Source organism: Ureibacillus sinduriensis BLB-1 = JCM 15800 (genome assembly GCF_000772955.1).
Lineage (GTDB): Bacteria > Bacillota > Bacilli > Bacillales_A > Planococcaceae > Ureibacillus > Ureibacillus sinduriensis.
Map to the genome: position 1 here is coordinate 1 of NZ_JPVO01000050.1, position 115,343 is coordinate 115,343.

Here is a 115,343-nt window from a genome sequence, read left to right on the forward strand (position 1 = left end):
AAGAAACGATATCATTAACGTTTTGTTGTTCAGTTTTCAAGGTTCATGTATTATGGAGCGGGTGATGAGAATCGAACTCACGACATCAGCTTGGAAGGCTGAGGTTTTACCATTAAACTACACCCGCATATTAATTTAATATAAAATGGCGCGCCCGGCAGGAGTCGAACCCACAACCTTCTGATCCGTAGTCAGACGCTCTATCCAATTGAGCTACGGGCGCGTATTTGAAATGTGCTACTTGGTGCGGCCGAGAGGACTTGAACCTCCACGGGGTTGCCCCCACTAGGCCCTCAACCTAGCGCGTCTGCCATTCCGCCACGACCGCGTTTAAATGAAGACTCTATAATTATACACTATTCTCAAACAGTGTCAAGAATAAAAACTGGTGAGCCATGAAGGACTTGAACCTTCGACCCTCTGATTAAAAGTCAGATGCTCTACCACTGAGCTAATGGCTCTTACAAATGGCTGGGGTACCAGGATTCGAACCTGGGCATGACGGAATCAAAATCCGTTGCCTTACCGCTTGGCTATACCCCAACAATGGCGGTCCCGACCGGGATCGAACCGGCGATCTCCTGCGTGACAGGCAGGCATGTTAACCGCTACACCACGGGACCAAATTGTTTCTTCTATGATATTAAATTTAAGTGGTGACCCGTACGGGATTCGAACCCGTGTTACCGCCGTGAAAGGGCGGTGTCTTAACCACTTGACCAACGGGCCATGGCTCCGAAGGTAGGACTCGAACCTACGACCGATCGGTTAACAGCCGATTGCTCTACCACTGAGCTACTTCGGAATATTCGTTTTCGACTTATCTTGTCGACTTTTATTATTATAGAGACACTTTTAGATAAAGTCAACACTTTTGCCAAAACTTTTTTCACTTTCTTTCCTGCATGTGCGAAACGCTTATATATCATGCCTTCATACACTTATAGTAAAAGAATAGCTTTCCTATAATGTACACTTTTTGAAGAAAGCATACATTTTATTATGTACCAAATTAAAAGTTCCCGCCTTTTATGACTCTTCGATTGCCACAAAGGATTATTCGGCTATTTGTTCTATTAAACGTCCCCTGCAATTACCGCATCGGTACTTGTTCAAATCCATTCTTTTCTTTCGTGGATATTTCTGTTTACAATCAACACATTCATATATGTATGTTTTTGTATTTGTTCTCTTTTTGTTTTCCACAATCGTTGAGCAAAACCGAGGTGCTCCGACTTTTTTTAACAGTGTCCGAAAATCCGCATCCCGATGCTTATAACCCATACCCCTTATATGCAGGTGATAATGACAGAGTTCATGTAAGATAATTCCCCGCAATTCTTCGAGCCCAAAGATGTCATAAGACTTTTTGTTAAACTCAATATTATGACTTCTAAGAAGGTATCTTCCACCAGTTGTTCGTAATCTATTATTAAAATATGCCTTGTGCAAAAATGGCTGTTCAAAATAATGTAGCGAGAGTTCCTCCACCAACGATTGAAGTTCTTGATCAGTCATCTATATCCCCCTTTAACGTAACCCTATCATTTGAATACAAACTGTCCCCTTATCGCACATAATTACACCCCGGCCATATTTAATTAGCCGGGGGTCATCGATTCATCCATTTACTGAATTAATTCGACTTGCTTTTCAGGCGCTATCATTGTTAATGCGATACGACCTTTATTTACTTCTACTTTGTCTACCCATACTGTTACAATATCCCCTAAAGAAACTACCTCTAATGGATGCTTGATGCGACGTTTCTGTAGTTTGGAAATATGAACCAGACCATCTTGTTTTACCCCGATATCAACAAATGCGCCAAAATCGACGACATTGCGGACTGTTCCTTGCAATTCCATACCTACTTGCAAGTCCTCCATCTTTAAAACATCTGTCTTTAATAAAGGCTGAGGGAAGGCATCGCGTGGATCCCGTGTCGGCTTCATTAATGTGTCTACAATGTCTTTCACAGTTACTTCGCCAACAGCAAGTTGTTCACTTAAAGCTTTTACATCTAATGCGGCAAGAGCTTCCTCGCAATGTTTTGATCCAACATCTTTTTTCGTCAACCCGGCACTTGATAATATATCTTCGGCCAGTTTATAGCTTTCCGGGTGAATGCCGGTTGCGTCCAGGGGATTTTTTGCTTCCGCGATACGTAAAAAGCCAATCGCCTGTTCATATGTTTTGGCACCTAAACGGGGGATTTTTTTTAATTGCGCGCGAGATGTAAATTTTCCGCCTTCACTTCGAGCATTTATTATATTCTCTGCAACGGTTTTCGATAAGCCGGATACATATTGCAGAAGGGACGCAGAAGCGGTATTCACATCTACCCCTACCTGGTTAACCGCAGTTTCTACTATGAACGTTAAAGATTCAGCCAGTTTTTTTTGCGACACGTCATGTTGATATTGGCCGACGCCCACTGCCTTCGGTTCAATTTTCACAAGTTCTGATAGTGGGTCTTGTAACCGGCGAGCAATCGAAACGGCACTTCTTTGTTCGACTTGCAATTCCGGAAACTCACTTCGCGCCACTTCGGAAGCAGAGTAAACAGAAGCCCCCGCTTCATTTACAATGACATAGGCAATTTCTTGCTCAACTTCTTTCAATACGTCAGCAACAAACTGTTCTGTCTCTCTCGAAGCCGTGCCATTACCTATCGCCACTATCGATATCGGATATTTCTCTAGTAAAGCTTTCATCACTGCTTTTGATTTTGCTACATCTGGTTTCGGAGGATGTGGATAAATCGCTGTTACCTCCAGCATTTTGCCTGTTTCATCCACCACCGCTAATTTACAGCCAGTTCGATAGGCCGGGTCTACACCCAAGACCATCTTGCCGCGCATTGGTGGCTGTAATAATAGGCTCTTCAAATTTTCAGCAAAAATATGAATTGCTTGTTCTTCTGCTTTTTCTGTTAGCTCACTCCGCAATTCACGTTCAATTGAAGGTTGAATCAATCGTTTATAGCTGTCTTCCACAGCTTCTTTTACATGCTGCAAGGCAGGTGAGGATGAGTTCAAAGGAATCCAGGCTCTCTCCATAATTTGGAGTACTCTATCTAGAGGAACATGAATTGCCACTTTTATAATATCTTCTTTTTCGCCACGATTGAGAGCCAGCGTTCTATGAGGAACAATTTGTTTTACCGGTTCTTCATACTCATAGTACATTTCAAATACTTTTTTCTCGTCCTTTTCAGCATTTTTAACTGAAGTGGCGATCTTCCCTTCTCTCCAAGAAAGTTTTCGTATTTGATCGCGAACTTGAGGATCATCTGCAAATCTCTCAGCTAATATATCCTTTGCACCAGTTAAAGCATCTTCAACCGTATCCACTCCTTTTTCTGCGTCAAGGAATGGGAAGGCTACCATTTCAACTTCTTTTCTTGTGAATTTTAATAACTCGTCTGCCAGAGGTTCTAAACCTTTTTCTTTGGCAATCGTCGCCTTTGTTCGCCTTTTTTGTTTATAGGGTCTATATAGATCTTCAACTCGCTGCAAGATTGTGGCACCTTGAATCGATGCTTGAAGCTCACCTGTCAATTTCCCCTGTTCATCTATTAATCGAATGACCTCTTCTTTTCGTTGTTCTAGCTGTTGTATGTAATGATATCGATCTTCGATGGATTTAATTTGAACTTCATCCAATGAACCTGTTGCTTCCTTACGGTAACGGGCTATGAAGGGTACGGTATTCCCGTCCTCCAATAATTTAATAACAGCTTCAGCTTGTTGTGGCTTTACTTTTGTTTCTGTTGCTATCATTTGCAGCATTTTCTGTACTTCCATCATTCCACAGCCTTTCAAATTTTCATAAATGAAACATTTCTAGTATGACGACATAATCTTAGTTTACCATTTAATGTCCTCTTTCTTCTATTATTGAACGTTTCAGTGGCTATTCATGAAGGAGTTAGTCAATTTTCCTCAATAAAAAAGCCTACCCTCGTTCTTCGGGGGTAGACTTGTCCAGCATATTAAATTCCTCAACCATTATTACACAACACCATCTGCAGTAATGACTTGTTGTAATTTCTTAATTGCCTTCCGTTGGATGCGCGATACATGCATTTGAGAAATACCTAGCATTTCTCCTGCTTCTTTTTGACTGAGTTGATCATAATAAGTTAATTTTAAAATCTCTTTTTCACGTTCTTCCAAGGTTTCCATCGCTTCCGAAACAACGATCCGACGATTCGTCCTTTCGAATCCATCGTCTTCTTTTCCTATAACATCCATCAACGTGACTGTACCACCTTCAGAATCCGCATCAATGGAATGATCCATCGAAAGAGCATGGTAACTTTTGCTCATTTCCATTGCCTCTAGAACGTCTTCTTCCTCTACTTCCAAATATTCGGCAATTTCCTGTATAGAAGGAGAATATTGCAGTTTAGTGGTTAGATATTCTGCAGCTGTTTTAATTTTTGGACCAAGTTCTTTAATACGTCGAGGTACATGAACATCCCACGTTTTGTCACGTAAAAATCGTTTAATTTCTCCAACGATCGTCGGAACAGCAAAAGCTTCAAAGCTTCTACCCATAGACGTATCAAAACGTCGAATCGCCCCTAGCAATCCAAGCATCCCCACTTGGACCATGTCCTCGTAATTCGTTTTGCCGTAAGAATATCTCCTAGCAATCGACTCCACTAAATTCTTGTAATGAATTACTAAGTGATCTAAAGGCGCTTGCTCTTCTGATTGTTGATATTGTTCTATCCATTCTAATATTTGCTCAGTAGAGTTTCGGTTATCTGGTGATTGACTGGACATTTTCTTTCACCTGCTCTCTCGTGACATATTTTGTCATGAAAACAGTGACTCCACCTTCGTTGTTGTTCACTCTGACCTCGTCCATTAATGTCTCCATTAAGTAAAGCCCTAGTCCGCCCTCTCTTAATAATTCAACACTTTCATCTTCCTGATATGGACCAATCTGTGATTTTATCTCTTCGAAGTTAAAGCTATGTCCGTAATCCGATACCATGACCTCAATTTTATCAGCATATAGTGCCACACCGATAACAATTTCTCCATCCTCATGGCTCCCATAAGCATGTTGTACCACGTTTGTCACCGCTTCACTTACGGCAATTTTCATATCTTCAATTTCGTCATAGGAAAAACCAACACGTGAAGCTAATCCTGAAACAGTTAATCTTATAACACTAACGTATTGCGGCTTTGCAGGAACTCTAATTTCGATGTAGTCAAATGCGCGCATTGGTTGCCCCACCTTTTCCTATTTCCATTAATTCACTAAGTCCTGTTATTTCAAATAACCTTGTTAACCTTGCGGACAAGTTAACTAATTTTAAACTGGCATTCTCCTTCACAATTTTCTTATAAAATGCCACGAAAACCCCAAGACCTGTACTATCCATATAATTAACATTCGATAAATCCAATTCTACAAGTAAGCCCTCCGTTATACGGATCATCTCAAGCTCATCTCTTAAAATTGGTGCTGTATACGTATCAATTTCACCTTCAATGTATCCTAACAGTAAATCCCCATCTTCTCGAAATTGTACATTAACATTCATTTTAAGACACCTCCCACAATTACCTAATGGTCTTTTCCCCAGATTGCAATCTTTAAACCTATAATTTTAAAAAAATTACTTTTTTATAATTACCACCGTAAAATCATCTTCCAATTTAAAGTCATGCAGCTTCTGAAGTTCGCTATAAATCACTTCACACATTTCTTGGGCAGTAAGATGGCGGTTGGCTAAAGCAAGTTCCTTGATTATTTCACGGGAATCAAATTCTTCTTTATTACGAAAGTCTGTTACCCCATCGGTCATCAGAATGACGAAATCGCCGTTTTTCAAATCAAGGTCCTGTTGGGTATATTTTGCTTCCGGCAATATGCCGAGCAACAGACCCTTCGACTCCAGATCGTAAAAAGATTCGCTTTCTCCGTCATAGTACAAGGATGGCTCGTGTCCGGCAGAACTCCAAGTAAGCACGTTGGTTGACAAATCATAACGTACATAGCATAACGAGACGAACATACTGTCATCGATACTTTTTTCTATAGTCCTATTCAATACTTCCAGCACATAGGAGGGATTGCTGTTTGCATATTCCAAAGTGTCCAATCCATATTTCACCATAGACATACATAATGCTGCCGGTACCCCCTTACCTACTACATCTGTCACGGCAACGCTTAAAAAACGTTCATCATCGTGCATGAAATGAACATAATCGCCATTCATTTTTCGGAGAGGTACCGAAATCATGCCGATATCAACAGAACGAGGTTTCGGAATCTCATTTTCCAGCAATAAATTTTGAATTTTCGTTGCAATTTCCATTTCAATCCGAAGTTCTTCTTGTTTGGCCAACAGACTTTGATGCTCCTGAACTTTCAATCCGAAATGCACCATTACTTCTATTAGAAAATCGTATCCATGCAGTACCGAGTCGGGCAAATCATCGTATACTTCTTCCAGCGCTTGCTTATGGATACTAATCACTTCTTCCGGCGTTACATTTTTTTGGATCATCCGTTTAATAAAATTTTGGCCAATATATAAATCGCTCTCATTCTGATTTCCGATATAATCTGATAGAATTTTTTTATATTGTTTTCGTATCTGCTCCAATTAAATTCACACCCTAACTAGCCATTTCACAACCTTAATAGTAGTCCCCTGGCCGACCCTTGATTCAATTTCAATTAAATCTACAAGCCTTTTAACAGCAGGTAATCCTGCGCCCGCACTTGTCGAGGAATAGTCATCTTCCAAGACTTTGTGGACATCTTTCATCCCTTGGCCTTTATCAATCGATGAAATGGCAATCCCTTTCAAGCCGTTTTCTTCGACCTCTTCGATAACGATTTTACCAGCATGGGCATATAATAAAATATTCTTTGCGAGTTCACCTATCGCTGTCGTAATTCTAGATTGATCCACATCGTTGAATCCAATTTCTTTTGCCTCATCTCGACCGAGCTTGCGTGCAGTTACTATATCTAGTTCCGTCACTATCTCTACTACTCTTGCTTCTCTCATCACTGCACCCCCATATTGCCTTGGAATTAACGGACGCATACTATAATTCTAGCAAATATGTATAAAAGTTAATAATTCTATTATATATATTATCAAATATCATAACATCAAATCTAGTTTGATAAATAGACTAAAGATTTTGTGCAAACTACACTTTATTGGCAAACTCAATAAATAGAAACTCAGCTCTTATATAGATACCCAAATATTCAAATCTTTTTGCATAAAAAAAGAATGACCTATAAGAATTTCTTCTTTAGGTCATTCCTTCACATTTTATGTATTAAAATTTCAATAATCCTAGGCTTATTTCCAGTGCAACATCCACCTTTTCCATAAGCTCATCATCTAATTGGGTAATTCGATCCGTCAACCTGGACTTATCTATCGTACGCAATTGTTCAAGCAAAATTACCGAGTTTCGTTCGAAACCATACTTTTTGGCATCAATTTCGACATGAGTCGGCAATTTTGCTTTTTGAATCTGCGCAGTAATCGCAGCGATGATTACAGTTGGACTAAATCTGTTACCTATATCGTTTTGAAGGATTAATACGGGCCTCGTTCCGCCTTGTTCAGATCCCACAACTGGAGAGAGATCTGCAAAAAACACGTCCCCTCGTTTCACAATCAAAATGTCATCCCCCGCTTACGAGACGCTCCACCATATGTTCCGCTTCATACTCTGCATGTAGACATTCGCTACAAATATTCAGGTTGATTTGCGACATTTCCACATAGCCTTTCATTAAAGCTTCCCGTATTTGATTTGGTTGCTTGTGCGTAGACAATCTACGAGATGAAATATACACAAAACTTTCCGTATCTCGTGATTTATGCTCAAGTGTATTAAATGCCATTAACAACTCTTGAGGAAGTTCTAATACTTCCTTTACTTCTTCTACTTTTTTCGCGTACAAAACAAGCACCTCCACAAAAACCGTACCATTTCAATTCTTTTCTCATTCTATCATCGAAATGATATGTTGAAAAGATAATTATTAAAAAATATGGCTATACATGTAGTTTTATTGGTTTTTGTCAAAGTATTTGTCGCATTTTACTATTTTTTGTAGTAGATTCTAGGCACTCTCGAAGTGATGATACAAGGAACCTCGTAGTTAATTGTATCCCCTTTTTTCGCCCATTCATCAATTGTAATTTCTTCGTCTTCTTGTTTTCCTATTAAAGTTACCTTTTTACCTATATTATATGCAATTGGTAATAATAACATACATTGATCCATACAAATTCTTCCGATGATTGGTACGCGTACGCCATCTATTAATACATGTTGGCCACTATATTTTCGAATCAGACCGTCTGCATAGCCAATAGGGATTGTTCCAATGAAAGACGGTTCGGATGCTGTAAAGGCTGCTCCATAACCAATCGATTGACCGGCCTGGACTTCCTTTACCTCAATAAGTTCTGTTTCTAATGAGAAAGCAGGTTGCAATGGGAACGGTAATTTTGTTTTCACATAAGCAGAGGGTGCTAGACCATACATAGAAATACCAAATCTTACCGCGTCGTATTGAAGAGTTTGATCTTTTACAAGCATCGTCGCTGTATTGGCTGCATGCACAAGTCTCGGTCTTTTAGGCAAAGACCTTAAGAACTCTTCAAATTTGGTTACTTGATGAAGGAAATAAGTTTCATCCTCTTCATCCGCAGTAGCAAAGTGCGTGAATATCCCATCCACAAGTAACTTTTCAGAAAGTACAATTTCATGATATAGGTTCTGTAAATCTTCGAGATTGGTGACACCTATTCTACCCATGCCTGTATCAACCTTAATATGTACCTTTAAGGGATGCTTAAACGTTAATGTATTTACTTGTTCCACCCAATCAGTAGAAAATACCGTTAGAGTTATATTTTCGACAGCAGCTAGAGGTGCAAACGATACAGGGACATAACCTAAAATTAAAATATCAATATCACGGTATGCTTCCCGAAGATGGAGCGCTTCTTCCGGTGTCGCTACCGCCAACACGGTTGCACCGGCTTCAATAGCTGCTGCCGCAACTTCAATATCTCCATGCCCGTATGCATTAGCCTTCACTACAGCCATTATTTGAACTCCAGGGTTTAAATATTCTTTTAATTGGTTCACATTATGTTTTATTGCATCTAAATTGATGATGGCTTTGGTTGGTCGGAAGTGCTTTATGTTTTGCATTTTGGATATTCCCTCTTTTAGTATTTATAAACTTCAAATTTTTGTAAATTACATTTTTCTTTATTTTATTTTTTATACAAGTTCTTGTCTACCACTTTATTCTCGAAAGAAATTAAGAGAGAGTTAGCCTAAGAACGTGCCTTGCCACCATCAAAGACTAACCTCTCAAATTTATATTTGTATATCTAAAAATTAATTATTTAATAGTAAACGATTTTATTTTAATCCACCCGTTGTAACGGATGCCGCAACTTCAACCATTTCTTCCTGAGTTAGATTATTGGATGCGATAAAGAATGATACACCATCACGTTCCCAACTGATTGAGTTTTCCGTAATTGCCCCAATAGTAAAGCCTAAATCTGCCGGATCACCAGGTGCATATACTGGAAGCGTTGCTGTTTCGCCGAATTCAACAGGTTGTTGAACGAGTGTGAATGATTTTTCACCTTCGAAAGTTAGTATCACACGCTCTCTTCCATTCTCCATAACCGCTTCTTCATCTGCCAATTTTGTATTATCCCAATTTAAATTTGGATAGTATGTTTGGAAATCTGTTGGAACTTCTGCACTTGCACTAGCTTTTTCTTCTTCATTGGACTCGGAGAAATTTTCTACTGCGTATTCGCTTTTCTTATGTTGCATTCCTAAATCAATATTTTTAAAAGTGATCACCATTTGTTCTTCTTGCGCCTCGTTCACCACTGAAACGGAAGTTGGCAGCATTGTTTTCTTGTCCACAACAATCTTTTGCGTTGGCATAATGCTCTTATGATTATTTCTTGTTGCTGCTGTGAAGATATAATTCTTCTCATCTTCCTCCATTGTCAAACCGTCATCAGCCAACAAATCTTCTGCCAAAGCGCCAATCAGATAGGCTTGGCTATTTTGTTTCGGCCATTCGCTCTGGAACTTGTACGTTTTTCTTAATGAAGGCGTCACTACAAACACCCCTTCATCATTTCGAATAATCATCTGTGTAACATCTTCACCTTGCTGAGTTACTTTCACACGGTAAAATTCTGGTTCAGTATGCCATACGTTCACATCATAAACTCTTGGTTCGGTACCTGTTTTGATTTCCATCGTGGCATCTAGTTCGTATCCCTTCACTTCGTTCCACTTGTCATTTAGATTTTGCAGAACATCCTCCTGTGAATCCTCCCCACAAGCTGCAAGCATTAGCACTCCTAACAACATGACAAAAAATAAGGTTAATTTGTGTCGCAAAACTCCATCCTTTCTTCTACTTTCAGCTCCGATACGTCAAATATATGAGTGGATGGATAACTTTATGCTATCACTTTTGGACAACTTAACAAATTAATCATCACAATTTTGCTATTGAATTTGATTCACAGTGTTTATCTCTCATGTTACTCCATTAGTATAACTTGAGCTGCTGCATATTCTTTTGTATGTGTGATACTGACATGTCCACTCACTAATTCTCCGTTAAAAAATAAAGTAGGCTTACCTAAATCATTCTTCAATACTTCAATCTGGTGAAACTCGCAACCTTTCCCTATGCCTGTACCATTTGCTTTTGAAAATGCCTCCTTCGCTGCAAACCTCCCTGCTAAAAATTCAACTTTTCGTAGTTCAGATAGTAGGTTGAATAAGTTCAATTCACGTTCGGTTAGAATTCTTTGCACAAATTTCTCCGAACGATGCATCGCTTTCTTAATTCTTGGGATTTCTGCTATATCTAGTCCAATTCCTTTTATCATATGGAAGTTCTCCTTTTATTATTAATAAAATACAATGTATAATAATTTTAACTTCATTCTTGTGATTGTCGACTTTTTAAATGTCATGGATGTTTGCAATAGATAAAAAAGCCGATTAGTTTCCCAAACTGAATGAAGTTAAAACGTGCGGCGTCTGCCCTGATTTTTTTAGGAAGCTATCGAAAAAGATCACTAAAACTTCGGACAGTATTTGATTGTGCCTATTTCAGGTACAAATTTGCCAAGGCGTATTTGATATGAGGTGAATATATGTTTATTCGTAGAGAAAATTTCAAGCAGTTTTTAAAGCTATATCCTGTTGTATCAACAATTATTGCGATAAATTTCATTGTCTTTATTATAACAATGCTGCCTAATATCGGTGATGAAATTTTTTACTCAGGGGCAAGTGTCAATTACTTAATCGGTGACGGCCAATGGTGGCGAATTATCACTTCATTATTTCTTCACGCAGGTTTTATGCATGTATTGTTTAATATGTTCTCGTTATTCTTATTTGGGCCTGAACTCGAAAAAATTGCCGGTAAAATGCGATTTTTAACGATATACTTCTTAGCAGGCATCTTTGGTAATATGGCAACATTTGTATTACAGGACGGTCTGTACGCAAGTGTAGGTGCCAGCGGAGCAATCTATGGTATCTTCGGGGCCTTTGCAGCGCTTGTCTACTATACGCGCCGTACCATGCCACAGCTGAAGCAAGTTATCATGCCTCTCATTATCATTAGTGTGATTATTACATTTATATCACCTAACATTAATGTTACTGGACATTTAGGCGGCCTAATCACTGGTTTCTTGCTTGGTTTATCCTATTTTTCCCCGAAGAATATCATTCGTTGGAGACAAAAATAACGGGAAAAGGCAATCTCTCTATATTTAGATGAGATTGCCTTTTCATATGCGCTTTACTGATTAAGTGTAGACTTTTCAAACCAATCCGTTACAACTACTGCATCCTTACTTTCAAGATTGGACACCTTCGCGGACGCTCCCGTCAACCCCGACATTACTGTCACCTGGACAGTTGCGATTTCCTTTCTCTTTTGGAAATAGGTTTGCCTTCTTTCCATAGCCTGAATTCTTTTCTTCTCAACAACAAACGTTACACGACTAAAAATACGATAGCAAATCGTTAGTTGATTTCCATTAATGGCAAAACCGGTCGTTTTAAATTGCCATAAACCGATTAGTATAACTGGAATAAAAATCAGCACCGACAACATCCCATATGGGAACCAAAAGTATGAGCAAAGTGCGATGGCGGGAATGAGCCAAATAAAATCAATCCGATAAAAGAAAGGCTTCGCTTTTTTAGGCGGCTTAGTCAAAGTTTGCTGCCATTCTAATTGAGGAAACAAATCTTGAAGCGGACCATATAAATGTTTTTTCCTTATGAGTGGAAAAATAGTTATTTTCTTTTCTTCTCCCCCAAATCCGCCACTAGCACTTTCAACCGCTACTGCTGCAAATCCAAATATTTGCCTTAAAGGATTTTCAACAATTTTTATCGCTTGTATGCGATTCAAAGGAATTGTTACTCTCTTCTTTTCCAATAATCCTCTTGTAACTGTTAATCGTTCGTTTTCCTCTATCACCGTAAAATCATAGTAGTTGATGAAGGTAATAATGACAGCTACTACCCAGGTGAATAATAATGATACTACCGAGGCCAGTATTACAAGAATAAATCCAAATTTGATAAAGTGTGATACCTCTTCAAAAATCCAGTCGAAAGGTATATATTCGGCAAATTGTGATAGAACTGCACCAACACCGGCAATTACAACCCCCATACTACTGGAAGTTGTTGCAAGGATGATGAGTTCTTTTGTGTTCATCTTATGAATCACTCTGGAACTTTTAGGCACTTCCTCGACAGATAGAGGTGCATCATCCTGTAATTCGGGTTCCCGCTCATCTACATTTCTTTTTCTGGTAACTCGCTCGATTTGGTTGGCGGCGTCTTTTGTTATAGCTGTCAAAATAACCTCGGGCTTGCCGTTCGTACCGCCGGCTGTCTCCACCATTACTTGGACAAGTCCAAATACTCGATGAAAAATGCCTTCTTTATAATTAAAGCTTTGGATTCGATCAAACGGAATATACCGTTTCTTTTTGACTAGCAGACCATACTCAACCCTCAGCTCATTTTCCTCGAACCAATACACGTACGTCCACCATTTTATTATCCCATTGATTAAACCTATTAATATTACTAGCAACAAGATTCCCAGCGGAATGAGATTGGTCCAGAAGCTTCCATCCCCTGGGTTCATTTTCACATTAAAGCCGTTTGCAAAGAAAAGTATTAAAACAGGAATTATTAAATCCTTCAATCCTTTTACAAAATCAACTAATGCGGATATAGGGTGCAATTTATAGCGTTGCTCAGACATCATCTTCAGCCACCCTTGCCAAAATCGAAATACGTGCCCGCAAGCTATCCGCATCATTGGTAACCAACATCGGAATTACATGTGTAGTTGCGGCTGTTGAAATGGAAATATTGGCCAAATCGTACTTTTTTAATATTGGACCTTGCGAGGTATCAACATGTTGAACTCGGACCATCGGGATTAGCGTACGTTTAACTATAAAGAGCCCACTCTGGATTTCAATCTCATGTTCCCGCACTTCATATCTCCAATGATCCCAACGAATTTTTGGAAATAGCCAAATGGAAGTTAGTGCCACGATTAGAAGTAGAACGAATGCTATGTAATAAATAAACGATGGCCATTCAAAATAATACGTTAAAAAACTTGCAACCCCCATTAATATGACTACCACAAAAGTATTAAACACGCCATATAACCGCCATACGGTCAAACCTTTTCTCGGTATTTGATGCATTAATTGTTCCCGCACATAATCACCCTCTCATTCCTCTTTATACGAATGTAATATCAAATTTGTTTCATTAAAATTGGAAATTATTTTTGTGTAAACCTTAATTAATAATATACGAGGAAAGGTGTTGCGGGTAAAAAAAAAGTGCCCCTACAGGACACTTTTTAATGATTCTTAAATTATTAGTCTTCACGACGACGTGGTGTGCTTGAAGAGCGTCTGCGATCTCCACCGCCGCCGCCTTCTTTGCGGCCACCTTCACGGCGACCTCCATCTCTGCGGGCTCCATCTCTACGTGCACCGCCGCCACCGCTGCGTCCGCCACGACCAAAGTCACGACGGCCTCCGCGAGAGTCTCCTCCACGGCTACGGCCTCCACCAGAACGTTCTTTACGAGCTGGCAATGGGCGCTCTTCAGAAATTGTTACCGGTGTTTCATCAGGCTCTTTCGTCATTGACTTAATAGCTGCTGCAACTAAATCAACCGCATTATGTTCTTCCAGTAACTCGTTAGCCAAAATACGGTACTCATTTAAATCATTAGCTTGAACGATTTCAATCAACTTCTCCATAGCTACTTTTTGTTGACCAACTAGGGCCTCTGATTCACTTGGTGGACGAAGTGGTGTCATACGTTTTTTCGTTGTTTCTTCAACAATACGCAAGTAACCCATTTCACGTGGAGTTACAAAAGTAACGGCAAGTCCTGATTTACCTGCACGACCAGTACGGCCGATACGGTGAACATAGCTTTCTGGATCTTGCGGAATGTCAAAGTTATAAACGTGTGTAACACCTGAAATGTCTAAACCACGTGCTGCAACATCTGTTGCAACAAGGATGTCAATTTTATTTTCTTTAAATTGACGCAATACAGACATACGTTTCGCTTGGCTTAAGTCACCGTGAATTCCTTCTGCAACATAACCACGGATACTTAATGCTTGAGATAGTTCATCAACACGACGTTTTGTACGACCGAAGATGATTGCAAGCTCTGGTTGGTGAACATTTAAGATTCGAGTTAACACATCGAATTTTTCACGTTCTTGAGCTTTCACGAAAAATTGCTCAATATTTTCAACTGTCATTTCTTTTGATTTGATTTTAACTTCTTCAGGATTTTTCATGAATGTATTAGCAATTTTACGGATTGCAGGCGGCATTGTAGCCGAGAATAATAATGTTTGGCGAGTATCTGGAACATTCTCTAAAATCGCATTAATATCATCGATGAAGCCCATGTTTAACATTTCGTCTGCTTCGTCTAATACAAGTGTTTGTACTTGATCAAGCTTTAATGTGTGACGGTTAATATGATCTTGAATACGACCTGGAGTACCTACGATAATTTGTGGTTTATTCTTTAACGCACGAATTTGGCGTCCGATTTCTTGTCCACCATATACAGATAATAATTTCACGCGTTTATCATAACCAATTTTATATAGTTCTTCTGAAACTTGGATCGCTAATTCACGAGTTGGGGCAATAATTAATGCTTGAATATTTGGGTTTTTCGGGTCGATATTCTCGATAAGTGGTATTCCGAAAGCAGCAGTTTTACCAGTACCAGTTTGCGCTTGACCTAATACGTCACGACCTTCTAATGCAAACTTAATAGTGCCTTCTTGGATTGGTGTAGCTTCTTCAAATCCCATACGTTTTAAAGAACGTAATGTTGATTCGCTAATATTTAATTCTGAAAAATTTGTCAAACTCTTCAATCTCCTTTTTCCTTTAAGTTGACAAATGGTTACATTTTCAGATGAAATGCGGCAAACTTCGAGCCTAAGTTTTGGAACGTTTCCGATACTTAATAATTCTCTGCTTCTACAGAGAGCGATTTTATATGAAAGGGAAAGCCCGGTCTTTGCCGAGCGGTTCATTCTACCCATCTTCTTATGTTTAAAGCTAAGTAAAAATAGAATAAAACCGTTAAATTCAAAAAAAAGCACTCTTCATCATGTTTTGTGAAGAGCCTTCGCACAAAATGTATCCATTGCTTATCATAGTCTATCACGGCTCTTAACTGCATTGCAACGAAATTGCTCTTGTTATAATATTCTTAATTTTCGTTTTCCATGACGAAAAGTTAAGAAAACCATTAGTCATATATAAGTTAATTACTTTTTCAAATCATTTTCCCGACCAGCAGGAATTAAAACATTTCTTATGAATGTGTGACGTAATCTCCTAATTTCATTATTGTTCTCCCTATAAAAAGTTGGCACTGGTTAGCTGACACTTTCTCAGGCTCAAGCACTTGGACTAACTGGTACAGTCTTTATATTGCTCTTCCCGTGGACAAATAATTCGCAAACTTTTAATTGTCCATGTATTGCATCTTCTACCACTCAATACATCTCATAAAACCTCTTGCTCGAAAACTCATTAAATTTATAACGCAAAAAGGCACTTTTAGATCATTGATTGACCTAAAAGTGCCTTTAATTCACTTCAATTTATTTAAATGAGTTCAGAAGTGTTTCTAATTTCATTCCGCGCGAACCTTTTAATAAAATTAACGTTTTTTCATTTGCATACTTATTTATATATTCCTCGATTACATGATAATCATCCATGGTGTGGATTAATTTTCCACCATCTATCTTCTCGTTTAATTGGTCGTAAAGCCACTTCATCCTCGGTCCGTACAAACAAACTCTAGAGATTTCACTTGTATCAATGACATTTGCAATTTGCTCATGAAATTTTTTCTCGTCATCACCCAGTTCAAGCATATCACCCAAAATAAGCCATTTATCCGTTCGTAATGAAGAAGACTGAACAAATTGAATTGCTGCCGTCATTGAGGTAGGTGCCGCATTGTATGCATCATTAATGAATAAAATCCCTTTATGGGTAGGTACTAACTGCATACGCATATCTGTCAGCGATACTTGTGATAAACCTTCACGGATTTGGTCCTCCGTTAAACCTAAACTCTTGCCAATTAACATTGCATTCAAACTGTTTTTCACTTGATGTTTTCCCAATACGGGAATAAAGAAATCGCCATTCACCTCGCCACTAACAGTAAAGCGACTTCCTTTTTCAGTGGTTTCAATTGCTTTAGCAACCAAACTATTGGATGCATCGAAGCCAAAACCTTTATACGTAAGTTCAGACTGTTCCTTTACCAAGTTTTGCAGCAAAGGTTCATCTCCATCAAAGAAAAGAATCCCATCCGAATCCAACCCAAGAATAATTTCAAACTTCGCTTTTGCTATTCCTTCGCGTGAACCGAGATCTTGCATGTGGGCTTCTCCAATATTGGTAATTACCGCGTAATGGGGCTTTGCAAGTTTCGTTAAAAACTCAATTTCGCCAAAACCGCTCATCCCCATTTCCAACACTGCGATTTCCGTATCTTCATCAAGATTCAATATTGTAATAGGTAAACCTAATTGGTTGTTAAAATTGCCGATCGTTTTTTGAACTTTGTAAAATGGCGATAACATACTAGCTACTATATCTTTGGAGGAGGTTTTGCCATTTGAACCTGTTACTCCGATAAATTTCGCACGGTGTTCATGACGGTAGGCACGGGCCATTTCCTGCAGCGCCACTTCTGCATCATCAACAAATAGAACAGGTTTATCACTAGGTGGATTGGGTTCATCCTTTAGCCAAAGAGTTGCTGATGCACCTTTCTCGAATGCTTGATCAACATATTTATGCCCATTTACCGACTCCCCACGGAAAGGTATAAATAAATCCCCTTCCGATATTGTTCGCGTATCTATCGAGACACCTTTTACAATCGTGTCCACATAGCCTGCACATTCAACATTTAACCATTCGGCAATTTCTTTTATTGTTCTTTTCATTTCGCTTCACTCTAATCCCGGTTATATTGTAATTGTTGTTTTTCTGTATGACGTTCAATCGCTAACTCAATTAATTGATCGATTAATTGCGGATAACTTACATCCGTATGTTGCCATAATAACGGATACATACTTACCGGCGTAAAACCAGGCATTGTATTTATCTCGTTAATATAAACCTCGTTATTTGCCGTTACAAAGAAATCCGAGCGCACTAGTCCTGAGCAATCCAAAATCTTAAATGCGCGGATGGCCATGTCTCTCATAGCGCTTTCTACATCCGTAGAGATTTCAGCAGGAATAATCAGTGCTGTTGATCCATCTTTATACTTGGAATCATAGTCATAAAAATCGGTCATCGGTTTGATCTCGCCTGCAACCGAAACTCTTGGATCGTCATTGCCTAGTACTCCCATCTCGATTTCTCTTGCTGTAAGCCCTTGTTCAACGATTATTTTGCGGTCATATTGGAGGGCAATCTCAATGGCCTTAACCAATTCTCCACTATTCGTTGCCTTGCTGATACCCACACTGGAACCTAAATTTGCAGGTTTTACGAACATCGGCCAACCTAACTCAGCTTCACATTTGTCGATAATTTCCTTTGAAGATTCATTCCACTCTTTTCTAAGAAAGTGAATATAGGGAACTTGCTTTAGCCCCGCAACACTGAATAGTTGCTTCATCGTCACTTTATCCATACCTGCTGCAGAAGCCAATACTCCATTTCCTACATACGGGAAATTCAATACTTCCAATAATCCCTGTACTGTCCCATCTTCCCCGTTTGTTCCGTGCAGTAGTGGAAATACCACATCAAACTCGGCCTGTGAGTTATTATCTAAAATGAATTCTGTAATATTATTTGGTGAGTTGTTATCCCTTTTAAATTGTAATTGTTCTATTGAATCAACCGGTTTTGTCAGTTGAGGTCCTCTTAGCCATTGACCATTCAGTGTTATGAAAATTGGATGCACTTCATATTTGTCATAATCAATCGCTTTTGAAACGGCTGTCGCAGTTGATAATGACACCTCATGCTCAGCAGATTTCCCTCCATATAGTAAACCAACGCGCTTTTTCATTTTTTGACCTCCAAATATTGAGTAGTTCTAGTTTAACACGAAACCAATTTGTTAAAAAACATGGCTTATCGAAAAGACGTTTAGCATTAATCCTTAGTTGCACATAAGACATTCAATTTTTTTCAGTTCCATATCGTCAAGTTGAAAAATTCATAAACAACATTAGACAGGGGAATTTTAAAGAAGCATAAAGTGAAAAAACTCCCTGTCAAAAATGTGCTATGACAGAAAGTTTTAAGTGATTTTGATTAGTTCATCGTAGTTTTGTTTTAATATAACATCTAAATCATCCCAAACTTCATCAGGATAATCATAGTCCGAAAGAGTACGTATTTCAACACCGTAACAGTTATTTTGCTTCTCCATCTTGTATAAAGATAACAGAGCTCCTTCTTTTATAAAAGGTCTATATGCCTTTAATACGATTGGATCTAAAGTAGGAATCGTATCCTTTGATTTTCTACGCCAAAAACTACCGTTACCTTCTTTTTCTTTTACTAGATGGTTGAACAGATTCGAAATGAGATATTCCGAATCATTTAAGTATCGAAAATAAACTTTTGTTAATTTATCATTTTCCGATGCGTAGTACAAATACCGATTTTGCAATTTAGCAAAGAACGGGGAATGAATGGGCTCTTTTTTATGACTGATGTAAAGCAGTTCCGCTTGTTCGAGTGCCGTGAGCTGGTTTACATCTCTTTCGCCTGCAAAGTCAACCCAGCACAGGTCGCCTTCCGTATCATCCATTTTTTTAACGAATTTTGTCATCTCATCAATTGATATAAAATCAAACTGAGTATGCATATTGAATAATCCGTCATCGTAGCAATGCTTAAGCAGCAACAAATTTGGAATGGGGTCGACAGAACTAATAAACTGCTTTAATGTAAGGCCACTGTAAATCACAAAATGATCGACATCATTCATATGTACAAACAAATGATGTATAAAATCATCCGCAGTTTTTTGTTTTCTTGCCATAATATCACTCCCCCAATAATTCAATACATTAGCTATTATATGATGTAAATCGTAAATTTGAAACATTTTCATTCCCATTTACGTCGTAACTTTGCATATTATTTTTTTCAACTGGCAACTGCCAAAATAGGATGTATCTTTCGAAATAACCCACCAGTATTTTACACCTTCTCAACATCGAAACGATAGTCCCCTTTTTATCATTTCTATGTTAAAGTAAAATGTACACGTTCAAAGTATTTTTCTAAAATCTTTAAGATTAATTAGGTGAAATAAATGGAAAATAACAAAAACTTCGCGAGCCGGTTTGACTGGAAGCTTGCTTTAATTATTTTAATATTTCTTATCGTGAGTTTGTTGGCCATTTCTTCTGCACAGACAACGGGACAATATTCGGCAAATTTCGTTTTGCAGCAGTTGATCAATTATATAATCTTTGCGGTCATCGTTGCCTTTGTAATATATTTTGACCCAGATCAATATAAGAAAATGGCCTGGTATTTATACGGCTTTGGTGTTTTGCTGCTCATTATTTTGGCCGTTCTCCCAGCAGGGGGTATTGTCATCGAACGAAACGGTGCAAAGAGTTGGTTCTCCACTCCCATAGGTAGTTTGCAGCCTTCCGAGTTTATGAAAACTTTCTTTATTCTCGCTTCGGCATGGGTGATAAGTAAACATCACGAAAAATACTCCATAAAGAGCATTAAGTCAGACGTTTTGTTACTAGGAAAGATCGGTGTAACGCTCATTATCCCACTGGCGTTTATCATGATGCAGCCAGACCTTGGTTCCGCACTAGTCTTCCTGGCGATAACTGCCGCGTTGATAATTGTAGCGGGTATATCATGGAAAATCATTATACCTATATTTGTTGCCGGTGTTACAGTGGGCGGATCATTACTTTGGATGGCTTTGTATATGCAGGACTTCCTGGAAGATAAATTCGGGCTGCAACCTTATCAATTTGCACGCATCTATTCCTGGATAGATCCCTATTTATATTCTTCAGGATCGGGATATCATTTAATCACATCACTGAATGCCATTGGGTCGGGGGAGATTTTCGGTAAAGGGTATTTGGACCGGGAAGTATACGTAGCTGAAAGTCATACCGATTTTATCTTTACGGTAATCGGGGAGGAATGGGGATTCATCGGGGCCAGTTTTGTAATCTGTCTCTATTTCTTGTTAATTTATCATTTAACTAAATTAACTTTAACATTGAAAGATCCTTTCTGCACATATGTGTGTGCCGGAATCATTGCGATGATTACTTTCCACGTATTCGAAAATATCGGCATGACAATCCAACTCCTGCCGATTACAGGTATTCCACTACCGTTTATAAGCTACGGGGGCAGCTCATTGATGGGTAACGCCTTGGCACTCGGTCTAGTATTCAGCATGAAATACCATTATAAATCTTACATGTTTGCTGGTAACGACGATGATGAATAGTAACCATACTTTTCGGATATCGAAAGCAACTTAACCACCTCATAGAAACCACCTTCAAATATATTGGGAAGGTGGTTTTCTTGTGGTAAAAAACGATTCTAGTGGGAAGACACCCATAAGTGGATTCTCAGAAAAATCCCGATATATTATCTTATTGCATTGGAAAAATCCCGGCTAGTTCGTTCTAGCCGGGATAGTTTTATGCTAATTCAATTATTTTTTATACTTGTGGAGTTTGTGTTGGTGGTGTTAATACTTTAAGTAATTCAAGACGGGATTTTGTAACAGTTGCAGTAACACCTAATTTAGATAAATTTGAAACAATTTTCTTTAAGTCTACTTTCTTCGTCATGCTTATCCACCTAACCTTTTTTTATATTATTTATAACGTTTCAACAGTCTAAAAGTTTCAAAGAATAGACCATCTGACAAATTTCTTAATTCCATCATAACACTCTTTTTTCAACTAAAATTTTTCAATTCTGTTACAACTTTCAAAATGTCAACTAAATCGCATTGATTCTTTTAATTAAAACTCTTAGATTATACATGAATTATGGACACTATAGGAATTATAACCGTAAATTTGCTTTATCAAACCTTAAAATTAAAAGACACATTTTATCCACATTTCCAATTCCCCATCACCTGTTTCATTCTTCTTTTACTTTCTATGAAATAGGGTAATGGATAATATGATTTCTAACCATATCAAATCAACAACAAACCAGCCTACCGGACATGAATAGTCCAAGCCTTACGTATATTAATGGCACCATGCTGCTTTAGTTTTTGGTGGAAACGAATAATTATTAGCAAATATTCTAAGCTAGTAAGACCTATTGTTTTTTGGAGGGAAATGAGTGCAAAAAGATAAAAAGATTCACTTACCAGGTTACCTTGAATGTTTCAGAAGCAAAATTGAATCGTCAATTGTCGGCTCTATATGGATTACTCCTCATTACGGGCAGCCCTCGTTAACCGATAGCAAGTTTGCGGGAAATCCCTATTTACCTAAGTCGCATCTCCATCCTAAAGATTCCAATGGTCAAATAATGCATTTACTGGCCCAAATTAATTTTGCTCAACTGCCTTCTATACCGCCATTTCCTAGTAAAGGATTGCTTCAATTCTTTTTATCAACAAAATTTGATCAAATCGATGAGAAAAAAGTGGAATTACTTTATCAAGAAGATTTTAAGGTTCGTTATTATCCAAATATTTTGCATGAAAATCAACTCATTCAGGATTTTTCCGATTTGGAAAGCAAAAGCAGCTTCCTTATACAAAACGAGAAAGGACTCGCTTTCCTTCCAAAACACGAACCTGTTTCCGCCTCGGATTATAGAAGGGAAAAGTTTCTGCAAGTGTCGCCATTTGATGGTGAATACATTAGTGAAGATGAACGAACATTCGAGGACATTTATTTTGAATATTTTTTGGCTGCCGAACACAAAATAGGTGGCTATCCGTACTTTATTGAATATGATACAAGAAAGAATTCTTCATTCTTAAAAAGATTCGATACTTTATTATTGCAAATAGTTTCGAATGACGAACAAGGGATAATGTATGGTGATTCAGGGGTCATCAAATTTTTTATAAATCAAGACGCACTAAGAAATCTCGACTTTTCTTCAGTTTATTTCATTGCCGAGCAGTTCTGATGATGCCGCAATACTACAATTCATCAACTTGTTAAGTTATAATTGTTTTTAATTAAAATAAAGTAGGTGCAGCCATATGAGTATTTTTTTCAATACCATATCTGTTATTCCGATTGTTCTCATATTAAATATTGTTTTAGCGGTAACGGTCATCTTTTTAGAAAGAAAAGATCCTTCTTCCACATGGGCATGGACACTCGTTCTATTCTTCCTTCCGTTAGCTGGATTTATTTTATATTTATTGCTGGGTAGGCCAATGCGTAAAAAGCATTTATTCCGATGGGAAGGACAGAAGGATATTGGGATTGATAAATTGATCAGTTTTCAAATTGAGGCGCTTGAAGAAAACTCGCTCGAATTCCGTTCGGAAGAAGTTGGAAAGTATAAGAGCTTGATTCATATGAACTTAAAAACAAGCGACTCAGTTTTAACCCAGGATAATCATATCCAGCTCTACGATGATGGTGCAAAAAAATTCGAGGCATTGCTTGAAGACATCGAGCATGCGAAGGATCATATTCATATACAATACTATATATTTAAATTAGACAACTTGGGAAAACGAATTTATACCGCCCTATTAAAGAAAGCGCAGCAAGGTGTGAAGGTACGGGTTCTCTATGATGAAATGGGTTCGCGAGGTTTGAAAAAAAGGTACTTTAAAGCCCTTCTGGAATTAGGAGGAGAGGTTGAAGTATTTTTCCCCTCCATTCTCCCGCTCATCAACCCACGGCTAAATTTTAGAAACCATCGGAAAATTGTTATTATTGATGGCCGTATTGGTTATATCGGCGGATTTAACGTTGGTGATGAATACTTAGGATTAAATAAGAAATTCGGCTACTGGCGAGACACACATTTACGGATCGAAGGAAGTTCTGTCCATCCCCTGCAAACCAGATTTTTACTTGATTGGAATCAAGCAAGCGACAATAATATTATTTATTCGGAAAGATATTTCCCAGCCATTCCTAAAAAGGGCGATATCGCCATGCAAATTGTATCTAGCGGACCAGATACCGAATTTCCGGCCATCAAGAACGGCTATTTGAAATTACTCATGGAAGCCAAGCGTTATATATATATTCAAACACCCTATTTCATTCCAGATAGTAGTTTTTTGAACGCCATCGAGATTGCTTCCTTATCCGGCATCGATGTACGCATCATGATTCCAAATAAACCTGACCATATGTTTGTATATTGGGCTACCTATTCCTATGTTGGCCAGTTGCTCCGGGCAGGAGCCAAAATCTATATTTATGAAAAAGGATTTATCCATGCAAAATCCATCGTCATCGATGATGAAGCCTCTACCGTCGGAACAGCAAATATTGATGTACGCAGCTTTAGTTTGAATTTCGAGGTAAACGCTTTTATTTATGATCGTACATTGTCCCATGAGCTTGCAGAAATCTTTGAAAAAGATATATTCGATTGTACAGAGTTAACAATTGAAAAATATGAGAATCGATCAGGTATCATTAAATTTAAAGAATCCATTTCCCGTTTGCTAACACCGATCTTGTGAAATAATTCACTATCTTCATTCCCCATCAGTGATTTTTGAAATAACTGAGAATCCGAACTCCTTGGAACATGTGTGCCAAGCCATGAAGATACGAGTGAGGCAAAACACGGTGGCCGAATGAGGCAACGGGCATGAAAAAAAGGTGGTGCTTTTTACAGCACCAACCTTTTTATTGTATTCCCAAATATTCTTCAAGCGTCACGTTTGCTTGTTTAACTTTTGAAGCCAAGTCCACCCCTAAATAGCGAAAATGCCAAGATTCATACATATATCCCGTAATCGCCTCTTTCCCTCGGGGGTAACGTAGAATGAAACCATACTTGTTCGCATTTTCCACTAACCATTTCCCTGCTTCCGTTTCCCCAAACTCTTCCGTTAGCCATAAATCTTCTTTCCCTTTTTCACCAATATCGAAGGCCAAACCCGTCTGGTGCTCAGAATAACCCGGTCTCGCACTGTAGCGATCTGCATTTTCTTGTCCATCACGATTTACATAATTATGATAGAGTGTATCTTGATATTCATAGGAGCGGTATGTACTAAACGCTACAAGTTCAAAGCCGGCATTTCTTGCATCGGCTGCCATTTGTTCGAAAGCTTTTCGCGCTTCTTTACTTTCGCCTGGGGCAAAAGTGCTCGGCAAAGGATACTTCTTATTGGCTATTAATACTCCATCTACGTATGTTGGCTCAGTTGGTAATGGCTGTCCCTCTATATAACCATTATTGGTAATAGGTTGTTTTTCTGGTTGTTCCTGAAATTCGTCTACTTTTTCTTGTTGTCCATTTATATCAGTCGTTTCCTCATTTGCCGGAGGATTCATTTCTTCTGTTTTTGATGTGTCATCCGATTTGGCATTTTCATCTTCTACTACTTCAGTTGGTGAAGGTTCTGAATGTTGGATATTCAAGTTGTTTTGCTTCCAATACATAAACACCATGATAGCTGCTGCCAAAATAATAAGAACAGATACACAAATCCATATGTATTTCTTTTTGCCATTCTTCTTATTTCCATAAGTAGTTGATCTTTTCATAATCATATGAGCCTCTTTCCTATACAATGCTTTTATTTTAGCACTGTTTCCCTCATTTGACTTTATTATTTTCCTTAAATTTAACTCGCCAAAACAAATTACTGATGAATAGAGAAGTTGGCCCCATATTACATAAAATTTTATAGAGGCCGCATGTATGGGCGCATCTTTGCACCTGGCCATCATACATTTAGTGAATGTTTTTGCCGTAATGTTTTATGCAATAATTTCTGCGTTTAAATTCCATAAATAAAAGCCGAGGCAATGGACCTCGACTTAAGATTACTTCTTATCTAATGAAACCGTATCAGTTTCTGGTTTAGCTGGATGCTCTGAAAAATATTTTCTGCCTATATAAGTTTGCAATATTAGTAGGATACCACTTACTGACCAATATAGAGGCAAAGCAGCCATCGATGTGAAGGAAATAAATACAATCATAATAGGCGAAATATAAATCATTAATTTCATTTGGGCTTTTTGGGATTCAGGAACTGTCCAAAGTGAAACTTTTGCTTGTATGAAGTACACAATTCCGGCAACTACCGTCATTAAGATATCCGGCGTCCCTAAGTTAAACCATAAAAACTCATGTGTTTTTACATCACCAGAATATAAAATTGCAAAGTATAACCCCATGATGATCGGCATTTGAATGATAATCGGTAAACAACCAAGATTTAATGGGTTAATACCATGGGTACGATATAAACTTAGCATTTCCTGTTGGATTGCCATTTGCTCTTCTTTTGTTTGAGCGGCTTTTAATCTTTCTTGGATCTCGTCCATTTTTGGCTTTACAATATCCATTTTCGATTTCATGGCCGATTGCTGACGATAGTTTTTCAACATGAATGGCATTAATATTAAACGTACAGCTACTGTAATCGCAATAATTGCCAGTCCATAACTTCCGTTAAATACATCATTCCCCAAAAATTCCAGCAACCAATTCATCGGTCTAACAAATGTACTGTAAAAGAAGCCTTCCTGATTTTCAACTGCTTGACACCCTGTTAACACGAACAGCATAAGGCCTAGCATTGAAAAAAGTTTCAGTTTTTTCATTTTTCCACCTACTATTTTATTTAGCTCATTTGAAGTATACAGTATTAACTTTATGAATATCAAATACGAGACCATACACTTGATAAACACTGGACAAGGCAAATTTACATACGCACTGCCGGAAAAACATAACTCGACCAAATAGGCCGAGTTATATGTATCATTAACACGAACATCCCTATCAGCTTTTAATCTAACAACTTATGAAAGCTGCACTATTATACATTTTCTAGCTCAACTTCAGGAATTTCAAATCTATAAAATTCATGATGCAACTCATCACGGAAATGTTTAGGTGTTACACCTGTATATTTCTTGAAAATTCTGGTGAAGTAGCTTTGGTTGCAAAAATGGAACTGATCCGAGATCGATGTAATACTTTTATTTGTATGTCTAAGATAGTACTGAGATTCTTCCACTCTTCTAACATTTAAATATTCTACTAATGTAATGCCGACATGCTCTCTAAAAATTCGCGATAAATGGCTTGTGCTAATATGGAATTTCTGAGCAATGCTTTCGACCGTTAAATCATTTTCTAGTTCATCGTTTATGTACATAATTACCTTATTGACCGTTTGGTGTCTAAATGTAGGTTGTTTACGATCTGCTATAAAGTACACATAAAAATCAATTAAATCATCAGCGAATTGCAGGAATTCAGCATCTTTCATGTTATTTTCTATCATATCCGCGCAGGCTAAATTAAACGCAAATGCCTTTTTGGAAGGGACTTGATTATCCAAAAGCTTGCGTGCAACAACCGAAGAAAGGATAACAAAATAATTTCTCACTACTTTGATTACTTGCTTTCCAAATCTTATTGATAATATATCTATTATTTCGTGCAAAGATTTTTTCGCTTTTGCAGACTCTAAGTGAAAGATTTCAAATAACAGCTTAGATTCAATACTATAAAAATCTTCAATCCCGTTATATTGATTTATACTATCAATTTCTTGAAAGTACCGTTTAGAAATTGTTTCAGATATTGAATGTGGAAATAGCTGCATAGATTACCCCATCTTTCTTCAGAATACAATTGCGATATTGTTTCAAATTTGTAACAATACACATCGACTACTGTAATATAACCTAATTTAAATAAAGAATATAGTTTTTCTTAATAATATTTCTATGAAATACCTGACTTAATGTATAGAATTTGCTAAAAATTTACCTAAAATTATCTTACTAATAAGAACAAAGAATTAATCAAATATAACTAAGTGAATATTACCATAATTTCGCAATTTTTCAAACTCTATTTTCACCGTTAATAAAGAATGAATGTTTCTCCCCTGCACAAACTATTATTTCCCCTTATAATCCGGTCACCCAAGCAACTTCTGGATACTGGGAAATCTTGAATCCTTTTAACAGTATTAGTATACGGCACACTATTTTTGTTGAAAATAATTAAAAGTGACAAAAATAAGAATGCATTTTGCATATTTACCGTAAATTCCTCTACCATACCGTAATCTTCTCTATTTCATTTATTTCAAACTGTAGTAAAATAGATGGTATATCATATAAAATGTATACAAAATGAGGTGTCTTAAATTGGAACCAAAACAGATAGAAGAAATCATGGAAATAATAAAAGACTTCTTCCCGGAAAATACGTCAATTGCAATATCGGATACAAATGAATATTTATATTATCAACCTAGCAAAAAAGTAGATTTAAAAATTAAACCCGGTGACCCTATAAAAGATGGTTCTGCCGCTCATCAAGCCCTAACTTATGGACAAAAAATCAATACCTACATTGAATCTGATGTATTCGGTGTTCCTTACTATGGGATGAGTATTCCTTTAATAGAAGAAGGAGAAACAAAAGGTGCAATTACAGCGATCTTCCCTCAAAAGCCTTCACCATTTTTAACAAACTACATTACAATTAAAATTGATGATTGTTGGTACCCTATCAAGCATGATCAAGTGATTTATCTTGAAACTCAATTACGTAAAACGTTTGTAAAAACAATGAATCGTGAAGGATATCACCGCTTGAACTTAAGCGATCTCGAGTTATTTTTAGCTCCTGATTCATTTATCCGCTGTCATAGATCATACATTGTGAATATCGATTATATCGACGAAGTTCAACCAGATTCTCATTCCACTTTCCTGTTGATTATGAAAGACGGTACAAGAATTCCTGTAAGCCAACGATATGCCAGCTATTTCCGACGTTCACTAGGTTTCTAAACTAGTTGTACACTGGCATACGAACAAGTTATCTAAACCTTTAATTATCCTAATATAAAAAAGTTAAACTTTTTATTATATCGACCTTTGCATAAACTGCAAAGGTCCTTTGTATTTTTATTCAACTTAATTTACCGCCCTTTTCTCTAAGGAGTTATCTATTTAATCGAAACGTACAATTTATTCTCGAAAAAACAATTTTTAAGCACTTTCATGCGCTTTATGGAGATTTTGTGACATTACAATGCTATTATTAATTATGCAAGTTGAAAATAAATTCAACAGATTTTACAGAAAATTCTACACAATTTTCTCTTTTTCACTTTAATATAGGGGAGGATTTTTAATATGGATTCAAGAGTTGAGAAACGTTTAGGTTTAAAAGAATTAGCAGATAAAGTAGTATCTGCTGATCAAGCTGCTGCACTTATTGGTGACGGCGATGTAGTAGGTATGAGTGGTTTTACACGTGCCGGGGATGCAAAAGTTGTACCAATGGCATTGGTTGAACGTGCAAAAAATGAAAATTTTAAAATTGATATTTATACTGGTGCATCACTAGGACCAGAAGTGGACAAGTACTTAGCTGAAGCTGGGGTTATTCGCAAACGTGGACCTTTCATAGCTGACTCAGGTATCCGTAACCAAATTAACTCTGGTAATGTTTATTACGTAGATGCCCACCTATCTCACAATGCTGAGTTAGTGCGCCAAGGAATCATCGGGCCTATTAAATACTTAATTTTGGAAGCTACTGCGATTACTGAAGATGGTTTAATTATCCCTACAACTTCTGTAGGTAACTCACCAATATTTGCTGAGTACGCGGAAAATATTATCGTAGAATTGAACATCTCTCATCCAGAGAGCCTTATCGGTATTCACGATATTTATGTTCCAGGACCTCAAGGACAACGTGAACCAATTCCGATGACTGATGCTGTAAAACGTATTGGTGAAATTGGTATTAAAGTTGATCCTGCAAAAATTAAAGCAATCGTTGTTTCTGAAGAGCCAGATGCTCCTTCATTAATCGTTCCTCCAGATGAAGAAACGCAAACTATGGCAAATCTTTTGCTTGATTTCTTCCGTTCTGAAATTAAAGCTGGTCGCCTAACAAATAAATTAATGCCACTTCAATCAGGCGTAGGTTCAGTTGCAAATGCTGTATTGGATGGCTTTGCAAATTCCGAATTTGAAGACTTGGTTGTGGCGTCTGAAGTACTTCAAGATGCAGTATTCAATTTGATCGATGCTGGTAAAGTAAGCTTTGCAGCTGCAACTTCTATTACTATTTCTGAAGAATTACAGAAAAAAGTTTATGGAAACCTTGAAAAATATGCAGATAAGCTATGCTTACGTCCACAAGAAATTTCTAACCATCCGGAAGTAATCCGTCGACTCGGATTAATTTCTATCAATACAGCACTAGAGTTGGATATTTACGGAAACGTAAACTCCACACATGTTAGCGGAACAAAAATGATGAACGGTATCGGTGGATCTGGAGACTTTGCTCGTAATGCTCGTCTAGGGATTTTCGTAACGAAGTCATATGCTAAAGGCGGTGCTATTTCTTCTATCGTTCCTATGGTATCTCACGTTGACCATACAGAACATGATGTAGACGTAATTGTAACTGAACAAGGTATTGCAGATTTACGTGGACTAGCACCTAAAGAGCGTGCAGTACTAATTATTGAAAACTGTGTTCACCCAGATTTCAAAGAACAAATGTGGGATTACTATAATCGTGCTGTGGAAGCTACTGGTAATGCTCAAACTCCTCATATCTTGGAGGAAGCACTTTCTTGGCACGTTAACCTAGCTAAAAACAAAACAATGAAAAAAGAAGTATCTAAAGCTTAATGTATGATTGGGGAGTTTCACTAATGGTGAAACTCCCTTTTCTTTTTATTAAAAAACGACAACGATATCGTTGTCGTTTTTTCATCTTCTAATGAAGTTGTTTTTGATCCGCTTCATTGTAATAGGCTAATGCCGTCTGTGCCCCGCCTTCGGAAACGAAGTTGTTTTCTCGAATTTGTGTCGATCTCGCACTTGCTGGTGTTTCCGCAATTTCTTTTAATGATTCATTATCAAAGTGCTGTCTCGAACCGAAAAGTTGGGATTTCATATCTTTAAAAAACTTTACTGTATTATCCCGATTTTCCTTCTTACTTAAGAATGAAGCTGCACCAGCAACTAACGCTGTCATTACTACACCTTTTCCTTTTAATTTCGCCATGATTAATCCCCTCCAAAAAAGTGTTATGGTTTACTTTTCCCTAATCTGATTCATTTAAACAGTGGATTTCATTGTTTAAAGTCTATAAAGATGAGGAAAGGATATATAACAAATTTTTATATGGATAATATCTTCTGAGAAGAACATTTAATTTATTTTAGAGGAGGAATTAATCATGATAAATAATAAAGAAGTTACCTATGACTGGAAAGAAGTTACTTCCATAATAATCGCTTCATCACTCTTGACTTCCATCATTTACGGAATTTCATTTATTTATTAGTCGGATCTTCTGTTTCTTATAAGTGGATGTATTCATTTTTTGCTCGCCTACTCCCCAATCATTCCATTATAAAAGGGTGCCTAAACTTGTAGCTTTCTACAGAATAGGCACCCGATTTTTTATGCTTTTATATCGTTATATGCTTCACTTTTTTCAAACGCCGCCACTACATACGAACAAATGGCATTCATTTTCAAATCATTTTCTCTGGCATAATCTGCTGCTCTGTCTAGCAATTTTTTTGCCACCCCTTGACCACGCAAAGCATCTGAAACATAGGTATGCGTCATATCCATAATACTATCCCGCTCTACCCATTCTATTTCTGCCAGTTTTTCTCCATCTTGTTCATATTCAAATGCAAAATGTTTCGGACTATTTTCTACCAATTTAAACTCCATTATTCATCCCTCCCATTTGCTAAAATATAACATAATAGAACTCTATATGGTACTGATTTGCCTCTTTATCAAAATGACAGAGGACAACAGATTAATCTATTTAAACCAAGAAGAAACCGTATCAATCAGGTTGGCGAAAAAGTTTTTCACACCATTCCAGAACCCTTCATCTTGCATGAGTTCCCCATATTTATCTTCAAACTTTGTTGCTAAATCTGTTAATTGGTCGGATAGCTTAGAAAAATCAATATCGAGCTTGCTGATACGATCCATTAAATCGACTAATAATTGACGGTCCTGCTCGCTCAGCTCAATATTCAATTTTGCCAATTGATCTTTAACAATTTGCTCTACTTCCTCCTTAGTTGCTGGATTTAACTCGGAGATTTGTTGTTTAATACCCGTTAATAGCTCTGCGATCTGTTCGTCAGTAATATTGGCATTTTCCGCAATTTGAGTAGCTACGGAAAGTTCATCATTTGCTACGTCTGTACGTTCCGTATTCAGTGTTTCACCTGTCTTCACTTCATATGCCTTGTAAATGCCTACAAGTGCAGAATGCCCGGTTACAGGTTTCGGGGCAGCAATTTCCACAGTAGCGTCTTCTATTCCAGCTGTTAACATTGCATTGGCATACATTTCAGATGTTACTTGTGTAATATTATCAGGGGTTACAATACTTATAATTAACCCTTTGCCTTCTTCCTCACGCGTAATTTTTGCTGAAGAATACATTCTTGAACTCGGATTACTATCCCTAATATATTTGGCTAAGTCTTCACCAGAAACTGTGATTTCATCTACTTCCGCTTCCTTATCAACTTGCAATGCCTCTTTTACAGTTACCTTTTCAGACTCCGATAAGTTTGCTCCGTAAACAATAATCGGCACTCCTAGTTTTTCATTTATGGCTTTTTGACTATTATCAGCAGCCAAGGTACTCATCGGCAGCATTACGGAAGCTAAAAATACAAATGTTGCAACAATCGATAACCATTTTTGCTTCATCACATATTATCCCCTTTAAATGTTTTTTCAACAATTAGTACGTAAAAGAAAGTAAAAGGTTCCAAAGTCTTGACCGGGCACTCTTATTATAAAACAAGCTGTGACACATGATATAGTAGTCACAGCTTATTACTCTTCCTTATATGATTTCTGTCCAGCCATCTTGTTGCTTAATTTTACCGGCTTTCATTAACGTACCGAGCGCTCTTTTAAAAGCACCTTTACTCATATGGAACATTTCTGTTATTTCTTCAGGTGAGGACTTGTCCCCAAATGGCATCTTACCGCCAACGCTTTGTAAATAAGCATAGACGGCTTCTGCATCTTGTCCAAGTCTTTCATGCTTTCTTGGCAACATGGACCCGTTTAATGAGCCATCTTCTTTTACGGCGATAATTCGAACTTCAACTTCTTGACCGAGTCTAGGTTCTGCTTCCATCTCTGTATTATGAACAAAAATACGGTAGGGTTCTTCTATTCCGAGTAAAAACGAACCTACTGGCAATAATCGGTATGGACGGGCTTTGATGTTTTTATTATGCATATCCTCATAGGCACCTTCATACAATTCATTTACCTTTTCTTCCGTAATTAAACGTCCGAATAAATCCCCATTCCGGTCTGTACGAAGTGTTAAAAAGAGATGGTCTCCAACCTTTGGCCATACACTTTGTATGGGTGGCAGATCTTCAGCTTTGACCAGTACCTCCCTGGATGAACCGATGTCAACAAATGCTCCCTCTTTAGTCACTTTTATAACTCGTGCCCAGCCGTATTCCCCCTGCAAGATTGCTGGAATTGCACTTGTTGCTTGTAAATCTCCTCGGCGATCGGCATATAGGAACACCTTAACTCTTTCCCCGATTGTTAAAGGCGTTTGAACATCGGAACTGTTTAGAGGGATTTCGATATGCCCATCTGTTAGTATCCACTTCGATCCCTGCGCTTCTAATACTGTTAATTCAACAACTTGACCTGATTGTAATTCGCTCAATTTTGTTTTTCCTTTCCACTTTTTAAATAGAAGTGCTTTTATTGTTCTTTCATTGCTTCCAGTCTTTTCACTAGGTGTGATTCTTCTTCCAGTAGTTGGACAAGGTCAGCTATTCGATCAATCGAATTCCAGCTTAAGTGGTGTTCGATTCCTTCAACATCTTCATATATGCGCTCTTCATCGACACCAATTAGTCTTAAAAACTGTTCAAGCAATTCATGCCTCTTAACAAGGCGCTTCCCCAGTTTTTCCCCCTTTGATGTTAATGTAAGCCCTCTATATTTTTCATATACTAAGTATCCATCTTTATCTAGTTTTTGCACCATTTTGGTTACTGAGGAAGGGAGAACAGATAATGCCTCAGCTATGTCCGACACCCTCGCATATCCTTTATTTTCAATTAACAAATAAATTTGCTCGATATGATCCTCCATACTAGGTGTTGGCATAACAAGTCTCCTCACTTTCAAAATATCATTTTAATTTTACTACAACAGTACTAAAAAGGTAACTTAAAACAATTAAGTAGCGTATATCCATTAATTTTATTAAAAATGTCCAAGAGTCCTTTACGGACTCATTGGACATTTTAGTTTTTATGGTTTGTTTTTTTTCCGGCTGTATGAATTGCCGTAATTATACGTTTATTAATTTTCTCCAGTTGCTCGGGTGCTTTTAGAGCAATGAAAGCTTCTTCCCTAGCGTCATTGCTTGATACGTAATACGTTGGCAAATTATTTAATGCTTCTGAAGCAATAGTCATTTGACAATCATCGCAATCACAGAACGTTTGATAATCAGGACTCTGCAACAAAAATCTTACAAGGCCCAGCACGATTTCTTCTGTTACATTTTTAAGTATTGGCTTTGCCAAAGATTTTCGCCTACCTATTTTTATTAATCTTTTTTTAATCAATTTATTTATTGCTATTCAATTAATTGATATGTGCATAAGTTACATAATTAATACATCTTGCTTCATTTCATTTATAAATTGGCGTCCATTTCCAATAGTATCGGGCAATGATCACTGCCTAGTACATGCGGATGAATGTCTGTTTTGAGAACCTGTTCCACCAACCGATTGGAAATAATGAAGTAATCAATTCTCCAACCAATATTTCGTTCACGTACCTTGTTCATATAAGACCACCAAGTAAATGCATCTTCCCTCTCCGGGTTAAAATATCTATAAGAATCGGTAAATCCAGCTTTAAGTAACTCTGTCATTTTGCCCCGTTCTTCAAAAGTAAAACCTGAATTCCCGATATTCGATTTTGCATTTTTCAAATCTTTATCTTCATGGGCAACATTCAGGTCTCCACAATAGATTACCGGCTTTTCAAGATCTAATTTCTGTAAATACCGTGATAATTTCTCTTCCCAGTCAAGCCTCTTTGGTAAACGCGCTAAATCCCTTTGTGAATTGGGGGTATATACATTCACTAAATAGAATGTGTCATACTCCAGAGTAATAATACGTCCTTCCGACTCATTTTCTTCCTCCCCGACTCCGTATGATACTGTTAGCGGCTCATGTTTTGCAAATATGGCCGTACCTGAGTAGCCTTTTTTCTCGGCATAATTCCAGTATTGATGATAGCCTTCAAACGGTAATTCAATTTGTCCTTCTTGACATTTCGTTTCTTGGATACAGAAAAAATCTGCGTCTGCTTCATTAAAATAATCGATAAAACCTTTTTTCACACAAGCACGTATTCCATTTACATTCCACGATATGAATTTCATTGCAAACCTCTCTATGTATAGATTCATATTTTCTGCTATATTTGGCGGTTAGCTAAACTAAAAAAGATAAGACAAAGTCCTATAAGACGACTTTGTCTTTACCATACGCCCCTTTTTAAAGGCACGTTCTAAAGTTATTAATTTGTTAAATCTTCTCCAACAATTTTTACTTCCAATTCTAGTTCAACATCGAAATTTTCTTTTACGGTGCGCTTTACCATCTCGATTGTTTCAATATAGTCTGTTGCCGTCGCATTGCCTTTGTTGATGATAAATCCGGCATGCTTTGTAGATACTTCCGCACCACCTACACCTTTACCTTGCAATCCGCTATCTTGAATTAGTTTACCAGCGAAATAACCTGGCGGCCGCTTAAAAACGCTGCCTGCCGATGGATATTCTAAAGGTTGTTTTGATTCACGCTTAAATGTTAAATCTGCCACTTTCTCATCAATCTCTTGTTGATCACCCATTTTCAATTGGAAGTTTGAAGAAAGAACAAAATATTCTTTTTTGGCGATAATGCTTTTACGGTAGCCCAGCTCAAGCTCTTCTTTCGATAAAACAATTCGCTCTCCTTCTTTTGTTAGAACGGTGCAGTCGACAATAATATCTTTAATTTCTCCACCATAAGCTCCCGCGTTCATTGCCATTGCTCCGCCAACTGAACCAGGTATGCCACATGCAAACTCAAAACCCGTTAAACTATGTGCTGCAGCAAGGCGGGAAACTTCTTTAATGAGGGCTCCACTCTGAGCATATATCTTTTCGCCGTCTATACGGATTTCGTCAAGCTTTGTAAAGGAAATAACGATTCCACGAACACCGCCATCACGTACAACCATGTTAGAACCATTTCCCAACATTAATAGGGGCACTTCCTGTTGATATGCGTATTTCACTACCGCCGCAGCTTCTTTTTCTGATTCGGGTAGGACAAAGATATCCGCATTGCCCCCAAGTTTCGTCATTGTATATGTTTTTAAAGATTCATTAATTTTAATATTACTAGGATTTACTATTTGTGCTAAATCTTCTGCCCAACGCTTAATTGTCATAAAAGCAAATTTCCTTTCTACTACATACTCTTTTTCAGTATGGGTAATTAAAAGCTTTTTGACAAGTGTTACATGACCTTATTTTATCCAACATTGTGACCATTTCTCGACTTCCCGGATTGCACCTTCCAGTGCTTTTCCTTTATCTGTAAGGAAGTATTCTACACGAACTGGTACTTCTGTATAAACCTTCCTTTCAACAACTCCCTCTTTCTCTAATTCCTTTAACCGTTCTGAAAGGAGACGCCCACTCACCGGTAATGCCGATTCAATTTCATTAAAACGTTGGGGTCCTTCTAGTAGTTGATATAATATTAATGTTGTCCACCGCTTCCCAAGTAATTCCATTGCTTTGGCTAGGCGGGGACATATAGTAGATTCTTTCATCATTCCACCTCAAATTTAGCAGTTCAATATACTTACAACATCCAACTGGTTTTATTTTATTCATTTTTGCATCTTGCTTCTAGTGTACCATTTTACACCTAGTTACGAAAAGTAAGTTGATGCTAAATATTTTTTTCATGAAAATATGATATCACTAAAACCAGTATTTTCCTAAATAAGATGGGCGTCTTTTAAAGCACTTACGTATCTTAAATATCTTTTTTGTTTTCATCACTTCATGATTTTATGAATTCAGTTAGAATTCTATTCATTTCGGTTTAAGATTAGTAGTGTTTTACCTAAAAATTTCGGAGGGGGAGTTGGTTAGCCAAGAAAAACCCCAACTTCAATTTATGAAGTCAGGGTTTACAAATTACTATGAATTTACTTTAGCTAATTTTTGAGCTGATGCTTTAACACGTTCGATTCCTTCTGCAATAATTTCTTGTGCTTTGTTTGGCTCAGCATTGTGTCCTTCGATGATCACTTCATCATGAAGTGTCATACCAGCCACACCACCAAATACATTTTTAATATAGTTGACTGACATTTCCATTGGTTGTGCTTCCGGAGCTGAATAATAGCCACCGCGCGCGTTTAGAATTACAAACTTTTTGTCAGTTAATAACTGGATCATTTGTCCGTCTTGCGAATATTTAAACATGAATCCTGCAGAATAGATATAATCAATGAAAGTTTGCAATTTTGCAGGTATTGTCAGGTTCCAAAGCGGGAAGGCAAGCACCACTACATCAGCAGCAGCTACTGCATCCATTGCCTTTTGTTTTGCAGCTAATAGTCGAGATTCCACTTCTGTCAATTCTTCGCCGTTTTGAACTTTGCCGAAAGCATTGAATAATTCTTGGCCAAAGTACGGTGTGTCCTCTTGGAATACATCGTAAGTTGTTAGATTTACACCTGCAACATTTTTTGCTTCTTCTACGTATGCTTCGTACATTTTTGTTGAAACGCCGTCTGGGCGGTTATTTGCTTTAATTACTAATACGTTCGTCATTATAAAAACTCCTCTTTGAATATCATTTTGTCCTGAAGTAAAGACCTAAAAGTAATCTTAATGGAGTTAATATATTATTTCAATAAAATAGATCTAATACTTTTGACCGAGGTTACACTCCAATTTCACTAACTAGGATCAACAGGATTTTTAGAATTCACATTGATCGTCTGTACAAACCGCGCCTGCTTCCCCAACCATTCTTAGTTTTGGTTTTAGACCAGCTTCATCCGCCGCTTTTGCAATTGTTTGGTCAAATAGCGCTTTCGGTTGCGCTCCCGAAATACCGTATTTGTTATCGACAACAAAGAACGGAACTCCCCGGACACCCAAATCTTGAGCTTCTGAAATGTCTTGTTGTACCTCATCCAAGAATTGGTCACCCTTTAAAATTTCCTGCGCCTCTGCTTGTTCAAGTCCAACATCCCCTGCTAAACTAAGCAACACTTCCTGTTTGCCAATCGAGCCACCTTCCAAGAAGTATGACTTAAGAAGTCGCTCGCTTAGTTCCGCACCTTTGCCTATTGTATTTGCCCACTTTGCTAAACGATGAGCTGCAATTGTATTAGCTTCCGTCATAATATCGAAATTATAATCCAACCCTACTTCTTGTGCCCGTTCAGCAACATTTTTCGTCATCTCTTTCGCTTGCTCTTCTGATATATTATACTTCTTACTTAAACTAGCATATACGGATTTATCGCTATCTACTGGTGTATTGGGGTCTAGTAAATAACTTTTTAATACCACTTCAATTTGCCCCTCAAAACCTGCATCTTTAATTGATTGTTCCAATTGACGCTTCCCGATATAACAAAACGGACATACATAATCCGACCACACTTCTACTTTCATCAGACATTCCTCCTTTCACTTATTGTACGATTCAAATATTTTTCCCACAATTAAAGTGCCTCCTTGAATATTGTCACATTTTTTTTCCAATACTCATGGTAAATCGCTAATTCCATAAGATGCAGGATTTACTGTTCCTCATTATGATTTTCCTTTAAATGGATTTCATCATTAGCATTAAATAAATTGGAGGCACTTATGCAAAATTCATTATGGCTGAAAAATGTGGAAACCCCTCCACTATCTACTTTATCAACTTCCTTGGATTGTGATGTATGCATTGTTGGCGGCGGATTATCGGGAATATATACAGCCTATCTGCTTGCAAAAAAAGGTGTGAATGTTGTTTTGCTAGAGGCGAAGCCATCTCTTGCCATTGGTACAACCGGGCATTCCACTGGCAAGTTAACTCCCCAGCACGGTGTCGTGTACTCTAAGCTCTTAAAGTACTTTTCTGCCGGAGACGTTTATACCTACTATGAAGCTAATAAAAATGCAATCGAATCAGCACTGGAAGTTGCTTCACAAGACTCGTATGAAAGAGTGGATTCTTATTTATACGCCACTACCGTTCCAGGTAAACAAACGATAGAAAAAGAATTGTACGCTTATCAGGAATTAAACATTCCAGGCGTTGAGACAACTGAAACCGAGCTTCCTTTTGAGGTCACATCGGCTCTCAAAATGGAGAATACGGCACAAATTCATCCGACTAAATTTGCGACAGATTTTTTAAAGCTCGCATTAGAACACGGGGCTGCAGTCTATGCGAATAGCCGGGTGACAAAGGTTGAAATTGATGAAAAATTTGTATTAACTGACAATGATTCTAAGGTTACTTTTAAGAAATTGGTTTTATGTACACATTACCCAATTGAGTCAATCAAGGGGCTAATTACGGCAAAGCTATCGATTGATCGTTCCTATTTATTAGCGTCTAAAACTACCGACTTAATGAAAGGCCAATACTTGTCAGTCGAAAGTTCTTCACGTTCGATTCGTACAGCGCTAGTAGAAAATATCCCTTACCTGATTTATGGAGGGAGTAGCCATATCGCTGGAGAAGTCGAGGATACACAAGGTTATTATGAAACATTGAAAGACGAGATGCAGACGACCTTTGATTTATCAGAACCTCCTTTCCTATGGAGCGCTCAAGATCCAAATACACCCGATTTGGTTCCTTATATTGGCCAGATTTCCGAAGATACACCGGACCTCTATATCGCAACTGGCTACCGAAAATGGGGGCTTTCAAGTTCACTAGTAGCTGGAGAGATTCTATCGAGTTTGATTTGTCAAGAAAACCATAAAGCGGCCCATCTCTACAGTCCGACTCGTGATCAATTTGGGAAAAATTTATTAAGAGGCTTAAGTACTATCGGATTTGTCACAGCCAACTTGGCTGAAGGTTACTTAACACGGATGGAAGCGCCCAAATGTACACACTTAGGCTGTAAAACAAGATGGAATAAAGGAGATGAAACTTGGGATTGTCCATGCCATGGTTCCCGTTTTGACAAAAATGGCAATGTAATAGAAGGTCCTGCTGTTTATCCATTGAAGTTAAAATAATACACAATCAGGACAAACGAATTCGCTTTTAACCTAATTAATGCCAACAAAAAAGGTTGACCACAAAAGTCAGATTCAAATGACATTCTGGTCAACCTTTTCAATTCTTATAGCCCTTCAGTTAATACAGGAACAATCTGTTTTTTACGTGATACAACACCAGGTAAGTCAACAAGATTGTCTACTAATGTCTTTCCGAATGCTTTGGCAGCAGATTCAGCAGCATTGCCAACGACTACAGCAGTGGAATTGTTGTTTAATATATCTGTCACAACAAAGAAGTAAAGATCATGGCCTCTGTCTTCCAAGTTCTGATTTAATAGGGTTACTAGCTCGTCTTTACGATTTAGAACATCATTCACATCTACTGCATTCACTTGGGCTACTACTGATTTGACGTCGCCAAATGAAAATTCTTTTGCGTCTAATGATAAAAGATCTTCTAAAGACTTGTCTGAAAGATCTGCACCTGCTTTTAACATAGCCAATCCATACTCTTCCAGGTTTACACCGGCTACTTCTGCAAGTTCTTTTCCTGCTATTACGTCTTGTTCTGTGCAAGTAGGCGATTTAAATAATAGTGTATCCGATACAATGGCAGATAGCATTAGGCCGGCAATATTCGAAGGGATTTCCACATGATTTTCTTTGTATATTTTATTAAGTATTGTTGCTGTACATCCAACTGGCTCAGCACGGTAGTATAATGGATCTGAAGTTTCAAAGTTTGCAATACGGTGATGGTCGATTACTTCCGTCACCTTCACTTCTTCAATTCCATCGGCCGATTGTTGACGCTCATTATGATCGACTAAAATTACTTCACTCGCTTGACCCGCTACATTATCGATTAGTCGCGGTGCATCAAAACCGAATTTATCTAGTGCATATTGAGTTTCACCGTTTACTTCACCCAATCTAACTGCTTCTGCATCCACACCAAGTTGTTGTTTTAAATAGGCATAACTAATTGCGGAAGTGATTGTGTCTGTATCTGGATTTTTGTGTCCGAAAATTAATACTTTGCTCATGAATATGAGGCCTCCTATTGATTCTAGTTCAATGATTTCGAGTTTATTTTATCACACAACGGTATGAATAGAAAAAAGAACTTACCCTATTCGCATACGGCTTCGCGCCGCTTATGATCTTTCCAACTGGATGTGCGTTTTTTACCCTCCAGTTGTGGTCGGAGCTGAGCAAGCCCGTTCCAATTTTCTTTTGTCCAGTTCCACGGGCTAGCCGCTCGGAAACTTCAACTCCCTTCGCGTGTGCAAGCACACTTGCCGGAAGTCTCCAGTTTCGTTCGCGGCTGAGCGAGCCCGTTCCACTTTTCTGATTGTCTAGTTGCGAGCGCTAGCTCTTCGACAACTTCGGTCCTGTCTGCGAGGACAAAGAGCGTCCTCACAGACAGCCCCTCCAGTTGTGGTCAGAGCTGGGCGAGCGCTCTCCACTTTTCTTGTAAAAAAGCGCATTCGTAAATGCCCCCGCAATTTACGAATACGCTCTCCGAAGAAAGGTTCTCAAATATATAGTGATTTTTCTGTATATAAAGAATTACTACCAAGTTGTTCATTTACTTTTTGAAAATTTGTGTATTGCTTTTTATTTTGTGCGACCATTCCTTCGACTAATGCATGGATTAATGAATGCGCGGCGGTTATTGTTTCAGCTAATGCCGATTTTTGTGAGCCAACGGTTAATAGTACATCTGCATTATCTCTTATTGATGATATACAAGAATGCGTTATAACTACTACCTTCGCTTTTCTGTTTTTGGCCATCTTTGTGATGGTCAATACATCGTCCGCTTTATGTTCAAGCGCTATGACAAATAGAAGTGCATTTTCTTCCATACTATTAATTTGCTGTACGATGTTCTCGACAAGCGGTTGGATTTGCTTGACCTTTCTACGGTAATTGCTTAGCGTGCAAGTCAAAAAGTTTGCCGAAGGAGAAGATTGCCTCAAACCGAGTACATATAAGCATTCCGATTCGTGCAACAATTTAATCGCCCGATCAAATTGTTCTTCATTAATGATATTGATCGTATTTAATATACTCGCCACATCCCGGTTCATCACTTCATTCAGAAGATTAACATTTCTCTTGGAAATAAGCGGATGAGATTGCTCTACCTTTTCTTCTTGTCCCATTAAATCAGCCCGAATTTTCTCTTGCAGCTCCGAAAAACCAGACAATTCCATTGCATAACAGAATCGTATAACAGTCGATTCGCTTACCCCTATCAGCTTTCCAACATCCGAAGCTATATGAGTAGCTATAACGTTTGGGTTATCAATAGTAAACTGAGCAACTTTACGCTGTCCTCTAGATAGACGGATAAAACGCTTTTTTATTTGTTCACAAAAGCTCATTTTAGCTCCCCCATTTCCTCTATTCAATTATTGTTTTCACTTTTGTATACATATACTAATTTAATAATTGATATTAACACTATTATTGATTGAATACAATGACTTTTCAGAAAAAACTTTAACACATTAAACCGAAAAAGTCGGAAATTTGTCAAAATACTTGTTAATTGAATATAGAGGCTTAATCCTTTTTATGGCATATAAAAAACCGATTCGAGCCATTAAATGCTCGAATCAGTCATGCACCTTTATTCCAACTCAGTTTGCTTTGTTTCTTTTCCTAAGAACAGGACTGCTCCAGCACCAATCAAAATTGAGACACAAAAGATAGCAAAGATAAACCCAATTTCATATCCTGCATTCAATAAATACCCTACCAGAAGCGGACCAAAAATTCCTCCAATTCGGCCAACCGCTGCGGCCATTCCAGCACCTGTTCCTCTTATTACCATCGGATATTGTTCAGGCGTATAGGCATAAAGCGCTCCCCATGCCCCCAGGTTAAAGAAGGATAATAAAATCCCCGAAGCAAGTAGTACAACAGTTGAATCAGCATTTCCGAAAACAAATGCACTTGCCGCTGTACCTACCAAATAGGTTATCAACACAAATTTTCTCCCTAATCTTTCAATAAACCATGCGGCTGTAAAGTACCCGGGAAGCTGTGCCAATGTCATAATCAATACATATTTAAAACTTGATATTAAGTCGAAGCCTTTGCCTACCATTACACTTGGTAACCACAAGAACATTCCATAATATGAAAACACTACTGTAAACCAAAGTATCCATAACATAAGTGTAGAACGGGAATATTTTCTCTCCCAAACCCCTGCAATATTTTGCATGATCGTGCGCTGTTTTGCCGATTCTTTTGCAGTAAACTGCGGGGAATCAGGTAGATGTATTCTTATATACACTGCATATAATGCCGGGATGGCTGTTAATAGCAAGGCTACTCGCCAACCTTCTATCGGCCAAAAATCTGCTGGTATGACAAAGTAAGAAATAACGGCTGCCAGCAACCATCCTCCTGCCCAAAAGCTTTCCAAAAGAACGACAACTTTCCCACGCTCCTTTGCTTCAACACTTTCCGATACTAATGTGGAGGCTACTGGCAATTCCCCACCTAGACCCATTCCTACAAAAAATCTCAAAATAAGAAATACTGCAAAGGTTGTTGTAATAGCTGATAAGCCACTCGCTACAGAGAAAATAATTAACGTCCACATAAAAATCTGTTTGCGCCCTACTTTATCTGCAAACACACCGAATACTAATGCCCCTACCGCCATACCAATGGAGTTGATGCTTCCAATCCATCCCATTTGAGAAGAGGTTAATTGCCAATCTACTGCCAGTGCAGCAATCACAAAGGATAATATTCCAACATCCATTGCATCAAACATCCAGCCAACACCTGCCACACGTAATAATTTATTACGTGAAATCGGTGCTGTTTCTTTATTTTTGCTCATTTCTCCCCCACCTGTCTTTACACTTGAATTTACACATATATACCATACAATTATTTCAATTATGTGACAAGCTAAAATTTATATGTGTATTCTGTTAAATTGGTAAATGCTATTGAAAAGTACCAAGTACTTGAGTTAAAATGTCTTTTATATACAAACAACTGTTCATCCAGCGTGAACAAAAGGAGATTATCTGTTATGTGGAAAGGTCTTATCGAAGAATATAAAGAATTTTTACCCGTTAACGAAAATACACCTGCCTTAACTTTAAATGAGGGGAACACGCCCCTAATTCATTTAGTCAATCTTTCAAAGAAATTGGGCATTGAACTATACGGGAAAGTGGAAGGAGCCAATCCCACAGGATCATTCAAGGATCGCGGAATGGTATTTGCAGTCGCCAAAGCAGTCGAAGACGGGGCAAAATGCGTTATCTGCGCTTCGACAGGCAATACGTCGGCAGCTGCGTCCGCTTATGCTGCACGTGCAGGGATTCAATCAATTGTCGTTATTCCAAAAGGAAAAGTTGCTTTAGGGAAGTTAGCGCAAGCTTGTATGTACGGAGCAAGAATAATTGAAATTGACGGCAATTTTGATGATGCTCTTGCAATTGTGCGCAAGGTAAGTGAAACGACACCCGTTAAACTAGTCAACTCCGTAAACCCATATCGAATTGAAGGTCAAAAAACGGCCGCATTCGAAATTGTCGACAGTCTAGGACAAGCTCCGGATATTTTATGTATACCTGTAGGAAACGCCGGTAATATTACAGCGTACTGGAAAGGGTTCAAAGAATATCATGAAGCAAAGAATACAGGGTTGCCTAAAATGTACGGATTCGAAGCGGAAGGTGCCGCTGCAATCGTCAAAGGCGAAGCAATACCAAACCCTGAAACTGTTGCTACAGCAATTCGAATCGGAAATCCCGCAAGCTGGAAATTGGCTGAGAATGCACGGGATGAATCCGGCGGAATTATTGATTTAGTGACGGATGATGAAATTTTGGAAGCATATAAATTGGTAGCAAGTACTGAAGGTATTTTTGTAGAGCCTGGTTCTGCCGCCTCTCTCGCAGGTGTTATTAAATCCGTTAACAACGGCAGCATTGAAAAAGGCAGCCGAGTGGTAACAGTATTTACAGGTAACGGATTAAAAGATCCAGATACTGCTATGAACGTGTCAAAAGTTGATTTAGTCTCCCTTCAAAACGATGAAAACGATATTCGTCATTATATCGAGGGTATTCTATGAGTAAAAAATGGAGTATTACCGTCCCTGGGAGCACCGCCAATTTAGGGCCTGGCTTTGATTCCATCGGGCTTAGTTTAAACCTCTATCTAGAATTGACAGTGTCACTTGCAAAAAATTGGGAGATCATACATGTTTCCGATCACCTTCCACAAGATTTTGTGATTGAAGACCACTTAATCTATAAAATCGCCAAGGAAACTGCGGCCCGTTTTAAAAAGACATTGCCACCTTGTCGAATCGAGATGCGTAGTCAACTCCCTTATGCGAGAGGATTGGGCAGCAGCGCCGCAGCAATCGTTGCTGCAGTTGAACTAGCTAATCTTGTATGTGATTTGCAATTATCGATACAAGATAAGTTAAATATTTCTTCTCAATTTGAAGGTCATCCTGATAACGCCACTGCTTCCGTACTAGGCGGTTTAACAATTTCACAAATGGATGAGCAAGGGATCGTTGATACTATCCACGTAAAAGATATAGAAGCTTCTTTTGTTGTGTTTATTCCAACCGTAGAGTTGAAAACGTCTGAAGCCCGCAAGGTATTACCTGCACAGTTCGATCGTAACTATGCCGTCCGCGCGAGTGCAAACGCCAATATGTTAGCAGCTTCGCTCATCTCGAAAGATTATGAACGTATAGGGAAATATATGGAATCCGACCTGTTCCATGAACCTTTCAGATCAAGCCTGATCCCAAATTTTGATGAAATACTTCGCACAGCCAAACAAGCCGGTGCTTATGGCACAGCACTAAGCGGAGCAGGACCAACCGTTATTTCAATCATTCCAAGCGCTATTGGGGCCCAATTTGTCTCAACAATGAAAAAACGTTTCCCTACACATGAAATTCTTTTAACTAAAGCTGATCACCAGGGTGTTTCCATACAAGTTCTCAATGATGTTTTCACTTAAAACATTAATAAAGATGTCCAATGGTTCATATATATAACTATTGGACATCTTTTTCATTTTGTCATGATTGTTGCTGTCCAACCTAGGTTTCACTAAGTTCGATCTAGGGGATAAAGGATTTAAGGGGATGTTTTAATAACGCTTAGAAAGGGGAATCGAGATGAAAATTGGGATTATTGGGGCAACTGGTAAAGCCGGAAGCACTATTTTAACAGAAGCAAGAATGCGCCACCATGATGTAACTGCCATTGTTCGCAACAAAGATAAAATTACCAAGGAGCATGTCAATATACTAGAAAAAGAAGTATTTGACTTAACCAAACAAGATTTACACCATTTTGATGTCGTCGTAAATGCATTTGGTTCACATCCAGGTGAAGAGCATCTACACGTTGAGTTTGGTCGCTTCCTTATATCGCTTTTAGAAGGAAGCAGTACGAAGTTATTTGTAGTTGGAGGTGCTGGAAGTTTATTCATCGATGGTAAAACGAGGTTGATTGATATTCCGGACTATCCTGAAGAATATAGGGAAATAGCGGTCCAACAGTTACAAAATTTAGTAGATTTACAAAACTCCTCTATCAAATGGACATTTTTAAGTCCCTCTGCACTGTTCGATTCCGATGGACCAAGAACAGGCCATTACATTTTAGGTAAAGACCATCTCTTACTAAACTCCCAACAGATAAGCTATGTCAGCTATGCAGATTACGCAGTAGCTGTACTGGATGAAATTGAAAGTCCAGTTCATGAAAATACGCGTTTTACAGTTGCTTCCGAAAACGCAACGAGCAGCTCGTAGCATTACTCCATAGAGACAATGCCAAACCGGCGTATTGACTATAAAGAATGCCCTTAAAGTCATCTACTGTCTTTAAGGGCATTTAATAATTTGAAAAGGAACTTTTCCTTGTTATGCTAATAACAATAGGCTCAGTGCCATCACAGCCATTCCTGTAACTAATCCATAAATCGATAAGTGAGTTTCATCATATTTTTTAGCCGCTGGTAGAAGTTCATCCAGCGAAATAAAGACCATGATCCCAGCTACAGCTGCAAATACAATTCCAAACATCGTATCGGTTAAAAATGGCATCAGGATCAAATATGCGACGATAGCCCCTACCGGCTCAGCCAAACCCGATAGAAATGAAAGTTTGAACGCCTTTTTCCGGATTCCGGTTGCAAAGAAGATTGGAATGGCAACTGCAATCCCTTCAGGAATATTGTGAATCGCAACAGCTATGGCAATGGCAATTCCGACGCTTGGATCTTGCATAGCCGACATAAAGGTAGCGATACCTTCTGGGAAGTTGTGAATCGCAATTGCCAATGCTGTGAACATTCCCATTTTCATCAGTTTATCTTCATCCACGACCCGTGCACCAGATTCTGCAGCATGCACATCCTCCACAGTTTTTACCTCATGCGGATTATTCTTTGTGGGTATAAAGCGGTCAATCAATGCAATAAATACTATCCCCCCAAAGAACCCCATTACCGTCAGCCAATATCCTTGGGATTCCCCATGCGCTGCCACCAGGGCATCTTTAGCCTTAACAAAGATTTCTATTAAAGAGACATAAATCATAACACCTGCGGAAAAACCTAAAGCGACAGAAAGAAATTTCTTGTTCGTACGTGAAGTAAAGAAAGCAATAAGTGCCCCCACCCCAGTAGCCAAACCAGCAAACAAGGTCAAACCTAAAGCTAAAAGTACATTACCTTCCATTTCGTTATTAGTCTCCTCTTTTACTATGATACTACTATTATATACCTAGAAGTTTCCTTTGTGCAACTTTTTTTACCAAAGCGATATGTTGTGCATAAGGAAAACTTTAAGAACAAAGCATCACTGATCTTATTTCTTAATAGCCACACGTATTTTTTCGTACCCATTGCTAGAAAAAATACAGCTATTATAGGTGTTGCAGACTGTTGACAAACGCTTTCATCCTGCGTTGGTTGTCTGCCAAGCATTTTTCAAGACAGTCTGGGTAATTTTTTATTGAAGGAAATTGCCTTAAAAAACGTGTAGACAAAGTCGAAGATCGACTTTATCTACACTCTGATACACCTATTATAGGTGTTGTTAATTATCATATTATCCTTTAGGGTGCTTTGTTCGTACAAACACCTAGATTACGAAACAAGTGAATTCTTCATATTAACAAGTAGAGTATAAAAAAAAGCCCCAAAAGCTGTTTTTCACAACCCTTGGGACTACCAAACCTTCTATTCCACTACTATGTAGTTACCATGTTCCATGCTGATAACGTATTCCGGTTTTGGAGGCTTCCCTCCATGTTCTTTAATTTTTTCTTTATGGCCGGCAATGTGCTCAGGACTCTTTTCCCATGCTTTCCAAGCCTCTTCAGACTCCCAACGGATAATCATGATCACTTCTTCTTCTCCACGGCGCACATTTTTCACAAGAAGCTCGCGACTGATAAATCCTTCTCGTTGTTCGATTATAGAAGGACCTTCCCCCTCTTTCTTTTTGAAACGCTCCAATATTTTATCTGAATTTCCTTCTGTTAACGTCCACTTACGAATTTGAACAAACATGGCTATTTCCTCCTTATATTTAAGATAAGGCCACCCCAAAATTGGGATAGCCTTCTTTGATGTGTTTATTTTAATTCATCCAAAATTTCCTGGATTTTAGCAAGCTCTGATTGTAACCCGCCTCCACTTAAATACCAAAGTGGTCCATCTAAGTAAACAATTTTATCATTTTTATATGCAACAGTTTCTTTTATAATGTCATTTTCCATATCCTTGTCGATGTTGGATGTATCGCCAACTGCTGCTGTACGGTCGATTACGAATAATACTTGAGGGTCGAACTCTAAAATTGCTTCAAAGCCGAAGTCTGAACCATGTGAAGATGATGCAATATCTTCCGTTACAGGAGTGAATCCATAAATATCATAGATATAACCGAAACGTGATTCTTTGGCAAATCCAGCTAATTTACCTTCATTGTACATTGTTACTAATGAAGTATCATATTGGGAACTTAATGCTTTTACTTCCTCAATTGCTGAGTCGATTTTTGCAACATGCTCTTGGACTTCGGCTTCTTTACCGAACATTTGAGCTGCAATTTCAGTCGATGCCAAGAAAGTGTTCCAATAATCATCTTGGTTCGTCCCAACGAAGATTACATTAGGAGTAATTTCTTTTAATTGATCATAGAATGCTGCTTGGCGGCCAGAAATGAAAATTACGTCCGGTTCTAAAGCGGCGATATCTTCAAGTAATGGAGTTTTTAAATTCCCAACGCTAGCATACTCATCACTGTCATATTTAGAAAGGTGCTCTGGCAGTGTAGAATCTTTAGGTACACCAACAATCCCTTCAACCCCAATTGCATCTAATGTATCCAGGAATCCATAATCAAATACAACCATTTTTTTCGGCATTTCTTCTAGTGTTACATCTTCAAAAGCGATTGTACCAGTTTTTTCATCTTCAGTAGAAGCAATTGTTGGAGATATTGTCATCGGGTAAACAGGACCCTCTGCATTTTCAGTTGTATCTTCAGTAGCTGATTGTTCTTCTGTCTGCGTGTCAGCATTTGATTCCTTTGATTCGTCAGATCCACCGCATGCTGCAAGAACAAATAATAGACTTGCTAAAATTACACTTAGTAATTTCCAATTTTTCATTTTTATTTCTCTCCTATCTATCTTTTCGCGATAATGATAATCATTATCAACTAACTAATTGAAATTATAGCACTTAGACATGAAAGGTCAACACCTTTTTCAAAATCTTTCGCTCATTTTATAAAAAAATGATTTAGAAAAGTATGTTTACCAAAACTTCTCTAAATCATTAATCATTACGAATGCGAGTTAAAATAAACGCATATGCGGCATCCATTTTGCTCCTGCACTGGGATGTTCATATCATATATTTCACGTAGGGCCTCGGAGTTAATGATCTCGTTAGTTGGTCCATCCTTAACTACTCTGCCATTTTTTAGAGCAACAATATTATCCGAGTATACCGAGGCAAAATTAATATCATGCAATACAATGACCACCGTTTTGCCAAGATCATCAACGAGCTTGCGCAATATTTTCATAATTTGAACAGAATGCTTCATATCAAGATTATTTAATGGCTCATCCAGAAGGATATATTCCGTATCTTGGGCAATTACCATAGCGATAAACGCCCGTTGTTTTTGCCCGCCTGACAATTCATCCAAAAACTTATCTTGCATATCCGTCAAATTCATATAGGCAATCGCTTGATCTACAAATTGTTCATCTTCTGTCGTTAAACGACCTTTCGAATAGGGATACCGACCAAAAGAGACAAGCTCACGAATCGTTAACCGCACATTAAGAAAATTTGCCTGCTTTAATATAGAAACCCGCTTTGCGAATTCATCGGACTTCCATTTTTTCACATCGTTTTTATCCAGCAATACTTCGCCTGTATCCGCATCCAGTAAGCGGCTAACCATTGATAAGAGAGTAGATTTTCCCGCACCATTTGGTCCGATAAATGAAGTAATGGCTCCTGGCTGAATTTTAATGGAAACGTCTTCCACAACAGGTTTGTTACCAAATCTCTTTGTTAATCCTTTGATTTCAATCATCCTGCTGCCCTACTTTCCTTTAATAATAGATAAATAAAGTAAATACCACCGACAAAGTTAATAATCACACTCAATGTCGTATTCATCTCAAAGATATGCTCAACAATGAACTGTCCACCGACTAGAGCGATCACACTTATTAAGCCTGCGCCCAAAATCAGTATAGAGTGCTTGTATGTGACCAAAAATTGGTACGATAGATTTGCAACAATTAAGCCAAAGAATGTAATTGGTCCAACTAATGCCGTTGAAGTGGCAATCAGAACCGAAGATAATATTAAAACGTTCAGGACGAGACGATCATAGTTTATCCCTAAATTGATGGCATTCTCCCGACCAAGTGACATAACGTCCAATTGGCCCATTATACGGTAACCGTATGCAAATGCAAGTAATAGAATACCAATCGAAATATATAGCAACTCTACTTTAATATTTGTGAAGCTAGCAAATAGTCTACTTTGCAAACTTAAATATTCAACGGGATCGATTAGCACCTGTAAGAAAGAAACTAGACTGCCAAGGAATGTGCCCAATATCATTCCGATTAATAATAATAAATATATCGGATGCTTATCTGCACGGAAAAGGAAGCGATATAAAATCAATGCAAATAATATCATCGCCACAATCGATACAGCAAAATTAAGATATTGGTTCACTACCCAGATAGAGACCGATCCTGCAAAGAAGAAAATTAGCGTCTGCACAACTTCGAACATCGAGTCGATGCCCATAACTGAAGGAGTCAAAATTCGGTTATGTGTAATGGTCTGGAACACCACTGTCGAGTATGCGATTGCAAATCCGGTGATTACCATTGCCCCCACACGCATCATGCGTCGAGGAAAGGCATAATCAAACCCGCCTTTAATATCATAAAATCCATATAATAAAATACAGATAAGTGCTATAACTGTTAAAATAATAAGCTTTGTACTATTTCGCATATGCTCTCCCCCTAATTAGCATAATTAAGAAGATTACACTGCCGATTACCGCGACTGTCACATTCACCGGAATTTCGTATGGATAAATAATCACACGTCCGATAATGTCGCAGATTAATAGGAAAACGATCCCCAGTACAGCTGTATGCGGGATAGTTTTTCGCAAGTTATCGCCCATATAGAGGGAAACGATATTCGGTACGATTAACCCTAAAAAAGGGATTACCCCTACCGTCAGGACAACCGTAGTTGCAATTATCGCCACCAGAATAAGGCCAATGTTTAGGACAAATTTATAACTTAATCCTAAATTTTTGGCAAAGTCTTCTCCCATGCCCGCAACCGTAAATTTATTGGCATAAAGATAAGCTAAAATAACGGCAGGTATACTCAGATAAAGAAGCTCATAACGGCCTGCAATAACCAAGGTGAAGCTGCCCATTAACCATGAGCTGATATTTTGCAGCAAATCTGCTTCATATGCGAAGAACGTCGTAATCGAGGATAGAATGTTTCCGTACATAATCCCGATTAACGGTACAAAAATAACATCTTTAAATTTAATTCGATCTAAAATTTGCATGAAAAGCAAAGTTCCAATTAACGCAAACGCAAAACTGAAAATAACTTGCTGTGTGTACGTTACATTAGTAAAGAACAACATCGAAATGAGAATCCCTAACTTAGCAGCATCCAATGTTCCTGCTGTTGTTGGAGAAACGAATTTGTTTCGACTTAAGCTCTGCATGATTAAGCCCGCAATACTCATCCCTACACCCGCTAAAATAATCGCAATTAGACGTGGCACACGACTGATTAAGAAAATTTGCATTTCCCGTGAATCCCAATTAAGCAAATCACTAGGTTTTATATCAATCGCACCAATAAAGAGCGAAATAAACGACAGGATGACTGCTGCGATTATTAACATCCACAGTCTCATTTTTATCCCCATATTCTTTTTATTCTCAAGTATGTAATGAAAATAATTCTCAACCTCGAGTTCATCTATTAGTATATCTTATTGAATCAAAAAAAATCAATAATGGATTGAGAATGATAATCATTGAATTATCAAAAGATATAGTATTAAGAGTCAACGTCCACTTTTTCTCCCACAGAGGAAGTGCAGATCTTAACTTTATTTGTATTTGCTTTATGTTGGTGCCAAAAGATACATAATAATTTTAGAAAAAACCGAGTTTATCTATGGTCTTTTCTTTTAAAATACTGTCAACAGTTTTAGATAGAGTAAGTCGTTTTCATTCCGGTGGACGCAAGATGAAGTCTATGTGGAAGTTTGCTGATGAAGCCCTTTTGGTAGTTTTTTTGTGAAAGAAAAGGGCTTGTTCCATGGGCGTGGTCAAATCCTATCGTCTCTTCGTTGTGCGAGATATCGGTCGACACGCTATTCCCGCAGAAGTAGCAGTCATTATCAACTACTATCTAGCTAACTTTATACTCTATAAAAATGACAAAAGGCTTTCAGAGTGAAATTCTCTTGAAAGCCTTTTGTCGACAATCTAATCCCATATTACAGGAATGGTATGTGTTCCTATATCATTTATTAAAAGCCGAATACAGCTGTCTTACCCTTTGAAATATCTTTTGCTTCTTGGTTTCGAAGCGGTCCAACTTCCACTTCGAAAGGTTTATTCTGCCATATTTTTACATACTGTTCCTTATCAAGCACATAAATTTGCAATAGCTCACCAGATTCCCCTGCCGCAATTAGGTCATTATAGCCATAATTCAGCAGCATGCCTTCCCCAAACATATACTGGGAACCATCATTCACCGTCAACTTGGAGGACATTGAAGAAAGCGAGATGGCTTCTGCGCCTTTATTATCTAAATTGAACTTAACTGTTAACAGTACAATTCCAGTTTTGAAATTATCAAAACGTGGTGCTTCCACCTCATTCGGGGTAAATTCTGTAAACTGATATCCGTCAAGTGTTACCGTAACATCCCCCAGTGCTTCACTCTTGCCAATACCGCTTTTTTCTTTCAACATTTTCTTTACACCCATGTCTTCAACAGTAGCTTTATCTTTATAAAAGGCTTCATTGGATTTCACTTTTTCATCACCCGCTGTACTCAGGCTTAAAGTAAATTGTCCTTTTTTTCCGATTGCCGAGCCAAAATCATCCTTTACAGCAAGTGCTGCTGGAACTTCAACTGCTGTTGTGGATACATCTAATGCCGCTTGGAAGTGATCTGTACCAAATGGGTAAGTGTAGTATCCTGTTACGGATTCACCAGCTTTAAGTAAGTAATCATTTGATGGAGATAATTTTTCTGATAACTGTACTTCAGCTGGCAGCAAATCTCTATAATTGTTATAAGCTTTTTCTGCACCCGTGAATGATAGATAGAAGAATGGTGTATAATAGACATCCTTGTCCAACTCATTCTTTACTGTATACTGCGCTAAAATGACACCGCCATTCGTTTGGTCATTAAAAGGAATGCTAAAATCAGTATGGAAATCATTTAATTCAAGAAGTGTATAGTTATCCAGGGATACCGTTACACCTTCCATTTCATGGACTTGCGGTTCATTATTTTCATAAAGCACCTTCGCAGTTCCTTCTGTTTCTTCTTCCATATATTTAATTAAGTCTGAAATTTCGCCGGTATTATTTGTAGCAGCTGTTGTTTCTACAGCTTCTTTCTCTACTTTTTCAACTTCTTCCGTCGTTTCCTCAGTTGCCTTTGCATCTTCCTCTGCCTTTGGTTCCTTTGTTGATTCATCGTCACTGCCACAGGCACCGAGGATTAATGATGTTAGCACTATTGCCAAAAGAGACATCCATGTTTTATTCAATTTCCTTAAACCTCCAATTTCCAAATTAGTAACATCCTAACACATAAACTGTTTTGGTAATATAAGTAAAAAGCTGTAAAAAGTTATCATTTAAAGTGGCATAGTAAAATTACAATTATTGTCATTATACTATGCGTTATGTATCACCAAATTTTAGGAACTATATCGTTCTCCCGTTATCTACTCCACAATTTCGGATAAATAAAAATGAGTTAAACCCAAGAAAATACTCCCCGAGTCTAACTCCAAATTCTAATATTGAACTTCTACTGCCTGATCGATTACTTCTTGAGGGACTGTAATATCCTCAATTGCATCAAAATTATTGAACGCGATTTTAACATCTGTACCCACCGTTACGGATTCGCCTTCCATTTCAAGCGTCATATCAACAACAGTATCCATTTTATGAATATCAAATGTTTCTTTATCAATTGTGATAACGTAATTTACAGTATCAAAACTCATATTCTCGAACAATTCTTTTTCTTCCTCAGCCATTCCAATCATTTCACTGATTTGCATTTGTTCCAGTATAAATTTGCTGAACTCTTCACTTGCTGCACTCATAGTCAAAACATACTCAGAATCTGTCTGTTCAAATTTGAAATCATCGATAAATGTTTGCAATTGTTTTAATTGATCCGAAGCATCTACTTGATTTGCAGTTTGTCCAACAATTGCATCAAATTGCTCTGATGGTAGTTTCAACCACTGGTTTGTTTCAGAGTCGTGCATGTATAATCCTTCTTCTGTCATGTACATTTCCATATCCAGTTTCGTATCTTCACCAGTTTCAGGATCCGCCATTTGTATCGTTCCATCCATGTACGATTCCATCGGTTCAACAATTATGTCCATTTTCATATCGCTTGTAGTATTCATTTCAAAACTCTCGGTACCATTGCCAAAAGTCATTTTTTGCTCCATCTTGATATCCGCACTACTGCTTTTTAATTCATTTTGTCTCTCGATTGCCTTTTCATATACTTCTTCCAAAGTTAACTCACTTTTTTTGCTTTCCTCTTGGCTTCCCGCTGCCTCCTCTGAGTCTGTAGCTGGCTCTGCGGTACTATTACAAGCTGATAATACTAGTAAGAGTAAGCTTGTCATAGGAATCATAATCCATTTTTTCACCTTAATCCCATCCTTTCAAAATAAAGGGTACCACGTATTAACGTTTAGGAAATGAAAAAGATTTCACTTTCTTCTATATTATTAAAAAATAATTCCTTTCTACTAAAAAAAGCGGGCACTCAGACTCTCTCTGAAATGCCCACTTCCTATGTCAAAAGAACTAATATTTTTAATATTTCAATTTTATCTAGTTTACTCCACGCATTGCCCTTGAAATAATTGGTGTCAGTATTAACAAAAGAATACCCAGTACAATAGAAATTCCTCCTAGGGTACCGAAATAAGTAATTTCTGTTACTGCTTCATATATTCTAACTAATTGAGCATTAATAGCCTGAGCTGCCGCACTTGTTAAGAACCATAGAGACATTGTTTGAGCAGCGAATGCAGCAGGTGCAAGTTTTGTTGTTGCCGATAAACCAACAGGTGATAATAGCAACTCCCCTACTACTACAAGGAAAAATGAAAGTACTAGCCACCATGGACTAACAAGCTCTGAACCACCTGAAATTGTCGCCGGGATAATCATTACTAAGAACGAAGCACCTGCAAAGAATAAGGAGATTGCGAATTTCTTAGGTGTAGATGGTTGGCGGCTCCCCAATTTCAGCCATAGCCACGCAAACACCGGTGCCAGCATGATGATGAATAAAGGGTTCAAAGATTGGAACCATGATACAGGTATGTCGAAGCTTCCAATAGTAAGATCTGTACGAGTATCTGCATACGTCGCTAAAATTGTAGCACCCTGTTCTTGTATAGCCCAGAACATTACCGCGGCAATAAACAATGGAATATATGCTAATACACGGGATTTCTCATCTTTCGTCGTTTTGGGACTACGATACATAACGATAAAGAAGATAGTTGGAATCAATACACCTAATGTTGTAATGATTAAACTAAAGATTGCCATCGTTAGATTCCCTGTAGTGTATAGAATCACTCCAACGATCAATATGGCGATAATACCCATGACAACGTTACGAATTGTTTTCTTTTTCTCCCCTCCATTAAGTGGGTTAGGGACCTCAAGACCGGCCAAGCCTAAAAATTTCTTCTGAGTTACATAAAAAACTACCAATCCAATAAACATACCGACTGCAGCGATACCAAAGCCTAAATGGAAATTATATCTTTCACCAACAAATCCGATAATTAGTGGGGATATAAATGCCCCCATGTTAATCCCCATGTAGAAAATGCTGAAACCTGAATCACGGCGGTTATCCCCTTCAGCATACATATCTCCAACAATTGTTGATACATTCGATTTTAATAATCCCGTACCGATAATGATGAATGCCATCGAGATTAATAATGCGGTAAGTCCTCCTGGAAATGCCAAGGCGATATGCCCGATCATAATAAGAATTCCACCATAGAATACGGTCTTGCGTGTACCCCAAATTCGGTCAGCAAACCACCCACCGATTATACCTGACATATAAATTAACGACCCATAAAGAGCCATAATTGAGTTTGCAGTTCCTCGATCTAAACCTAATCCGCCTTCATGTAACTCATAGTACATGTAAAGGATAAGAATGGCACGCATTCCGTAATATGAGAAACGTTCCCAAAATTCTGTAAAGAATAATGTTAATAATCCTTTAGGATGTCCAAAAAAACCTTTTTGAGGAACGGATTTGACTATTTCGTCTTTACTGTACATAAAGATACCCTCTTCCGTTTTATTTTTTCATATTTTCCGACAATTTACCTTGCATGGCTATTTGTCCGACAACTGCACTTTAATACATTAAAGCATAATTAAAGTTTTTTCAATATATTATATAAAAGTTAGAAATTTCTCTTTCTTCTCTATTTTCGCTACATTTTATCAAATTCCATATTTTTATAATATATCAAAATAATTTTTTCCTTTTATTTCCGTTACTTCCTAATATCCCAAATATTAAATTTATGTAAAAAAAAGAGGTAACGACATATTCATCGTTACCCACTCACGTTATTTTATAACATACTGCTCATATTTTTTTAAATCTGCTCCTTTAAGTTCCACAAGAAGTTTCGTACCATTTTCTTCATATTCCGTATCCTTCACTTGTGCATTGGCGTTTAGGTAGGAAACAACATCGCCACGGTCAAATGGAATCAGCATTTCACATTCTACATAATCAGAAAAGACATGTTGGCGTATTAATTCCACCAACTCATCTAGACCTTGGCCATCCTGTGCTGAAACCCAAATATTATCGCCACTTACTAATGGATACTTTACATTTGCCAAATCCGATTTGTTATAAACATATATAGTTGGTATTCCTTCAACATCCACCTCGCTGAGCGTCTTGTTTGTCACGTCCATCATAAATGGATGTTGTTCATTGGAAACATCCACAACATGCAATAATAGGTCTGCTTCTCTCGCTTCCTCCAAAGTAGAGCGGAATGCTTTGACTAAATGGTGCGGGAGCTTGCTAACAAACCCTACCGTGTCCGTCAGCAGGAATGTCTTTCTATCGGGCAATTCAATATTTCGCACGGAAGTATCCAGTGTTGCGAATAGCATGTCCTTTTCGAATACTTGTTTATTATCCTCTTGCCCAATCTTCTTTAGCAGTCGGTTCATAATGGTGGACTTCCCTGCGTTTGTATACCCCACCAGAGAGACAACTGGCACTTCATTTTTGCGTCGTTTCTTTCTTTGGGTTTCCCTTATGTTTTTGACGACCTCTAGATCTTTGCGCAGTTTCGCAATTTGATCTTCAATTTTTCGTCGATCTAATTCCAGTTTTGTTTCCCCTGCACCACGGTTTCTAAAACCGCCACCAGTGCCGCCACCTTGGCGGGAGAGAGATGCATGCAAACCAACAAGTCGAGGCAACATATATTGCAATTGTGCCAATTCAACTTGCATTTGTGCTTCTCTTGTATTTGCACGGCGATCAAAAATATCCAAAATGAGCATCGTACGATCGATTACTTTACATTCCAAGTCATGCTCAAGGTTCCGAATTTGCGAAGGGGATAATTCATCATTGAAAATGACAAGGTTTGCTTCTGCCTCGTCCACGAAGTTCTTTATTTCTTCTATTTTTCCTGTTCCTACATAATGAGAAGGATTTACCCTCTCCAAATTTTGGATAACACTTCCGATCACTTCAACGTCCAACGCTTCCGCCAAACTTTCCAACTCTTCCATGGAGTAATTGAAGTTACGATCATTTTGTAAATTGACGCCTACCAAGATTGCTTTCTCGATAATTGTTTCTATCTCTTGCAAATTTGTCACTAGGAAACCTCCCTGTTATAAAACACGTCTCTTGTTTGTTGTTCAGATGATTTAACCTCCACAAGCAGTATGCTTGCGGGTGCGTGAGTTTGTCGAAATTCCCTATCTGCCTTGTAGATAGGATTTGTTCATCTATCGTATCATATAGTATATGCTTTTTGGGCATTTCAATTACTCTTGGCAACTCACCATATTTGGGACCTATAATCGATTTGGCATATTTATAAAAAAATGTTCCAAAAGTTTGTTGAACAATCTTTTGGAACATCCTTTTTATTCACTTTTCTCTGATTTTAACAAGCTTAAAGTCTCATCAAATTCCTTTTCAATTTCCGCATTATGTTTGTAAGTAATCAAACTTACGATTACTGTTAAGATTAAATTGATCAAGAAACCAGGTACAATTTCGTATAGCATGCCGGACAAGGCTTCACTTGATCCCCAAACGAAGGCAACTACCGCTCCGACAACCATCCCTACTAATGCCCCGATATTCGTAAGCTTTTTCCAATATAACGCAAGCAAAATTGTTGGTCCGAATGCCGCACCAAATCCTGCCCAAGCAAACCCGACCAAATCCAAAATGGAACTATTTGGGTTCCATCCTAAAATAGCTGCCACAACCGATACAACAAGTACGGCCAGTCGCCCTGCCATTACATAGTGCTTATCCGATGCATCTTTCTTGAATAATGCTTTATACATATCCTCAACCAATGCCGAGGAAGTTACAATCAACTGCGAAGAAATTGTACTCATAACCGCCGCTAATATTGCAGCCAGCATAATTCCCGCGATGAATGGGTGGAATAAAATTTGTCCCATTACAATAAAGATTGTCTCCGGGTCGTCAATTGACATCCCATTTTGTTGGAAATAAGCCAATCCTACAAGTGCAGTACAAGTAGCACCAAGCAAACTTAAGATCATCCAGCCAATCCCGATTCGGCGGGCTTGTTTTGTTTCCTTGACCGATTTAATGGCCATGAACCGTACGATGATATGCGGTTGGCCGAAATAACCAAGTCCCCAAGCTACCGATGAAATAATCCCTGCCGCAGTGGCTGTTGATGCAAATAAGCTGAAATGCTCTGGATTGACAGCTTTGATTGAATCGATCGTCTCACCAATGCCGCCAGTAAAGAACACACCAAAGATCGGCACTAGCACCAAGGCTAAAAACATAATCAGTCCTTGCAGAAAATCAGTGTAGCTAACTGCCAGGAATCCACCGAATAACGTATAACCAACCGTAACGATACTTACGACCAATAAGCCAGTATGATAATCAAATCCAAAAGAACTCTCAAAGAATTTACCTCCAGATACCATACCTGATGAAACATAGAATGTGAAGAAAACTAAAATAACTATACCCGAAACTATACGGATTAGTTTTGTATTATCACGAAGACGGTTATCCAAAAAACTTGGAATCGTAATCGAATCTTTTGACACCTGTGTGTAAACGCGCAAACGTGGTGCAACCAAAAACCAGTTTAACCATGCTCCTACCGTGAGCCCAATTGCGATCCAGCCTTCTACAAGACCCGAAGCATAAATAGCGCCCGGCAACCCCATTAACAGCCAGCCGGACATGTCTGCAGCACCAGCACTTAATGCCGTAACCGCAGGACCCAAATCTCGCCCACCTAACATATAATCATTCAAGTTTTTTGTTTTTCTATACGCAAACCATCCTATGATGATCATGGCAAGCATATATATCACGATTGCTAATAATTGAAATGCGTGATCGGACATCCCTTTTCCCCCTTAACCATAATATAATTAATGAAATAGCGGCTTATTAAAGCAAATAAAAGCATTATTCAGAAAAAGCTATCTCATGAATTTAATTTAACACATTTCCACATTCAAGTGTTTAAAAATTTAGAAAAAACAATTTTCCTATACTGATGTTATTATTGTATACCCGAATTCTTTGTAATTACCCAAGTAAGAATTTAACACATGACCAAGTAGCTGTGTTAAACTATTGCCATCAATTTATAAGAAAAGGCTGATACCATGGACTTCGTACAAATGAAAGAAAAGCTAGTAACTCACATTATGAATAAGGAACTAGTAAATGCTACTATTAGTCAACCTAGACTAAAATCAAATGATTTGAAGCGTGTTAAACTGAAGCCCATTGAGTTGAAGGGGATTTATCACATTCAAATCGAATATCAATACGAGCGAATCATAAAACATGAAAACGTTATTCTTGAAAAGTTTTCACATTCCCTTGATATATTATTATCTCAATTCAGACAAATACACGCACAACTTAAAAGCCAAAATATACAAATACAGCTTTCCAAGAAAAATAAAGTATCATGGAAAACTGAACAATTAAATGAAACAAAGGAAATCAACCTATCCCACAACCGAAAAAAACAATACTTATTGGATGATACAACGCCTTACCCATTTTTGATTCGTCTCGGTGTTCAAACGGAGGATGGTAAAGTAAAAAAGCAAAAATATGATAAGTTCAAGCAAATCAACCGCTTTGTCGAATTTATCCACGATTCACTTGAACATTTACCAAAAGGCCGTCAAATCAGGATTCTTGATTTTGGATCAGGAAAATCTTATCTAACCTTTGCTCTTTACCATTACCTAAAAATAGAAATGGGACTGGATATTCGTGTAACTGGGCTTGATTTGAAAAAAGAAGTTATTCAGGAATGCAACAAAATAGCTCAAGATTTAAACTATGATCAGCTTGAATTTTTGGTCGGGGATATAAATGATTATGATGATGAAAATTCGGTGGATATGGTGGTTACTTTACATGCATGCGATGTAGCAACAGATATGGCATTGGCACGTGCAGTTAAATGGGGAGCAAAAGTTATTTTAAGTGTCCCTTGTTGCCAGCATGAACTTAACCGCCAGCTGCATTCCCCCAACTTGGAAATATTAACCCAGCATGGCTTGATAAAAGAACGTTTTGCTTCACTAGCCACAGACTCGATAAGGGCCGAGCTGCTAACGCTTGTCGGGTACGATACACAACTGTTGGAATTTATTGATATTGAACATACTCCTAAAAACATTTTGATTCGTGCGTACTTCACCGGTAAAAAACCGTCCCAACAACAACTGGAACGGTATCATGCGTTTACTCAATTTTTATCTGCCAAGCCCTTTTTGGAAAACGAATTAAAAGAATTTTTTTAAAGTGGAGTCACATAAAATGAAATGAACAGGCAAGTATATAAAGTAACCTTTCATGTTGGACGTCACTTTCATTTTCCATATCATACAAAAACTGTAACCGATATACCTTCTTATATTACAGTAATGTAAATTTTGTTTATTTCAAGTTAAATTATGTATAGATTTTATAAATATTTTGATATGATGATTTAGGTTTTAATTTACTATTAAATTCACACTTTACCAGGGGGCAATTCCATGTTTAGTTCAAGAAAACCAGATCCTTTTTTCTTATCTTTACACAAGATAGCAGAAAATATGAGAGAAGCTATACATTACGCAAGAGATTTCAGAATTGAAACTGTTGCTGATTTAAAAGAAATAAGCGTAAAAATGAAAAAGTACGAAACAGATGGAGATCATTTAATCCATGAATTGATCGTAATGTTGAATAAATCCTTCATGACTCCAATCGAACGTGAAGATATCTTGGCTTTAGCTAACAAGATGGACGATGTGTTGGACGGTGCAGAACACTGTATCGCGCATTTCGAAATGTTCTCGTTTATCGAGGTTGATGAATCAATGAGAAAATTCTTCGATTATATTTCGAGTAGTGCGGATGAAATTGTTGCGGCAACTGATCTTTTAAATAAGAAAGACCTAATTGCTATGCGTAAACACATTATTCTAATTAAAGACTATGAACGTGAATGCGATGAAATTTCCCGTTCTTCAACAAAGCAGTTATTCCTTAATGAAAAAGATCCAATTCGTTTAATTAAAATGCGTGATATCTATGACCAATTAGAAGAGATTGCAGATTCATGCCAAGATGTGGCCAATACATTAGAAACAATCATTATGCGTAACGCGTAAGAGTCAGGAGTTTTAAAATGGATATTATCTTATTACTGACAATATTAGTCGTAATTTTTGCTTTAGCATTCGACTTTATTAACGGTTTCCATGATACGGCAAACGCAATTGCTACTTCTGTTTCTACCCGTGCATTGCCGCCGCGCGTTGCTGTATTGTTAGCAGCTGTAATGAACTTTATTGGAGCAATTACATTTGTTGGTGTTGCCAAGGCAATTGCCAAGGATATCGTTGACCCTTTTTCACTAAATGCGACTGCAGATGATACAACTGGAACAATCGTTATTTTAGCAGCATTACTTTCCGCGATAACTTGGAACTTGCTTACATGGTACTTCGGTATTCCATCGAGTTCTTCTCATACATTAATCGGCTCTATTGCCGGTGCTGCAATAGCTGCAGCCGGTTTTAACATTTTAAACTATAGTGGCTTCAGCAGTATCTTGATTGGGTTAATCGCTTCACCATTCCTTGCACTGGCCATTGGTTTTATTTTCATGTCTTTATTTAAAGTACTATTTAAAAACTTGAACCTTTATCGAACGAACAAAGGATTCCGGATTGTACAAATTATCACTGCAGCAATTCAATCCTTTACTCATGGTACAAATGATGCCCAAAAAGCAATGGGTATTATAACAATGGCATTGATTGCTGCCGGTTTACAAACAGATGATGAGGTACAGGAATGGGTACGTATTGCCTGTGCGATTGCCATGGGGCTTGGAACGTCAATTGGTGGTTATAAGATCATCAAAACTGTTGGCGGCAAAATTATGAAAATCCGTCCAGTTAACGGTGTTGCTGCCGATTTGGCATCGGCTTCGATCATTTTCGGGGCGACTGTCATTCATTTACCTGTTTCAACAACACATGTAATTTCCTCAGCCATTATGGGTGTGGGTTCTGCACAACGTGTTAAAGGCGTTAAATGGGGCGTCGCTCGTAAAATTGTCCTTACTTGGCTGATTACGATGCCAATATCAGCTTTGATGGCAGCTATCATCTTCCTCGTTTTAAATGTTATTTTCTAAAACTAATAAAAAACCAAACGAACTTGTTTCGTTTGGTTTTTATTAATTACAGCAGATTTTTTTCGTCCATTGCAGGGATGACAATTGAGCTTTCTGTCTCCCCTTTATTTGTTTTAGGTTCATATGTTGCAAAAAATATTTGCATTATGGTTACGATCAATATGCAAACCAAGATAATAAATCCCACAAAGTATATGGCTACTTTTTTTCCATTCATCATAGCTTACCCCTTTATTTCTTCAATTTGAATCCTTCTTCAAGCAAGTACTCCACAGCCGATTCACGTGTCCCGAAAGTTTCTTCCAAATTGTCTTGATAATAAATATTCCAGTCTCGTCTATGATGTCGCAACTCCAATATCACACCATCCCGTGAAACCCATTTTTCGACTACCGGTATTTCCAGGTCCTCGGATAAAAAATCAATGGCATCCCGAATAATCTCGCGTAACTCCTGTTCGTCAAAGTCGCGTATATTGACCAACCCTTTATCGTTTGCCAGTTTGTCGTATTTCAGTAAATCTCCTGTATAAACAAATCCATTTCCATTTGGGTGTAATTTTTCAACCACAATTGTTTTTTCATATAAACTATCTTCATAATGATAATTTACTCGCTTCATGGAAATTTCTTTTTTCGTGAGTTCTGGAAACGACTCGATAATATTTTGTTTTTGCTCAAATGATAACATGTATATGTTGAACTCCTTTACCTGTCTATTGTCATACGTTTTAACTTCTCTACACTAATTAAATTGAAACACAGTATACCGCGTATGGCATACTGTGCCTTGTTTCCGACTTTTAAACTGTCTTTGTTGCCGCTTCTTTTATCTTTTTCCGTTCTTCGTAAATATTTTTTACGACCGCCTTAATGACCGCATAAGTCGGAATAGCGATAATGATAAATAAGAAGCCTCCGATATTTCCTGCTGCCAATACGATTGTGATGACGGTTAATGGATGCACATCCAGCGATTTCCCCATAATATTCGGAGTGATCAGGTTACTTTCCAACTGTTGTGCAACCAAAGTAATAACGGCCACCCACACTACGAGGATGGGGTCTTGAATAACAGCGATTACAAGAGCGGGAGCCAATGAAATCCATGGACCGATAAATGGAATCATATTCATGAAGAATGCGAAAAGTGCAAGTAGCAATGCATACTCCAATCCAATGATCAGGTACCCGATATACATCATCGAGGCAAGAATAAGACTGATCAGCACTTGTCCTTGAACATAGCTTCTTAAAACATTATCAATATCCGCTAAGGTCTCTTTTACCCAGGTGCGTCTTTCACCCGCAAAAAGATTATAGATGTTGGGTGCGAATTTCTCATGATCCTTCAGCATGTAAATAAAGAAAAAAGGCACCAAGATTAAAGTGAAGGCTGCAGTTACTGTTCCACTGACAAAGCTTACAATGTATTTACTTCCTGTCATCATGACCGTTTGAATAGAGCTTGAAACAGAATCCACAAAGGTTTCGATTTGTGGTGGTAGATTCTCCTTGTTATCTAGAACAATATCGGCAGCATCCATAATTTTATCTTCAATATTTGGAGCGTTTTCTACTAAGTTATTCACCTGATCGGAAATCGGGTTTCCAATCATCAGCAGTATTCCTGTAACGATACCTGCAAGCAGCAATACAATCGTTAGTATACTTGCCCATCTTGGTGCTCCCTTCTTTTCCATCAGCCTTTGCAATGGTTCGGATATATAATAAAGCACGCCACCTAATAATAAAGGAATAAAAATCGTCTTGATGATGATATAAAACGGACTGAAAATCCAATGAATTTCCACTACATACTTTATAATTAATAATGCGATAATCATGCCAATTCCTACTTGGAACCAGACTTTTTTTGTCACTGGCAATCACCTCTTTCCATATTGTTTCAATGATAATGATTTCCTATTCAACCACAATACACTAAATTTCATTTTACCTTAGTAATGTAGTTTGCAAACCTTCATCAATTTTCCTTTTAAATAGAATTTATACCAATTATTATTATATCTTATCAAATCAAAAAACTCTCGGAAAATTATATTCCGAGAGTTTCTTTGCTTACAAACTTGCGTCATCAACAGAGTTTAGATACTCTTCAATTGCATCGATGACAGATTCTACGCAGCCGTCATCAAATGGCGAGATTAACCCCGCTTCTTTCACTAGTTTTGTAAATGACATAGAGCCACCCAAACCGCAAAGGTGAATATAATCTTTCCATGCGGAGTCAAAATCTTCTCTTGAGCGTTTCCAGAATTGGAATGCGCACACTTGCGCAAGAGTGTAATCAATATAATAGAATGGGCTTGCATAGATATGTGCCTGACGTTGCCAGAAGCCACCTAGCTCCAAGTATTCGTAGCCATCGTAATCACGATGTGGAAGATATTTATTTTCGATTTCCTTCCATGCCTGCTTGCGCTGAGCTGGAGTCATCGCAGGATTTTCATAAACGACATGCTGGAACTCATCAACCGCTACCCCGTATGGCAAGAACAATAATCCACTAGCCAAATGCGAGAATTTATATTTCTCAGTTTCCTCTTTAAAGAATAGTTCCATCCATGGCCATGTGAAAAATTCCATGCTCATGGAGTGAATTTCAGCTGATTCATAAGTTGGCCACAGATACTCGGGAATACCGATATTCCGGCTGGAGTATACTTGGAAGGCATGGCCTGCTTCATGTGTCAGAACATCGATATCTCCGGAAGTGCCGTTAAAGTTCGAGAAGATAAATGGTGAATCATAATTATCAATAAATGTACAATAACCACCACTTTCTTTTCCCTTCTTCGCCTCAAGGTCCATTAATTCACGGTCAATCATGAAGTTAAAGAACTCCCCTGTTTCAGTTGAAAGTTCTTCATACATTTTTTTGCCGTTAGATACGATCCATTCCGGGCTTCCTTGCGGCTTTGCATTTCCTGTCAAGAAGTTTAACCCCTCGTCATAATACTTAAAGTCATTAATGCCAATCCGTTTCGCTTGGCGTTCATATAACTTCGTAGCAAGAGGTACAATTAACTTTTGTACTTGATCCCTAAAATTTGCAACCATTTCCGCATCGTAATCAATACGATTCATATTGACGTATCCAAGCTCAACATAATTTTTGTAGCCTAGCGTTGTGGCGATTTTATGGCGTAGTTGTACTAATTGATCGAAAATATAATCAAATTTTTCACCGTTATCATTAAAGAAGTTAAAACGGGCTTCCATTGCTTGTTTGCGAACATTTCGATCGGTAGATTCGCCATATGGAGTCAGTTGGGCAAGCGTTAATGTTTTCCCGTCAAACTCAATCTGTGCCGAAGCTACTAGTTTGTTGTATTCAGAAACTAGCTTATTTTCCTGTTGCATTAATTCTATAATTTCCGGTGAAAATGCTTTAATTTGATTTTCTGCCAAAGCAAAAAGCTGTGTTCCCCATTTTTCCTCTAGTTGTTTTCTATATGGTGTTTTGACAAGCTCCGTGTAGTACTCAAAAAGAAGTTCTTCAAACTGCGGTTCTATTTCATCAAGCACATCCCGCTCTTTTTGGTAAAATTCATCATTCGTGTCAATCGACGCTCGAACATAGACAAGATTGGCCTGCGTTGAAAAGTCATTGCGATAGGCATTTATCTTCTCGATTACCTCACTTTGTGTTTCTACGGAATCAGCATTTTTAAATTGTCCTATTAATTCCCTAACTTTCCCCTTTGTATCATCCAAATCCGGTCTTTTATATTCATAATCTTTAAAAGTTACCATGCTCTTACACACCTCTCTAATATTTAGCAGTTCGAAGTTTACTATACTATTATTAACTATTTCTACCAAAAGAGCAACTATTCTGATAATTGTTTGAACAAATCAAAAAGCCCAGTAAACATGTAATCTTTACTGGGCTTAGCGCATTTAATATTCTAGGATGATATTTACTCGCCTAAATCTGCATTGTGGTAGACACGTTGAACATCATCAAGGTCTTCAAGTGCATCAATCATTTTTTCAAACTTCGCTGCATCTTCCCCAGTGAGTGAAACTTCTGTTTGAGGAAGCATTGTTAATTCAGCCACTGTAAACTCAGTAATCCCAGCTGTTTTAAAGGCCTCTTGAGCTGCATGGAATTGATCGGGCTCAGCGTAAACAATTACGTTATCTTCTTCTTCGAATACATCACGGGCATCAACATCGGCTTCCAATAAGATTTCCAACACTTCATCGGCAGTTTTTCCTTCAATACCGAACACGGCAGTCGAATCGAACATATACGTAACAGAACCTGATACGCCCATGTTGCCGCCATTTTTGCCGAATGCCGCACGAACGTCCGAAGCAGTGCGATTTACATTGTTAGTCAATGCATCGACAATAACCATCGTTCCTCCGACACCGAATCCTTCATAGCGCAATTCGTCAAAATCTTCCCCGCCTGCACCTTTTGCTTTGTCGATTGCCTTATCGATAATATGCTTTGGAACATTGTAAGTTTTGGCACGTTCCAGAACAAATTTTAGCGCTGTATTGGATTCTGGATCTGGCTCTCCTTTTTTTGCAGCTACGTAAATTTCAGTACCAAATTTAGCATAAATACGGCTAGTATTTTTATCTTTTTCGGCTTTCTTATCCTTAATGTTATTCCATTTACGACCCATTCATTTCACTCTCTTTTCCGTTATGATACATATATTTAGAAAAACACAACAGCCCCACTAAGGTGAGTTGACGTTTTATAATGCGGATAGCCGTGGATCTTGTAATTCCCTATCCGCGTAATTAAAGTATTTCAATCCCTAAAAGTAAATGAGACTGTAATATTATACACTATTCTTTTATTAAAGAAAAAGGTGGAAGCTGGTTAGTAGTGCAAATAACTTCCCGAAATGTTTTACAGCGCATGTGCGTTAAATGTATCCCCGCCTTCGATTGAGCCACTTTCAAAGCCTTTTTTGAACCATCTCACGCGTTGTTCACTTGTCCCATGCGTAAAACTTTCGGGAACAATATAACCTTGCGCTTCCAATTGGAGGGTATCATCACCGATTGCATTTGCCGCAGTCAATGCTTCATCGATATCGCCTGCTTCCAAATAGCCTAAATCTTGTACATGACTTGCCCATACACCCGCATAATAATCCGCCTGTAATTCCAGTTTTACTGTTTGCGAATTGTACTCCGCCTGGCTCACTTTCCCATTTAGCGCATGAACTTTCTGGGAAGTGCCCAATAAGGTCTGTACATGATGTCCCACTTCATGCGCAACAACATATGCCATTGCAAAATCACCAGGTGCACCGAACTTGTTTTTCAGCTCTTGGTAGAAACTTAAATCGATATATAGTTTATGATCGGCCGGGCAGTAAAAAGGACCGACTGCATCACCCGCTACGCCACAACCCGATTGTACACTGTCGGTGAAAAGCACAAGGGTTGGATTTTGGTAAGTTAAGCCTTGTTCTTTAAATAGCTGTTGCCAAACATCTTCTGTATCTGCAAGCACAACCGAAACAAATTCCGCCAGTTCTTCTTCCTCGGCACTCGGCGTATATTCGGCGGTACCTCCATTTTGGATTTGCCCTTGATTGACTTGGCTCAATATATCGCTTGGGTCACCTCCATTTAGCAGAGTGAAAATAATGGCAATAATAATTCCGATACCTCCGATGCCGCCTCCTATAACACCTTTACTCATTCCTCGGCGATCTTCAACATTACTACTTTTCCTTCTTCCCTTTGTTTCCATAGTTCTCCTCCAAAAATTGTGTCTGTTGTTTAGTATTACCCTGTTTTTAACAGAACAGTATGTTTGGTGAATAGAAGGATGTGACTAATAGGCCCCACCCGCATTCTACATCAGAGCAGCAATACAACGTATCCCGCTTGAAAAAGAACACTTATCGCGACCCACAGTTGCCTAAATAGGGTTAACTTACTGTAAAATTTGTTTTGTAGTACGATAGCGCTAAAAATCTTCATCATATTTTCCCAATAAAAAACACTCTCCTTCAAGGAAAGTGTTCATTACTTATTTTACTTTTCTATTTAGTTCTTCTGTAAGACGTTGCAATTCTTTTTCTAAATGCTGGGCTGCTTCATCGCGCGCTTCTTTGCCTGCGCCAACTGTAAAAGGTTCCCCAAAACTTAGATACCCTTTTTGTCGCTTCATAACTTCCCCTACGTTTCTTGGACCGATATAAGCGGCTGGAACAATTTGACCCTTTGAAAGTTGGGCAATCGTGATCGCTCCTTGCTTCAACTCCGTATTTTCCTGTGAACGTGTGCCGCTCGGGAAGATACCTACAATCTTCCCTTCTTTAATAAGCTGTCTCGGAATTTTGATGACACTGGGCCCCGGATTTTCTCGGTCCACTGGAAAAGCATTTAAATTTGATACTAGTGGCCCAAGCACTTTCATATCGAACAGCTGTTTTTTCGCCATAAAGTGGATATGTCTCGGCAGTAAGGATACCCCCAAATTCAATATATCTACATATCCATTATGTGTACAAGCAATAATATAGCCGCCTTCTTTGGGTAAATGTTCTTTTCCGAACACTTTCGCCTTAGAACCATTAAGCTTTAAATATACTCCAACTAATCTTGCAGCAAAATCATATAGCACTGTTACATTCCTACCTTTTATACTTTTTTTGCAAATCTGGCCATCTTTTGTACGATGGTTTTTCCAATTGATTATCTCGCATACTCTCCGACCAATACATCGAGATCAATCGTAATTTCCGTTAATCTGATGTCTTCTTGCAGATGCCATCCAAGAGGTGTCATTTCAAGAAGTTTTGGTACTAAGTATGAACTTAGAGGCATGGTGTATGTAAGCCGTTCATGCGACACATTCATGAAATGCTCTTTGAACCGCTGAACTGTTTGATCGTTTGAATAGTTCTCTTTTTCGGTGTTCGCAAAAGCCTGTTTACGGATTTCCTTCAAATACTCAGATTGTGGAACCACTTTAATGACCTTGCCATTGGGCTTTAGCAACCTCCCGAACTCTTCGTAATTTGCAGGCGATAAAATATTCAGTATACAATCCACTGATTGTTCCTTGTAAGGACTATTCGATAAATCTCCCACACACCAAATTCTTTGATCATAAAACTTCGCAGCGGATTGAATCCCTTCTTTTGAAATATCAATCCCTACAGCAACTGTATCTTGCTTCAATAAATTGCAAATTCTTTCAAGGTGGGAGCCTTCTCCACAACCTGTATCCAATATTATTTGAGCTTCTACTCCAATATGTTTGGCAATTGTTTGTTGCAGCGGATTATATAAACCACTATTGATAATTTCCTGTCGCGATTCAAATAAACTTTTGCTGTACATGGAAGTAGCCGGTTTAACCATGAAATTGACATAGCCTTGCTTCGCAATATCAAATGAATGAAGATTGCCACATATGATATGGCCATCATCAGTGACATTCATACCCGCTTTACATAAAGGACAGGAAAAAAGTGTTTCATGTTCTTTCATATATAAAATACTAGCCGCTCTTTTGGATACCTTTCCCACAGTCATACTCCTTTTTCTTTGCTGTAAGTATCATATCATCTATTATATGGATTGAAAAACTAAACAAATTCACGTGGATTATGTTTTTTAAGCAAGATGACAAATAGGCTTGCCAGTATACAAAACCCGCCTGCTAAAAGGAAAGCCCACATATAGGATCCAAAAACCTTGAAAACAACTCCGCCCGTATATGCAGCAACTCCTGCCCCTACCTGATGACTCGCAGTGATCCACCCATACATCATCGCACTTTTTTCCACACCAAATTTATGTCTTGTTAGTCCGATTGTTGGCGGCACCGTGGCAATCCAATCCAGTCCATAGAAGATTGAGAAAATAACTAGCCATGTATAGGACCCTTGGGCCAATGCAAAGGGTAGGAAGAGGAGTGATATCCCTCTTAATGTATAATACCAAAATAATAACCAGCGATTATCGTAACGATCTGTCAACCAACCTGATATCGTAGTGCCGATCAAGTCAAACACACCCATAAAAGACAGCATTGCAGCAGCTGTAACCAAAGGAATGCCAAAACTTATGCAATAGGAGATAAAATGGGTTCCGATTAATCCACTTGTAGATAATCCGCATATAAAGAAACTTCCTGCCAGTAGCCAAAATTCCTTTGCTTTTATTCCTTCCAGCAATGAAGAAATAGCCATTCTAAATGGGTTCCGATTGCCATATTGGTGCAATTGTTCCGTTGTGTCTTCTTCTTGGCCATATGGCTTAACACCGATATCCCCTGGCCAACTCTTCATAAATAAGCCAATGACTATGAGCATGATTGTACTTAATAAAAATATTAATGCTATTGCTGCACGCCATGAATAGTTTTCCACAAAATTCGCTAAGACAGGTAGCAATATTAGCTGTCCTGTTGCCGTTGCAGCTGTTAAGATCCCCACTGCAAGCCCTCTTCTTTTTACAAACCAGCGATTTGCAACTTGTGTGCTTAATACAGTCAGGAACAAACTTGAGCCGATTCCCAACATAACACCCCAGATCAAGATCAGCTGCCATTCGTTTTTCATTACAAAAGTAAGACTAAGACCGATTGATAAAATCGCCATTGAATTAAGCATCACTCGCTTCAATCCAAAAACGTCCACAAATGCAGCCATAAAAGGTCCTGAAAAACCGTATAAAAAAAGGCAGACTGCAAAAGCAAAGGAAATCATCGGTCTGCCAAATTCAAACTCCGTTTCGAAAGGATCTATAAATATTCCTGAAGATGAACGTATAATACCCGCTACAATAATAGCAATGAATGTGACGGCTAGTACAACCCAACTATAATGGATTTTCCTCATTTCCCCACCCTTAATTCTTTTTCTATATTGTACATTGTAGGTTCTTATATTCATAGAAAATTCGCATATTTCGGGCGATATGAGCTTTCACTTTTGCATAGGCTATTGATCCCCATCATAAAAAAAGACTATCTCCTATCAGAGATAATCTTTTCCGTTTAGTTTGAAACTGTATCTTTAAGCATGGCTTTTTCTTTTGATTGGTTTTGATTAACATAAGGTTCTAACTTAGAGTAGATATCCGAAATTTGCTCCTTTGTTAAAGCATGTTCATTTTTATCCTTCCAAAAGTTGCCCAACTCATGGGTTTTAATAACATCCACATCAGGTGAATGTACTTCGATTTTCTTAAACGAACAACTGTTGCTAAAAACAACAAGTGATTGAAACACGTCTTTTTCTACCTCTGGCATATATTTTTTCACATCTTCTATCTTTAGGCTATTTTCCATAATCGGATTTCGGAAAGTTACAAGCTGACCATTCTCCAGCGCCTTCGCCCATTGTACATCGTCTTCATTCCCATAAATCCAACCATTATGATTCATTGCATTAATAACGTAGATTCCCGATTGGTGGATAAGTAAATAGTCCACTTTGCGTCCACTTTCGGGAAGGACAATATTCAATAATAGTTTATGTTCGCCATTTACTTTATTGAACTTTTGGGATATTTTATATAAAAATCCAAGTTTTTTACTTGTCCAAATGGATGTAAAGGAGTAGCCCGTTATCTTAGAGAATTGGCTATTTTCATATATATACACATTTATTGCAAACAGTATCCCCATGAATACTATGAAGAAAAGGACAAGGATTGTCACAATTTTTCCCCCTAATTACTTATTCGTTAATTCATTCTATCAAAGTTTCCTAAGATTGAACATGGCATATAAAAGTATCCTCCGATAATTTAGAACTGTCCAAAGAGAGCAAAAGAAGACCAGATTGCAAACAATCTATTAATTATTATAACTACTGAGGTGATGAATATGAGTTGGATTGATTCCATTCAAAAGGCAATCGATTATATAGAAATCCATTTACTGGATGGCGATTTATCTGTTGAACAAATAGCCAAAGCAAGCAATTTCTCTGCTTTTCATTTCCAAAGAACATTTTCGATATTAACGGATATAACAGTTGGCGAGTATATTCGCAGGAGACGTTTAACCTTGGCAGCCCAGGAATTAGTTAATTCAAACGATAAAATTATCGATATTGCTTATAAGTATGGCTATGAAACTCCTGAATCTTTTGCCAAAGCATTCCGGAAACAACATAAGCTTTCCCCAAAGGAAGCCCGAAAGAAAATGGGTCCTCTCCAATCTTATAATCGCCTCATGATAAAAATTAAACTGGAGGGAGTAATACCGATGAATTACAGAATCGTTGAAAAAGATGCTTTTCGAATTGTTGGTATTAAGAGAACGTATAATTATAAGAACGGCGATAACATAAGAGAAATTCCGCATTTCTGGGATGATGTGCATGCCGACGGAACAAATGATCGACTAATCGAATTAAATAACGGTGAAATTGATGGAGTTCTTGGAGTATGCTGTGATGAAAAACAAAATGGTCTAATGGATTATTGGATCGCATCTGCATCTATAACCGGGGCACCCGATGGGATAGATTCCTATGAGGTACCAGCTTCAAAGTGGGTCATTTTCGAAGTCAATGGTCCGATGCCACATGCAATGCAGGATACATGGAAGAAAATTTACTCAGAGTGGTTTCCTTCGAATCCATACAAACCCGCAGGAACAGCAGAATTAGAAGTTTATACAAATGAAAATCCTTCAAACCCCAATTATTACTCCGAAATTTGGATTCCAATTCGATGATAGGCTAAAAAAAGTGCTTCGAGAGTGGAAGCGATCAGAGAGTGTAGACAAAGTCGATTTTCGACTTTGTCTACACGTTTTCTCAGGCTATTTCCTTCAGTGAAAAATTACCCAGACTTTCTTGAAAACGCTTGAAAGACAAGGCGGCCAGTCGAGTGAAGAGCCGAATAGAACAAAACGTTCATGAGGGGACGAACAAGACAACCAGCGCAGAATGAAAGCGTTCTCCAACAGTCTGAGCGCTTTTTCACTTTGCCTTATCGACTCCAATGCATGCACCTAAAGAGACAGAACTTCGTATTTTCCTGCATTTTCTATTTGTGTATAATTTGTTGTATTAGTCACGAAATAATAAACCAGAGAGGAAACATGATGAATTCAAAACTTGCAATAACAATCGACTCCTTTACCGTGGAAGGAAATATCATCTCACCAAGCATCGAAATGTATTTTGAGAAAGGCTCCATCAGCGGCATATACTCGGATGTAGCCAAATTGAATTTTTTGGCAAGCCAATTCGCTCTAAATCCCCTCATACATACAGAGCTTAGAAATAACGGAATCTATAATCGTTTAACTGTAAATGAATATATCAATTTTTTAAAAGGGCTATACAGCCCTTCAATCACAAATGGGGATTTATTAACGCTTTTAGAAATGAATGATAAGAAAAAAGCAAGACTACATAATTTATCGAATGCCGAGAAACAAAGATTGCGACTCATTCACTGTTTAATGAATGATAAACCTATGCAAGTTATCGAAGAACCCTTCCAAAACCTGGATGAACATGCCAAGACAATTGTGATCAACATTTTGGGTGCATTAAAGAAACTACAAAAAACAGTCATAATATTATCCAATAATATGGAAGATATTCTAACCGCCAGTGATTCGGTTTTTCGCCTCGACGCTTCGGGTTTACAAGTCGTGGATGTAAAAGAGGAAGAAACAGCTGCCCTGGAAAAGAACGAAATAACTCCTTTCCGTGTTGAAAAGATTCCAACAAAGCGAAATGAAAGAATAATTTTATTTAATCCTCCGGAGATTGATTATATTGAGAGTGTTGAGGGACAGGTGTCGGTTTATGTAAGTGGGGAGCCTTATCCCACTTCGCTGACTTTAAATGAGCTTGAACAAAAATTGACACCGTTTGGCTTCTTCCGATGTCACCGATCCTACATCGTAAATCTGCAAAAAGTAAGGGAAATAACGACTTGGACACGAAATAGTTACAGCTTATCTCTCCACGCCTCAAAAGCTGTAGTGCCATTATCGAAAAATAAATTAGTCGAATTGAAACGAATTATTGGGATTTGACCGATTTCCTGGGAAATTTCTTTATTTCTCTTGAGCGTCTTTTGACATCATCCATCACCAAATTGCTCCTTTCATCCGGATATTGCTGACGATTTTACTTTTTCTTTTTATGCTGAGTAAGTAAATACCTATCGGAGGGATGAGCGATGATGAATGTAATTGATGTACAACATTTACAGAAAGTCTTCCAGAAAGAGGAAGCATTGCAGGATGTTTCTTTCAGTATTAATAAAGGGGAAATATTCGGATTTTTAGGACCAAGTGGATCAGGTAAAACAACTACCATTAAAATCCTTACAGCCCAACTAACACGTTCTGGAGGCAGTGTTTTTGTATTGGGACAAGACGCCGAGGAAATGAAGAAACCAACGAATCGAGCTCGATTTGGCATATTGACAGATAACAGTGGGCTCTATTCAAGGCTATCTGTTGAAGAAAATCTTTTACTTTACAGCAAACTTTATAATCTGCCGACGAGTGCAGTAAAAGAGGCGCTGGATTTTGTAAACCTATATAATGAGCGAAAGAAAAAAGTAAGCAATTTATCGAAAGGTATGATTCAGCGCGTCACATTAGCACGTTCAATCATGCATAAACCAGAATTGTTATTTCTGGACGAGCCCACTTCTGCATTGGACCCTGTGAATACGCAACATATTTATAATGGCTTACGCAAATTGAATGCAATGGGTACAACTATTTTCTTAACGACTCATGATATGAGTGAAGCCGAAACTCTGTGTGACCGTGTTGCCTTCTTGCATAAGGGCAAAATACGCGCTATGGGAGCACCAAAGGAGTTAAAAAAACAATTCAGCGACGATACGATTACGGTGGAATTGGTAGATGGCAGTCAACATTGCATCGAAAATAGCAAGGAAGAAGCAAAAAGAATATATGACTGGATGAATCAAGGTCTACTTTCACGCATCCATACGAACGAACCTACATTGGGTGATATTTTCATGCAAATGACAGGGAGTGATTTAATATGAATTTAATACGTATACAAGCAATTTTCATGAAGGATTACAAGGAATTTTCCCGTAATTACGCTGTTTCAACTATGGTATTATTGCCACTGATTATGGCTTTTATCTACAATAAGACAGGGGTGGATAGTATGCAGGCATACTTTTTGCCAATCAACCTTGCATTTGTGGCGGTTACAAGTTTTGTACAATGCTGTCTAATTGCAGAAGAAAAAGAAAGAAATACGCTTCGCAGCCTCATGTTATCCCCTGCGTCTTTGCTTGATATTTTACTTGGAAAGAGCTTGTTGGTATTTTCAATTACTGCCCTTACGATCATGCTTTCCATTTTTCTTGTGGGCTATAACCCTGCTAATTGGTTGATCATTGCCACTGCCCTATTCCTTTCAGCGGTATTTTATATCGGGCTGGGCACTTTATGTGCACTCTTTACAAAAACAATTTTGGAAGCATCTGTCGCCATCTTACCAATCATGCTCATTTTCTCATTTGGTCCATTTGCTCTTCAACTTTCTGGAACCTACCCGATCTTGCAAATTGCCGAATGGTTGCCTAGTGCACAAATAATAATATTGGCAGTGTCGATTGAGCATGTTTTTACAGCAACCGAAATTTTAGCGCCAATCATTCTAATATTGGTTTGGTCCATCATCATTTGGTTTTTTACAATCATACTTTATAAAAAGAGAATGGTTGATTGAATATGAAAGTGGGAGAAGTTCAATTTTTGGCTTCTCCTTTCGTTTTCACAAGATTTTAATTAATTTTTATAATCGAGGAATCAAATTAAACAAGATCTAACATACTTAAGAAATATCAATCATGACAAAACAATTACTATATGATTGGTTGGTGCCTTCAAGCAATTTTATTAGACTCAATTGTTAAAATTTTATCCTTTCTAGTGTAAAAAATAAACTTTTGCAAATAATAACGGTAATGTCTTAACATACCTAATAAAGACGGAGGTTTTTACTGTGGACATTATGGAAGACAATGCAATCCCCGCATTTCTCGAATCGAATCAATTGATAGTTGAGCTTGAAAGCGTTGATGTTTATAACAATATCATCTTCCCGGTTCAAGCGAAGGAATACGAAATCAATCCACAAGTAGAGGTACCGTACGATTTAGAGAAGGAAGTAAACGACCAAAAAAGTGTGGACGAAGGGCATTCCCCCTGGAGACTAGATCCACTTATCTCGACACAAGTATTTGTGAGTTTACAACTCTCACCTAAAGGTATTGAAGGGGAATATCCAATTGAAGAAGGAAGCATCAAGCTCTTGCACAGTACAAAGGATACGGCTGTCGCAGAAGTATATGATAAAGATTCTTCTATCAGGATCGTTTACTTAAAAAGACTTGTGAAGCAGGATCCTTCGGGCATTTGGACGGTAATCGGATACGATACAGTTAATAAATAATATTAGGTGATGAATTCCATCCTAATTCATCACCTAACTTTTATGTATACGTTTTTTATTTATGTTTGAAAAATGGTTTTATATAGAACACATTTATAATCTTATATATTGTCTTGGTAGTTGAAAGTGAGGCGCTTTTCTTGACTATGTACAGAACAGTTGAATTTTATCAAGGAATTTTATTAATGTTTTTTATTACTGTATGTGCCTACAGCTTAAGTCTGCTGCCGATCCTGTCCTTAATAGGCCCTTTGGCGATAGCTATTTTAATTGCTGTTGCTTACCGGAATGTTTTTCAATATCCCGAAGACATTCGGAGTGGCATCATCTTCTCTTCCAAAGTTATTTTGCGTATTGCCATCATCCTTTACGGAATTCATTTAAACATCAAAATCATTGTCGATGAGGGTTTTCCCCTTCTGTTTCGTGCATCGGTAGTTCTCATGTTCACACTACTTATGACATTCATGATCGGTCGAATGTTGGGCATCGACTATAAACTTCTGCTTTTGCTCGCTTCGGGTACGGGTATCTGCGGTGCTGCAGCAATTGGAGCCGTCTCCTCGATCCTTGATTCGGACGAAGAAGATACAGCTTTGGCAATTGGAATGATAGCATGTTTAGGAACAGTATTTGCATTGGCGGCCCCCCTTATCGCGTCTGTAAGCGGTATGAATCCGGATACATATGGTCAATGGGTAGGTTTTAGTCTTCACGAAATCGCTCAAACGCTTCTTGCCGGTTCTTCCTTCGGCAACGAGTCTCTAACCCCCGCACTACTTAGTAAACTAAGCCGCGTACTATTGCTTTTTCCTGTAACTATTTTGATTGTCATGATTCTTTCATTTAAAAACAAAGGATCAAAGAAAAAAGCTTCCTTCCCATACTTCATATTAGGCTTTGTCGTTCTCTCCATCATCGGGACAATTTTAAGGGAAAATGGATGGATGTCACTGTCATTTCAAAGCACCGTCGCTTCCATCGCTTCTTTCTTACTAACGGTTGCAATGGCGGCGGTCGGCATGTCTGTGGACTTGAAAAAATTCACTAAACAAACTTTAAAACCCATTTTCACTCTTCTATTGACTTCTGTAGCTCTAAGTTTATTTGTATGGTTTGTGGTTATTTGAATTCCAGCCAAAAAAAGGGGACTTCCACGAAGGGAAGCCTCCTTTATGAGCCAGGCTGCAGATAGTTTACTCTTTAGGTTCTAAATCTTCAATCGAATCGATATCCATATATACCGGAACGACAAATCCATTTTGTGTTCCTGTTAGATTTTCACCTAAATCAACGATGTCTTTTGCATGCTTTTCAAAAAATGCATTATGTGTTGTAGGCAACCATGGAGCTACCGTTGCATCTCCTTCGCCACTTGCAATCGCTTCGAACATAATGGCTGGATCGACGGGCGTTACAGTTACTTTAAATCCTTGCTTTTCCAATACCACCTTCATAACATTGCTGGAAGCTCGTTCAGTATCCCATGGAGTTGAAATCAATTCGATTTGTTCCCCGTCCACTTTCTCTACACCGTCAACCCATTCTGCGACTTTCTCCGGGTTGTCCTCCACCCATTTCAGTGCGGCTTCTTCAAATGAAACCTCTTGCGCATCATACATTACAGCTTCCATGTCTTCCGGTTCCCAGTGGAAGCGGTCTAGTATTTTAAATGCATTAGGCATGTCCTCTTCCAAGCCTTTCCTTGCTAGAGTATTAATGTTTTCACTCCCACCTAATGTGCCTTTGGGATCTTCTAGAATTTTCAAATCGTACGCAGAAAACATCCAGTGTGGTGTCCAACCCGTGATGATGATCGGCTCTTCGTTTTTAATTGCTGCATCCAGCACACCTAACATGCCTGCTGTTGAACTTTCTAGAAGTTCCCAACCTTTCAGATTTTCATATCCTCTAGCGTATTTTGCGATAGACCCGTTAATCCTGCACCAGGTTCTATACCAGTTATTGTGTAATCTACTTGTTCACCTAAACTGGCAGTCTCTCCTGTTTTGTTCCCCTTATCCTGATTGTCTTCCTCATCACCACAGCCCGTTAATACTAATGATAAGGACAAGCCTATAGTAATCCCCATTTGTTTTAGTTTTAACATTAGTTCAGCCCCTTTTAAATTTAGGGGCTATCTTTTAATAAGATAACCCCCATTTGTTAATCGCAGTATGAACCTATGCCTATCTTCAATTATTCTCGAAAAAATAAGCTAAGGATTCGAGGGGTTTATTCTACCCCTTCCGTCCATTCGGCCACTTTGTCCGCATTATCATTAATCCATTTAGCAGCTGCTTCTTCTGGTTTCGTACCATTCGTAATATCAAGCATCACTGCTTCAATATCTTCTGTTGTCCAGTTGAATGCATCCAACACTTTGTACGCTTCAGGCATGTCTTCTTCCAAGCCAAGGCGTGCAAATGTATTGATTGTCTCTTCCCCACCAAATACACCTTGAGGATCCTCCAAGTATTTCAAATCATAGGAAGAGAATTTCCAGTGTGGAGACCAGCCTGTCACAATGATTTCTTCTTCATTTTCAATAGCTTGGCCCAATGCAACTGTCATTGCACCAGAAGATGAGGGTAGTAATTGCCAACCACTGATGTTGCCGTAATCTTCCAACACTTTTTCGGTTGAAGCCATAACACCAGCTCCTGGCTCAATCCCAGTTATAGTCATGTCCGCTTCTTTTGATAAATCTTCGATTGAATTGACATCCATGTAAGAAGGAACGACTAACCCGATTTTTGCACCCGTTAAGTTTTCACCTAACTCTGCTAAACTATCTTTGTACTCCGCATATTGGGAAGCATGGGTATTTGGCAACCACCCCGCAACCATTGCATCCGCCTGACCAGTTGATACGGCTTCCCACATGATAGCGTTATCCAATGGCGTTAAAGTTACATCGTAACCTAAGTCTTCTAACACTTTTCCTACAACATGGGTAGAAGCAACTTCAGTATCCCATTCAACATAGGCTAAGTTGATCTCTTTGGATTCATCGGTTGTTGCTGTTTCGTTCGAATCACCTGTTGTTTTTGTTGACTTTTCCTCTTCATCCGAACCGCTGCACGCAGCAAGGATCGCGCCCATCCCTAGGGCTAGACCCATCATTTTTATTTTTTTGAAATTCATGAAATCTCCCTCTCTGAAACTATTTTTTATTAAAACTTTGCGTTAAACGGTCAACAATAATCGCGAATATTACTAGACTAAGTCCCGCTACAAAACCATTACCTACTTGGGCGCGTTGTAGGGCGGATAACACTTCGCGGCCCAAGCCGGGAGCTCCAATCATCGAGGCAATAACAACCATCGATAGTGATAGCAATACGGTTTGGTTGATGCCAGCCATCATCGTCGATTTTGCTAATGGCAATTCCACTTTAATCAGTTTTTGCCATCCTGTACTGCCGTATGAATCTGCCGCTTCTACTAATTCCCTTGGCACCTGTCGGATACCTAGGTTTGTAAAGCGCACTGTCGGCGGCAATGCGAAAATGACAGATGCAAATACACCCGGTACCACACCGATTCCAAAGAAGGCGACAGCCGGTATTAAATATACAAATCCTGGCATTGTTTGCATAAAGTCCAGTATTGGTTTAATAATGTTTTCGGCAACGATACTTTTCGACATCAAAATACCTAGTGGAATACCTATTATAATCGCAATAATACTTGAGAAAATTACAAGGGTTACTGTATTCATCAACTCTTCCCATAAACCTTGGTTATATATGAATAACAGGCCGACTATGGCAAATATAGCTAAACCAAATTTTCTTTTCGTAGCAATAAATGCAATAAGAGCGATAACCAAAATAAAAATAACCGGTGGAATTGAGATAAGCATATCCGTGATAAAGTTCATGGCATTTTTGCCGCCATTTTGGATAAAGCTGAACAATGCTGATAAATTACTTGTTAACCAATCCATTATCGTTTCCATAGTTTCCGCTACCGGAACTGTGGGAATAGAATCTAATATTTTATTCATTTGAGGTCACCTCCTCAGTATCCGAGGCAAGAGATTGGATGACTACGCCTTTAATCAATACACCCACTAATTTATTCTCTTTTACAACCGCTAAAGGGATGGAGGATTCGGAAATTATCCCCAATACATCTTGGATAAGCATATCCGGTGTCACAGATTCCATATCTGTTTTTAATATACTGTCCACATTTTTTTCACCGCGTTTTGCAGCTTCCAATGCATCATCGGCAGTGATATAACCTTTAAACTCTCTATTTTTGTCAATTGCCAGCAATACACTGACCTCTTCTTCACGCATACGTTTCAACGCTACTTTTGGTCCATCGATTTCAACATTCACGGAGATTGGTCGTATCATGGCGTTTTCTACTGTTAATACTTTCGAACGGTCTACATCCTCAAGGAATGTTCTAACATAGTCGTTTGCCGGGTTTGTTAGAATCTCCTCCCCTGTACCGATTTGAATGATTTTCCCATCCTTCATCAACGCGATCCGATCGCCGATACGTAATGCTTCATTTAAATCATGCGTAATGAATATGATGGTCTTTCTTACTTTTTGTTGCAAATCTAATAATTCATCCTGCATATCTTTTCGAATTAATGGGTCAAGGGCTGAGAAGGCTTCATCCATCAATAAAATGTCCGGGTCATTTGCTAACGCACGCGCCAATCCGACACGTTGCTGCATTCCCCCTGATAATTGACTCGGGAGTTGATCTTTGTAGGGTAATAATCCTGCGTTATCTAAAGCAGCTTCCGCTTTTTTTGTTCTTTCTTCTTTAGGGATACCGCGTACTTCTAAGCCGTATTCGGTATTAGCAAGGACTGTTCGTTGTGGAAATAAACCGAAGTTTTGAAACACCATGCTCATTTTTTCACGACGTATCGCTCTGAGCTGTTGTTTATTCATTTTGGAGATGTTTTCGCCATCTATGTATATACTTCCGCTTGTAGGTTCAATGAGATGATTTAGTAGGCGTACCAATGTGGATTTGCCGCTACCTGAAAGCCCCATAATAACAAAGATTTCGCCCTCATTGACAGAAAAGCTAGCATCATAAACCCCGATTGTAGCACCTGTCTGTTTGAGGATCTCTGTTTTATTTTTTTTCTGTTCGACAAGCTTAAGCGCACTATTGATATGCTTGCCAAATATCTTTGTAACATTTTCAACTTTAATTTTCGTCATACAGTTCCCCTTTCCTTTTATTCTCAAAACTGGTTTTTTATAGTTTACAACTAAGCAACAACTTCATGTTAACAAAAGGTTGTTACTTGTGTCAACTTTACATTCTATGAAACTATCGAAATAGATAGTCATTTATGACCATAAAAAAAGGCTGTAGACACCGGTTTATCGGTATCTACGCCTTCATCATTTTGGATATAAAAATTTTTGAACCCGATCTATACATTCATCATTTCCAATAAAATAAATCATATCTCCTTGTTCAAAGGTAGCATATGGACCCGGGGAAATAATTAGTTCGTCTCCTCGCCGGATTCCTACAATGGTTGCCATAGTATTTTGCCAAAAGTTAATGGTTCCAATTGATTGGGAAAGATAAGGTGTGTCTTCATTAAGCTCAACTTGGAATGGTACAAAAGGATTGACCGATTTAAATCTTTCCGTTCGACTAACCAGCCGTTCCGTTGTTTCTTGCAATACTTCCAGCTCATTCTTTTGCCTTTTAATACTTTCCAGCATCTCCAGTTGTACTTGATAAACGGATTGGACCTCCAGAAATTGATGGACAAATTGTGCTGCTTTTTCATAGGATTTAATCATGACTCCGCTACCCTTTGTCGCTTCCACGATTTCAAGATCCTGCAGTACAGCGATGGCTCTTCTTGCAGTTTCTGAAGATACACCATATTGACTTGCCAAAGAGGATCGTGCATAAATTTTTTCACCAACCAAGTATTTCTTTTCAACTATTCTAGATGCTATATCAGCCGCGATTTTTTGGTACTTTGGCTGTTTTACTTGAACTTTCTTATTTTCCATCATTGATACTACCTTTCAAACGACAAAATAGTTTTAAAAACGTATCTCTTTCTTCATCAAGATTATATTAAACCATGCACTAACATCACGCTATTATTATTTTCTATAAATGCCTATTATGCTGTTGACATTCACGTTACGTCAACCTTTATGATGAAATCATCAGGAGGTATTGCGATGGAGTACACGATTAGCAAGTTAGCGAAATTAGCGGGGGTGAGCAGCCGAACACTGCGTTATTATGATGAAATCGATTTATTGAAGCCCTCCAGAATCAATAGTTCCGGTTACCGTATTTATGGTCAAAAGGAAGTCGATCGATTACAGCAAATTCTGTTTTTTCGGGAACTGGAGTTGGAACTGGAAACAATTATACAAATTATGAATGACCCCAATTTCGACCAATTGAATGCACTCATGCAACACTACAACCAACTGGTTCTAAAAAGGGCCCGTCTCGATACATTAATCGGGACAATTGATAAAACAATCGCTCACCAGAAAGGGGAAATCATGATGAGTAATAATGAAAAATTTGAAGCATTTAAGGGAAGTTTGATCACTGAAAATGAACAAAAATACGGTGAAGAAATCCGGGGAAAATACAGCGACAAGACGGTTGACGAATCCAATGCCAAACTTCGGGGCATGTCAAAAGAAGACTATGAGGCAATGGAAAAATTGGGTTGCGAGATATTGGAGCTGCTCCCAAAAGCCTTTGAAACCGGTAATCCGAGTTCAGAAATAGCCCAGCAACTTGCTGCAAAACATAAAGAGTGGTTAACTTACTCATGGCCATCCTACACGAAAGAAGCCCATAAAGGGCTAGCTGAAATGTACGTTGCCGATGAACGATTCAAAGCCTACTACGATAAAGCAATTGCAGGCGGAACTGAATTTTTAAGAGATGCGATTTTAATTTATGTAAATGAATAATGGCTATGTCGAGGTAAGAATTTGCTTACCTCTTTTTTATTTCTTCTATTTTCCCATGCAAGATTGGAGAATATATTGCTCATACTAAATGCAACCAAATTCCGAAGACACTTAACGCCTCATAAAGGAGCAACTTCACATTATGCAAAAACATGAAAAAAAGCTAAAGAAAGTTCAATATGATTATGAAAACCGGCAATACATAATTATAAACAAATGCCCTCATTGCAATCTTGAAATACATCCTACTACTGAAAATACGTATTCATTTGAAAACAATAGCATTAAATTAAGTGTCATTTCTTTAACTTGCCCTTCATGTAAAAACGACTATTTTATTTTGAACGATGACCGTATCGAGGCTGCTGCTAATGAAAAATACCTGTTTTCAGTTCCAAAATATAGCTTTAATGAAAGCACCTTAATTAAAAATACATCAAATAAATTTCAAAACTTGTACAATCAATCAACGAACTGTGAACTATTAGGGTACTATGATATCGCCTTTTTCGGGTATATAAAGTCATTGGAAATTCTGTTAAAAGATATCGCCATATTAGAACATCGGGATTCGGAAGATATTATACTATTTTGTAACGTCATTGCCTGTTTGGAGCAATTTCATTCCACAAACATTCACCTTTTCTCTAAAAAGTTACTCGAGGTATTAAAAAATGACTATTTGCATTATCAAAAAACATCTGACTTCTTTAATTACTCTGTCCTTGTAAAGGACTGCATCGACTATTTCCTATTATATTTAGAATTACTTTTAAAAACTTTATCACTCAATGAAAATCGGAAAGCTTCCGAACAATAAGCAACAGGAGTTTGTTGATTTACATCCAAACTCCTTTTTTTATTCTCTTCTCCATTAGAAACTACTTCCATTTATGCATACTTCATACTCACAAGGGGAAACTAAATCAAAAAGGGGATTTTTAATATGCCAAAAATTTCATCGATAAGTACATACAATCCACCGTATAAGTTGGAACAAAAGAATATTGAACAACTTACAAAAGAGCTATTCACCGATAATATCCCTCAGCTCGAGCGTTTACTAAGAGTATTTGAAAACGGCGAGATTAAACAGCGGCATTTTTGCGTTCCTTTGGAATGGCATAAAAGTGAACATAGCTTTGAAGAACGCAACAACTTGTATATCGACTTGGCTGTTGATTATGGTGCAACTGCCATTAAGTCTTGCCTTTCCAATCCAATATTTTTGGACGAACCTCTCTCGCCAAAAGAAATTGATATGATTATTTTTGTATCCAGTACAGGGATTTCTACTCCAAGTATTGACGCACGAATTATGAACAAAATTGAATTTTCGGATCGGATGAAGCGTATACCTTTATGGGGACTAGGATGTGCAGGTGGTGCCGCCGGTATAAGTAGAGCCTTTGATTATTGTTTGGCTCATCCGGATGCAAAGGTTCTCGTAGTTTGTGTGGAACTTTGCAGCTTGACATTCCAACCCAATGATTTTTCAAAAAGTAATTTAGTAGGCGCTTCCCTCTTTGCTGACGGAGTTTCCTGTCTTTTAATATGTGGCGATGACGTTCCAACCAAAAGTAGAATGCCTATGCCTTATATAGTGAACACGGCATCAAAATGGATGCCGGATTCCGAAGATGTTATGGGGTGGGATTTGAAAAATGATGGCCTTCACGTGATCTTCTCCAGGGATATCCCTACAGTCATCAGCAAATGGTTAGGACCATTTATAGATGCCTTTTTGGAGGAACAAAATCTATCAAAGGAACAAATCAATCATTTAGTGGCCCACCCTGGGGGAAAGAAAGTTTTAGCTGCCTATGAGGAAACTTTAAACATGACCGAACAGCATACTGCTATTTCAAGGGAAGTGCTTCGATATAACGGGAATATGTCATCTCCAACCGTCCATTACGTATTGGAACAATTTATGTTAAAAGAAGCGAAATCCGATACTTATGGATTGTTGCTTGCACTCGGTCCCGGGTTTAGCGGAGAGGCATTATTACTTCAATGGAGGGATTAACAATGTTCTTTATCTTGTTTGTTTCAATCGTAATTTTACAACGTTTGATAGAAGTGATTATTGCAAAGAGAAATGAAAAAAGAATGTTGGCTGCCGGAGCTTATGAAGCAGGCGCTTCACATTACCCTTATATGATTGCACTTCATATCGGTTTTTTTGTTAGCCTAATTACAGAAGTCCTTCTGCTTAGACAGTCGATTTCACCATGGTTTGAATGGCTCTTTATTTTATTCATCTTAGTACAGGTATTGAGAGTGTGGTGTTTGGCATCCCTAGGTCCTTTTTGGAATACAAAAATCATCATTTTACCTGGTGCCAATGTGGTTAAAAAAGGGCCCTATCATTTATTCAGACATCCTAATTATCTAGTTGTTTGCATTGAGATACTGCTGCTTCCGCTTATGTTTCAGGCTTATTTCACGGCCATATGTTTTACGATATTAAACTTTGCAATGTTGGCCATTCGAATTCCGACTGAAGAAAAAGCACTTATGGAAGCAACAAACTATAGTAAAGAATTTAAAAAGAAAGAAAACAATGTAGTTCCAAACGACCAACAGCAATAAAATTTACACGCCCGTTAATGACAAATGCCAGAAAAAACCAACTCATAAATAAATATTAGAAACTCTATGAATTAAGTCGTATAATCAACTTATAATGCGCGCAAATAAATTTGATCCAGTTGCCCGTATGATGTTTCTTGGGTTATTAATGCTTCGCATCTGTTATTATTGCGAATTTTCTAAAATATAACCGCCAGATAGATTTTTAACAAAGAACTATAGGATTACGAGAATATTTAGTTTATTATTGGAAATGTATAGATTTCACCATGAAGGCAATTTCAGAGTATGTTATATGAATGTATGTGAAATTTCCTTCAAACTTTTTCATAGTAAAATGCACAAGAGGCAAAATGCAAAGGAGAATTGGATATGTCAGAAGAATTGACTCAAGCTCAGCAAAGCTTACTTACTGGAAGAACAGATTTACTTGACCAATTATTAAAGCCTGAAGTTCAAGAATCATTAACTACTTTAGTAGAACAATTACCAAAACTGACTGAAGTTGTTACACTTTTAACTAAAACTTACGACTTAGCTCAACAAGTGGCAACAGATGAAGTATTAAAAAGCGATACTATGAGTGCTATTAAAGAGATGTCAGAACCGGTTATTGGTTCAGTTAAAAGTTTGGCTGCAACTGCGATTGAAGCAAAAGATCGCGCTGAAGCTACAAACGAAACAATTGGTGTATTTGGCCTATTAAAACTATTAAAAGATCCTGAAGCACAAAAGCTCTTCCGCTTCGCAAATGCATTTTTGGAAATCCAAGCAGAACGTAAAATTCAAGAATAGATTCCTTATATTTAACTAGTATGGACGGAGGATTTATCATGGCAAAAGAAATCGTCATCTTAGGTGCAGGTTATGGTGGTTTACTCACTGCTCTAACATTGCGTAAATATGTAAGTAAAGAAGAAGCAAAAGTAACAGTGGTGAATAAATATCCAACTCACCAACTGATCACTGAATTACACCGACTTGCCGGTGGCACGACTACGGAACGTGCAATTTCTTTCCCTTTAACAAAACTTTTTAAAGATAAAGATGTAAACATTGTAGTTAATGAAGTGAAATCATTCTCGGTAGAAAATAAAGAAGTTCATATGGTGGATGGATCTGTCATGCAATATGACAATCTAGTAGTAGCACTAGGCAGTCAAACTGGCTTCTTCGGCATCCCTGGCCTTGAAGAAAACAGTATGGTCCTTAAATCTGTTGATGATGCGAATCGTATCAATCACCATATTGAAAGTAAAATTGCAGCTTTTGCAAAAACAAAAAATCCGGCTGATGGCACAATCGTAATTGGCGGAGGCGGTTTAACAGGTGTTGAACTGGTTGGTGAAATCGTGGACAACTTCCCGAAGATTGCCAGAAAATATGGAATTGACTTCAATGAATTAAGCATCAAGCTCGTTGAAGCAGGTCCAAAAATCTTGCCTGTCCTTCCTGATGACCTAATCGCCAGAGCTACAGATAGCCTAACAAAACGTGGCGTTGAGTTTTTAACTGGACTTCCGGTTACAGGTGTAGAAGGAAATAAAATTTCGTTAAAAGACGGCTCTACAATTGAAGCAAATACTTTCATTTGGACTGGTGGGGTTGCTGCACTTCCATTAGTCCAAGAATCAGGACTTGAATGTGACCGTGGAAAAGCGGTGATCGACGAGTATTTACGTTCTAAGTCTCACCCGGAAGTATTTGTTGTCGGGGACGCTTCTGTTGCACTTCCTGCAGACGGTGGCCGTCCACTGTTCGCTCCTACTGCCCAAGTAGCATGGCAAATGGGGGAAACTGCTGGTTACAACCTTTACGCAACGCTTGAAGGCCAAAAACTGGAAGTATTCAACCCTGTTAATTCTGGTACGCTAGCTAGTCTTGGACGTAAAGACGGCGTAGCTACTGTTGGCAGCAACAACATACCATTAAAAGGGCTTCCGGCATCATTGATGAAAGAAGCAAGCCACGTTCGTTATTTATCACATATCAAAGCCTTATTTGGCTTAGCTTATTAATACTTAAAAAGAAGATTCCGGCTTTCGTGCCGAAATCTTCTTTTATTTTTGTATGTAGCCCTTCGATAACACTAAAACGAATCAGATGAATAAAAGCCCCTATTTCATTAAAAGCTGTTCATTAGCTCCCATTCGCGCAAGCATACCAATATTACCCTCCATTGCTGTGTGCCATAGATATAAAACGGATTTAAGTCCAAAACACTATTCATCTTATTATTGGTGCTAAAGAAGGGTAGATTAGAAATGCGTATGATTACTACGACAATGCCATAACAAACTAGACAGGCACAAAAAGTAATTAACTTTATGTTCTCATTAAAGCTATAAATGCAATCTTTAATTGCCCTTTGAAATTTTATAGAGAAGGGTATAATTGTAAATACGAGTTACTATAAAAGGTGTGAATTCTTAATATGAAAGATAATAACGCTTCACCTAATAATCCGGTTTATCCGGTTATGATTGCAATCGGAATTGCTCATTTAATTAATGATACAATGCAATCCGTCGTACCGGCCATGTTTCCATTACTAGAGCGCGACCTGGGGTTATCGTTTACCGCGCTGGGAATTATTTCGTTTGTTTTAAATATGTTTTCCTCCACCCTCCAACCGGTTGTCGGATTCATTAGCGATAAGAAACCTATGCCTTATGCATTGCCAATAGGTATGATGAGTTCCTTCGTAGGGTTGCTTATGCTTGTCTTGGCGGAAAGCTATTGGCTCATCCTTCTCTCTGTTTTATTTTTAGGCTTTGGGTCCGCTATTTTTCACCCTGAAGGTTCGAAAGTATCATTCATGTCAGCGGGCAACAAAAGAGGCCTTGCTCAATCAATTTATCAAGTTGGCGGAAATTCTGGTCAAGCCCTGGCACCATTAATCAGTGCATTTATTTTAGATATATATGGGCAGCATGGAGCAGCGATTATTTTACTTTTAACATCCATCGGCATCGCCATTTTATTAAAAATATCCAGATGGTATATGCATCAGCTGCAAGCAGAAAAATTAGAGAAAAAAAGGAAAAAAGTGCTTATTTCTTCCTTGCCGCCACTAACAAAAAAACAAGTCGGGATTGCGTTAGGCCTATTGCTGACTGTCATTTTTGCCCGATCCTTTTATACAACCAATATTACAAACTTTTATGTTTTCTATTTAATGGATCATTATGATCTGACATTAAGAACAGGTCAAGTGTTCATTTTTATCTTTATGGCTTTTGGGGTCATCGGCACTTTTTTCGGGGGATCCCTATCCGATCGAATCGGAAGAAAAAATGTTATCCTCCTTTCGGTAGTTGGACCGCTTCCCTTCTGCCTACTGCTTCCGTACATGCCTGTGTGGTTGGTACTTATCTTTTTAATCATCATTGGAACATTAATTATGGTCAGTTTCTCCGTTACCGTTGTTTACGCACAGGAGCTCGTCCCAAGTAAAATTGGTACGATGGCAGGACTGACAACTGGATTTGCATTTGGAATGGGCGCTATCGGGGCTGTCGTCATAGGATTTTTGCTTGATACAATAGGGATCGATACAACAATTAAAATTGTTTCTATCCTTCCGATATTGCTCATCGTTGCATTCTTTTTACCTAAAGATAAGGTCGAGAAGGCTGCATCATGAAAAAAGAGGATTCCCAATTTGGTCGGGAATCCTCCTTTTTTAACTTTTCATCTTTTTACTATAAAATCGAATTACCACTATGATAAAGATCAAGGCAATTGCTGCATAGGCGAAGTTTGAATAAATGTCCATATAATGTACGATTGTTTCCCAAGACTCCCCTACTGCTGCACCTACATTAACTAGTACCATGTTCCAAATTAACGTACCCAACGTTGTAAGTAGCAAGAAAATCCAAAAGTTCATTTTGGCAAGACCCGCCGGCAGTGAAATTAAGCTCCTAATCAATGGAATAAAGCGACAGAAGAAGACAGTCCATACATCGTATTTTTCAAACCATTTATTGGCTTTATGGATATCATTGCTAGTTAATCTTAAAATTTTCCCCCATTTGTCAACAAATCTTTCAATTCTTTTAATGCCTACGATTGCCCCAAGGCCATAAAGAACAATCGCACCAGCAACCGAACCTAGAGTAGATGCAATAACTACCCCTGTCACAGTTAAATCTGTGGAGGTTGTCATAAACCCGCCAAACGTTAAAATGACTTCCGAGGGAATTGGCGGGAATAAGTTTTCTACCATGATTAACAAGAATACCCCTATGTATCCAAAGTCCTCCATAATTGTTGTAATCCAGCTTTCCATTTGTTCTCTCCTTATGTATAAGAATATAGTGCAACAAAATCTAGTAGTTAGTTCTTCTACTCTAATGCTACTCCATTATTACACCCTATTCAATTTTTCTTTTGTTCATACACAAAAAAAGCCAACGTGATTTTTCGTTGGCTTTCGCTTAGTCATATTATATTGACTACTTCAATTGTAGATTGGTTCCTATAAATAGTATTTATTTATACTTTTTCTTATGGTCCTTCGAAAGTTGCTTCCATCTGCGTTGCTCTGCAAGTTTTGCCTGGACGTTTGTTTTTCTTTCCAGAAAGGCCAGTTCTTTTTGCAGCTTAAAATAACTTTGTAGTCTAGAGAATTCCAGTTCGCCATTATCCACCGCCGCGTTAACGGCACATCCCGGTTCGCTTTTGTGCGTACAGTCACGGTAACGACATGCAGAGGCCCATTCCTCGATATCCCGAAAACTTGCAGCTAGACTGTCCCCTTGATCCCATAGTTGCAGCTCTCTCATTCCAGGTGTGTCAATTAAACATCCGCCACCCGGTAGTAAAACAAGTTCCCGATGGGTTGTAGTATGCCTACCTTTCGCATCATCTTCCCTTATGTCCGATACGTCCATCAAGGCATCTCCATACAAAGCATTCGTTAATGTCGACTTTCCTGCTCCGGAAGAACCGAGTAATGCTCCAGTAATACCTTCTTTAAATAGGGCACGAATCTGTTCAATCCCCTCTCCGGTATAAGAGCTTGTAACAAAAATATCTACTCCAATTGCAGCTGCTTGCACTTCTTTTAAATACCTATCAACATCCTCACATAAATCCGCTTTTGTCAGGACAATGACAGGAGTTGCTCCAGAGTCCCATGCAGCTACTAAATAGCGCTCCAATCGACGAATATTGAAATCTGCATTTAAACTCATAACCAGTAATACAAAGTCTACATTTGTGGCGACAAGTTGTTCTTCAACTTCTCTGCCTGCAATTTTTCGGGAGAACTGGGATTTTCTCTTAAAAAGTTTGTGGATGATTGCCCGATTCTCACCGTCCATCTTTTCAACTAGTACCCAGTCACCTACCGCGGGATATTCGGCACGATCTATTGCTTCGTATGCATACAGCCCTGAAACAGCGGCCAGCCATTCACCATGTTCCGAAATCACGCGATAAGCATGTTTATGTTCCAGACCCACGCGAGCAGGAACACACTTTTCGTATTTTTTCTCTCCCATAAATGCATGTAATTGATCCTCAAAAAATAAAGAAAATCCTAATGATTGTATATTCAACTTATATTCCTCCATTTGAATGTGTAGTCTCCAAAAAAATTGCAAAATAAAAAACTTATGATTGCAATTCGGCAGTCATAAGTTTCAACACATTCAAAGAGAGTAAATTAAATACACCTTAATTTTCAAAAAATTAAGGAAGTCCGGTCTTTGAGGTGAGTGAAATTAGACAAACCAAATTGCTTGTTTACAATCGCATATACATTTGTCATAAAACTTCACCTCATTTTCATTTTTATTACTATCAGTATATTCCCACAACTCCAAAATGTCAATAAATAAAATGCGAAACAAAAACCCTTTACTTTTAGAGTATAATATCGCTAGAGGAGCTCGGAATATAGAAGAAAGAATGAGACATTTTGTAGGATCAACAATATCTCACATTTCAAAAAAAGAGACACCTCATTTCGAGAGTGTCCCTTCTAAAAAGCATAGTTTATTTAAACCATTTTTTAATTTGGTTATCCGAGCCGTAAACAAAATGGTTTGGTAAAACTTCATGTACTTTGATTTCTTCAGTCGTTTCTTCATGACTGTACTGAATTCTTGTACGCTTTCTTTCAGTCAGTGGATCTGGAAGCGGTACTGCTGAAAGCAACGATTTTGTATATGGATGAATTGGGTTGTTATAAATTTCGTCCGCTTCACCAAGTTCAACGATTCGACCTCGGTACATAACGGCAATTCGATCACTAATATATTTTACCATTGATAAATCATGGGCGATGAACAGGTATGTTAAGTTACGCTCTTTTTGAAGTTTCTTCAATAAGTTGACCACTTGGGCTTGAATCGATACGTCAAGAGCCGAAATTGGCTCATCGGCAATGATAAAACTCGGGTTTAGACTTAGCGCACGGGCGATCCCGATACGTTGACGTTGGCCACCTGAGAACTCGTGGGCATAACGATTGGCATGCTCGCGATTTAGACCTACAGCTTCAAGTAAATCTCCGATATGATCACGGCGTTCTTTTTTATTCTTGTATAGGCCATGGATATCAAAGCCCTCGGCAATAATCTCACCGGCCGTCATACGGGGGTTTAATGATGCATATGGATCTTGGAAGATCATTTGCATTTCACGGTTGAATTCCTTTAATTCTTGGCGTGATTTGCTCGCATGGATATCTTTACCTTTAAAAATAACTTGTCCATCCGTAATATCATATAGGCGAATTATTGAACGACCCGTTGTAGACTTACCACAGCCGGATTCACCTACCAACCCAAGAGTCTCCCCTTCAAAAACGTCGAACGTAATGCCATCTACCGCTTTAATAGGATTAGAAGAAGTGCCGAAATGTTGTTTTAAGTTTTTTACTTCCAATAACTTATTTGCCATTTTCTTCAGCCTCCTTTAAATATCCATCAATTCTTTGTTGAACTGCATCTGGTATTGGAACTTCCGGTGCATCGGGATGCAATAACCAAGTTTTTGCATAATGTGTATCAGAAATTTTGAACATCGGTGGTTCTTGTTCATAATCGATCGCCATTGCAAATTCGTTGCGTGCTGCAAAAGCATCCCCCTTTGGAGGGTGGATTAAATCTGGTGGAGAACCTGGAATCGTACGCAATTCTTCTTTCACATTGTTTTTCAAATCCGGCATTGAACCTAGCAATCCCCAAGTATACGGATGTCTTGGATTGTAGAAGATATCGTTTACTGTTCCATATTCAACAATTTGTCCTGCATACATAACTGCAACACGGTCAGCAACGTTTGCTACGACACCTAAATCATGCGTGATAAAGATGATGGACGTATTACTTTTCTTTTGAATATCTTTCATTAACTCTAAGATTTGTGCTTGAATGGTAACGTCAAGTGCCGTTGTTGGTTCATCAGCAATCAACAACTTTGGATCTGCAGCTAACGCGATAGCGATTACAACACGTTGGCGCATCCCACCACTGAATTCATGCGGGTATTGACGGAAACGCTTTTCAGGCATTGGAATTCCAACTAGATCAAGCAATTTAATCGCACGATCTTTCGCTTCAGCATTTGAAACGTTTTTATTATGCTTTAAAATAACTTCCGTGATTTGACGGCCTACACGCATAGTTGGATTTAAAGCAGTCATCGGATCTTGGAAAATCATTGCAATATCGTTTCCTCGGACTTTCGCCATTTCCTTTTCGCTCAAAGGTACAAGGTCGCGACCATCAAATAGAATCTCGCCACCAGCATAGATACCTGGTGGTTGCGGGATTAATTTCATGATTGAGTTGCTCGTTACACTTTTTCCTGAACCAGATTCACCAACGATTGCTAGCGTCTCCCCTTCATATAGCTCGAAACTAACTCCACGAACAGCTTGGACTATTCCTGCATATGTTTTGAAATTAATTTTCAAATCATTAACTTCTAACAGTTTTTTGCTCATCTTTTCTCACCTACTTTTATTTACGTAATTTTGGATCTAGTGCATCTCGCAAGCCGTCTCCTACAGCATTAAATGCGAAAATGGTTAATGAAATAAAGAACGCCGGGAAGAATAAACGCCATGGCGCTGAAGTCAATGCTTTATTCCCTTCAGAAGCCATCGTACCCCAACTTGCCGTTGGTGCTGGTACACCCAGACCTAAGTAACTTAAGAATGATTCTGTGAAAATAGCTGACGGAATTGTTAATGTCATTGTTACCAAAATTGCTCCTAATGCATTTGGAACAATGTGACGCATTATTAAATGACCAGTATTTGCTCCTAGCGTTCTAGCAGCCAATACATACTCTTGATTTTTAATGGATAATACTTCACCACGTACGATACGGGCCATATTAACCCAGCCTGTAATCGATAACGCAATAATCATTGGCAGTAAACCTGGCTCTAAAACTACCAGCAGGATGATAACTACTAAAAGGTAAGGAACGGCTGATAATATATCTGCAATACGCATCATGATATTATCTAGACGTCCGCCTGCAAGGCCTGAGATACTACCCCAGAATACACCGATGATTAAGTCGATTACTGCTGCAGTAATCCCGATGAACAATGAAATACGGGCCCCTTGCCATACGCGAACGAAGATGTCACGACCTAGATCGTCAGTACCAAACCAGTGGGCTGCTGATGGAGCAGCATTGTATAGACCCAATTGTTCACGATAGCTATACGGACTGAAGACAGGAACAAAAATTGCCAACAGCGTTACGATGATTAAAGCAATTATACCGAAAATTGCCAATTTATTTTGAGAGAAGCGAAGAATAACTTCTTTCCAAAACGATACGGATTTAGCAGCCAATTTTTCGCTCTCGTCATGACGACTACCAACAATCTTAAATTTATCTTTTGAGATCTTATCCAACTGTAAATTGTTTTGTGACATTATTTTTTCGCTCCTTTCAATTTAATTCGTGGATCAATTACACTGTAAAGAATATCAACGATCAATACTGCGAATAATAAGATAATTGAATAGAATACTGTAGTACCCATAATTACTGTATAGTCGCGGTTTGTAATACTTGTAACGAAGTGTTTACCTAAACCAGGAATCGCAAAGATTTGTTCAATGATGAAACTACCTGTAACAACACCGGCTGTTAATGGTCCTAAATATGTAACAACAGGAAGTAATGCGTTTCTTAAAGTATGTTTGAAAACAGTTGTCCACTTTCCTAGCCCTTTTGCACGTGCCATCTTGACATAGTCACTGCTGCTTTGCTCCAACATGCTAGAACGTGTAAGTTTTGCAATGAATCCCATATGTGTGATAGCGATTGCAAATGCTGGAAGGATACTGTAAATAAATCCTTTCCAGCCACTTACAGGGAAAAGGTCGAGTTTATATGCCAAGAAATACTGCATTAAACCGGCTAATATGAACGACGGTACTGAAATACCCAGCACTGCAATAGTTGATGCTAAATAATCCGGGAATTTATTGTGGTAGAGTGCTGCAATAACCCCTAGTAAAATACCAAAACCTATTGATAGAATCATAGCCTCAATCCCTAATGTTAACGAGATAGGGAAACTCTCCGAAATCATATCATTCGTTGAGCGACCTTTGTATTTCATGGATTCCCCGAAATCAAAAGTCACAGTATCGATTAAATAATCCTTATATTGAATATACCAAGGATTATCTAATCCATATTTTGCATTTAACTGCGCTTCAATTTGTGGTGGGAAGTCTCGTTCACTTGCGAAAGGACTCCCTGGTGCTAATTGCATCAAGAAAAATGTAGCAGTTACGATTAAATAAAGTGCAATCAAGATATAACCTAATCTTTTTAAAATATATTTGAGCATTATTGTCCCCTCCTTTAGATTTTTAGAAAAAAATAACAGTACAAAAGGCTGCCTAACTTCACTAAATCGAAATAAGCAGCCTAAGTACCATTACGAATTAAGTAAATAGTTACTTCTTAAATAAAATATATTATTTATTAATATCTACATATTTAAGATAAATATTACCTAATGCATCTGTTTGCATGTTTTCAACGTAGTCTTTTTTAACAGACAGATTTGTGTAATTGTAAATTGGTGCAATCGGGAATTCCGTCATTGCAATTGCTTCAGCTTGTTTCATAAGATCAATACGAGCATCTGCGTCTGTTTCAGTAATAGATTTTTTTAATAACTCTGCATATTGAGGATTTTCCCAACCAGTATCGTTGTTCCCGTTTGCAGCTGAATCATATGATTCCAAGAATGTATAAGCATCGTTGTAATCGCCGATCCAACCCATACGAGCAACATCAAAGTCCAAGTTTGTAAGCTTGTCCAAGTATACTTGCCATTCAGAGTTATCGATTGTAATATCAATACCTAGGTTTGAGTGCCAGCCTTCTTGAATAAATTGAGCGATTGCAGAGTGTGCTTCACTTGTATTGATTGAAAGACCGATTGAAATTTCGCTTGGATCAGAAATTCCAAGTTCTTTCATACCTGCTTCCAATGCTGCTTTAGCTTCTTCGATGTCATTATCTTTGAAGTAGCCGCGATCTTCTTCAAAACCATTTACAGCTGTTGGAACCATACCTAATGCTGGAGATTGTTCACCTTTTAATACGTTATCGATTAAACCTTGACGGTCAATTGCTAATGTCAATGCTTTACGGATGTTGGCATTTGAAGTGAACTCACCAGTTGTATTGAATTTATAGATATAGATTGATGCATAGTCGGCAATATTTAAGATGCCTTCTTCTTTATAACGATCAATTACATCTAAACCTACAGTTTGGAATGGTGAACCTAAGAAGTCGATTTCACCTGCATCGAACATTGTAGACGCAGTAGCTTCGTTTTCTACCATAGAGATGTTTACTTTATCCAAAGCAACGTTTTTGGCATCCCAGTAAGAATCGTTTTTCTCTAAAGTGATTGACCCTGAGTGCTGCCAATCAGCTAATGTGAACGGTCCATTAGTAATATAAGTATCGCCAGCTTCTGCATACCAAGTATCGTTAGCTTCTGCAGTTGCTTTGTGAATTGGGTAGTAAGTTTTAAATGCTGTCAACTCTAGGAAGTAAGGTGTTGGGTTTTCTAAAGTGACCTCTAGAGTTTTTTCGTCAACTACTTTAATTCCTAAGTCTTCTTCAGAACCTTCACCTAAGTTATAAGCTTGAGCTCCTTTAATCGAGTAAAGAATGGAAGCGTATTCAGATGCATTTTCAGGATTCAATGCAAACTTCCAAGCGTATGCAAAGTCTTCGGCAGTTACTGCGTCACCATTTGACCATTTAGCATCTTTTAAAGTGAATGTATATGTTAATAAATCTTCACTAATTTTTACATCTTCTGCTGCCGCATTTACGACTTCTCCATCTTTAACAGTCGTCAATCCCTCGAATACGTTTTGTAAAATTGCGTTCGAAGTACTATCTGTCGCTAATTGTGGATGTAATGACGGCGGTTCAGATGCTATAACTACATTAAGTTCTTTAGCGCCTGTCCCATTATCAGATGAACTGCTATCTTTTTCTTCTGATCCTCCAAAGTTACAAGCTGCCAATACTACAGAAAGAGCTAATAACAATGAAAGGAGTAGAATACTATTTTTCTTCATGAGGATCCCCCTATCATAATTTTGCAATATATTTCCCATTTTTCAGAAAATTTATCTTGGTAATTTTCATTTTTCAGAAATATTAGAGCTAACATTTACTATATTAACAAAAAGTTTTAACAAAATAAATAAAAATTTTATTTTTCTAATTAATTATTTAATTCATTAATATTCGCTATTTTTTACTGATTTATTTAAATTTTCTGTATTTTACTCCCGAAACTGCTATTATGAGTATAATTACAATTATTTTCTGAATATAGTGAATCATCCCAATATTCTATATAAAATTTATTAAAGATGCTGATAAATTATCCCCCAACACATTAAACATGAATTTAAACTTCAATTTTCTGACAATATCAATCTACAACGAAAAAAAGATGATAACTCACCCTGGAACTAGGATGAATTATCATCTTTATCATTTTGTCCATTTTTTAACTTGATCTTCTGTGCCATAAACGAAATGGGAAGGCAACACTTCACGGAGCTTTCCGACATCTATTTCCTCATGTGAATAGGGTATCCTTTGCCTTACTCTTTCTGTTAATGGATCGGGCAGAGGGACAGCAGACAATAGAGATTTTGTATAAGGATGAATTGGATTATTATATATCTCGTCCGATTTACCCAACTCCACAATTTTCCCTCTGTACATAACAGCAATACGATCACTTATATATTTCACCATCGATAAATCATGGGCAATAAATAAATATGTTAAATTGCGTTCTCTTTGAAGTTTCTTTAACAAGTTAACCACTTGTGCCTGAATGGAAACGTCTAGAGCTGAAATGGGCTCATCCGCAATGATAAAACTTGGGTTCAAGCTTAGGGCACGGGCAATCCCGATTCGTTGACGCTGCCCACCCGAAAATTCATGTGCATACCTGTTCGCGTGTTCACGATTCAAACCAACGGCTTCCAATAACTCGGCGATTCTTTCGCGTCTTTCTTTTTTATTATTGTACAAACCATGGATGTCAAAGCCTTCACCAATGATCTCACCTGCTGTCATACGAGGGTTTAAAGAAGCATATGGATCTTGAAAGATCATTTGCATTTCACGATTAAATTCTTTTAATTCTTTTTTGGATTTACTGGCGTGGATGTTCTTCCCCTTAAAAATGACCTGTCCATCCGTAATATCATATAATCGTATAATGGAACGTCCGGTTGTTGATTTTCCGCATCCCGATTCTCCCACCAATCCCAACGTCTCTCCTTCATATATATCGAAACTAATCCCATCCACCGCTTTTATCGGATTGCCCGCTGAACCAAAATGTTGTTTTAAATTTTTGACCTCAAGTAATTTATTAGCCATTTCCTTGTGCCTCCTTTAAATAACCCTCAATTCTGCGAGAGATTGACTCTGGTATCTCGATTTGGGGTGCATCAGGATGAAGTAACCACGTCTTCGCAAAATGTGTATCCGATACTTGAAACATCGGCGGCTCTTCTTCATAATCGATGGCCATTGCATACTCATTGCGGGGAGCAAATGCATCGCCCTTCGGTGGGTGAATAAGATCTGGGGGAGATCCCGGTATTGTCCTCAATTCTTCTTTGACGTTATTTTTCAAGTCAGGCATCGATCCTAACAGTCCCCACGTATATGGATGCTTCGGGTTATAGAAAATATCATTTACAGTACCATATTCGACAATCTGGCCAGCGTACATAACTGCTACTCGGTCTGCTACATTTGCAACGACCCCCAAATCATGTGTAATGAATATAATCGATGTACCACGTTTTTTTTGTATATCCTTCATTAACTCTAAAATTTGCGCCTGAATTGTGACGTCTAATGCAGTTGTCGGCTCATCCGCAATCAACAGTTTCGGATCAGCCGCCAGCGCGATTGCGATAACAACCCTTTGACGCATCCCACCACTAAATTCGTGCGGAAATTGCTTGAATCTTTTCTCGGGCATCGGGATTCCGACAAGATCCAATAGCTTAATCGCCCGCTCTTTTGCTTCTGATGCCGAGATTTTTTGATGCTTCAAAATTACTTCGGTAATTTGTCTGCCTACACGCATTGTAGGATTCAATGCTGTCATCGGATCCTGAAAAATCATTGCTATATCATTGCCGCGAACTTTCGACATTTGTTTTTCAGTTAACGGAATCAGATTTTTGCCATCCAATATAATTTCCCCGCCTGCATAGAGCCCGGGTGGTTGAGGAATCAGTTTCATAATCGCATTGCTCGTCACGCTTTTCCCTGAACCGGATTCCCCCACGATCGCCAATGTCTCTCCTTCATACAGCTCGAAGCTAACTCCTCTGACTGCCTGTACGATTCCTGCATACGTTTTAAAATTTACCCTTAAGTCATTTACTTCCAACAACTTCTTTTTCATATTTTCACCTTCCTCTATTTTCGTAATTTAGGGTCTAGGGCATCCCTCAATCCGTCCCCTACTGCATTAAATGCAAAGATCGTTAATGAAATAAAGAACGCTGGGAAAAAGAGTCTCCATGGTGCAGAGGTTAAAGCTTTATTTCCCTCCGAAGCCATTGTCCCCCAGCTCGCGGTTGGTGCTGGAACACCAAGTCCTAAATAACTTAAAAATGATTCTGTGAATATGGCTGATGGAATTGTTAAAGTCATAGTTACCAATATTGCACCCAAGGCATTCGGCACCAAATGTTTCCGGATCAAGTGCCACGTACTTGCTCCAAGCGTACGGGCCGCCAATACATACTCTTGGTTTTTTATCGATAACACTTCCCCACGTACGATTCTCGCCATATTAATCCATCCTGTGATGGACAGGGCAATAATCATGGGAAGTAACCCAGGCTCTAGCACGACTAACAAAATAATCACGACAAGTAAATAAGGGACAGCCGACAAAACGTCCGCAATACGCATCATGATGTTGTCCAATCTTCCGCCTGCAAGGCCGGAAATGCTTCCCCATAAAACACCGATAATTAGGTCGATGACAGCAGCAGTAATCCCAATAAACAAGGAGATACGCGCGCCCTGCCACACCCGAACGAAGACGTCACGCCCTAAATCATCCGTACCGAACCAATGGCTTGCCGATGGTGGTGCATTATAGATACCTAATTGCTCACGATAGCTGTATGGCGAAAAAACAGGAACGAAGATGGCTAGTAAGGCGATAATTACCAAGGCAATTATTCCAAAGATAGCTAGTTTGTTTTGTGAAAAGCGCAAAAATACTTCTCTCCAAAATGAAACAGATTTATCTGCAAGTTTTTCTGATTCATCTTGTTTCATCCCGACCATATTGAATTTCTCAGGCTCAATTTTCTCGAACTGCCATTCTTTTTTAGCCATTACTTTTTCGCTCCTTTCAATTTTATTCTCGGGTCAATGACACTATATAAAATGTCAACTATCAGTACTGCAAATAAAAGAATAATTGAATAGAACACCGTTGTCCCCATGATCACTGTATAATCACGGTTTGTAATACTGGTTACAAAATGTCTTCCCAGTCCTGGAATCGCAAAGATTTGCTCGATGATGAAACTTCCTGTAACTACCCCAGCTGTAAGCGGCCCCAAATATGTAATAACCGGCATCAGTGCGTTTCTTAAAGTATGGCGAATTACAATTGTCCACTTTCCAAGTCCTTTTGAACGAGCCATTTTCACATAATCACTGCTGGATTGTTCGAGCATACTGGATCTTGTCAGCTTCGCAATGAAACCGGCATGTGTAATGGCAATCGCAAGTGCCGGTAGAATGCTATAATTAAACCCCTTCCAACCGCTTACTGGGAAAAGATCTAATTTATATGCCAAGAAATATTGCATAAGTCCTGCCAGTATAAAGGAAGGAACAGAAATTCCAAGCACTGCTATTGTGGAAGCCAAGTAATCCGGAAATTTATTATGATACAGCGCTGCTATCACTCCTAGGAATATCCCCAATCCTATCGACAAAATCATCGCTTCGATCCCCAGTGTCAATGAAATTGGGAAACTTTCGGAGATAATATCATTTGTGGAGCGCCCCTTATATTTCATCGATTCTCCGAAGTCAAAGGAAACTGTATCTACCAAGTAATCTTTATATTGAATATACCAAGGGTTGTCCAATCCATATTTTGCATTCAATTGTTCTTCTATTTGCGGCGGGAAATCACGTTCACTAGCAAATGGGCTGCCAGGTGCTAATTGCATCAAAAAGAATGTTGCCGTAATAATGATAAATAAGGCAATCAGTATATAAACCAACCGTTTAAAAATGTATCTCAGCACTATAAAACCTCCTTTTTCGTTTGCGCTAGATTGAATGAAAGTCATATATCAACACTATAAAAGGCTGCTTGAATCGATTATTCGATCGTAAGCAGCCTAGGTAAGTTAGTAATCTTTTATTTATTATTTTTTAATATCTACATATTTAAGATAGATGTTACCAAGAGCATCCAATTCCATATTTTCTACATAATCTTTCTTAACAGAAAGGTTAGTGTAGTAATAGATAGGTGCTACTGGGTATTCAGACATGATAATTGCTTCCGCTTGTTTTAATAATTCAAGACGTTTAGCTGGATCTTGTTCTTTATTTGATTGTTCTAATAATGCTGTGTATTCTGCATTTTCCCAACCAGTATCGTTGTTGCCGTTATCAGCTGAATTGTACATTTCTAAGAATGTATAAGCGTCATTATAGTCACCAATCCAACCTAAACGAGCGATTTGGTAATCTAAGTTAGATAATTTATCTAGGTATACTTGCCACTCAGAATTATCTAGAGTTACTTCGATTCCTAGATTTGTACGCCATCCTTCTTGGATGAATTGTGCGATAGCAGCGTGCGCTTCACTTGTATTGAATGATAATTTAATATCTAATTCACTTGCATCACTTAAACCAAGTTCTTGTAAACCTAATTCAAGTGCTTTTTTCGCTTCTTCGATATCATTGTCTTTCATGTATCCGCGATCTTCTTCGAAGCCTTTAACAGCAGCTGGAACCATACCAGTAGCTGGAGTTTGCTCACCTTTAGTGATGTTATCAATTAAACCTTGACGGTCGATAGCAAGCGTTAATGCTTTACGGATGTTCACGTTTGACATTATTTCGTCAGTTGTATTGAATTTATAAACATAGATTGATGCATAGTCAGAGATATTCAAAATACCTTCTTCTTTATAGCGATCGATTACGTCTAATGCTACAGATTGATATGGTGCTCCCAAGAAGTCGATTTCACCTTTATCAAACATTGTTGCAGCAGTAGTTTCAGATTCAACCATAGAGATATTAACCGTATCTAGAGCTACATTGTCAGCATCCCAGTAGTTTGCATTCTTTTCTAATGTCATGGAACCGCCATGTTGCCATTCAGATAGAGTGAATGGTCCATTAGAAATGTATTGGTCACCAGCTTCTGCAAACCAAGTATCGTTTGCTTCAGCTGTTGCTTTATGAATTGGGTAGTAAGTTTTGAATGCTGTTAACTCCAAGAAGTAAGGAGTCGGGTTTTCTAAAGTTACTTTTAAAGTTTTTTCGTCAACTACTTCAATTCCTAAGTCTTCAGCAGAACCTTCACCTAAGTTGAATGCTTGTGCCCCTTTAATTGGGTAAAGGATTGAAGCATACTCGGATGCATTTTCAGGAGTAAGTGCAAAAGTCCAAGCATATGCAAAGTCTTCAGCTGTTACTGTATCACCATTTGACCATTTTGCGTCACGTAAAGTGAATGTATAAACTAAGCCATCTTCACTAACATCTACTTTTTCTGCAGCAGCTTCAATAACTTCGCCGTCTTTAACAGTTGTTAATCCTTCAAATACGTTCTTTAATACAGCATTTGATGTGCTGTCAGTCGCCAATTGCGGATGCATTGATGGTGGTTCTGATGCTACAACTAAGTTAAGTTCCTTAGGCCCACCTTCAGTAGTTTCTTCCGTGCCTTCTTTTTTGCCATCTTCTGATGCTGGTTTTTCTTCCTCAGCACCGAAGTTACATGCTGCAAGTACTAGAGTTAAAGCTAGTAACATTAGCATTAAAAATAAATTGCTCTTTTTCAATGCAAATCCCCCTCTTTTTGTTTTTTCCCTATTTTCTGATAATAGGAGTAACAATTCTCATCATAGCAAAAATTATTTACGAAATAAACAAAAAATTCATTTTTCTAGGAAAATTTAAATAATTTAATATTTTAGAATAACTTAACATGCTATATAACTGTAATACTATTCTTATTATGTATGGATCGATGGAAACTATTGATTCCATTATATAAAACCTTCAGATCATTAGATTATCTTTCATTACATTTCAATATGCTATACGGAAGATTCCTTTTTTCAAATTCTCAATCTCCCATTCTAAATGGTTAATAACATTATTTCTCACAAAGAAAATACTTTGAGTAGAATAATTAATTATTGTAAATAAAATGAGTAGTTTACTTAAAATTTAGAGAATAGGTAGGAGGAAAGGATTGTAAAAAGTGGCATATTTAAAAAAGAAGGGTAAATTATACCCTTCTTTTTTTAATAAATATCGGGAAAAGCGGATTAAATTTTTCGACAGGGACCCCGACTTTGAGATGCATTTTTCGTTATCTATTTGCTTTTCTGAAGCCACTTATACAATTCATAATGGAAGATACCGCATACAGAACTAATGTTGCTCCAATAACATAGTTCCTGATTTGACCCTCAGGCATTTCAAGATTACCGCTCATATATGATAGAAATTCAGGGTGGAAGAAATTAGGGTTCACTATAAGGAATGCCAATACTATTAGTCCCACTGTTTCACGGACCGTATTGAGAATAGCCAACTTCTTCGTCCATTCATTATTAATAAAAAGGATTAGCGCAAAGACAATCTCCAGTCCAAGGACGACTATAATGACCGGTCCAAAAGAGTCCATGACATGCTGATTGAATGCCGGCATAATAAATTCTAGTCCACCACCTGAATTTTTATAAACCCCTACCAAGTGATCAGCATTAAAATAAACCGTGCCCCAGATCGACGTCCATAATAAACTAGCAAATACATACCCTTTCGTAATCATTCTTTCCTTTGGTACATAGGGGATATTCTCCAAGTCTTCCGGGGTCCATTTATTAAAGCTCATTGTACGTGGAAGCTTATCTTTACTTTGATCAGTCCTTTCAAGAATGACAAAAGTTAAAGTCAACCAAAAGAAAACTTGCATAAATACATGAATTACACTCCAAATCCCTTCCCCTAATACCACTATTCCTACATTTAGAACGGTATCTCCCTTATCAAACTCCACAATATACTTTGTTAGGACAACAATAAAAGAGATGACTGCAGCGATAGGGACGATCATCTTTAATAACGAAACATAGATATCAAAATATTTTGGGCCAATTAGGTGCATTGGCCGTTCATTATAGCCGCTTGCCAAAATTGCGGGGTTTCCTAATTCGCCAAGTGCAACCTTCACGTCTTCTTCTGTGTAGCCATCCGGGAGCATGTCTTCAATCGTCGACTTTAATTCAAGGCCAATATCTTCACGATTTTTAATTGGCAGCCTTCGTGTAACCTCGTAAATATAAACATCAATTAAATCCATCTCGTTGATCCCCTTCCAATAATTTATAGAGCTCTTTTGAGTTCTTTATCCACTCTTCCTTTAGTTGTTCATAAACCTCAGTTCCATAGTCGGTTAAAAGGTAATATTTCCTCGGTCTGGATTCTGTTGTATCCCACATACTCTTTACAAGTTCTTGCTTCTCAAGTCTGCGAAGTAGCGGATATAACGTACTTTGTTCAATCACGATACCTGATTTTTCTAATGATTGGACCAGAGAATATCCATATTGTTGCGTTTGTAATTGACTTAATACTGCCAAAGTCAATGTCCCTCTTCTAAGTTCGGTACTTAATGAATCCAGTAAATGACTCAATTGGCCACCTCCTCACTTTATACTGTGTATAATACAGTATATACCATACAGTATTATATGTTCAATAATATTGATTATTAATAATTATTTTGAAAGGTTACTCCCAGAGCCCCTTCATTGAACATTATTTAAAGCAAGGAGATCAATGACTTATTTTCCGAGACACCTTGAAAACCACCTTTTTTAGGACTAATATGTTTATGAAAACTATTAATCTATAAAAATCTCAGGTTGTTTTGACATCAAAACGTCCATGGCAGGAATCGCTATTCCCCGATTACTTAAATATAGATCTATAGCTCTTAGTTCACTGAAAGGTAGTTACTGCGAATGTTTATTGATTTAGATCCTTCTCTTATCGTTACTTTATTTATTTTTGGATTTTTAGCTGCATTTATTGATTCTGTCGTTGGCGGAGGGGGATTAATTTCTTTACCCGCATTAATGTTTACTGGCTTAAGCCCCTCAGCGGCGGTCGCAACAAACAAACTTGCAGGAACAATGGGTTCTTTAACGAGCACCATTACATTTTACCGATCGGGAAACATTGAATTAAAGCCGATTTCCAAAATCTTCCCCTTCGTTTTTATCGCCTCGATGCTGGGTGCATGGGTTGTCCATCTAATGGATCCCAATCTATTAAAACCGTTAATGCTCATTATGTTAGCGGCTGTGGCTGTTTATACAGTCTTTAAAAAAGATTGGGGCAGTATCTCAACCTATAAGAAACTAAATGCAAAGAAGTATATAGGGTTTTTATTTTTGGTATCTGCTATAGGTTTTTATGATGGCTTCCTAGGTCCCGGTACAGGCTCGTTTTTGATATTTGCCTTTTTAATGATTGGCTTTGATTTCTTGAAAGCTGCAGGAAACGCGAAGTTTTTAAATTTTGCCAGTAATATTGGGGCATTGGTGATGTTCTTGTTTTTAGGTCAAATTAATTTTGCCTATGGTCTCATAATGGGTGTGGCCCAAATCATCGGGGCCATTTGCGGTTCAAAATTCGCGATCAAACAAGGTAGCGGCTACGTCCGTATATTATTTATCGTCGTTACCGTGCTTCTACTAGGCAAGAACACATATGATTATTTCAACAACTAGAAAAAAATCGAGACTGCGATAGAAGCGCACCTCGATTTTTTTCAGTTTAAGTTATTAACGAAATTTGTGAATTTCTCCATGTCTGATAAGGCCTCATTGCAAGATGCACTATCTTCACAAATATAGTTGCCCTTTTTCGTATAAGTCCCCAGATCTGTCCCTTTTTTCGATACTAACAGCATGCCGACCTTGGCATGTTGGTTACACACGGTGCAGATACCCACCTTAGCGGAATTGCTGAATGTACCCCGCACACCCTTTAGGACTCCACCTTCTCTATAGACGATGTATTTCCGGTTTGTACCTGAATCGAACCAACTAAAATAAGAGGTTTCTTGCCAGTCAAAATCTCCGAGTTTTGGCAGCTTTAATTTTTTATCTTTCGGAAATAGCTTTTTCAGTTCTGATTCTGTTGGCTTTATAAACGGTTCCACATACTGCTTGATGTCCTTAAGAAACAACTCCATCTGCTCTTTTGTTTGTATTTGAAAGATGGGCTGCAGCAATAACTGCTGTTCAATTCCATCAAAAGTGAGCTTGCCGTCAATTTCTTCTTGGACAAGTGCCTGAATGGCTTGAATGACTTTCAGATCTTTTGATGTTGTATATGTGCTTAAGATTTTTTTTGCCTGTTTTTTAACAAATTGAAACTGTTCTGGTGTCATAAAATACATATTATCCACTCCTTAGTTTCTAGGGTACAAAAAAGGAAAGGAAACAGCAATTGCCAAGTATTTTTAAAATTAAACTATACATTTGAAGCGACTGTCCCAAAATTGCTATGGCCTGTCTTAGAGCTCATTTTATATAGCCGATCGTTAACCAATTGAAAAAAGCTGGCATTACACCAGCTCATTTCTTATATATTATTTTTTTAATCGTTTCAATAGATAAATGATATTGCTCCGCCAACTTCAAAAGGGGCATTCCATCTTGATATTGCTCTTTTATATGCTCATTTCTTTTTTGTAGTCTTTGTCTTTCACCGGATAAGGCACCCCACTGAATACGTTCTTTTTGGGGCTTTGGAACATAAATCAAGTCCCCCTGTACATACTTTTGGATTTCCATCAGCAGCTCCTCCGGTAAAACATCATGTGCATTAACGTAACGCATCATAGCTTCCGCTCCTTTACTTTTTGCTTTCAAAGTGAAGGGCAAAGCACACATGAATAAAGCGGCTAAATACTTAAGGCGATAAAAATTCTTTTAAAACCCCATGCAAAGTATCGCCATATTATTCATAGGCTTTGCATGAGTAGTTCCATTAAGCGGCACAAATTTTTGAGCCATCTTATCACTCCTTTGAAAAGAACTATTTTGTTCCATTATACATTGGACAATAAAAAAATCGAATGAAAAAGTGACCTAACTCTTTCATCCGATTCATTTTAATGATGCGTAGGGGTGCAATATTCCGTTTCATCGATTATATAACAGCTTCGTTTAATCTTCTTGCAATTCCGTTTTATAGCGGCTACTGCATTCGATATATCCTCTATTTTTTCAAACTTCCGTTTTTCATTTGTTAATACGGCGATTGATAAAAACATTATCGTAAAGTCGTCCTGATGTCCAGATCTCCCCTTCACTTTAAAATTGGGATCATTCAAATGTTTCTCTTCATAGAAATCGGGAATCGTTTCATCAAATTCTTTAATGATTTCTTCACATATCGCATCTACTTTATACTCCGGGAGAATAGCCATAAAGTCGTCTCCTCCGATATGCCCCAGAAAGTATCCTATTTGGGTAATATTCCTTTTTAATATATCCGTTAGATGCAACAGGACCTTATCCCCCTTATTAAAACCATATAAATCATTGTATGTTTTAAAATAGTCTAGGTCGAAATAAAGTACACTGTATTTTTCTAAGTATAAAATTTCCGATAACTTTTGATCGATTAGGTGATTTCCTGGCAACTTACTTAATGGATTTAGAAAACTAGCGAATTGCACTTGAATATCAACGAACTCCATTAACAATGCCCTTATACTAACGACACCCATAAATCTGTCATCCTTGGTCACGATAACATCATCATATAAATCCTCCTCTTGCCTTTCCATAGCCAGTTTACTTACCTCTGTAATGGGCTGATGGAAATCAACGATAAGGGGGCTTGTCTTAGCTAGTAATTGACTTTCTCTTCCCATATATAAATTATATCCATATAATGTTCCGATTTTTTGGTAAAAATGTGTTCTTGTAATTTGAGCAATTGGTTTTTCATGATGCGCGACTACGATACCACGTAAATCTGGATTCTCGGTAAATAATTTGTCTACTTCCTTGTTTTTCAAAGTTGGAGAAATTGAAGGAACTGTTTTAACAATCCGTCCGATATTTGATACTGCCTCATCTGTTTTCGTCATCATTTCCTCACCTATTTGCATCGATTTTACATAGTTACTAAAGCATGCTCGGAAATTCCCCAAGCTTAATTTCCCGGTTCGGTCTACCCAATGCATAGCCTTGGGCATAATGTATGCCAAGCTTTTTCAAATATTTAATTTCCTCTGCTCTCTCTATGCCCTCTGCAATGACTTTTGTGTTCGATTGTACGGCATATTCATAGATTAGTGAGACTAACTGTTGGCTAGGAATGCTTTCGTCGATATTGTGGATGAGTGATCGATCCAATTTAATAAACTCTGGCTTTAGGTAAATTAAAGTCTTTAAACTATTGTATCCTGAACCAACATCATCTATCGCAATCCTGTAGCCTTGAGAGCGATAATGGGATAATACACGTTCAAATTCCAAAAAATCCGTTACGGCGCTTCTTTCCGTTAACTCAAACACAACTTGTTCCGGATGTATGCCAATTTCACATAACTGCTGTAGCGTATCTCCGCTATGATAATTCTTATCCAGTAATACGTGTGGATGAATATTGATAAATAATATAAATTCCCGTTCTAGGAGATTGTCACTTAGTCCCGCTATATATCTTTGCAAGGATAGATTGCGGCAAAACTTTTCAAACTCAAAAACCTTATCCGTTTGACCGACAAATTCATAGAACTGATCTACATTAGGAAATAATTGAGATTGACCCGGGCGATTTAATGCTTCAAACCCAAACGTTTCACCTGATTGCAAGTTAACAATTGGCTGAAAGAAAGTTTCCAGTGATTCATTTTGCATAATTTTTTTCAACTCGTTATATCTCTTAAAGTACAATAAATCATCTTGTCTTTTATGTAACAAGTATTTAATATAGGAAAATAAATTTAGAGATTGCTCTCTTGTATATGATACTGAATTCATAGTTACTCCTTGTTATGAAGGGGATTAATACCTATCATAAGCCTTTTTTGTTAATGTACTATTAATCCTTTATTAACCATTTGTAAAGCAACATGCTGGGCTTATATAAAAATGTCGCATAAGTTTGTGATAAACTTCTGCGACATCTCAGGGATAAATGCTATCATTTCCAGTCCATACCTGTACGTTTAATTTTAGCGTTCAATTTAACTTCTATTTCCACATCTATCTTTATAGACCTCTCTCCATCGCTCCTCCGTTTTCACCTCACTCCCCAAGCAAGTTAAATCTTCTTATAAGATAATCAATATCATTTTTAAATATTCGATTAAATTCTTCAATATTCTCTTCTAAATTTAATGATATCTTCTTTTTTCCCTTCTCCTTAATATTTCACTATCTGGTACGTTTACTTTCGGTTGTGCACTTTTCGTTCTTTTTTAAAGAACGGTGACATCTAATCACCTTCTCCCTATCCTTATAAACAATGGTAAGGATAGTATGTGATTCACATTAGTTGCCATACATAATTTTCAGCAATCCTAAAAGCCCCAAAGGAATACTATAAATTCCTTTAGGGCTCTTTTATCATAAATCCTTCTTCAACTGATTAATTTGCTTTGTTAGTCCATTAAATCTCGCATCCAAATCAGGATACTGTGAATCCTTAACGGTCATAAAACTAAGCTTCCCAAGAACTTCCTGTCTTTCTGCTTCTAACTTTAAGAGCAATTCTTTATTTGCACCTATTTGGGACGGCGTTTCGTTCAATTGTTTATAAATTCTGCTATCTTTAAATTCCAAGCTACTACTCGTTGTCTTTTTCAGAAAATAGCGATCATGCGATACAATCAATAATGTACCATCATAATTTGATAAAGTCTTCTCTAGCTGTTCACGGGTAGGAAGGTCGAGATGGTTGGTCGGTTCATCTAGTATCAATACGTCTTTTTCTTCTAATATATATACCATTAGCTTACACTTCACTCTTTCCCCCATACTCATTTTCTGGATGGGTTCTTTCCAAGCTGAAGCTTCGAAGCCTAAGTGTTTCATTAAACTTTGCACTTTCCCTCTTTCTACATAAGTAGGCCGAAAAAACAGCTCCTCCGGTGTTTTGGACAGAGGTAAATCAAATACTTCTTGAGTGAGATAGCCTATATTAGCCGAGGGGGAAATCCAGACGCTGCCACCATCTGATGTTTCTTCTCCCATCAAGATTTTTAAGAGTGTCGTCTTCCCGCTTCCATTCGGTCCGATCAATGCCACCTTTTCACCGTGTTGGATAGTAAAGTTTACATTTTCGAATAAAACGTGATTGTTTATTATCTTTTTTAGGTTATTTACTTCTAATACACGTTTTCCTCGCTTATCATTGGCATTTATATTAAATCTCACCTCGTATTCCGGCTTCACAGCTTCAACTTCTGAATGCTCCAATTCTTTTTCGAGACGTTTTCTTTTAGACTTTATTTGGGCATCAGTTCGTTTTGCTTTTACACGATGGTATTCTTTAAATCCTTCTTGCTTTGTTGAGGCAGCGTGTGCTTTCTGGGACCAGGTGTTTAGCTCATTTAATTGGCCCTCAATCTTTTGGATCAATTGTTGCTGTTTTTCGTAGTCTCTCTGTTGTGTGTGCCTTCTCTGTTCGCGCACCTTCATATAGCTCGTGTAATTACCTTTATGCTCTATTAGCTTTTGATCTTCCAGTGACCAAATTTTTGTCACTACTTCATCCAGAAAATATCGATCATGCGAGACGAGAATTATTGTTCCTTTATACTGCTTGATGTGCTCAACTAGTTCTTTTGTAGATTGCTCATCAAGGTGGTTTGTCGGCTCATCCAGGAGAAGAAGGTGTGCATTCTGTGACAAACCTTTTGCCAGTCTTGCTTTAAGCTTCTCCCCGCCACTTAGATGATGATATTGATTTGAAGGAACCTTCCACTTCGCCAACATGCCAGCTTCTTCTATCCCAACATGCCTAGCCGTAAAATCTTCTGATTCCTGTTCAACCATTTCGATCGACACATGTTGCTGCAACCAGTTGATCTTTCCATTAATTACTGGCAGATTTCCTGTAATCATTTGCAGTAAAGTGGATTTCCCCGCACCATTCTTGCCGATAATACCAATTACATCCCCATTATGCACTGTCCCGTTTACACTTTTGAATAGTGTGTGATCAACAATTTCATAATTAATATTTTGCAATTTAAAAAGCTCTTGCATCAATACCGGCATCCCTTCATTGGAGGGAGGATTTCTAATTTTTTCTGAAAATAAAAATCCCCCCAAAGATTTTGGAAGGATTAGTCTCATTTTTTACAGATAGAAAAGTTTTGTACCTTCCTATACTTGCATACGAACAACCGAATGGATATCGATAATAGATACTCACGTAATCATTTATCGATATCGTAAAAGCTAATTTTGAGCCATACAGTTGTTGAACGTTTATGGAAAAATGGGCAGACTAATCCTATTTTAGATTCTTGAATTTCATTTCAAAAATAAAAATAAGATTATTTAATCATCGGCCACCCATCTTCCCTTCTCTTCATTTGACATGAATTATATCATGATTGTCTGTTATTGAAAATGAACCTACTATCTTTTTATAACCAGCATGTCATTACTGTCAAATTCCCACATTTCACCGAAAGCAACTTCCCAATAATAGCCATTTGGGTCCTGAAAATAGCCGCTATACCCTCCCCAGAATACTGTTTCTGGTTCTTTGATAATTTTCGCCCCTGCTTTTTCGGCCTGCGAAAATACTTCATCCACTTCATCTTTGGACTTTCCATTATAAGCTAATGTAAAACCACCGAAACCTGTTCCTATATTAGGGGGTTCATGTTCATTAATGTCCTTTGCTAACCGTTCGATTGGAAACAAAGATATTTTAGTGCCATTATTATTAAAAAATATGACATCCGGATTGGATTCTTCGCCATAAACCACTACATCGAAGCCTAGCCCCTCCCTGTAAAATTGAAGGGATGCTCGCATATCTTTCACACCTAAAGTAAGTAAATTTAAACGGTTCATTGTTTAGTGATCCCCCTATACATTATTAATAGTATGCCTCTCTTTATACTTAGGACTCAATTCGCTCCAAACATCAAATTTATTGCCATCGAGGTCCTGGAAAATGAAGTTTTTCCCAGCATGTCCCCGATCTTCGATTTCCCCGACTTTTATTTTTTTTCTGCCAAAATCGGCATAAAGTTCATAGAGTGCTGCTAATCCATCCACTTC

General features: G+C 38.1%; 111 protein-coding genes and 8 tRNA genes (1 of these 119 running past the window's edge). 27 read left to right on the plus strand and 92 right to left on the minus strand.

Annotation, left to right across the window (positions count from 1 at the left end):
• Nucleotides 1-53: 53 nt before the first annotated feature.
• The 20 genes from CD33_RS09670 to acpS all read right to left on the minus strand — a co-directional run bounded on the left by CD33_RS09670 (nt 54) and on the right by acpS (nt 10,966).
• Nucleotides 54-127, minus strand: a tRNA-Gly gene (locus CD33_RS09670).
• A 19-nt stretch (nt 128-146) separates the two neighbouring features.
• Nucleotides 147-223, minus strand: a tRNA-Arg gene (locus tag CD33_RS09675).
• A 19-nt stretch (nt 224-242) separates the two neighbouring features.
• Nucleotides 243-328, minus strand: a tRNA-Leu gene (locus CD33_RS09680).
• Nucleotides 329-386: 58 nt separating this feature from the next.
• Nucleotides 387-461, minus strand: a tRNA-Lys gene (locus tag CD33_RS09685).
• A gap of 7 nt (nt 462-468) precedes the next feature.
• Nucleotides 469-543: transfer RNA gene (locus CD33_RS09690), tRNA-Gln, on the minus strand.
• 4 nt (nt 544-547) lie between these two features.
• A tRNA-Asp gene (locus CD33_RS09695) sits at nt 548-623 on the minus strand.
• Nucleotides 624-654: 31 nt separating this feature from the next.
• Nucleotides 655-729, minus strand: a tRNA-Glu gene (locus tag CD33_RS09700).
• A gap of 1 nt (nt 730) precedes the next feature.
• Nucleotides 731-805, minus strand: a tRNA-Asn gene (locus CD33_RS09705).
• A 251-nt stretch (nt 806-1,056) separates the two neighbouring features.
• Nucleotides 1,057-1,518 (minus strand): SprT family protein, encoded by a 462-nt coding sequence (locus CD33_RS09710; protein ID WP_036200433.1) that lies wholly within the window; start codon nt 1,516-1,518, stop codon nt 1,057-1,059.
• Between the two features lie 110 nt (nt 1,519-1,628).
• Complete coding sequence (locus CD33_RS09715; protein ID WP_036200647.1) at nt 1,629-3,809, minus strand: Tex family protein; 2,181 nt, start codon at nt 3,807-3,809, stop codon at nt 1,629-1,631.
• A 207-nt stretch (nt 3,810-4,016) separates the two neighbouring features.
• Nucleotides 4,017-4,796, minus strand: coding sequence for an RNA polymerase sigma factor SigB (gene sigB / locus CD33_RS09720; RefSeq protein WP_036200435.1), 780 nt, complete (start codon nt 4,794-4,796; stop codon nt 4,017-4,019).
• Nucleotides 4,774-5,247 (minus strand): anti-sigma B factor RsbW, encoded by a 474-nt coding sequence (rsbW, locus tag CD33_RS09725; protein ID WP_036200437.1) that lies wholly within the window; start codon nt 5,245-5,247, stop codon nt 4,774-4,776. Before rsbW ends, sigB begins: the two co-directional genes overlap by 23 nt.
• Entirely contained in the window at nt 5,234-5,569 is a 336-nt protein-coding gene (locus tag CD33_RS09730) for an STAS domain-containing protein (RefSeq protein ID WP_036200439.1), read from the minus strand. The genes rsbW and CD33_RS09730 overlap by 14 nt, the downstream gene beginning before the upstream one ends.
• Before the next feature lie 75 nt (nt 5,570-5,644).
• Nucleotides 5,645-6,640: a PP2C family protein-serine/threonine phosphatase gene (locus CD33_RS09735; RefSeq protein ID WP_036200444.1), complete on the minus strand. Its 996-nt coding sequence runs from the start codon at nt 6,638-6,640 to the stop codon at nt 5,645-5,647.
• Nucleotides 6,641-6,646: 6 nt separating this feature from the next.
• The gene (locus CD33_RS09740) at nt 6,647-7,051 is read right to left on the minus strand and encodes an ATP-binding protein (RefSeq protein ID WP_036200446.1); all 405 of its coding nucleotides are present in this window, start codon (nt 7,049-7,051) and stop codon (nt 6,647-6,649) included.
• Between the two features lie 283 nt (nt 7,052-7,334).
• Nucleotides 7,335-7,685: a type II toxin-antitoxin system PemK/MazF family toxin gene (locus CD33_RS09745; RefSeq protein WP_036200448.1), complete on the minus strand. Its 351-nt coding sequence runs from the start codon at nt 7,683-7,685 to the stop codon at nt 7,335-7,337.
• A 4-nt stretch (nt 7,686-7,689) separates the two neighbouring features.
• The gene (locus CD33_RS09750; protein ID WP_084591321.1) at nt 7,690-7,911 is read right to left on the minus strand and encodes a hypothetical protein; all 222 of its coding nucleotides are present in this window, start codon (nt 7,909-7,911) and stop codon (nt 7,690-7,692) included.
• Between the two features lie 203 nt (nt 7,912-8,114).
• A complete protein-coding gene (gene alr / locus CD33_RS09755; RefSeq protein ID WP_036200452.1) occupies nt 8,115-9,236 on the minus strand; it encodes an alanine racemase in 1,122 nt (373 codons plus the stop codon).
• Nucleotides 9,237-9,452: 216 nt separating this feature from the next.
• Nucleotides 9,453-10,466: a LolA family protein gene (locus CD33_RS09760; protein WP_036200454.1), complete on the minus strand. Its 1,014-nt coding sequence runs from the start codon at nt 10,464-10,466 to the stop codon at nt 9,453-9,455.
• 146 nt (nt 10,467-10,612) lie between these two features.
• Complete coding sequence (gene acpS, locus CD33_RS09765) at nt 10,613-10,966, minus strand: holo-ACP synthase (RefSeq protein WP_036200455.1); 354 nt, start codon at nt 10,964-10,966, stop codon at nt 10,613-10,615.
• A 270-nt stretch (nt 10,967-11,236) separates the two neighbouring features.
• Here acpS and CD33_RS09770 point away from each other — a divergent pair, with 270 nt between their 5' ends.
• Nucleotides 11,237-11,842 carry a rhomboid family intramembrane serine protease gene (locus tag CD33_RS09770; protein WP_036200456.1) on the plus strand — a complete coding sequence of 202 codons (606 nt, stop codon included), beginning with the start codon at nt 11,237-11,239 and terminating at the stop codon, nt 11,840-11,842.
• 53 nt (nt 11,843-11,895) lie between these two features.
• On the opposite strand, the gene CD33_RS09775 is transcribed toward CD33_RS09770, so the two are convergent.
• The 6 genes from CD33_RS09775 to CD33_RS09800 all read right to left on the minus strand — a co-directional run bounded on the left by CD33_RS09775 (nt 11,896) and on the right by CD33_RS09800 (nt 19,742).
• A complete protein-coding gene (locus CD33_RS09775) occupies nt 11,896-13,386 on the minus strand; it encodes a PH domain-containing protein (RefSeq protein WP_036200458.1) in 1,491 nt (496 codons plus the stop codon).
• A complete protein-coding gene (locus CD33_RS09780; RefSeq protein ID WP_084591313.1) occupies nt 13,379-13,858 on the minus strand; it encodes a PH domain-containing protein in 480 nt (159 codons plus the stop codon). The genes CD33_RS09775 and CD33_RS09780 overlap by 8 nt, the downstream gene beginning before the upstream one ends.
• A gap of 164 nt (nt 13,859-14,022) precedes the next feature.
• Complete coding sequence (cshA, locus tag CD33_RS09785; RefSeq protein WP_036200459.1) at nt 14,023-15,558, minus strand: degradosome RNA helicase CshA; 1,536 nt, start codon at nt 15,556-15,558, stop codon at nt 14,023-14,025.
• Nucleotides 15,559-16,305: 747 nt separating this feature from the next.
• Nucleotides 16,306-17,673: a UDP-N-acetylmuramoyl-tripeptide--D-alanyl-D-alanine ligase gene (locus CD33_RS09790; RefSeq protein WP_036200460.1), complete on the minus strand. Its 1,368-nt coding sequence runs from the start codon at nt 17,671-17,673 to the stop codon at nt 16,306-16,308.
• An 11-nt stretch (nt 17,674-17,684) separates the two neighbouring features.
• The gene (locus tag CD33_RS09795) at nt 17,685-18,758 is read right to left on the minus strand and encodes a D-alanine--D-alanine ligase (RefSeq protein ID WP_036200461.1); all 1,074 of its coding nucleotides are present in this window, start codon (nt 18,756-18,758) and stop codon (nt 17,685-17,687) included.
• A gap of 234 nt (nt 18,759-18,992) precedes the next feature.
• Nucleotides 18,993-19,742 (minus strand): hypothetical protein, encoded by a 750-nt coding sequence (locus CD33_RS09800; RefSeq protein ID WP_036200462.1) that lies wholly within the window; start codon nt 19,740-19,742, stop codon nt 18,993-18,995.
• Nucleotides 19,743-20,018: 276 nt separating this feature from the next.
• Here CD33_RS09800 and CD33_RS09805 point away from each other — a divergent pair, with 276 nt between their 5' ends.
• Complete coding sequence (locus tag CD33_RS09805) at nt 20,019-21,200, plus strand: FtsW/RodA/SpoVE family cell cycle protein (protein ID WP_036200463.1); 1,182 nt, start codon at nt 20,019-20,021, stop codon at nt 21,198-21,200.
• A 220-nt stretch (nt 21,201-21,420) separates the two neighbouring features.
• On the opposite strand, the gene CD33_RS20715 is transcribed toward CD33_RS09805, so the two are convergent.
• Entirely contained in the window at nt 21,421-21,552 is a 132-nt protein-coding gene (locus CD33_RS20715) for an Lmo0850 family protein (RefSeq protein ID WP_258516822.1), read from the minus strand.
• Between the two features lie 511 nt (nt 21,553-22,063).
• Between CD33_RS20715 and CD33_RS09810 the strand changes: the two genes are divergently transcribed.
• Together CD33_RS09810 and cls are read left to right on the plus strand one after the other, a co-directional pair.
• Complete coding sequence (locus tag CD33_RS09810; RefSeq protein WP_036200464.1) at nt 22,064-22,867, plus strand: YwqG family protein; 804 nt, start codon at nt 22,064-22,066, stop codon at nt 22,865-22,867.
• A gap of 76 nt (nt 22,868-22,943) precedes the next feature.
• Nucleotides 22,944-24,398, plus strand: coding sequence for a cardiolipin synthase (gene cls, locus CD33_RS09815; protein ID WP_036200465.1), 1,455 nt, complete (start codon nt 22,944-22,946; stop codon nt 24,396-24,398).
• Between the two features lie 169 nt (nt 24,399-24,567).
• On the opposite strand, the gene CD33_RS09820 is transcribed toward cls, so the two are convergent.
• From CD33_RS09820 to CD33_RS09830, 3 genes are all read right to left on the minus strand, one after another.
• Complete coding sequence (locus CD33_RS09820; protein WP_235863322.1) at nt 24,568-25,440, minus strand: M15 family metallopeptidase; 873 nt, start codon at nt 25,438-25,440, stop codon at nt 24,568-24,570.
• Between the two features lie 276 nt (nt 25,441-25,716).
• Nucleotides 25,717-26,502, minus strand: coding sequence for a membrane protein insertase YidC (yidC, locus tag CD33_RS09825; protein ID WP_036200466.1), 786 nt, complete (start codon nt 26,500-26,502; stop codon nt 25,717-25,719).
• Nucleotides 26,503-26,720: 218 nt separating this feature from the next.
• Nucleotides 26,721-27,515: a helix-turn-helix transcriptional regulator gene (locus CD33_RS09830; RefSeq protein ID WP_036200467.1), complete on the minus strand. Its 795-nt coding sequence runs from the start codon at nt 27,513-27,515 to the stop codon at nt 26,721-26,723.
• A 553-nt stretch (nt 27,516-28,068) separates the two neighbouring features.
• Between CD33_RS09830 and CD33_RS09835 the strand changes: the two genes are divergently transcribed.
• Both CD33_RS09835 and scpC read left to right on the plus strand, forming a co-directional pair.
• Complete coding sequence (locus CD33_RS09835) at nt 28,069-28,719, plus strand: LytTR family DNA-binding domain-containing protein (protein WP_036200468.1); 651 nt, start codon at nt 28,069-28,071, stop codon at nt 28,717-28,719.
• Nucleotides 28,720-29,067: 348 nt separating this feature from the next.
• On the plus strand, nt 29,068-30,588 hold the full coding sequence (scpC, locus tag CD33_RS09840; protein ID WP_036200470.1) for a succinyl-CoA:acetate CoA-transferase ScpC: 1,521 nt from the start codon (nt 29,068-29,070) through the stop codon (nt 30,586-30,588).
• An 88-nt stretch (nt 30,589-30,676) separates the two neighbouring features.
• On the opposite strand, the gene CD33_RS20720 is transcribed toward scpC, so the two are convergent.
• The 11 genes from CD33_RS20720 to CD33_RS09895 form a co-directional block, all read right to left on the minus strand.
• Nucleotides 30,677-30,967 (minus strand): YbyB family protein, encoded by a 291-nt coding sequence (locus CD33_RS20720; RefSeq protein ID WP_036200471.1) that lies wholly within the window; start codon nt 30,965-30,967, stop codon nt 30,677-30,679.
• A 402-nt stretch (nt 30,968-31,369) separates the two neighbouring features.
• Nucleotides 31,370-31,651 carry a GNAT family N-acetyltransferase gene (locus tag CD33_RS09850; RefSeq protein WP_036200473.1) on the minus strand — a complete coding sequence of 94 codons (282 nt, stop codon included), beginning with the start codon at nt 31,649-31,651 and terminating at the stop codon, nt 31,370-31,372.
• Between the two features lie 96 nt (nt 31,652-31,747).
• A complete protein-coding gene (locus CD33_RS09855) occupies nt 31,748-32,659 on the minus strand; it encodes a DUF1002 domain-containing protein (protein WP_036200475.1) in 912 nt (303 codons plus the stop codon).
• Between the two features lie 139 nt (nt 32,660-32,798).
• On the minus strand, nt 32,799-33,653 hold the full coding sequence (locus tag CD33_RS09860) for a CvfB family protein (RefSeq protein ID WP_036200477.1): 855 nt from the start codon (nt 33,651-33,653) through the stop codon (nt 32,799-32,801).
• Between the two features lie 38 nt (nt 33,654-33,691).
• Nucleotides 33,692-34,102 (minus strand): transcriptional regulator MntR, encoded by a 411-nt coding sequence (gene mntR / locus CD33_RS09865; RefSeq protein ID WP_036200478.1) that lies wholly within the window; start codon nt 34,100-34,102, stop codon nt 33,692-33,694.
• A gap of 140 nt (nt 34,103-34,242) precedes the next feature.
• On the minus strand, nt 34,243-34,527 hold the full coding sequence (locus tag CD33_RS09870) for a late competence development ComFB family protein (RefSeq protein ID WP_036200480.1): 285 nt from the start codon (nt 34,525-34,527) through the stop codon (nt 34,243-34,245).
• Between the two features lie 113 nt (nt 34,528-34,640).
• Complete coding sequence (locus CD33_RS09875; RefSeq protein ID WP_036200482.1) at nt 34,641-35,402, minus strand: exodeoxyribonuclease III; 762 nt, start codon at nt 35,400-35,402, stop codon at nt 34,641-34,643.
• Nucleotides 35,403-35,539: 137 nt separating this feature from the next.
• On the minus strand, nt 35,540-36,460 hold the full coding sequence (gene murB / locus CD33_RS09880; protein WP_036200484.1) for a UDP-N-acetylmuramate dehydrogenase: 921 nt from the start codon (nt 36,458-36,460) through the stop codon (nt 35,540-35,542).
• A 78-nt stretch (nt 36,461-36,538) separates the two neighbouring features.
• Nucleotides 36,539-36,847, minus strand: coding sequence for a winged helix-turn-helix transcriptional regulator (locus CD33_RS09885; RefSeq protein ID WP_036200485.1), 309 nt, complete (start codon nt 36,845-36,847; stop codon nt 36,539-36,541).
• Between the two features lie 376 nt (nt 36,848-37,223).
• Complete coding sequence (locus CD33_RS09890) at nt 37,224-37,862, minus strand: FMN-dependent NADH-azoreductase (RefSeq protein ID WP_036200486.1); 639 nt, start codon at nt 37,860-37,862, stop codon at nt 37,224-37,226.
• Between the two features lie 150 nt (nt 37,863-38,012).
• A complete protein-coding gene (locus CD33_RS09895) occupies nt 38,013-38,717 on the minus strand; it encodes a DsbA family oxidoreductase (protein ID WP_036200487.1) in 705 nt (234 codons plus the stop codon).
• Nucleotides 38,718-38,915: 198 nt separating this feature from the next.
• On the opposite strand from CD33_RS09895, the gene CD33_RS09900 reads away from it, so the two are divergent.
• Nucleotides 38,916-40,292, plus strand: coding sequence for an FAD-dependent oxidoreductase (locus CD33_RS09900; RefSeq protein ID WP_036200488.1), 1,377 nt, complete (start codon nt 38,916-38,918; stop codon nt 40,290-40,292).
• A 107-nt stretch (nt 40,293-40,399) separates the two neighbouring features.
• Here CD33_RS09900 and CD33_RS09905 read toward each other — a convergent pair whose 3' ends face one another.
• From CD33_RS09905 to niaP, 3 genes are all read right to left on the minus strand, one after another.
• On the minus strand, nt 40,400-41,323 hold the full coding sequence (locus tag CD33_RS09905; RefSeq protein ID WP_036200489.1) for a manganese-dependent inorganic pyrophosphatase: 924 nt from the start codon (nt 41,321-41,323) through the stop codon (nt 40,400-40,402).
• A gap of 492 nt (nt 41,324-41,815) precedes the next feature.
• The gene (locus tag CD33_RS09910) at nt 41,816-42,670 is read right to left on the minus strand and encodes a MurR/RpiR family transcriptional regulator (protein ID WP_036200490.1); all 855 of its coding nucleotides are present in this window, start codon (nt 42,668-42,670) and stop codon (nt 41,816-41,818) included.
• A gap of 248 nt (nt 42,671-42,918) precedes the next feature.
• Nucleotides 42,919-44,148, minus strand: coding sequence for an MFS transporter (gene niaP / locus CD33_RS09915; RefSeq protein WP_036200491.1), 1,230 nt, complete (start codon nt 44,146-44,148; stop codon nt 42,919-42,921).
• Nucleotides 44,149-44,346: 198 nt separating this feature from the next.
• Here niaP and thrC point away from each other — a divergent pair, with 198 nt between their 5' ends.
• The 3 genes from thrC (at nt 44,347) to CD33_RS09930 (ending at nt 47,112) form a co-directional block, all read left to right on the plus strand.
• Entirely contained in the window at nt 44,347-45,399 is a 1,053-nt protein-coding gene (gene thrC / locus CD33_RS09920; protein ID WP_036200492.1) for a threonine synthase, read from the plus strand.
• A complete protein-coding gene (gene thrB, locus CD33_RS09925; RefSeq protein ID WP_036200493.1) occupies nt 45,396-46,310 on the plus strand; it encodes a homoserine kinase in 915 nt (304 codons plus the stop codon). Before thrC ends, thrB begins: the two co-directional genes overlap by 4 nt.
• Before the next feature lie 160 nt (nt 46,311-46,470).
• Nucleotides 46,471-47,112 (plus strand): NAD(P)-dependent oxidoreductase, encoded by a 642-nt coding sequence (locus CD33_RS09930; protein ID WP_036200494.1) that lies wholly within the window; start codon nt 46,471-46,473, stop codon nt 47,110-47,112.
• A 111-nt stretch (nt 47,113-47,223) separates the two neighbouring features.
• Here the strand turns inward: CD33_RS09930 and zupT are convergent, their stop codons facing one another.
• From zupT to putP, 11 genes are all read right to left on the minus strand, one after another.
• The gene (zupT, locus tag CD33_RS09935) at nt 47,224-48,042 is read right to left on the minus strand and encodes a zinc transporter ZupT (RefSeq protein WP_036200495.1); all 819 of its coding nucleotides are present in this window, start codon (nt 48,040-48,042) and stop codon (nt 47,224-47,226) included.
• Nucleotides 48,043-48,545: 503 nt separating this feature from the next.
• Nucleotides 48,546-48,878: an antibiotic biosynthesis monooxygenase family protein gene (locus tag CD33_RS09940; RefSeq protein ID WP_036200496.1), complete on the minus strand. Its 333-nt coding sequence runs from the start codon at nt 48,876-48,878 to the stop codon at nt 48,546-48,548.
• A 65-nt stretch (nt 48,879-48,943) separates the two neighbouring features.
• The gene (locus CD33_RS09945; RefSeq protein ID WP_036200498.1) at nt 48,944-49,984 is read right to left on the minus strand and encodes a siderophore ABC transporter substrate-binding protein; all 1,041 of its coding nucleotides are present in this window, start codon (nt 49,982-49,984) and stop codon (nt 48,944-48,946) included.
• 176 nt (nt 49,985-50,160) lie between these two features.
• A complete protein-coding gene (locus CD33_RS09950; protein WP_036200500.1) occupies nt 50,161-50,928 on the minus strand; it encodes an iron ABC transporter ATP-binding protein in 768 nt (255 codons plus the stop codon).
• Nucleotides 50,925-51,878 carry an iron chelate uptake ABC transporter family permease subunit gene (locus CD33_RS09955; protein WP_036200501.1) on the minus strand — a complete coding sequence of 318 codons (954 nt, stop codon included), beginning with the start codon at nt 51,876-51,878 and terminating at the stop codon, nt 50,925-50,927. The genes CD33_RS09950 and CD33_RS09955 overlap by 4 nt, the downstream gene beginning before the upstream one ends.
• The gene (locus CD33_RS09960) at nt 51,868-52,821 is read right to left on the minus strand and encodes an ABC transporter permease (protein WP_036200502.1); all 954 of its coding nucleotides are present in this window, start codon (nt 52,819-52,821) and stop codon (nt 51,868-51,870) included. Before CD33_RS09960 ends, CD33_RS09955 begins: the two co-directional genes overlap by 11 nt.
• Before the next feature lie 624 nt (nt 52,822-53,445).
• Nucleotides 53,446-54,708, minus strand: coding sequence for a DUF5068 domain-containing protein (locus tag CD33_RS09965; protein WP_036200653.1), 1,263 nt, complete (start codon nt 54,706-54,708; stop codon nt 53,446-53,448).
• Nucleotides 54,709-54,960: 252 nt separating this feature from the next.
• On the minus strand, nt 54,961-55,845 hold the full coding sequence (locus CD33_RS09970; protein WP_036200505.1) for a DUF6612 family protein: 885 nt from the start codon (nt 55,843-55,845) through the stop codon (nt 54,961-54,963).
• Between the two features lie 187 nt (nt 55,846-56,032).
• Nucleotides 56,033-57,520: a peptide MFS transporter gene (locus CD33_RS09975; RefSeq protein WP_036200507.1), complete on the minus strand. Its 1,488-nt coding sequence runs from the start codon at nt 57,518-57,520 to the stop codon at nt 56,033-56,035.
• A gap of 297 nt (nt 57,521-57,817) precedes the next feature.
• Nucleotides 57,818-59,104, minus strand: a complete 1,287-nt coding sequence (gene hflX, locus CD33_RS09980) for a GTPase HflX (RefSeq protein ID WP_176400086.1) — start codon at nt 59,102-59,104, stop codon at nt 57,818-57,820.
• A 273-nt stretch (nt 59,105-59,377) separates the two neighbouring features.
• Nucleotides 59,378-60,868: a sodium/proline symporter PutP gene (putP, locus tag CD33_RS09985; protein ID WP_036200509.1), complete on the minus strand. Its 1,491-nt coding sequence runs from the start codon at nt 60,866-60,868 to the stop codon at nt 59,378-59,380.
• A 267-nt stretch (nt 60,869-61,135) separates the two neighbouring features.
• On the opposite strand from putP, the gene CD33_RS09990 reads away from it, so the two are divergent.
• The 3 genes from CD33_RS09990 to CD33_RS10000 all read left to right on the plus strand — a co-directional run bounded on the left by CD33_RS09990 (nt 61,136) and on the right by CD33_RS10000 (nt 64,188).
• Nucleotides 61,136-62,296, plus strand: coding sequence for a class I SAM-dependent methyltransferase (locus CD33_RS09990; RefSeq protein ID WP_036200512.1), 1,161 nt, complete (start codon nt 61,136-61,138; stop codon nt 62,294-62,296).
• A 237-nt stretch (nt 62,297-62,533) separates the two neighbouring features.
• A complete protein-coding gene (locus tag CD33_RS09995; protein ID WP_036200515.1) occupies nt 62,534-63,154 on the plus strand; it encodes a DUF47 domain-containing protein in 621 nt (206 codons plus the stop codon).
• A 17-nt stretch (nt 63,155-63,171) separates the two neighbouring features.
• Entirely contained in the window at nt 63,172-64,188 is a 1,017-nt protein-coding gene (locus tag CD33_RS10000) for an inorganic phosphate transporter (protein ID WP_036200518.1), read from the plus strand.
• A gap of 46 nt (nt 64,189-64,234) precedes the next feature.
• Here the strand turns inward: CD33_RS10000 and CD33_RS20190 are convergent, their stop codons facing one another.
• The 10 genes from CD33_RS20190 to CD33_RS10045 all read right to left on the minus strand — a co-directional run bounded on the left by CD33_RS20190 (nt 64,235) and on the right by CD33_RS10045 (nt 73,872).
• The gene (locus tag CD33_RS20190) at nt 64,235-64,408 is read right to left on the minus strand and encodes a hypothetical protein (protein ID WP_215490542.1); all 174 of its coding nucleotides are present in this window, start codon (nt 64,406-64,408) and stop codon (nt 64,235-64,237) included.
• Nucleotides 64,409-64,419: 11 nt separating this feature from the next.
• The gene (locus CD33_RS10005) at nt 64,420-64,878 is read right to left on the minus strand and encodes a hypothetical protein (protein ID WP_036200519.1); all 459 of its coding nucleotides are present in this window, start codon (nt 64,876-64,878) and stop codon (nt 64,420-64,422) included.
• A gap of 112 nt (nt 64,879-64,990) precedes the next feature.
• Complete coding sequence (locus CD33_RS10010; RefSeq protein WP_036200520.1) at nt 64,991-66,070, minus strand: AI-2E family transporter; 1,080 nt, start codon at nt 66,068-66,070, stop codon at nt 64,991-64,993.
• A gap of 199 nt (nt 66,071-66,269) precedes the next feature.
• Entirely contained in the window at nt 66,270-67,967 is a 1,698-nt protein-coding gene (locus CD33_RS10015) for a M3 family oligoendopeptidase (protein WP_036200521.1), read from the minus strand.
• Between the two features lie 167 nt (nt 67,968-68,134).
• Nucleotides 68,135-68,854, minus strand: coding sequence for a YebC/PmpR family DNA-binding transcriptional regulator (locus CD33_RS10020; protein ID WP_036200522.1), 720 nt, complete (start codon nt 68,852-68,854; stop codon nt 68,135-68,137).
• Between the two features lie 233 nt (nt 68,855-69,087).
• On the minus strand, nt 69,088-69,942 hold the full coding sequence (ypfJ, locus tag CD33_RS10025) for a KPN_02809 family neutral zinc metallopeptidase (RefSeq protein ID WP_036200524.1): 855 nt from the start codon (nt 69,940-69,942) through the stop codon (nt 69,088-69,090).
• 282 nt (nt 69,943-70,224) lie between these two features.
• Complete coding sequence (locus CD33_RS10030; RefSeq protein WP_036200526.1) at nt 70,225-70,821, minus strand: lysophospholipid acyltransferase family protein; 597 nt, start codon at nt 70,819-70,821, stop codon at nt 70,225-70,227.
• 71 nt (nt 70,822-70,892) lie between these two features.
• Nucleotides 70,893-71,732, minus strand: coding sequence for a putative RNA methyltransferase (locus tag CD33_RS10035; RefSeq protein WP_036200527.1), 840 nt, complete (start codon nt 71,730-71,732; stop codon nt 70,893-70,895).
• A gap of 59 nt (nt 71,733-71,791) precedes the next feature.
• Nucleotides 71,792-73,048 (minus strand): MFS transporter, encoded by a 1,257-nt coding sequence (locus CD33_RS10040; protein ID WP_036200528.1) that lies wholly within the window; start codon nt 73,046-73,048, stop codon nt 71,792-71,794.
• Between the two features lie 158 nt (nt 73,049-73,206).
• Nucleotides 73,207-73,872, minus strand: coding sequence for a nuclease-related domain-containing protein (locus CD33_RS10045; RefSeq protein ID WP_036200529.1), 666 nt, complete (start codon nt 73,870-73,872; stop codon nt 73,207-73,209).
• A 168-nt stretch (nt 73,873-74,040) separates the two neighbouring features.
• On the opposite strand from CD33_RS10045, the gene CD33_RS10050 reads away from it, so the two are divergent.
• The 6 genes from CD33_RS10050 to CD33_RS10075 all read left to right on the plus strand — a co-directional run bounded on the left by CD33_RS10050 (nt 74,041) and on the right by CD33_RS10075 (nt 79,767).
• A complete protein-coding gene (locus tag CD33_RS10050; RefSeq protein ID WP_036200530.1) occupies nt 74,041-74,898 on the plus strand; it encodes an AraC family transcriptional regulator in 858 nt (285 codons plus the stop codon).
• Between the two features lie 372 nt (nt 74,899-75,270).
• Nucleotides 75,271-76,218: a LytTR family transcriptional regulator DNA-binding domain-containing protein gene (locus CD33_RS10055; protein ID WP_036200531.1), complete on the plus strand. Its 948-nt coding sequence runs from the start codon at nt 75,271-75,273 to the stop codon at nt 76,216-76,218.
• Between the two features lie 146 nt (nt 76,219-76,364).
• Nucleotides 76,365-77,213, plus strand: coding sequence for an ABC transporter ATP-binding protein (locus tag CD33_RS10060; RefSeq protein WP_084591314.1), 849 nt, complete (start codon nt 76,365-76,367; stop codon nt 77,211-77,213).
• On the plus strand, nt 77,210-77,911 hold the full coding sequence (locus CD33_RS10065) for an ABC transporter permease (RefSeq protein ID WP_036200532.1): 702 nt from the start codon (nt 77,210-77,212) through the stop codon (nt 77,909-77,911). The genes CD33_RS10060 and CD33_RS10065 overlap by 4 nt, the downstream gene beginning before the upstream one ends.
• 276 nt (nt 77,912-78,187) lie before the next feature.
• Nucleotides 78,188-78,637 carry a hypothetical protein gene (locus CD33_RS10070; RefSeq protein ID WP_036200533.1) on the plus strand — a complete coding sequence of 150 codons (450 nt, stop codon included), beginning with the start codon at nt 78,188-78,190 and terminating at the stop codon, nt 78,635-78,637.
• A 146-nt stretch (nt 78,638-78,783) separates the two neighbouring features.
• Nucleotides 78,784-79,767 carry a YeiH family protein gene (locus CD33_RS10075; protein WP_036200657.1) on the plus strand — a complete coding sequence of 328 codons (984 nt, stop codon included), beginning with the start codon at nt 78,784-78,786 and terminating at the stop codon, nt 79,765-79,767.
• Nucleotides 79,768-79,833: 66 nt separating this feature from the next.
• On the opposite strand, the gene CD33_RS10080 is transcribed toward CD33_RS10075, so the two are convergent.
• The 6 genes from CD33_RS10080 to CD33_RS10100 all read right to left on the minus strand — a co-directional run bounded on the left by CD33_RS10080 (nt 79,834) and on the right by CD33_RS10100 (nt 84,660).
• Nucleotides 79,834-80,496 (minus strand): glycine betaine ABC transporter substrate-binding protein, encoded by a 663-nt coding sequence (locus CD33_RS10080; protein ID WP_309299199.1) that lies wholly within the window; start codon nt 80,494-80,496, stop codon nt 79,834-79,836.
• A 35-nt stretch (nt 80,497-80,531) separates the two neighbouring features.
• Complete coding sequence (locus CD33_RS20825) at nt 80,532-80,747, minus strand: hypothetical protein (protein ID WP_309299200.1); 216 nt, start codon at nt 80,745-80,747, stop codon at nt 80,532-80,534.
• Nucleotides 80,748-80,872: 125 nt separating this feature from the next.
• Nucleotides 80,873-81,784 carry a glycine betaine ABC transporter substrate-binding protein gene (locus CD33_RS10085; protein WP_036200534.1) on the minus strand — a complete coding sequence of 304 codons (912 nt, stop codon included), beginning with the start codon at nt 81,782-81,784 and terminating at the stop codon, nt 80,873-80,875.
• Between the two features lie 19 nt (nt 81,785-81,803).
• A complete protein-coding gene (locus CD33_RS10090; RefSeq protein ID WP_036200536.1) occupies nt 81,804-82,649 on the minus strand; it encodes an ABC transporter permease in 846 nt (281 codons plus the stop codon).
• Nucleotides 82,642-83,841 (minus strand): quaternary amine ABC transporter ATP-binding protein, encoded by a 1,200-nt coding sequence (locus tag CD33_RS10095; RefSeq protein WP_036200537.1) that lies wholly within the window; start codon nt 83,839-83,841, stop codon nt 82,642-82,644. The genes CD33_RS10090 and CD33_RS10095 overlap by 8 nt, the downstream gene beginning before the upstream one ends.
• 186 nt (nt 83,842-84,027) lie before the next feature.
• Complete coding sequence (locus CD33_RS10100) at nt 84,028-84,660, minus strand: GntR family transcriptional regulator (RefSeq protein ID WP_036200539.1); 633 nt, start codon at nt 84,658-84,660, stop codon at nt 84,028-84,030.
• 177 nt (nt 84,661-84,837) lie between these two features.
• Here CD33_RS10100 and CD33_RS10105 point away from each other — a divergent pair, with 177 nt between their 5' ends.
• From CD33_RS10105 to CD33_RS10135, 7 genes are all read left to right on the plus strand, one after another.
• Nucleotides 84,838-85,596, plus strand: coding sequence for a MerR family transcriptional regulator (locus tag CD33_RS10105; protein WP_036200542.1), 759 nt, complete (start codon nt 84,838-84,840; stop codon nt 85,594-85,596).
• Nucleotides 85,597-85,738: 142 nt separating this feature from the next.
• A complete protein-coding gene (locus CD33_RS10110; protein ID WP_036200543.1) occupies nt 85,739-86,416 on the plus strand; it encodes a hypothetical protein in 678 nt (225 codons plus the stop codon).
• Nucleotides 86,417-86,542: 126 nt separating this feature from the next.
• Nucleotides 86,543-87,625 (plus strand): type III polyketide synthase, encoded by a 1,083-nt coding sequence (locus CD33_RS10115; RefSeq protein WP_036200545.1) that lies wholly within the window; start codon nt 86,543-86,545, stop codon nt 87,623-87,625.
• Between the two features lie 2 nt (nt 87,626-87,627).
• Nucleotides 87,628-88,191 carry an isoprenylcysteine carboxyl methyltransferase family protein gene (locus CD33_RS10120; RefSeq protein ID WP_036200547.1) on the plus strand — a complete coding sequence of 188 codons (564 nt, stop codon included), beginning with the start codon at nt 87,628-87,630 and terminating at the stop codon, nt 88,189-88,191.
• A 372-nt stretch (nt 88,192-88,563) separates the two neighbouring features.
• On the plus strand, nt 88,564-88,986 hold the full coding sequence (locus CD33_RS10125; RefSeq protein WP_036200549.1) for a DUF1641 domain-containing protein: 423 nt from the start codon (nt 88,564-88,566) through the stop codon (nt 88,984-88,986).
• Nucleotides 88,987-89,024: 38 nt separating this feature from the next.
• A complete protein-coding gene (locus CD33_RS10130; RefSeq protein WP_036200550.1) occupies nt 89,025-90,209 on the plus strand; it encodes an NAD(P)/FAD-dependent oxidoreductase in 1,185 nt (394 codons plus the stop codon).
• Between the two features lie 416 nt (nt 90,210-90,625).
• Nucleotides 90,626-91,837 (plus strand): MFS transporter, encoded by a 1,212-nt coding sequence (locus CD33_RS10135; protein WP_036200551.1) that lies wholly within the window; start codon nt 90,626-90,628, stop codon nt 91,835-91,837.
• A gap of 39 nt (nt 91,838-91,876) precedes the next feature.
• On the opposite strand, the gene CD33_RS10140 is transcribed toward CD33_RS10135, so the two are convergent.
• From CD33_RS10140 to CD33_RS10205, 14 genes are all read right to left on the minus strand, one after another.
• Complete coding sequence (locus CD33_RS10140; protein ID WP_036200552.1) at nt 91,877-92,485, minus strand: DedA family protein; 609 nt, start codon at nt 92,483-92,485, stop codon at nt 91,877-91,879.
• Between the two features lie 202 nt (nt 92,486-92,687).
• Complete coding sequence (gene rsgA / locus CD33_RS10145; protein ID WP_176400087.1) at nt 92,688-93,773, minus strand: ribosome small subunit-dependent GTPase A; 1,086 nt, start codon at nt 93,771-93,773, stop codon at nt 92,688-92,690.
• A 424-nt stretch (nt 93,774-94,197) separates the two neighbouring features.
• Nucleotides 94,198-95,106 (minus strand): ABC transporter ATP-binding protein, encoded by a 909-nt coding sequence (locus CD33_RS10150; RefSeq protein ID WP_036200554.1) that lies wholly within the window; start codon nt 95,104-95,106, stop codon nt 94,198-94,200.
• A complete protein-coding gene (locus tag CD33_RS10155) occupies nt 95,096-96,154 on the minus strand; it encodes an ABC transporter ATP-binding protein (protein WP_036200555.1) in 1,059 nt (352 codons plus the stop codon). The genes CD33_RS10150 and CD33_RS10155 overlap by 11 nt, the downstream gene beginning before the upstream one ends.
• 16 nt (nt 96,155-96,170) lie before the next feature.
• A complete protein-coding gene (locus tag CD33_RS10160; protein WP_036200556.1) occupies nt 96,171-97,106 on the minus strand; it encodes an ABC transporter permease in 936 nt (311 codons plus the stop codon).
• On the minus strand, nt 97,106-98,035 hold the full coding sequence (locus tag CD33_RS10165; protein ID WP_036200557.1) for an ABC transporter permease: 930 nt from the start codon (nt 98,033-98,035) through the stop codon (nt 97,106-97,108). Before CD33_RS10165 ends, CD33_RS10160 begins: the two co-directional genes overlap by 1 nt.
• 130 nt (nt 98,036-98,165) lie before the next feature.
• Entirely contained in the window at nt 98,166-99,800 is a 1,635-nt protein-coding gene (locus tag CD33_RS10170) for a peptide ABC transporter substrate-binding protein (protein WP_036200558.1), read from the minus strand.
• Between the two features lie 424 nt (nt 99,801-100,224).
• A complete protein-coding gene (locus CD33_RS10175) occupies nt 100,225-101,130 on the minus strand; it encodes an ABC transporter ATP-binding protein (RefSeq protein WP_036200559.1) in 906 nt (301 codons plus the stop codon).
• Nucleotides 101,123-102,175 (minus strand): ABC transporter ATP-binding protein, encoded by a 1,053-nt coding sequence (locus tag CD33_RS10180; protein ID WP_036200560.1) that lies wholly within the window; start codon nt 102,173-102,175, stop codon nt 101,123-101,125. The genes CD33_RS10175 and CD33_RS10180 overlap by 8 nt, the downstream gene beginning before the upstream one ends.
• Before the next feature lie 14 nt (nt 102,176-102,189).
• Nucleotides 102,190-103,125, minus strand: a complete 936-nt coding sequence (locus tag CD33_RS10185; RefSeq protein WP_036200562.1) for an ABC transporter permease — start codon at nt 103,123-103,125, stop codon at nt 102,190-102,192.
• On the minus strand, nt 103,125-104,054 hold the full coding sequence (locus CD33_RS10190; RefSeq protein WP_036200563.1) for an ABC transporter permease: 930 nt from the start codon (nt 104,052-104,054) through the stop codon (nt 103,125-103,127). Before CD33_RS10190 ends, CD33_RS10185 begins: the two co-directional genes overlap by 1 nt.
• A 123-nt stretch (nt 104,055-104,177) precedes the next feature.
• Nucleotides 104,178-105,812, minus strand: a complete 1,635-nt coding sequence (locus CD33_RS10195) for a peptide ABC transporter substrate-binding protein (RefSeq protein WP_036200660.1) — start codon at nt 105,810-105,812, stop codon at nt 104,178-104,180.
• Between the two features lie 560 nt (nt 105,813-106,372).
• A complete protein-coding gene (locus tag CD33_RS10200; protein ID WP_036200564.1) occupies nt 106,373-107,368 on the minus strand; it encodes a hypothetical protein in 996 nt (331 codons plus the stop codon).
• Complete coding sequence (locus CD33_RS10205) at nt 107,355-107,702, minus strand: PadR family transcriptional regulator (RefSeq protein WP_036200566.1); 348 nt, start codon at nt 107,700-107,702, stop codon at nt 107,355-107,357. Before CD33_RS10205 ends, CD33_RS10200 begins: the two co-directional genes overlap by 14 nt.
• A 330-nt stretch (nt 107,703-108,032) precedes the next feature.
• Here CD33_RS10205 and CD33_RS10210 point away from each other — a divergent pair, with 330 nt between their 5' ends.
• Entirely contained in the window at nt 108,033-108,803 is a 771-nt protein-coding gene (locus tag CD33_RS10210) for a TSUP family transporter (protein WP_036200567.1), read from the plus strand.
• A 41-nt stretch (nt 108,804-108,844) separates the two neighbouring features.
• Here the strand turns inward: CD33_RS10210 and CD33_RS10215 are convergent, their stop codons facing one another.
• From CD33_RS10215 to CD33_RS10245, 7 genes are all read right to left on the minus strand, one after another.
• Entirely contained in the window at nt 108,845-109,477 is a 633-nt protein-coding gene (locus CD33_RS10215; RefSeq protein WP_036200568.1) for a FusB/FusC family EF-G-binding protein, read from the minus strand.
• Between the two features lie 178 nt (nt 109,478-109,655).
• Nucleotides 109,656-109,919 carry a CD3324 family protein gene (locus tag CD33_RS10220; protein WP_036200661.1) on the minus strand — a complete coding sequence of 88 codons (264 nt, stop codon included), beginning with the start codon at nt 109,917-109,919 and terminating at the stop codon, nt 109,656-109,658.
• A 275-nt stretch (nt 109,920-110,194) separates the two neighbouring features.
• Nucleotides 110,195-111,181: a GGDEF domain-containing protein gene (locus CD33_RS10225; protein WP_036200569.1), complete on the minus strand. Its 987-nt coding sequence runs from the start codon at nt 111,179-111,181 to the stop codon at nt 110,195-110,197.
• Between the two features lie 37 nt (nt 111,182-111,218).
• Nucleotides 111,219-112,079, minus strand: a complete 861-nt coding sequence (locus CD33_RS10230) for an EAL domain-containing protein (RefSeq protein ID WP_036200570.1) — start codon at nt 112,077-112,079, stop codon at nt 111,219-111,221.
• A 588-nt stretch (nt 112,080-112,667) separates the two neighbouring features.
• Nucleotides 112,668-114,311, minus strand: a complete 1,644-nt coding sequence (abc-f, locus tag CD33_RS10235) for a ribosomal protection-like ABC-F family protein (RefSeq protein ID WP_036200662.1) — start codon at nt 114,309-114,311, stop codon at nt 112,668-112,670.
• Nucleotides 114,312-114,689: 378 nt separating this feature from the next.
• Nucleotides 114,690-115,133: a VOC family protein gene (locus CD33_RS10240; protein WP_036200571.1), complete on the minus strand. Its 444-nt coding sequence runs from the start codon at nt 115,131-115,133 to the stop codon at nt 114,690-114,692.
• A 15-nt stretch (nt 115,134-115,148) separates the two neighbouring features.
• Nucleotides 115,149-115,343, minus strand: the 3' portion of a protein-coding gene (locus tag CD33_RS10245) for a VOC family protein (RefSeq protein ID WP_036200572.1). The gene runs 228 nt beyond the window's last position; 195 of the gene's 423 nt are visible here — the last part of the coding sequence; its start codon lies beyond the right edge, outside the window; it ends in the stop codon at nt 115,149-115,151.

Bases quoted from the DNA above. Each gene is read 5' to 3' on its own strand.
- CD33_RS09710 (WP_036200433.1), bottom strand. From the start codon at position 1,518: ATGACTGATCAAGAACTTCAATCGTTGGTGGAGGAACTCTCGCTACAT.
- CD33_RS09715 (WP_036200647.1), bottom strand. From the start codon at position 3,809: ATGGAAGTACAGAAAATGCTGCAAATGATAGCAACAGAAACAAAAGTA.
- sigB (WP_036200435.1), bottom strand. From the start codon at position 4,796: ATGTCCAGTCAATCACCAGATAACCGAAACTCTACTGAGCAAATATTA.
- rsbW (WP_036200437.1), bottom strand. From the start codon at position 5,247: ATGCGCGCATTTGACTACATCGAAATTAGAGTTCCTGCAAAGCCGCAA.
- CD33_RS09730 (WP_036200439.1), bottom strand. From the start codon at position 5,569: ATGAATGTTAATGTACAATTTCGAGAAGATGGGGATTTACTGTTAGGA.
- CD33_RS09740 (WP_036200446.1), bottom strand. From the start codon at position 7,051: ATGAGAGAAGCAAGAGTAGTAGAGATAGTGACGGAACTAGATATAGTA.
- CD33_RS09750 (WP_084591321.1), bottom strand. From the start codon at position 7,911: ATGGCATTTAATACACTTGAGCATAAATCACGAGATACGGAAAGTTTT.
- alr (WP_036200452.1), bottom strand. From the start codon at position 9,236: ATGCAAAACATAAAGCACTTCCGACCAACCAAAGCCATCATCAATTTA.
- acpS (WP_036200455.1), bottom strand. From the start codon at position 10,966: ATGATAAAAGGAATTGGACTAGATATAGCAGAAATCCCAAGAATTAAG.
- CD33_RS09770 (WP_036200456.1), top strand. From the start codon at position 11,237: ATGTTTATTCGTAGAGAAAATTTCAAGCAGTTTTTAAAGCTATATCCT.
- CD33_RS09775 (WP_036200458.1), bottom strand. From the start codon at position 13,386: ATGTCTGAGCAACGCTATAAATTGCACCCTATATCCGCATTAGTTGAT.
- CD33_RS09790 (WP_036200460.1), bottom strand. From the start codon at position 17,673: ATGAAAAGAACAATAAAAGAAATTGCCGAATGGTTAAATGTTGAATGT.
- CD33_RS09795 (WP_036200461.1), bottom strand. From the start codon at position 18,758: ATGAAAAAGCGCGTTGGTTTACTATATGGAGGGAAATCTGCTGAGCAT.
- CD33_RS09800 (WP_036200462.1), bottom strand. From the start codon at position 19,742: ATGGCAAGAAAACAAAAAACTGCGGATGATTTTATACATCATTTGTTT.
- CD33_RS09805 (WP_036200463.1), top strand. From the start codon at position 20,019: ATGGAAAATAACAAAAACTTCGCGAGCCGGTTTGACTGGAAGCTTGCT.
- CD33_RS20715 (WP_258516822.1), bottom strand. From the start codon at position 21,552: ATGACGAAGAAAGTAGACTTAAAGAAAATTGTTTCAAATTTATCTAAA.
- cls (WP_036200465.1), top strand. From the start codon at position 22,944: ATGAGTATTTTTTTCAATACCATATCTGTTATTCCGATTGTTCTCATA.
- CD33_RS09820 (WP_235863322.1), bottom strand. From the start codon at position 25,440: ATGATTATGAAAAGATCAACTACTTATGGAAATAAGAAGAATGGCAAA.
- yidC (WP_036200466.1), bottom strand. From the start codon at position 26,502: ATGAAAAAACTGAAACTTTTTTCAATGCTAGGCCTTATGCTGTTCGTG.
- CD33_RS09830 (WP_036200467.1), bottom strand. From the start codon at position 27,515: ATGCAGCTATTTCCACATTCAATATCTGAAACAATTTCTAAACGGTAC.
- scpC (WP_036200470.1), top strand. From the start codon at position 29,068: ATGGATTCAAGAGTTGAGAAACGTTTAGGTTTAAAAGAATTAGCAGAT.
- CD33_RS20720 (WP_036200471.1), bottom strand. From the start codon at position 30,967: ATGGCGAAATTAAAAGGAAAAGGTGTAGTAATGACAGCGTTAGTTGCT.
- CD33_RS09850 (WP_036200473.1), bottom strand. From the start codon at position 31,651: ATGGAGTTTAAATTGGTAGAAAATAGTCCGAAACATTTTGCATTTGAA.
- CD33_RS09855 (WP_036200475.1), bottom strand. From the start codon at position 32,659: ATGAAGCAAAAATGGTTATCGATTGTTGCAACATTTGTATTTTTAGCT.
- mntR (WP_036200478.1), bottom strand. From the start codon at position 34,102: ATGCCAACACCTAGTATGGAGGATCATATCGAGCAAATTTATTTGTTA.
- CD33_RS09875 (WP_036200482.1), bottom strand. From the start codon at position 35,402: ATGAAATTCATATCGTGGAATGTAAATGGAATACGTGCTTGTGTGAAA.
- murB (WP_036200484.1), bottom strand. From the start codon at position 36,460: ATGACAATTAAGCGTTGGGCAGAAGATTTAGCACAAATAGTAAATCCT.
- CD33_RS09885 (WP_036200485.1), bottom strand. From the start codon at position 36,847: ATGAAAGAATCTACTATATGTCCCCGCCTAGCCAAAGCAATGGAATTA.
- CD33_RS09890 (WP_036200486.1), bottom strand. From the start codon at position 37,862: ATGACGAACGTATTAGTAATTAAAGCAAATAACCGCCCAGACGGCGTT.
- CD33_RS09895 (WP_036200487.1), bottom strand. From the start codon at position 38,717: ATGAAAGTAGAAGTGTGGTCGGATTATGTATGTCCGTTTTGTTATATC.
- CD33_RS09900 (WP_036200488.1), top strand. From the start codon at position 38,916: ATGCAAAATTCATTATGGCTGAAAAATGTGGAAACCCCTCCACTATCT.
- CD33_RS09905 (WP_036200489.1), bottom strand. From the start codon at position 41,323: ATGAGCAAAGTATTAATTTTCGGACACAAAAATCCAGATACAGACACA.
- CD33_RS09910 (WP_036200490.1), bottom strand. From the start codon at position 42,670: ATGAGCTTTTGTGAACAAATAAAAAAGCGTTTTATCCGTCTATCTAGA.
- niaP (WP_036200491.1), bottom strand. From the start codon at position 44,148: ATGAGCAAAAATAAAGAAACAGCACCGATTTCACGTAATAAATTATTA.
- thrC (WP_036200492.1), top strand. From the start codon at position 44,347: ATGTGGAAAGGTCTTATCGAAGAATATAAAGAATTTTTACCCGTTAAC.
- thrB (WP_036200493.1), top strand. From the start codon at position 45,396: ATGAGTAAAAAATGGAGTATTACCGTCCCTGGGAGCACCGCCAATTTA.
- CD33_RS09930 (WP_036200494.1), top strand. From the start codon at position 46,471: ATGAAAATTGGGATTATTGGGGCAACTGGTAAAGCCGGAAGCACTATT.
- zupT (WP_036200495.1), bottom strand. From the start codon at position 48,042: ATGGAAGGTAATGTACTTTTAGCTTTAGGTTTGACCTTGTTTGCTGGT.
- CD33_RS09940 (WP_036200496.1), bottom strand. From the start codon at position 48,878: ATGTTTGTTCAAATTCGTAAGTGGACGTTAACAGAAGGAAATTCAGAT.
- CD33_RS09945 (WP_036200498.1), bottom strand. From the start codon at position 49,984: ATGAAAAATTGGAAATTACTAAGTGTAATTTTAGCAAGTCTATTATTT.
- CD33_RS09950 (WP_036200500.1), bottom strand. From the start codon at position 50,928: ATGATTGAAATCAAAGGATTAACAAAGAGATTTGGTAACAAACCTGTT.
- CD33_RS09955 (WP_036200501.1), bottom strand. From the start codon at position 51,878: ATGCGAAATAGTACAAAGCTTATTATTTTAACAGTTATAGCACTTATC.
- CD33_RS09960 (WP_036200502.1), bottom strand. From the start codon at position 52,821: ATGAGACTGTGGATGTTAATAATCGCAGCAGTCATCCTGTCGTTTATT.
- CD33_RS09975 (WP_036200507.1), bottom strand. From the start codon at position 57,520: ATGTACAGTAAAGACGAAATAGTCAAATCCGTTCCTCAAAAAGGTTTT.
- putP (WP_036200509.1), bottom strand. From the start codon at position 60,868: ATGTCCGATCACGCATTTCAATTATTAGCAATCGTGATATATATGCTT.
- CD33_RS09990 (WP_036200512.1), top strand. From the start codon at position 61,136: ATGGACTTCGTACAAATGAAAGAAAAGCTAGTAACTCACATTATGAAT.
- CD33_RS09995 (WP_036200515.1), top strand. From the start codon at position 62,534: ATGTTTAGTTCAAGAAAACCAGATCCTTTTTTCTTATCTTTACACAAG.
- CD33_RS10000 (WP_036200518.1), top strand. From the start codon at position 63,172: ATGGATATTATCTTATTACTGACAATATTAGTCGTAATTTTTGCTTTA.
- CD33_RS20190 (WP_215490542.1), bottom strand. From the start codon at position 64,408: ATGATGAATGGAAAAAAAGTAGCCATATACTTTGTGGGATTTATTATC.
- CD33_RS10005 (WP_036200519.1), bottom strand. From the start codon at position 64,878: ATGTTATCATTTGAGCAAAAACAAAATATTATCGAGTCGTTTCCAGAA.
- CD33_RS10015 (WP_036200521.1), bottom strand. From the start codon at position 67,967: ATGGTAACTTTTAAAGATTATGAATATAAAAGACCGGATTTGGATGAT.
- CD33_RS10020 (WP_036200522.1), bottom strand. From the start codon at position 68,854: ATGGGTCGTAAATGGAATAACATTAAGGATAAGAAAGCCGAAAAAGAT.
- ypfJ (WP_036200524.1), bottom strand. From the start codon at position 69,942: ATGGAAACAAAGGGAAGAAGGAAAAGTAGTAATGTTGAAGATCGCCGA.
- CD33_RS10040 (WP_036200528.1), bottom strand. From the start codon at position 73,048: ATGAGGAAAATCCATTATAGTTGGGTTGTACTAGCCGTCACATTCATT.
- CD33_RS10050 (WP_036200530.1), top strand. From the start codon at position 74,041: ATGAGTTGGATTGATTCCATTCAAAAGGCAATCGATTATATAGAAATC.
- CD33_RS10055 (WP_036200531.1), top strand. From the start codon at position 75,271: ATGAATTCAAAACTTGCAATAACAATCGACTCCTTTACCGTGGAAGGA.
- CD33_RS10060 (WP_084591314.1), top strand. From the start codon at position 76,365: ATGATGAATGTAATTGATGTACAACATTTACAGAAAGTCTTCCAGAAA.
- CD33_RS10065 (WP_036200532.1), top strand. From the start codon at position 77,210: ATGAATTTAATACGTATACAAGCAATTTTCATGAAGGATTACAAGGAA.
- CD33_RS10075 (WP_036200657.1), top strand. From the start codon at position 78,784: ATGTACAGAACAGTTGAATTTTATCAAGGAATTTTATTAATGTTTTTT.
- CD33_RS10080 (WP_309299199.1), bottom strand. From the start codon at position 80,496: ATGTTAGGTGTGCTGGATGCAGCAATTAAAAACGAAGAGCCGATCATC.
- CD33_RS20825 (WP_309299200.1), bottom strand. From the start codon at position 80,747: ATGTTAAAACTAAAACAAATGGGGATTACTATAGGCTTGTCCTTATCA.
- CD33_RS10085 (WP_036200534.1), bottom strand. From the start codon at position 81,784: ATGAATTTCAAAAAAATAAAAATGATGGGTCTAGCCCTAGGGATGGGC.
- CD33_RS10090 (WP_036200536.1), bottom strand. From the start codon at position 82,649: ATGAATAAAATATTAGATTCTATTCCCACAGTTCCGGTAGCGGAAACT.
- CD33_RS10095 (WP_036200537.1), bottom strand. From the start codon at position 83,841: ATGACGAAAATTAAAGTTGAAAATGTTACAAAGATATTTGGCAAGCAT.
- CD33_RS10100 (WP_036200539.1), bottom strand. From the start codon at position 84,660: ATGGAAAATAAGAAAGTTCAAGTAAAACAGCCAAAGTACCAAAAAATC.
- CD33_RS10105 (WP_036200542.1), top strand. From the start codon at position 84,838: ATGGAGTACACGATTAGCAAGTTAGCGAAATTAGCGGGGGTGAGCAGC.
- CD33_RS10110 (WP_036200543.1), top strand. From the start codon at position 85,739: ATGCAAAAACATGAAAAAAAGCTAAAGAAAGTTCAATATGATTATGAA.
- CD33_RS10115 (WP_036200545.1), top strand. From the start codon at position 86,543: ATGCCAAAAATTTCATCGATAAGTACATACAATCCACCGTATAAGTTG.
- CD33_RS10120 (WP_036200547.1), top strand. From the start codon at position 87,628: ATGTTCTTTATCTTGTTTGTTTCAATCGTAATTTTACAACGTTTGATA.
- CD33_RS10125 (WP_036200549.1), top strand. From the start codon at position 88,564: ATGTCAGAAGAATTGACTCAAGCTCAGCAAAGCTTACTTACTGGAAGA.
- CD33_RS10130 (WP_036200550.1), top strand. From the start codon at position 89,025: ATGGCAAAAGAAATCGTCATCTTAGGTGCAGGTTATGGTGGTTTACTC.
- CD33_RS10135 (WP_036200551.1), top strand. From the start codon at position 90,626: ATGAAAGATAATAACGCTTCACCTAATAATCCGGTTTATCCGGTTATG.
- CD33_RS10140 (WP_036200552.1), bottom strand. From the start codon at position 92,485: ATGGAAAGCTGGATTACAACAATTATGGAGGACTTTGGATACATAGGG.
- rsgA (WP_176400087.1), bottom strand. From the start codon at position 93,773: ATGGAGGAATATAAGTTGAATATACAATCATTAGGATTTTCTTTATTT.
- CD33_RS10150 (WP_036200554.1), bottom strand. From the start codon at position 95,106: ATGGCAAATAAGTTATTGGAAGTAAAAAACTTAAAACAACATTTCGGC.
- CD33_RS10155 (WP_036200555.1), bottom strand. From the start codon at position 96,154: ATGAGCAAAAAACTGTTAGAAGTTAATGATTTGAAAATTAATTTCAAA.
- CD33_RS10160 (WP_036200556.1), bottom strand. From the start codon at position 97,106: ATGTCACAAAACAATTTACAGTTGGATAAGATCTCAAAAGATAAATTT.
- CD33_RS10165 (WP_036200557.1), bottom strand. From the start codon at position 98,035: ATGCTCAAATATATTTTAAAAAGATTAGGTTATATCTTGATTGCACTT.
- CD33_RS10170 (WP_036200558.1), bottom strand. From the start codon at position 99,800: ATGAAGAAAAATAGTATTCTACTCCTTTCATTGTTATTAGCTCTTTCT.
- CD33_RS10175 (WP_036200559.1), bottom strand. From the start codon at position 101,130: ATGGCTAATAAATTACTTGAGGTCAAAAATTTAAAACAACATTTTGGT.
- CD33_RS10180 (WP_036200560.1), bottom strand. From the start codon at position 102,175: ATGAAAAAGAAGTTGTTGGAAGTAAATGACTTAAGGGTAAATTTTAAA.
- CD33_RS10185 (WP_036200562.1), bottom strand. From the start codon at position 103,125: ATGGCTAAAAAAGAATGGCAGTTCGAGAAAATTGAGCCTGAGAAATTC.
- CD33_RS10195 (WP_036200660.1), bottom strand. From the start codon at position 105,812: ATGCTAATGTTACTAGCTTTAACTCTAGTACTTGCAGCATGTAACTTC.
- CD33_RS10200 (WP_036200564.1), bottom strand. From the start codon at position 107,368: ATGGATTTAATTGATGTTTATATTTACGAGGTTACACGAAGGCTGCCA.
- CD33_RS10210 (WP_036200567.1), top strand. From the start codon at position 108,033: ATGTTTATTGATTTAGATCCTTCTCTTATCGTTACTTTATTTATTTTT.
- CD33_RS10215 (WP_036200568.1), bottom strand. From the start codon at position 109,477: ATGTATTTTATGACACCAGAACAGTTTCAATTTGTTAAAAAACAGGCA.
- CD33_RS10220 (WP_036200661.1), bottom strand. From the start codon at position 109,919: ATGCGTTACGTTAATGCACATGATGTTTTACCGGAGGAGCTGCTGATG.
- CD33_RS10225 (WP_036200569.1), bottom strand. From the start codon at position 111,181: ATGACGAAAACAGATGAGGCAGTATCAAATATCGGACGGATTGTTAAA.
- CD33_RS10230 (WP_036200570.1), bottom strand. From the start codon at position 112,079: ATGAATTCAGTATCATATACAAGAGAGCAATCTCTAAATTTATTTTCC.
- abc-f (WP_036200662.1), bottom strand. From the start codon at position 114,311: ATGCAAGAGCTTTTTAAATTGCAAAATATTAATTATGAAATTGTTGAT.
- CD33_RS10240 (WP_036200571.1), bottom strand. From the start codon at position 115,133: ATGAACCGTTTAAATTTACTTACTTTAGGTGTGAAAGATATGCGAGCA.